This window comes from Sphingomonas sp. AP4-R1 (assembly GCF_013113735.1).
In the GTDB taxonomy this organism is placed as follows: Bacteria; Pseudomonadota; Alphaproteobacteria; order Sphingomonadales; family Sphingomonadaceae; genus Sphingomonas_I.
In genome coordinates, this window is record NZ_CP053346.1 from 3,936,883 (window position 1) to 4,048,836 (window position 111,954).

110 protein-coding genes (2 of these 110 cut by a window edge) are annotated in these 111,954 nt (G+C 66.9%); 51 read left to right on the forward strand and 59 right to left on the reverse strand.

The annotated features are described in order from the left end of the window. From HL653_RS17935 to HL653_RS17945, 3 genes are all read right to left on the reverse strand, one after another. Positions 1–451, reverse strand: partial view of a 50S ribosomal protein L11 methyltransferase gene (locus tag HL653_RS17935; protein WP_171745720.1) — the beginning only. Its footprint begins 467 nt before the window's first position; 451 of the gene's 918 nt are visible here — the first part of the coding sequence; it begins with the start codon at positions 449–451; the stop codon falls past the left edge of the window. Next, positions 441–1,154 carry an SDR family NAD(P)-dependent oxidoreductase gene (locus tag HL653_RS17940; protein ID WP_171745721.1) on the reverse strand — a complete coding sequence of 238 codons (714 nt, stop codon included), beginning with the start codon at positions 1,152–1,154 and terminating at the stop codon, positions 441–443. Before HL653_RS17940 ends, HL653_RS17935 begins: the two co-directional genes overlap by 11 nt. Positions 1,155–1,364: 210 nt before the next feature. After that, on the reverse strand, positions 1,365–2,711 hold the full coding sequence (locus tag HL653_RS17945; RefSeq protein ID WP_253717019.1) for a methyl-accepting chemotaxis protein: 1,347 nt from the start codon (positions 2,709–2,711) through the stop codon (positions 1,365–1,367). A 157-nt stretch (positions 2,712–2,868) separates the two neighbouring features. On the opposite strand from HL653_RS17945, the gene sdhC reads away from it, so the two are divergent. Genes sdhC through sdhA form a run of 3 tightly spaced genes read left to right on the forward strand, consistent with a single transcriptional unit; the run spans position 2,869 to position 5,455 of the window. Beyond that, positions 2,869–3,285, forward strand: a complete 417-nt coding sequence (gene sdhC / locus HL653_RS17950; RefSeq protein ID WP_171745722.1) for a succinate dehydrogenase, cytochrome b556 subunit — start codon at positions 2,869–2,871, stop codon at positions 3,283–3,285. Beyond that, positions 3,285–3,671, forward strand: coding sequence for a succinate dehydrogenase, hydrophobic membrane anchor protein (gene sdhD, locus HL653_RS17955; protein ID WP_171745723.1), 387 nt, complete (start codon positions 3,285–3,287; stop codon positions 3,669–3,671). Before sdhC ends, sdhD begins: the two co-directional genes overlap by 1 nt. After that, positions 3,668–5,455 (forward strand): succinate dehydrogenase flavoprotein subunit, encoded by a 1,788-nt coding sequence (gene sdhA / locus HL653_RS17960; RefSeq protein ID WP_171747085.1) that lies wholly within the window; start codon positions 3,668–3,670, stop codon positions 5,453–5,455. Before sdhD ends, sdhA begins: the two co-directional genes overlap by 4 nt. 86 nt (positions 5,456–5,541) lie before the next feature. Here the strand turns inward: sdhA and HL653_RS17965 are convergent, their stop codons facing one another. From HL653_RS17965 to HL653_RS17980, 4 genes are all read right to left on the reverse strand, one after another. Then, positions 5,542–5,847, reverse strand: a complete 306-nt coding sequence (locus HL653_RS17965) for a hypothetical protein (protein ID WP_171745724.1) — start codon at positions 5,845–5,847, stop codon at positions 5,542–5,544. A gap of 97 nt (positions 5,848–5,944) precedes the next feature. Continuing rightward, positions 5,945–6,325 (reverse strand): type II toxin-antitoxin system VapC family toxin, encoded by a 381-nt coding sequence (locus HL653_RS17970; protein WP_171745725.1) that lies wholly within the window; start codon positions 6,323–6,325, stop codon positions 5,945–5,947. Next, positions 6,325–6,597, reverse strand: coding sequence for an AbrB/MazE/SpoVT family DNA-binding domain-containing protein (locus tag HL653_RS17975; protein ID WP_171745726.1), 273 nt, complete (start codon positions 6,595–6,597; stop codon positions 6,325–6,327). The genes HL653_RS17970 and HL653_RS17975 overlap by 1 nt, the downstream gene beginning before the upstream one ends. Before the next feature lie 42 nt (positions 6,598–6,639). Next, positions 6,640–7,374, reverse strand: a complete 735-nt coding sequence (locus HL653_RS17980) for an SDR family NAD(P)-dependent oxidoreductase (RefSeq protein WP_171745727.1) — start codon at positions 7,372–7,374, stop codon at positions 6,640–6,642. Between the two features lie 237 nt (positions 7,375–7,611). Between HL653_RS17980 and ettA the strand changes: the two genes are divergently transcribed. Genes ettA through HL653_RS17995 form a run of 3 tightly spaced genes read left to right on the forward strand, consistent with a single transcriptional unit; the run spans position 7,612 to position 11,223 of the window. Next, positions 7,612–9,291, forward strand: coding sequence for an energy-dependent translational throttle protein EttA (ettA, locus tag HL653_RS17985; protein ID WP_171745728.1), 1,680 nt, complete (start codon positions 7,612–7,614; stop codon positions 9,289–9,291). Positions 9,292–9,305: 14 nt separating this feature from the next. Beyond that, complete coding sequence (locus tag HL653_RS17990) at positions 9,306–9,719, forward strand: ribose-phosphate pyrophosphokinase (RefSeq protein WP_171745729.1); 414 nt, start codon at positions 9,306–9,308, stop codon at positions 9,717–9,719. A gap of 55 nt (positions 9,720–9,774) precedes the next feature. Next, entirely contained in the window at positions 9,775–11,223 is a 1,449-nt protein-coding gene (locus HL653_RS17995; protein ID WP_171745730.1) for an amidohydrolase family protein, read from the forward strand. Here HL653_RS17995 and HL653_RS18000 read toward each other — a convergent pair whose 3' ends face one another. Then, on the reverse strand, positions 11,224–12,633 hold the full coding sequence (locus HL653_RS18000; protein ID WP_171745731.1) for a M20/M25/M40 family metallo-hydrolase: 1,410 nt from the start codon (positions 12,631–12,633) through the stop codon (positions 11,224–11,226). Between the two features lie 69 nt (positions 12,634–12,702). Further along, on the reverse strand, positions 12,703–13,563 hold the full coding sequence (locus tag HL653_RS18005; RefSeq protein WP_216599898.1) for an AraC family transcriptional regulator: 861 nt from the start codon (positions 13,561–13,563) through the stop codon (positions 12,703–12,705). Between the two features lie 171 nt (positions 13,564–13,734). On the opposite strand from HL653_RS18005, the gene HL653_RS18010 reads away from it, so the two are divergent. Then, on the forward strand, positions 13,735–14,694 hold the full coding sequence (locus HL653_RS18010; protein ID WP_171745733.1) for an SDR family NAD(P)-dependent oxidoreductase: 960 nt from the start codon (positions 13,735–13,737) through the stop codon (positions 14,692–14,694). 53 nt (positions 14,695–14,747) lie between these two features. Here HL653_RS18010 and HL653_RS18015 read toward each other — a convergent pair whose 3' ends face one another. Beyond that, positions 14,748–15,191 carry a hypothetical protein gene (locus HL653_RS18015; protein WP_171745734.1) on the reverse strand — a complete coding sequence of 148 codons (444 nt, stop codon included), beginning with the start codon at positions 15,189–15,191 and terminating at the stop codon, positions 14,748–14,750. 81 nt (positions 15,192–15,272) lie between these two features. Further along, a complete protein-coding gene (locus HL653_RS18020; protein ID WP_171745735.1) occupies positions 15,273–15,923 on the reverse strand; it encodes a carbonic anhydrase in 651 nt (216 codons plus the stop codon). A 65-nt stretch (positions 15,924–15,988) separates the two neighbouring features. Between HL653_RS18020 and lipA the strand changes: the two genes are divergently transcribed. Together lipA and HL653_RS18030 are read left to right on the forward strand one after the other, a co-directional pair. After that, positions 15,989–16,915, forward strand: coding sequence for a lipoyl synthase (lipA, locus tag HL653_RS18025; RefSeq protein WP_171747086.1), 927 nt, complete (start codon positions 15,989–15,991; stop codon positions 16,913–16,915). A 43-nt stretch (positions 16,916–16,958) separates the two neighbouring features. Further along, positions 16,959–17,444 (forward strand): type II toxin-antitoxin system RatA family toxin, encoded by a 486-nt coding sequence (locus tag HL653_RS18030; protein ID WP_171745736.1) that lies wholly within the window; start codon positions 16,959–16,961, stop codon positions 17,442–17,444. On the opposite strand, the gene HL653_RS18035 is transcribed toward HL653_RS18030, so the two are convergent. Genes HL653_RS18035 through HL653_RS18045 form a run of 3 tightly spaced genes read right to left on the reverse strand, consistent with a single transcriptional unit; the run spans position 17,381 to position 19,592 of the window. Further along, the gene (locus HL653_RS18035; protein ID WP_171745737.1) at positions 17,381–17,908 is read right to left on the reverse strand and encodes a CinA family protein; all 528 of its coding nucleotides are present in this window, start codon (positions 17,906–17,908) and stop codon (positions 17,381–17,383) included. The genes HL653_RS18030 and HL653_RS18035 overlap by 64 nt on opposite strands. Continuing rightward, positions 17,905–18,435 carry a hypothetical protein gene (locus HL653_RS18040; protein WP_171745738.1) on the reverse strand — a complete coding sequence of 177 codons (531 nt, stop codon included), beginning with the start codon at positions 18,433–18,435 and terminating at the stop codon, positions 17,905–17,907. The genes HL653_RS18035 and HL653_RS18040 overlap by 4 nt, the downstream gene beginning before the upstream one ends. Further along, entirely contained in the window at positions 18,432–19,592 is a 1,161-nt protein-coding gene (locus HL653_RS18045; RefSeq protein WP_171745739.1) for a bifunctional 2-C-methyl-D-erythritol 4-phosphate cytidylyltransferase/2-C-methyl-D-erythritol 2,4-cyclodiphosphate synthase, read from the reverse strand. The genes HL653_RS18040 and HL653_RS18045 overlap by 4 nt, the downstream gene beginning before the upstream one ends. A gap of 112 nt (positions 19,593–19,704) precedes the next feature. Here HL653_RS18045 and dusB point away from each other — a divergent pair, with 112 nt between their 5' ends. From dusB to HL653_RS18090, 9 genes are all read left to right on the forward strand, one after another. Then, positions 19,705–20,718: a tRNA dihydrouridine synthase DusB gene (dusB, locus tag HL653_RS18050; protein WP_171747087.1), complete on the forward strand. Its 1,014-nt coding sequence runs from the start codon at positions 19,705–19,707 to the stop codon at positions 20,716–20,718. Further along, entirely contained in the window at positions 20,694–21,806 is a 1,113-nt protein-coding gene (locus HL653_RS18055; protein ID WP_253717021.1) for a nitrogen regulation protein NR(II), read from the forward strand. Before dusB ends, HL653_RS18055 begins: the two co-directional genes overlap by 25 nt. Further along, positions 21,803–23,248 (forward strand): nitrogen regulation protein NR(I), encoded by a 1,446-nt coding sequence (gene ntrC, locus HL653_RS18060; protein WP_171745740.1) that lies wholly within the window; start codon positions 21,803–21,805, stop codon positions 23,246–23,248. The genes HL653_RS18055 and ntrC overlap by 4 nt, the downstream gene beginning before the upstream one ends. A 136-nt stretch (positions 23,249–23,384) precedes the next feature. After that, the gene (locus HL653_RS24330; protein WP_253717023.1) at positions 23,385–24,056 is read left to right on the forward strand and encodes a PEPxxWA-CTERM sorting domain-containing protein; all 672 of its coding nucleotides are present in this window, start codon (positions 23,385–23,387) and stop codon (positions 24,054–24,056) included. A 151-nt stretch (positions 24,057–24,207) separates the two neighbouring features. Beyond that, complete coding sequence (locus HL653_RS18070) at positions 24,208–26,454, forward strand: ATP-binding protein (RefSeq protein ID WP_171745741.1); 2,247 nt, start codon at positions 24,208–24,210, stop codon at positions 26,452–26,454. Between the two features lie 27 nt (positions 26,455–26,481). After that, on the forward strand, positions 26,482–27,867 hold the full coding sequence (locus HL653_RS18075) for a sigma-54 dependent transcriptional regulator (protein ID WP_171745742.1): 1,386 nt from the start codon (positions 26,482–26,484) through the stop codon (positions 27,865–27,867). Positions 27,868–28,033: 166 nt separating this feature from the next. Next, positions 28,034–28,525, forward strand: a complete 492-nt coding sequence (gene hfq, locus HL653_RS18080) for an RNA chaperone Hfq (RefSeq protein WP_171745743.1) — start codon at positions 28,034–28,036, stop codon at positions 28,523–28,525. A gap of 166 nt (positions 28,526–28,691) precedes the next feature. Continuing rightward, complete coding sequence (gene hflX, locus HL653_RS18085) at positions 28,692–30,029, forward strand: GTPase HflX (RefSeq protein ID WP_171745744.1); 1,338 nt, start codon at positions 28,692–28,694, stop codon at positions 30,027–30,029. Positions 30,030–30,134: 105 nt separating this feature from the next. After that, positions 30,135–31,343, forward strand: coding sequence for an NF038122 family metalloprotease (locus tag HL653_RS18090; protein WP_253717025.1), 1,209 nt, complete (start codon positions 30,135–30,137; stop codon positions 31,341–31,343). A gap of 42 nt (positions 31,344–31,385) precedes the next feature. Here the strand turns inward: HL653_RS18090 and HL653_RS18095 are convergent, their stop codons facing one another. Both HL653_RS18095 and mazG read right to left on the reverse strand, forming a co-directional pair. After that, entirely contained in the window at positions 31,386–32,636 is a 1,251-nt protein-coding gene (locus HL653_RS18095) for a hypothetical protein (protein ID WP_171745745.1), read from the reverse strand. 81 nt (positions 32,637–32,717) lie between these two features. Further along, positions 32,718–33,434, reverse strand: coding sequence for a nucleoside triphosphate pyrophosphohydrolase (gene mazG, locus HL653_RS18100; RefSeq protein ID WP_253718140.1), 717 nt, complete (start codon positions 33,432–33,434; stop codon positions 32,718–32,720). Between the two features lie 218 nt (positions 33,435–33,652). Between mazG and HL653_RS18105 the strand changes: the two genes are divergently transcribed. From HL653_RS18105 to HL653_RS18120, 4 genes are all read left to right on the forward strand, one after another. Next, positions 33,653–33,958, forward strand: a complete 306-nt coding sequence (locus tag HL653_RS18105) for a DUF1330 domain-containing protein (RefSeq protein ID WP_171745747.1) — start codon at positions 33,653–33,655, stop codon at positions 33,956–33,958. Between the two features lie 150 nt (positions 33,959–34,108). Further along, positions 34,109–34,612, forward strand: a complete 504-nt coding sequence (locus HL653_RS18110) for a sigma-70 family RNA polymerase sigma factor (RefSeq protein WP_171747090.1) — start codon at positions 34,109–34,111, stop codon at positions 34,610–34,612. Next, on the forward strand, positions 34,602–35,243 hold the full coding sequence (locus tag HL653_RS18115) for an NrsF family protein (protein WP_171745748.1): 642 nt from the start codon (positions 34,602–34,604) through the stop codon (positions 35,241–35,243). Before HL653_RS18110 ends, HL653_RS18115 begins: the two co-directional genes overlap by 11 nt. Before the next feature lie 101 nt (positions 35,244–35,344). Further along, positions 35,345–35,938 (forward strand): DUF308 domain-containing protein, encoded by a 594-nt coding sequence (locus HL653_RS18120; protein ID WP_171745749.1) that lies wholly within the window; start codon positions 35,345–35,347, stop codon positions 35,936–35,938. A gap of 66 nt (positions 35,939–36,004) precedes the next feature. On the opposite strand, the gene HL653_RS18125 is transcribed toward HL653_RS18120, so the two are convergent. Next, complete coding sequence (locus HL653_RS18125) at positions 36,005–36,547, reverse strand: hypothetical protein (protein ID WP_171745750.1); 543 nt, start codon at positions 36,545–36,547, stop codon at positions 36,005–36,007. A 135-nt stretch (positions 36,548–36,682) separates the two neighbouring features. On the opposite strand from HL653_RS18125, the gene HL653_RS18130 reads away from it, so the two are divergent. Beyond that, positions 36,683–37,600: a LysR family transcriptional regulator gene (locus tag HL653_RS18130; protein ID WP_171745751.1), complete on the forward strand. Its 918-nt coding sequence runs from the start codon at positions 36,683–36,685 to the stop codon at positions 37,598–37,600. A 205-nt stretch (positions 37,601–37,805) separates the two neighbouring features. On the opposite strand, the gene HL653_RS18135 is transcribed toward HL653_RS18130, so the two are convergent. The 12 genes from HL653_RS18135 to HL653_RS24505 all read right to left on the reverse strand — a co-directional run bounded on the left by HL653_RS18135 (position 37,806) and on the right by HL653_RS24505 (position 48,428). Next, positions 37,806–37,982, reverse strand: a complete 177-nt coding sequence (locus HL653_RS18135) for a hypothetical protein (RefSeq protein WP_171745752.1) — start codon at positions 37,980–37,982, stop codon at positions 37,806–37,808. Continuing rightward, complete coding sequence (locus HL653_RS18140; RefSeq protein ID WP_171747091.1) at positions 37,979–38,734, reverse strand: MBL fold metallo-hydrolase; 756 nt, start codon at positions 38,732–38,734, stop codon at positions 37,979–37,981. The genes HL653_RS18135 and HL653_RS18140 overlap by 4 nt, the downstream gene beginning before the upstream one ends. 8 nt (positions 38,735–38,742) lie before the next feature. After that, positions 38,743–39,531: a TatD family hydrolase gene (locus HL653_RS18145; RefSeq protein WP_171745753.1), complete on the reverse strand. Its 789-nt coding sequence runs from the start codon at positions 39,529–39,531 to the stop codon at positions 38,743–38,745. A 191-nt stretch (positions 39,532–39,722) separates the two neighbouring features. After that, complete coding sequence (locus HL653_RS18150) at positions 39,723–39,965, reverse strand: hypothetical protein (RefSeq protein ID WP_171745754.1); 243 nt, start codon at positions 39,963–39,965, stop codon at positions 39,723–39,725. Between the two features lie 43 nt (positions 39,966–40,008). Next, the gene (gene metG / locus HL653_RS18155) at positions 40,009–41,553 is read right to left on the reverse strand and encodes a methionine--tRNA ligase (protein ID WP_171745755.1); all 1,545 of its coding nucleotides are present in this window, start codon (positions 41,551–41,553) and stop codon (positions 40,009–40,011) included. A 181-nt stretch (positions 41,554–41,734) separates the two neighbouring features. Further along, complete coding sequence (locus HL653_RS18160; RefSeq protein ID WP_171745756.1) at positions 41,735–42,694, reverse strand: AAA family ATPase; 960 nt, start codon at positions 42,692–42,694, stop codon at positions 41,735–41,737. Beyond that, the gene (gene tmk, locus HL653_RS18165; protein ID WP_171747092.1) at positions 42,691–43,314 is read right to left on the reverse strand and encodes a dTMP kinase; all 624 of its coding nucleotides are present in this window, start codon (positions 43,312–43,314) and stop codon (positions 42,691–42,693) included. Before tmk ends, HL653_RS18160 begins: the two co-directional genes overlap by 4 nt. Beyond that, positions 43,314–44,495: a D-alanyl-D-alanine carboxypeptidase family protein gene (locus HL653_RS18170; RefSeq protein WP_171745757.1), complete on the reverse strand. Its 1,182-nt coding sequence runs from the start codon at positions 44,493–44,495 to the stop codon at positions 43,314–43,316. Before HL653_RS18170 ends, tmk begins: the two co-directional genes overlap by 1 nt. 101 nt (positions 44,496–44,596) lie before the next feature. Then, positions 44,597–46,309, reverse strand: coding sequence for a heparinase II/III family protein (locus HL653_RS18175; RefSeq protein WP_171745758.1), 1,713 nt, complete (start codon positions 46,307–46,309; stop codon positions 44,597–44,599). Further along, on the reverse strand, positions 46,309–46,971 hold the full coding sequence (gene rpe, locus HL653_RS18180) for a ribulose-phosphate 3-epimerase (protein ID WP_171747093.1): 663 nt from the start codon (positions 46,969–46,971) through the stop codon (positions 46,309–46,311). Before rpe ends, HL653_RS18175 begins: the two co-directional genes overlap by 1 nt. 234 nt (positions 46,972–47,205) lie before the next feature. Further along, positions 47,206–47,502 (reverse strand): hypothetical protein, encoded by a 297-nt coding sequence (locus HL653_RS18185; protein WP_171745759.1) that lies wholly within the window; start codon positions 47,500–47,502, stop codon positions 47,206–47,208. Continuing rightward, positions 47,499–48,428 (reverse strand): VacJ family lipoprotein, encoded by a 930-nt coding sequence (locus tag HL653_RS24505; RefSeq protein WP_171745760.1) that lies wholly within the window; start codon positions 48,426–48,428, stop codon positions 47,499–47,501. The genes HL653_RS18185 and HL653_RS24505 overlap by 4 nt, the downstream gene beginning before the upstream one ends. A gap of 105 nt (positions 48,429–48,533) precedes the next feature. Here HL653_RS24505 and HL653_RS18195 point away from each other — a divergent pair, with 105 nt between their 5' ends. The 8 genes from HL653_RS18195 to HL653_RS18230 all read left to right on the forward strand — a co-directional run bounded on the left by HL653_RS18195 (position 48,534) and on the right by HL653_RS18230 (position 57,979). Then, positions 48,534–49,493, forward strand: coding sequence for a metalloregulator ArsR/SmtB family transcription factor (locus HL653_RS18195; RefSeq protein ID WP_171745761.1), 960 nt, complete (start codon positions 48,534–48,536; stop codon positions 49,491–49,493). Then, positions 49,493–50,440 (forward strand): methylenetetrahydrofolate reductase, encoded by a 948-nt coding sequence (gene metF / locus HL653_RS18200; RefSeq protein ID WP_171745762.1) that lies wholly within the window; start codon positions 49,493–49,495, stop codon positions 50,438–50,440. The genes HL653_RS18195 and metF overlap by 1 nt, the downstream gene beginning before the upstream one ends. 125 nt (positions 50,441–50,565) lie before the next feature. Then, positions 50,566–51,621: a homocysteine S-methyltransferase family protein gene (locus HL653_RS18205; protein ID WP_171745763.1), complete on the forward strand. Its 1,056-nt coding sequence runs from the start codon at positions 50,566–50,568 to the stop codon at positions 51,619–51,621. A gap of 109 nt (positions 51,622–51,730) precedes the next feature. After that, entirely contained in the window at positions 51,731–54,349 is a 2,619-nt protein-coding gene (gene metH / locus HL653_RS18210) for a methionine synthase (RefSeq protein WP_171745764.1), read from the forward strand. A 29-nt stretch (positions 54,350–54,378) separates the two neighbouring features. Further along, entirely contained in the window at positions 54,379–54,747 is a 369-nt protein-coding gene (locus tag HL653_RS18215) for a hypothetical protein (protein WP_171745765.1), read from the forward strand. A 116-nt stretch (positions 54,748–54,863) separates the two neighbouring features. Continuing rightward, positions 54,864–55,157, forward strand: a complete 294-nt coding sequence (locus tag HL653_RS18220) for a hypothetical protein (protein WP_171745766.1) — start codon at positions 54,864–54,866, stop codon at positions 55,155–55,157. A 129-nt stretch (positions 55,158–55,286) separates the two neighbouring features. Beyond that, positions 55,287–57,329 carry a protein-disulfide reductase DsbD gene (locus HL653_RS18225; protein WP_171745767.1) on the forward strand — a complete coding sequence of 681 codons (2,043 nt, stop codon included), beginning with the start codon at positions 55,287–55,289 and terminating at the stop codon, positions 57,327–57,329. A gap of 35 nt (positions 57,330–57,364) precedes the next feature. Beyond that, positions 57,365–57,979 (forward strand): redoxin domain-containing protein, encoded by a 615-nt coding sequence (locus tag HL653_RS18230; RefSeq protein WP_171745768.1) that lies wholly within the window; start codon positions 57,365–57,367, stop codon positions 57,977–57,979. A 50-nt stretch (positions 57,980–58,029) separates the two neighbouring features. Here the strand turns inward: HL653_RS18230 and HL653_RS18235 are convergent, their stop codons facing one another. Beyond that, positions 58,030–59,739: an amidohydrolase gene (locus tag HL653_RS18235; RefSeq protein WP_171745769.1), complete on the reverse strand. Its 1,710-nt coding sequence runs from the start codon at positions 59,737–59,739 to the stop codon at positions 58,030–58,032. Further along, the gene (locus tag HL653_RS18240; RefSeq protein WP_171745770.1) at positions 59,736–60,602 is read right to left on the reverse strand and encodes an NAD(P)-dependent oxidoreductase; all 867 of its coding nucleotides are present in this window, start codon (positions 60,600–60,602) and stop codon (positions 59,736–59,738) included. Before HL653_RS18240 ends, HL653_RS18235 begins: the two co-directional genes overlap by 4 nt. A 95-nt stretch (positions 60,603–60,697) precedes the next feature. On the opposite strand from HL653_RS18240, the gene HL653_RS18245 reads away from it, so the two are divergent. The 4 genes from HL653_RS18245 (at position 60,698) to bla (ending at position 65,685) form a co-directional block, all read left to right on the forward strand. Continuing rightward, positions 60,698–61,945, forward strand: a complete 1,248-nt coding sequence (locus HL653_RS18245) for a threonine ammonia-lyase (RefSeq protein ID WP_171745771.1) — start codon at positions 60,698–60,700, stop codon at positions 61,943–61,945. A 430-nt stretch (positions 61,946–62,375) separates the two neighbouring features. Next, positions 62,376–63,407 carry a tRNA (adenosine(37)-N6)-threonylcarbamoyltransferase complex transferase subunit TsaD gene (gene tsaD / locus HL653_RS18250; protein WP_171747094.1) on the forward strand — a complete coding sequence of 344 codons (1,032 nt, stop codon included), beginning with the start codon at positions 62,376–62,378 and terminating at the stop codon, positions 63,405–63,407. Continuing rightward, positions 63,404–64,384, forward strand: a complete 981-nt coding sequence (locus HL653_RS18255) for an NAD(P)H-dependent glycerol-3-phosphate dehydrogenase (RefSeq protein ID WP_171745772.1) — start codon at positions 63,404–63,406, stop codon at positions 64,382–64,384. Before tsaD ends, HL653_RS18255 begins: the two co-directional genes overlap by 4 nt. A 308-nt stretch (positions 64,385–64,692) precedes the next feature. Beyond that, entirely contained in the window at positions 64,693–65,685 is a 993-nt protein-coding gene (gene bla / locus HL653_RS18260; protein WP_171745773.1) for a class A beta-lactamase, read from the forward strand. Between the two features lie 174 nt (positions 65,686–65,859). On the opposite strand, the gene HL653_RS18265 is transcribed toward bla, so the two are convergent. The 3 genes from HL653_RS18265 to HL653_RS18275 form a co-directional block, all read right to left on the reverse strand. Continuing rightward, on the reverse strand, positions 65,860–66,303 hold the full coding sequence (locus HL653_RS18265; protein WP_171745774.1) for a hypothetical protein: 444 nt from the start codon (positions 66,301–66,303) through the stop codon (positions 65,860–65,862). Between the two features lie 9 nt (positions 66,304–66,312). Beyond that, entirely contained in the window at positions 66,313–68,352 is a 2,040-nt protein-coding gene (locus HL653_RS18270) for an NAD(+) synthase (protein WP_171745775.1), read from the reverse strand. 153 nt (positions 68,353–68,505) lie between these two features. Further along, the gene (locus tag HL653_RS18275) at positions 68,506–69,210 is read right to left on the reverse strand and encodes an endonuclease/exonuclease/phosphatase family protein (protein ID WP_253717044.1); all 705 of its coding nucleotides are present in this window, start codon (positions 69,208–69,210) and stop codon (positions 68,506–68,508) included. A gap of 265 nt (positions 69,211–69,475) precedes the next feature. Here HL653_RS18275 and HL653_RS18280 point away from each other — a divergent pair, with 265 nt between their 5' ends. Beyond that, positions 69,476–72,772, forward strand: a complete 3,297-nt coding sequence (locus HL653_RS18280; RefSeq protein WP_171745776.1) for a carboxypeptidase regulatory-like domain-containing protein — start codon at positions 69,476–69,478, stop codon at positions 72,770–72,772. 136 nt (positions 72,773–72,908) lie between these two features. On the opposite strand, the gene HL653_RS18285 is transcribed toward HL653_RS18280, so the two are convergent. The 7 genes from HL653_RS18285 to HL653_RS18315 all read right to left on the reverse strand — a co-directional run bounded on the left by HL653_RS18285 (position 72,909) and on the right by HL653_RS18315 (position 78,379). After that, positions 72,909–73,391, reverse strand: coding sequence for an SH3 domain-containing protein (locus HL653_RS18285; protein ID WP_171745777.1), 483 nt, complete (start codon positions 73,389–73,391; stop codon positions 72,909–72,911). Between the two features lie 95 nt (positions 73,392–73,486). Beyond that, positions 73,487–74,023, reverse strand: a complete 537-nt coding sequence (locus tag HL653_RS18290; protein WP_171745778.1) for a peroxiredoxin — start codon at positions 74,021–74,023, stop codon at positions 73,487–73,489. 27 nt (positions 74,024–74,050) lie between these two features. Then, positions 74,051–74,806 (reverse strand): ABC transporter ATP-binding protein, encoded by a 756-nt coding sequence (locus tag HL653_RS18295; RefSeq protein ID WP_171745779.1) that lies wholly within the window; start codon positions 74,804–74,806, stop codon positions 74,051–74,053. Beyond that, a complete protein-coding gene (locus HL653_RS18300; protein ID WP_171747096.1) occupies positions 74,806–75,603 on the reverse strand; it encodes an ABC transporter permease in 798 nt (265 codons plus the stop codon). The genes HL653_RS18295 and HL653_RS18300 overlap by 1 nt, the downstream gene beginning before the upstream one ends. A gap of 76 nt (positions 75,604–75,679) precedes the next feature. Next, positions 75,680–76,714: an alanine racemase gene (gene alr / locus HL653_RS18305; protein ID WP_171747097.1), complete on the reverse strand. Its 1,035-nt coding sequence runs from the start codon at positions 76,712–76,714 to the stop codon at positions 75,680–75,682. A 74-nt stretch (positions 76,715–76,788) separates the two neighbouring features. Then, the gene (locus HL653_RS18310) at positions 76,789–77,694 is read right to left on the reverse strand and encodes an LOG family protein (RefSeq protein ID WP_171745780.1); all 906 of its coding nucleotides are present in this window, start codon (positions 77,692–77,694) and stop codon (positions 76,789–76,791) included. A 49-nt stretch (positions 77,695–77,743) separates the two neighbouring features. Continuing rightward, positions 77,744–78,379 (reverse strand): extensin family protein, encoded by a 636-nt coding sequence (locus tag HL653_RS18315; RefSeq protein WP_253717045.1) that lies wholly within the window; start codon positions 78,377–78,379, stop codon positions 77,744–77,746. A gap of 319 nt (positions 78,380–78,698) precedes the next feature. On the opposite strand from HL653_RS18315, the gene HL653_RS18320 reads away from it, so the two are divergent. The 3 genes from HL653_RS18320 (at position 78,699) to HL653_RS18330 (ending at position 82,873) form a co-directional block, all read left to right on the forward strand. After that, positions 78,699–79,901: a phosphoserine transaminase gene (locus tag HL653_RS18320; RefSeq protein WP_171745781.1), complete on the forward strand. Its 1,203-nt coding sequence runs from the start codon at positions 78,699–78,701 to the stop codon at positions 79,899–79,901. A 129-nt stretch (positions 79,902–80,030) separates the two neighbouring features. Continuing rightward, positions 80,031–81,605, forward strand: coding sequence for a phosphoglycerate dehydrogenase (gene serA / locus HL653_RS18325; protein WP_171745782.1), 1,575 nt, complete (start codon positions 80,031–80,033; stop codon positions 81,603–81,605). Between the two features lie 146 nt (positions 81,606–81,751). Continuing rightward, positions 81,752–82,873 (forward strand): ATP phosphoribosyltransferase regulatory subunit, encoded by a 1,122-nt coding sequence (locus tag HL653_RS18330; RefSeq protein WP_171745783.1) that lies wholly within the window; start codon positions 81,752–81,754, stop codon positions 82,871–82,873. A gap of 45 nt (positions 82,874–82,918) precedes the next feature. On the opposite strand, the gene HL653_RS18335 is transcribed toward HL653_RS18330, so the two are convergent. Next, positions 82,919–83,755: an alpha/beta hydrolase gene (locus HL653_RS18335; RefSeq protein WP_171745784.1), complete on the reverse strand. Its 837-nt coding sequence runs from the start codon at positions 83,753–83,755 to the stop codon at positions 82,919–82,921. A 202-nt stretch (positions 83,756–83,957) separates the two neighbouring features. Between HL653_RS18335 and HL653_RS18340 the strand changes: the two genes are divergently transcribed. The 4 genes from HL653_RS18340 to HL653_RS18355 all read left to right on the forward strand — a co-directional run bounded on the left by HL653_RS18340 (position 83,958) and on the right by HL653_RS18355 (position 89,642). Beyond that, positions 83,958–85,247: an adenylosuccinate synthase gene (locus HL653_RS18340; RefSeq protein WP_171745785.1), complete on the forward strand. Its 1,290-nt coding sequence runs from the start codon at positions 83,958–83,960 to the stop codon at positions 85,245–85,247. A gap of 307 nt (positions 85,248–85,554) precedes the next feature. Continuing rightward, positions 85,555–86,124 carry a GNAT family N-acetyltransferase gene (locus HL653_RS18345; protein WP_253717047.1) on the forward strand — a complete coding sequence of 190 codons (570 nt, stop codon included), beginning with the start codon at positions 85,555–85,557 and terminating at the stop codon, positions 86,122–86,124. Between the two features lie 207 nt (positions 86,125–86,331). Continuing rightward, positions 86,332–89,001 carry a TonB-dependent siderophore receptor gene (locus HL653_RS18350; protein ID WP_171745786.1) on the forward strand — a complete coding sequence of 890 codons (2,670 nt, stop codon included), beginning with the start codon at positions 86,332–86,334 and terminating at the stop codon, positions 88,999–89,001. A 146-nt stretch (positions 89,002–89,147) separates the two neighbouring features. After that, on the forward strand, positions 89,148–89,642 hold the full coding sequence (locus HL653_RS18355; RefSeq protein WP_171745787.1) for a Rid family hydrolase: 495 nt from the start codon (positions 89,148–89,150) through the stop codon (positions 89,640–89,642). Between the two features lie 252 nt (positions 89,643–89,894). On the opposite strand, the gene murA is transcribed toward HL653_RS18355, so the two are convergent. The 5 genes from murA to pgi all read right to left on the reverse strand — a co-directional run bounded on the left by murA (position 89,895) and on the right by pgi (position 96,303). After that, positions 89,895–91,181: a UDP-N-acetylglucosamine 1-carboxyvinyltransferase gene (gene murA / locus HL653_RS18360; RefSeq protein ID WP_171745788.1), complete on the reverse strand. Its 1,287-nt coding sequence runs from the start codon at positions 91,179–91,181 to the stop codon at positions 89,895–89,897. A gap of 329 nt (positions 91,182–91,510) precedes the next feature. Continuing rightward, the gene (gene clpS, locus HL653_RS18365) at positions 91,511–91,864 is read right to left on the reverse strand and encodes an ATP-dependent Clp protease adapter ClpS (protein ID WP_253717049.1); all 354 of its coding nucleotides are present in this window, start codon (positions 91,862–91,864) and stop codon (positions 91,511–91,513) included. A 148-nt stretch (positions 91,865–92,012) separates the two neighbouring features. After that, a complete protein-coding gene (locus HL653_RS24510; protein ID WP_301337933.1) occupies positions 92,013–92,948 on the reverse strand; it encodes a phasin family protein in 936 nt (311 codons plus the stop codon). A gap of 83 nt (positions 92,949–93,031) precedes the next feature. Next, positions 93,032–94,726: a thiamine pyrophosphate-binding protein gene (locus HL653_RS18375; RefSeq protein WP_171745789.1), complete on the reverse strand. Its 1,695-nt coding sequence runs from the start codon at positions 94,724–94,726 to the stop codon at positions 93,032–93,034. A 77-nt stretch (positions 94,727–94,803) separates the two neighbouring features. Continuing rightward, the gene (gene pgi / locus HL653_RS18380) at positions 94,804–96,303 is read right to left on the reverse strand and encodes a glucose-6-phosphate isomerase (protein ID WP_171745790.1); all 1,500 of its coding nucleotides are present in this window, start codon (positions 96,301–96,303) and stop codon (positions 94,804–94,806) included. A gap of 213 nt (positions 96,304–96,516) precedes the next feature. Here pgi and lepB point away from each other — a divergent pair, with 213 nt between their 5' ends. Then, a complete protein-coding gene (gene lepB, locus HL653_RS18385; protein ID WP_171745791.1) occupies positions 96,517–97,296 on the forward strand; it encodes a signal peptidase I in 780 nt (259 codons plus the stop codon). On the opposite strand, the gene HL653_RS18390 is transcribed toward lepB, so the two are convergent. The 3 genes from HL653_RS18390 to HL653_RS18400 form a co-directional block, all read right to left on the reverse strand. Next, positions 97,293–98,669, reverse strand: coding sequence for an FAD-containing oxidoreductase (locus HL653_RS18390; RefSeq protein ID WP_171745792.1), 1,377 nt, complete (start codon positions 98,667–98,669; stop codon positions 97,293–97,295). The two genes, lepB and HL653_RS18390, sit on opposite strands and share 4 nt — an antisense overlap. Further along, complete coding sequence (locus tag HL653_RS18395) at positions 98,666–99,124, reverse strand: DUF4126 domain-containing protein (protein ID WP_171745793.1); 459 nt, start codon at positions 99,122–99,124, stop codon at positions 98,666–98,668. Before HL653_RS18395 ends, HL653_RS18390 begins: the two co-directional genes overlap by 4 nt. 63 nt (positions 99,125–99,187) lie before the next feature. Beyond that, positions 99,188–99,394 (reverse strand): DUF5818 domain-containing protein, encoded by a 207-nt coding sequence (locus HL653_RS18400; RefSeq protein WP_171745794.1) that lies wholly within the window; start codon positions 99,392–99,394, stop codon positions 99,188–99,190. A 100-nt stretch (positions 99,395–99,494) separates the two neighbouring features. Between HL653_RS18400 and HL653_RS18405 the strand changes: the two genes are divergently transcribed. Continuing rightward, complete coding sequence (locus HL653_RS18405) at positions 99,495–99,680, forward strand: hypothetical protein (protein ID WP_171745795.1); 186 nt, start codon at positions 99,495–99,497, stop codon at positions 99,678–99,680. 62 nt (positions 99,681–99,742) lie between these two features. On the opposite strand, the gene HL653_RS18410 is transcribed toward HL653_RS18405, so the two are convergent. Further along, the gene (locus HL653_RS18410; protein ID WP_171745796.1) at positions 99,743–100,021 is read right to left on the reverse strand and encodes a hypothetical protein; all 279 of its coding nucleotides are present in this window, start codon (positions 100,019–100,021) and stop codon (positions 99,743–99,745) included. 260 nt (positions 100,022–100,281) lie between these two features. After that, positions 100,282–100,479, reverse strand: coding sequence for a YdcH family protein (locus HL653_RS18415; protein ID WP_171747102.1), 198 nt, complete (start codon positions 100,477–100,479; stop codon positions 100,282–100,284). Between the two features lie 288 nt (positions 100,480–100,767). On the opposite strand from HL653_RS18415, the gene HL653_RS18420 reads away from it, so the two are divergent. Then, positions 100,768–100,926 (forward strand): YdcH family protein, encoded by a 159-nt coding sequence (locus tag HL653_RS18420; RefSeq protein WP_171745797.1) that lies wholly within the window; start codon positions 100,768–100,770, stop codon positions 100,924–100,926. An 89-nt stretch (positions 100,927–101,015) separates the two neighbouring features. Here HL653_RS18420 and HL653_RS18425 read toward each other — a convergent pair whose 3' ends face one another. Further along, entirely contained in the window at positions 101,016–101,840 is an 825-nt protein-coding gene (locus tag HL653_RS18425) for an ABC transporter permease (protein WP_171745798.1), read from the reverse strand. Between the two features lie 70 nt (positions 101,841–101,910). Between HL653_RS18425 and HL653_RS18430 the strand changes: the two genes are divergently transcribed. The 4 genes from HL653_RS18430 (at position 101,911) to HL653_RS18445 (ending at position 106,128) form a co-directional block, all read left to right on the forward strand. After that, positions 101,911–102,597: a GcrA family cell cycle regulator gene (locus tag HL653_RS18430; protein ID WP_171745799.1), complete on the forward strand. Its 687-nt coding sequence runs from the start codon at positions 101,911–101,913 to the stop codon at positions 102,595–102,597. 47 nt (positions 102,598–102,644) lie between these two features. Next, positions 102,645–103,100, forward strand: a complete 456-nt coding sequence (locus tag HL653_RS18435) for a DUF4174 domain-containing protein (RefSeq protein WP_171745800.1) — start codon at positions 102,645–102,647, stop codon at positions 103,098–103,100. A gap of 90 nt (positions 103,101–103,190) precedes the next feature. Next, positions 103,191–105,170, forward strand: a complete 1,980-nt coding sequence (parE, locus tag HL653_RS18440; protein WP_171745801.1) for a DNA topoisomerase IV subunit B — start codon at positions 103,191–103,193, stop codon at positions 105,168–105,170. Between the two features lie 91 nt (positions 105,171–105,261). Continuing rightward, complete coding sequence (locus tag HL653_RS18445; RefSeq protein ID WP_171745802.1) at positions 105,262–106,128, forward strand: hypothetical protein; 867 nt, start codon at positions 105,262–105,264, stop codon at positions 106,126–106,128. Positions 106,129–106,165: 37 nt separating this feature from the next. Here the strand turns inward: HL653_RS18445 and HL653_RS18450 are convergent, their stop codons facing one another. From HL653_RS18450 to HL653_RS18460, 3 genes are read right to left on the reverse strand one after another with little or no spacing between them, the layout of a single operon-like run. Continuing rightward, positions 106,166–106,954 carry a LysR family transcriptional regulator gene (locus HL653_RS18450; protein ID WP_171745803.1) on the reverse strand — a complete coding sequence of 263 codons (789 nt, stop codon included), beginning with the start codon at positions 106,952–106,954 and terminating at the stop codon, positions 106,166–106,168. A gap of 10 nt (positions 106,955–106,964) precedes the next feature. Then, on the reverse strand, positions 106,965–107,366 hold the full coding sequence (gene apaG / locus HL653_RS18455; RefSeq protein ID WP_171747103.1) for a Co2+/Mg2+ efflux protein ApaG: 402 nt from the start codon (positions 107,364–107,366) through the stop codon (positions 106,965–106,967). Positions 107,367–107,368: 2 nt separating this feature from the next. Further along, the gene (locus tag HL653_RS18460) at positions 107,369–108,577 is read right to left on the reverse strand and encodes a PLP-dependent aspartate aminotransferase family protein (RefSeq protein WP_171745804.1); all 1,209 of its coding nucleotides are present in this window, start codon (positions 108,575–108,577) and stop codon (positions 107,369–107,371) included. Between the two features lie 104 nt (positions 108,578–108,681). Between HL653_RS18460 and HL653_RS18465 the strand changes: the two genes are divergently transcribed. After that, the gene (locus tag HL653_RS18465) at positions 108,682–109,230 is read left to right on the forward strand and encodes a glutathione peroxidase (RefSeq protein ID WP_171745805.1); all 549 of its coding nucleotides are present in this window, start codon (positions 108,682–108,684) and stop codon (positions 109,228–109,230) included. 97 nt (positions 109,231–109,327) lie between these two features. On the opposite strand, the gene HL653_RS18470 is transcribed toward HL653_RS18465, so the two are convergent. From HL653_RS18470 to HL653_RS18480, 3 genes are all read right to left on the reverse strand, one after another. After that, positions 109,328–110,053 carry a GNAT family N-acetyltransferase gene (locus HL653_RS18470; protein ID WP_253717051.1) on the reverse strand — a complete coding sequence of 242 codons (726 nt, stop codon included), beginning with the start codon at positions 110,051–110,053 and terminating at the stop codon, positions 109,328–109,330. Continuing rightward, a complete protein-coding gene (leuB, locus tag HL653_RS18475; protein WP_171745806.1) occupies positions 110,050–111,099 on the reverse strand; it encodes a 3-isopropylmalate dehydrogenase in 1,050 nt (349 codons plus the stop codon). The genes HL653_RS18470 and leuB overlap by 4 nt, the downstream gene beginning before the upstream one ends. 276 nt (positions 111,100–111,375) lie before the next feature. Next, a protein-coding gene (locus tag HL653_RS18480) for a peptidase dimerization domain-containing protein (protein ID WP_171745807.1) crosses the window boundary here: on the reverse strand, positions 111,376–111,954 show its 3' end. It continues 1,044 nt past the right edge of the window; 579 of the gene's 1,623 nt are visible here — the last part of the coding sequence; its start codon lies off the right edge, out of view; it ends in the stop codon at positions 111,376–111,378.

Genomic DNA, 111,954 nt, shown 5'->3' on the forward strand with positions numbered 1-111,954 from the left:
TCTCCAGGCAGCCGGTGGTCGTCTCGTGATGGCCGGTGCCGAAGGCGCGCCCCGCCTCGATCAGGAAGGGGACGGCGCCCTCCGGCGTCTCGCCGGCGTGGGCGCCGGTGAAGACGTGGAAACGGCCGGCGCGGATCGGGGTGAGGAAAGCCTGGCTCTTCGTGACCCAATCCTCGTCCTCCAGCCGGGCGATGGCGGGGGCCTCGGAGGTGCCGGGGGCGAGCGCGCGGACGACCGCGATCAGTTCGGCCGACGGCTCACCCTCGACATAGACGTCGATCAGCCACGCATCGGGCTGTGCCGGGTCCGGTTCGCTCGTCATCAACGTCGGCAGCGGATCGAATGCGTCGAGCGCGGGCGCGTCGTCGATCAGCGCATCGGCCTCGGCGCGGGTGCAGGGGAGGGTGATCTTCCAGCTTTCGGGGGACTGGACCTGCCATTCAACGGACATAGCTGGCTCCATTGATGTCGAGCACCGCGCCGGTCATCGAAGGCGGGGCCGTGAGGGAGAGAAAGCGCACCGTCTCCGCCACCTCGGCGGGCAAGGCGACGCGGCCGAGCGGAATGTCGGCGAGCAATTTGTCGCCGCCGCGGCTGGCGAGATAATCGTCGGCCATGCCCGTCATCGTGAAGCCGGGGCAGACGGCGAAGGCGAGGATGCCCGCGCCCGCATAAGCGCGCGCGATCGTCTTGGTCATCGCGACCATGCCGCCCTTGGAGGCGGCATAGTGCCAGTGGGCCGGGCTGTCGCCGCGATAGGCGGCGCGGCTGGCGACGTTCACGATCCGGCCGCCGGCGGCGCGCTCCTGAAAGTGGCGAACGGCGAGGCGGCACAGTTCGGCGGACGCGGTGAGATTGATCTGCATCGTCCGCTCCCAACCCGAAAGCCAGTCGGCATCGGGCAGGTCGAGCGGCGTGGCTTCGAAGATGCCGGCATTGTTGACGAGGATGTCGATCCGGCCGTCAAGACGATCGAGCGCCTCGGCCCAGAGCGCACCGGCGGCACCCGGCTGCGAAAGATCGGCGGAAATCCGGTCGCTACCGGCGCGCGTGCCGTGGCCGATCACGCGAGCCGAGGGCGCGAGCGCCTCGACGATGGCGGCGCCAATCCCCCGGCTGCTGCCGGTGACGAGAATGTGAGGAGCATCAGACATGGCCGCGCGCATAGGGCCGGCCCGCATTTTCCGCCAGAGAGGGGAATTATCCCACCCGATCCCCTAACGTCCGCTCGCCCTGAGCCTGTCGAAGGGCCGTACTTCTTCTCAGGCATCAGTTGCTCAAGGAAGGACGGTGCTTCGACAGGCTCAGCACGAACGGGAATGAGGCTCAGACCAATTCAGCGTTCTTCCGAAGGGGTGAGGGGATCACCCCAGCCGGGCGATGAACTCGATCGCGTTGGCTTCCAGCGTCGTCAGCTTGCCGTCCACGTCCCGGAAGCCGGTGTCGAGATCGTCGATGCTGCCGGCGAGATTCTCGGTGCCGGAGCGGATCGCGGCGATCGTGCCTGACATGGCATCGGCGGCGAGCGCGGTTTCGTCCACGGCGGCGGTGATCATCGTCACGGTCTGCGCCTGCGTCTCCATCGCGGTGCGGATGCGCTCGGCCGAGGTCTGCACGTCGCCGATCGTGGCGCGGATCGATCCGTTGGCCTCCACCGTCTGGCGCGTGGCGATCTGGATCGCGCCGATCTTGGCGGCGATGTCGTCGGTGGCGCGAGCGGTCTGGTTGGCGAGGCTCTTCACCTCCTGCGCCACCACGGCGAAGCCACGCCCCGCATCGCCCGCGCGCGCCGCCTCGATCGTGGCGTTGAGCGCGAGCAGGTTGGTCTGGCCGGCAATGTCGCGGATCAGGCCCAGGATCGATTCGATCGCATGGGCATGTTCGGACAGCGCCGTGCTGACCTCGACCGCCTTCTTCGATTCGTTGCCCGCGCGCGTGGCGATGCCGGCGGCGACCTCCACTTCGTTGCGCGCATCCTCGATCGCGCGGATCAGGCCGGCGGCGGTCTGCGCGGCCTCGCGCATGGCGATCGCGGACTGTTCGGCGGCGGCGGCCACTTCGGAGGTCTTGCCCAGCATGCCGCGTGCCGAACCGGACGCGTCAGCCGTGCGGCGGCGCAAATCCTTCGATCCGCCCAGCGCGTCGTTGAGCAGGGTGCCGACCGTCTCGCGGAAGGTGGCGCCTTCGGCGGCGCGCGTTTCGCGCTGCTCGATCGTCGCCTTCATGGTGAGGCGCAGCGTCAGGAGATCGAGCTTCACCGCCAGAAGGGTCATGAGTCGATCGGTCGTCATGCGGACGAACTCGGCATCCTCGGCGAACGTCTTGCTCACCGCCTGAGCCGCCGCGGAAATCAGCCGCGACAGGATTCGGCTGGAAACAGCGGCGGGAATGCGCCGTTCCATCGTGCTTTCGTCATCCAGCGCGGCCGCGTAGCGGAACCAGTCGGCATTTACGGGCCGCGTGAACAGATCCAGCAGCGCGCGATCGGTATTGCGGCGCACGTCAGGACCATAAGCCTCTGATTCGGGCTGCATATCGTGGCGGATCAGTTCGCCTTCGGCATAGACGGCGTCGCGCATGACCGGGCCGGCCTTGCTCCAGATGGTCGCGAGATCGGCGCCGAGCCGGCCATTGTCGCCATAGATCGAGCAGCGGCGATCGAATTCCTCCTGCCCGATGTCGCCGATTCCGGCGTGGGGATGCTGGCTCATGTCCATCGTCGAAACCTCTGCGGCGCTGTCTTCCGCTCGTTCCTAGCGCGCCAATGGTAAACGCGCGGTTATGGCTTTGCCGCAGGTGCGAGCAGATGATTGCAGTCCGCTCTCATTGGTCTAAAGGGCACGGGCAGAAAGCCCAAAAGGAGGAATAATGGCGCGCAATCCGGCAAGGCCGCTATCGCCGCATCTGACGATCTGGCGTTGGGGTCCGCACATGCTGATCTCGATCCTGCATCGCGTGACGGGCGACGGGCTGGCCATCGGCGGCGGCGTCCTCTTCATCTGGTGGCTGGCCGCGCTGGCCGGCGGCGAGGCGAGCTATGCGCGCTTCGTCGATCTGATGACCTCCGATGCGACCGGCCGGCTGAACCTGATCCCCGCGCTGATCCTGATCGGCATGACCTGGGCTTTCTTCCAGCATATGTGCTCCGGCATCCGCCACCTGTTCCTGGATACGGGCGCGGGCTACGAGCTGAAATCCAACCGCACCGGCTCGCTGATCGCGATGACCGTCGCACTCGCCCTGACCGTGCTGGTCTGGGGCTTCATCCTGACGCGGGGGCACTGATGGGTTCGGGTACGGGTATCGGCCGCGTTCGCGGTCTGGGATCGGCCAAGAGCGGCGTCCATCACTGGTGGATGCAGCGCGTGACGGCAGCGGCGAATCTGCTGCTGGGCATCTGGCTGGTCGCATCGCTGCTGCGGCTGCCGCTCTATGATTATCGCGCGCTGATGCTGTGGCTGTCCTCGCCCTGGGCGAGCGTGCCGCTGATGCTGGCGATCCTCTCGATCTTCTATCACCTGCGCCTCGGCCTGCAGGTTCTGATCGAGGATTACCTCCACGATTACAGCCGTTTCGGCGCGATCGTGCTGCTGAACTTCTACGCGATCGGCGGCGGTGCGCTCGCCCTCTTCTCGGTTCTCAAGATCGCCCTTGCCGGAGCTTCTGCCTGATGTCCGCCTATCAGATCGTCGACCATGTCTATGATGCGGTGGTCGTGGGTGCCGGCGGCTCTGGCCTGCGTGCCACGATGGGCTGCGCCGAAAAGGGCCTGAAGACCGCCTGCATCACCAAGGTGTTCCCCACGCGCAGCCACACTGTGGCGGCGCAGGGCGGCATCGCCGCCAGCCTGGGCAACAACACGCCCGATCACTGGACCTGGCACATGTACGATACCGTCAAGGGATCGGACTGGCTGGGTGACCAGGACGCGATCGAATATATGGTGCGCGAGGCGCCCGCGGCCGTGATCGAGCTGGAACATGCCGGCGTGCCGTTCAGCCGCAACGACAACGGCACGATCTATCAGCGTCCGTTCGGCGGCCACATGCAGAATATGGGTGCCGGCCCGCCCGTGCAGCGCACCTGCGCCGCCGCCGACCGCACCGGCCACGCCATGCTCCACGCGCTCTATCAGCAGAGCCTGAAGTATGACGCCGACTTCTTCGTCGAATATTTCGCGCTCGATCTCATCATGGAGAATGGCGAGTGCAAGGGCGTGATCGCGCTCTGCATGGAGGATGGCAGCATCCACCGCTTCCGCAGCCACGCCGTCGTGCTGGCGACGGGCGGTTCGGGCCGCACCTATTTCTCCGCTACTTCCGCGCACACCTGCACCGGTGACGGCGGCGGCATGGTGCTGCGCGCGGGGCTCCCGCTGCAGGACATGGAGTTCGTCCAGTTTCACCCGACCGGCATTTACGGCGCGGGCGTGCTCATCACCGAGGGCGCGCGCGGCGAGGGCGGTTACCTCACCAATTCGCAGGGCGAGCGCTTCATGGAGCGTTATGCCCCGTCGGCGAAGGATCTGGCGTCGCGCGACGTCGTCAGCCGTTCGATGGCGATGGAGATGCGCGAGGGGCGCGGCGTCGGCAAGAATGGCGACCACATCTTCCTGCACCTCGACCATATCGATCCCAAGGTGCTGGCCGAGCGCCTGCCGGGCATCACCGAGACGGGCAAGATCTTCGCAGGCGTGGACCTCACGCGCCAGCCGCTGCCCGTCACGCCCACCGTCCATTACAATATGGGTGGCGTGCCCTGTAACTATCATGGCGAAGTCGTCACGCTGCGCGACGGCAATCCGGATGCGGTCGTCCCCGGCCTGTTCGCGGTGGGCGAGGCGGCATGCGTCTCGGTGCACGGCGCGAACCGCCTCGGCTCCAACTCGCTGATCGATCTCGTGGTGTTCGGTCGCGCGACCGGCTTCCGCATCGCGGAGCTGGTCCAGCCCCACGCCAAGCACGGCAAGATCGTGACCGAGGCGGACGAGAAGGCGCTGGCCCGCCTCGATCATTATCGCAATGCGAGCGGTTCGACGCCCACCGCCGAGATCCGCCTCAACATGCAGCACACGATGCAGAAGCATTGCGCCGTGTTCCGCGACAGCGCGCTGCTGGGCGAGGGCCAGACCAAGATCGACAGCATCTACACGACGCTGTCGGATGTCGGCATCAAGGATCGCTCGCTGATCTGGAACACCGATCTGATCGAGACGCTGGAGCTGGACAACATGCTCCCGCAGGCCGTCGTGACGATGCACTCCGCCGAAAACCGCAAGGAAAGCCGCGGCGCGCACATGCACGAGGATTTCCCGAACCGCGACGACGCGAACTGGATGAAGCACACCATCTCGTGGTTCGATCAGGGCAAGGTGACGCTCGATTACCGCCCGGTCCACGATTACACGCTCACCGACGAGGTGGAGTATATCAAGCCGAAGGCGCGCGTTTACTGAGCCGCGACGGACGTTTGCAGAAAAAGGGAAGGGCGCCCCGGTCTGGCCGGCGGCGCCCTTTCTTTTGAGATCGAAAGCGCGGGCGCTCAGTTATTCTGAGGGTCGTGCTTCTGGTGATGGATGTTGGCGCTCGCCGCATTCTGGCGCGCCGTCAGCCGCGCCCGCTCCGCCGGACTCATGCCGCCGGTGACGCGCGCGCGATGCTCGGCATGCGCGATGCGGCCCTGTTGCCGCTCCAGCTTCGCTGCTTCGTGCGGTGTGAGCGATCCGTTGCGGACGCCATTGTAGATGCGGTCCTGCTGGTTGTGCTGGCGGGCATTCACCTGCGCCATTGCGGGCACCGCGGCGGCGGTCATCGCGCCCAGCGCGATCAGGGTGGCAACGGTCTTCATGATCAAGCTCCTCTACGATTACCGAGGGCTTGAACGCACGAGCGGCCGAAATCCGTCGCTTCCTGTCTTCGGCGGCTGCCTTGGAAGCGCGAAGGATTCAGGCCAACTCGATCGGAATAAGCGCATCCCGCCTCTTCGCCAGATCGCGATCGAACGTCACGAAGGCCTCCGATCCACGGGCCGCGACGAGGTGGATCACGTCTGCAATATCGGCACCCGCCCGGTACAACGCGATGGCTTGGCGAACGCCGACCTCGTCCGTGACAATGATTCCGGGGACGTCGAGCAACCGCGAGAGCGTCGCTGCTGTAGGGTCACGGCCCATCCGATAGCGCGAGCTTAGCACCCAGGCGGTTTCCAGCAACACGGTGAGCGGTACGAACACACCTTCGCTAACGATCTTTTCGGCGCATCGGCTTTGATCGGGATCATCGTCGACGATCAACCGAATGAGGATGTTCGTGTCGATCGCCTTCATCAGATATCGGTGCGCTCACGCATCATCTGATCGATCGATTCCTTCCAATCTGCGTCACGATAAATTGGGCCGTCCCATTTGACCGTCGCCCTGAGCCGGGCAACCGCCTCGTCGAATGACAGCTCACTCTTCTTCATGGCACGCCTCAGCACGAGCCCCTCGGCCGTCTCCACCACATCGAGCGTCGTGCCCGGCTCCCACGCCAGACGATCCCGCACATCCTTCGGGATCACCACCTGGCCCTTGGCCGAGAGCTTGGTCCGCGCGTTCATTCCGGTAAGATACGTCTTACCGGGATGAACCGCAACGGATCCTCAGATCGAGAAGCCGCCGTCCACGTCGATCAGCGCGCCCGTGATCAACGAGGCCTCGTCGCTGGCGAGGAAGGCCGCGACATTGGCGATCTCGTCGACATGGCCGTAGCGGCCGAGCGCCATGCGCTCCTTCAGATAGTCCGAATGAGGGCCATCGGCCGGGTTCATGTCGGTGTCGACCGGGCCCGGCTGGATGACGTTGACGAGGATGCCGCGCGGGCCGAGGTCACGCGCCCAGCCGCGCGCCATCTGCGCCACCGCCGCCTTGGTGGCGCCATAGAGCGCGCCGCCCTGACTGGGCATCGTATGCGCGTTGACGCTGCCGATGATGAGGATCCGGCCGCCGTCGCGCAGATGCGGGAAGGCGGCGGTGGTGCCATTGAACACGCCTTCGACATTGACGTCGAAGATTGTCCGATAATCCGTCTCGTCCACCTCTCCGAGCGGCCCCATCACGAGCACGCCCGCGCTGTGGATCAGGATATCGATCCCGCCGAGCACGGCGGCGGCCTGCTCGATCGCGGCCTTCACCGCGGCCGGGTTTCCGGCATCGGCCTGGATGGCGAGCGCCCCGGCGCCGAGATCCGCCACCGTGGCGTCGGCCGCCGCCTTGTTACCCGCATAGGTGATGACGACCCGCGCGCCGTCCGCCGCGAGGCGGCGTGCGATCGCGGCGCCGATGCCGCGCGATCCGCCGGTGACGATGGCGGTCTTTCCCGTAAGACGATCCGACATGAAATCCTCCATTTGCTGCTCGCCCGAAAGCGACGGTCGCTATCTAGGTGTCGTCGAATTTCCACGAAATGGGCATAATGATGGACGATGATTTCGATTATCTAGAAAAGACGGCAGCACCCCTCCCGGCATTTGACGACCGCCGACGCGCTTCCCATGTTTGCCAAGCACGGGGCCAGCGGCTAACCGGCAACCAGCCTTTTCACCCGATCCATCCTGTCCGGAGCCTCGCCCCGTATGTCCGCCCAATATGCCTTCGTCATGAAGGACATGACCAAGTCCTTCCCCGGCGCGCCCAAGCCGGTGCTGAGCAACATCAACCTGCAATTCTATCAGGGTGCCAAGATCGGCATCGTCGGCCCCAACGGCGCCGGCAAGTCGACGTTGATGAAGATCATGGCGGGCATCGACAAGGAGTTTTCGGGTGAGGCGTGGCCCGGCGAGAATATCACCGTCGGCTATCTGGCGCAGGAGCCCGAGCTGGATCCGGCGAAGAGCGTGCTGGAAAACGTCAAGGACGGCGCGCGCGGCGTGGCGGACATGGTCGATCGCTTCAACGCCATTTCGGCCGAGATGGGCGATCCCAAGGACGACACCGATTTCGATGCGCTGATGGAGGAAATGGGCGTCCTTCAGGAGAAGATCGACGCGGTCGACGGATGGACGCTCGACAACCAGCTCGAGATCGCCATGGAGGCGCTGCGCTGCCCGCCCGGTGACTGGCCCGTCGACAAATTGTCGGGCGGCGAGAAGCGCCGCATCGCGCTCACCCGCCTGCTGATCCAGAAGCCCTCGATCCTGCTGCTGGACGAACCCACCAACCATCTGGATGCCGAGAGCGTCCAGTGGCTGGAAGCGCATCTGAAGGATTATCCGGGCGCCGTCCTGATGATCACCCACGATCGCTACTTCCTCGACAATGTGGTGGGCTGGATCCTCGAGATCGATCGCGGCAAATATTTCCCGTACGAGGGCAATTACTCGACCTATCTCGACAAGAAGGCCAAGCGCCTCGACCAGGAGGAGCGCGAGGAGAGCGGCCGCCAGAAGGCGATCAAGGACGAGCTGGAGTGGATCCGGCAGGGTGCCAAGGCGCGCCAGACCAAATCGAAGGCGCGTATCGCCAAGTTCGAGCAGCTGGTGGAATCGCAGAAGAACCGGACCCCCGGCAAGGCGCAGATCGTGATCCAGGTGCCCGAGCGTCTCGGCGGCAAGGTGATCGACGTCGAGAACATCTCGAAGAGCTTCGGCGACAAGAAACTGTTCGAAGGCCTGTCCTTCATGCTGCCGCCGGGCGGCATCGTCGGCGTGATCGGCCCGAACGGCGCGGGTAAATCCACCCTGTTCAAGATCCTGACCGGGCAGGAAACGCCCGACACGGGCACGGTCGAGGTGGGGTCCACCGTGCGGATGGGCTATGTCGACCAGAGCCGCGACCATCTCGACGCCAAGAAGAACGTCTGGGAGGAAGTGTCCGAAGGCCACGATTATGTGAAGGTCAACGGCCACGACATGTCGACCCGCGCTTATGTGGGTGCGTTCAACTTCAAGGGCGCCGACCAGCAGAAGAATGTCGGCAAGCTCTCGGGCGGCGAGCGGAACCGCGTCCACATCGCCAAGATGCTGAAGCGTGGCGGCAACGTGCTGTTCCTCGACGAACCGACCAACGACCTCGATGTCGAGACGCTGGGCGCGCTGGAAGAAGCGATCGAGAATTTCGCGGGCTGCGCCGTGGTCATCAGCCACGATCGCTTCTTCCTCGATCGCCTCGCCACGCACATCCTGGCGTTCGAGGGCGACGGCCATGTCGAATGGTTCGAGGGCAATTTCGACAGCTACGAGGAAGACAAGCGCCGCCGTCTGGGTGACGCCGCCGACCGGCCGGGCTCGAGCGCCTACAAGAAGCTGACGCGCTAAGAGGAGTCGCTCCGATGGCCATTGAAACGCTGTCGGAGTGGCTGGAGGCCGAGGGGATCGTACCGGTCGAGGGGCCGGGCACGATCGCCGACGTGGCGCGGGTGCGGGCCATTCTCGTCGCCGCGGCGAAGCGGGGCGAGGCCGTGAGCTATTCGGAACTGCTGGGGCTGCTCGGCCACCGCTTCACGCGGCCGAAGATGCGCGCCGTCTGCAAGACGCTGGACGCGATCGACACGCAAGCGGCGGAGCGCGGCGAGCCCGAACTGGCGGTGCTGGTGGTGCGCGAGAGCGATCGTCTGCCGGGGCAGGGCTGGTGGACGGGCGCGGTCGAGACGCGCGGCTATCAGGGCGCGTGGACGGGCGCCGAGGCGCAGGCCTTCGTTGCTGGACTCCAACAGATCGCCTTCCATCACTGGGCGCGCAACTGAGCGTGCGGATCACGCCGGCGCCGCTCGCGAATGGAAAGAAAACGGAGAGGGACGCATGAAGGCTTTGCTGTGGGCGTCTGCCGCCGTCGTATTTTCGGTAAGTCCGGCACAAGCTGCCGTCGGTCATGCCGACATGATGATCCGCCACGTCACCGTGATCGATGTCGAACATGGCGAGTCGATCGCGGATCAGGCCGTCGTCTGGCGCGGCGGTGAGATCGTCGCGGTCGGACCCGATGCCGGTGTCGCTAAGGACTGGCGCGCGCGGGGATCGATCGAGGGCAGGGGACGCTTCCTGATTCCCGGCCTGTGGGACATGCATGTCCACTTCGGCGGCGGCCCTGATCTGGTCGACGAGAACAAGGCGTTGCTGCCGCTTTATATCGCGAACGGCATCACCACGATCCGCGATTGCTCGGGCGATCTGCCCGATCAGGTGCTCGCATGGCGCGACGCAATCGCGAAGGGCACGTTGTTCGGTCCCCGGCTGCTCACCTCCGGCGCCAAGATCGAGGGGGTGAAGCCGGTCTGGAAGGGAACGATCGAGGTCGGCACGCGCGCCGATGCGGACGCCGCCGTCGCCCGGCTCCAGCGGGATCGCGTGGATTTCGTGAAGATCACGGACAGCACGCTCGATCCTCAGCTGTTCCTCTATTCGGTGACGCAGGCGCGCAAGGCCGGCTTGCGCGTGTCCGGCCATATCCCGATGGCGCTCACGATCGGTCAGGCCGTCGATGCCGGCATCAGCTCGATCGAGCATATGGATTATGCCTACAAAGCGGGCGTGAAGGACGAGGCGGCGATCGCGGCTGACTTCGCCGCAGGCCGGATCGATCGCGCCGAGGCGAACCGGCGCATCGATGCAGGCTTCGATCCCGCCACCGCCATGGCCTCCTATCATGCGCTGGCCGCGCGGGGCGTGTTCGTCACGCCAACGTTGAACGGCAGCCGGATTCTCGCGCATCTGGACGATGAAGATCACGGGACGGATCCCTATCTCGCCTATATCGGGCCGGGACTTCGCAAGACCTATGACTGGCGCATCCAGCGTGCCGCGCAGGCGACGCCGGCCGAAATCGCCGCGCGCCACGCGCATTTCGATCATATGGCTGCGATCCTGCCGATGCTGCAGGAAGCGGGCGTCACGATCATCGCCGGCACGGATGCCGGCTTCCTCAATTCGTTCAACTATCCGGGCGCTGGTCTGCACGATGAGCTGGCGCTGTTCGTGGAGAAGGGCCTGACGCCCGAACAAGCGTTGTCTTCGGCCACCCGAGCCGGACCGGCATGGTTCGGCCAGCTGGATCGTTATGGTGCGATTGCGCCCGGCAAGGTGGCGGATCTGGTCCTTCTGGATCGCAATCCGCTGAATGAGATCGGCGCGACGCGTGCGATCCATGCCGTCATCCTCGGCGGCAAGCCTTATGACCGTGCCGCGCTGGATGCGATGCTGAGCAAGGCGCGCGCACAGGTCACGCGCTGGAACGCCGCCGACGCGAGTTGATCAGCGTTCCGGCGCGGGTGCCACCGGGGCCAGTTGCTCCGCATCCTCGGCCGCGATCGCGAGCATCGCCGTCCACGCCGCGACATTCTGGCGCAGCTGGGCGGGATCGACCTTGTCGAGCGTGTCGTCGGCGGTGTGGTGGATGTCGAAATAGCGGGTCGCGTCCTGATGGAGATCGATCACCGGCGCCCCCGTCACCTGCGCGATCGGTCCCACATCCGTGCCGCCATGCGCGCGTGCGCTGCCGCGCGTGATGCCGAGGGGCGCGAGTGCGAGCGCGATCCGGTCGGCCAGCGGCGCCTTGGGATCGGCGGCGGTGAAATCCACCTTCCACACGCGATCCGCGCCGCTGTCGCTTTCGCCGACCAGCACATGTTTTTCGCCCGCATGCGCCTTGGCATAAGCGTCGCCACCGAAACCGCCCGGCTCCTCCGCGCCGAACCAGACGATGCGGATCGTGCGCCGGGGTTTGCCCGCCGCCATGATCCGCTTGGCCGCCGCCGTCACGATCGCGAGGCCCGAGGCGTCGTCGATCGTGCCGGTGGCGAGATCCCAGCTGTCGAGATGCCCGCCGACCAGCACGATCCCGGCCTTGGGATCCCGGCCCGGCACTTCGGCGATCACGTTGCCCGACGTGCCCGTGCCCGCCATCCCCGCGCCGATCGAAAGGTGGAGCGTCACCGGCTTGCCGCGCTCCAGCACGCGCGCGAGCTGCTCGGCATCGGGCACGCTCAGCGCGGCGGCGGGGATGGCCTTCGCGCCGTTCACCCAGGTCTGCACGCCGGTATGCGGCACGCGGTGATGATCGGTGCCGATCGAGCGGATCACGATCGCGAGCGCGCCCTTCTGCGAGGCGATCGAAGGCCCCGTGCGCCGGATCGCGCCGATCTCGCCATAGGAGCCGCCATCCTGCTGGGCGGCCATATGATGGTTCACGAACACGATCTTGCCCGCCACGGCCGATGCGGGCGCCTTCACCAGCGCATCGAGCCCGTCGAAGGCCGCCACCTCCGCCGTAAGGCCGCCGGCTGGCGTGCCGCTGCTATTGCCGAGCGCCGCCACCGCCAGCTTCTGCGGGAAGGGAGCGACGATCTCCGCCGTCTCCTCGCCGCGCTGCCAGACGGGCATGGTGAAGGTCTCGACATGGACGTTGGCGAAACCCTGCCGCTTCAGCTCGGCCACCGCCCACTCGCGCGCGCGCGCCTCGGCCGGGGTGGCGGCGAGGCGCTGGCCGACCTCGGTGGTGATGCCCTCCAGGATGTCCCACGCCGTATCGTCCTGAAGGGCGGCTTCCCGCAGCGTCGCCGGATCGGGCGAGGCGGCGATAGCCGAAAAGGCGATGGTGGAGGTGCCGAGCAGAGCAGCCGCCGTGAAGAGAAAGGGAGTGCGGGCGAGAGGGCGTTTGATCATGCCCGCAGGCTCGCCGTTCCGGTTAATAAGTCAAGCTTTTCCGCCACCGAAACGATTGGCGGAAGGCGCTCAGACGGCGGCGATCGCCTCCCGCATCCTCGCCATGTCGCGCACGGGTGGGGCGCCGAACTGCCGTGCATAATCGCGGCTGAACTGGGAGGCGCTTTCATAGCCCACCGCATGCGCCGCGCGCGCGGCATCGGGCTGCGTGGTGAGCAGGCGGCGCGCGGTCTGCAGCCGCAGCGCCTTCTGAAACTGGAGCGGGCTCATCGCCGTCACCGCCTTGAAGTGACGATGGAAGGAGGCGATGCTCATCCCCGCGATCGTCGCCAGAGCCTCGGTGCGCAGCGTCTGGTCATAATGGCGGCGGATCCAGTCGATCGCGCGATGGATCTGCCCCAGCCGGCTATTCTCCTGGGAAAGGGCGCGCAGCATCGGGCCATGGCCGCTGCGGAGCAGGCGATACAGCACCTCGCGTTCGCGCGTGGGGCCGAGATAGGCGATGTCCTCGGGCGCATCGAGCAGCGCCAGCAGGTGGTCCCACGCTTCCAGAAGTTCGCGCGTCACCGGCGCCACCCCGAAGCCGCTGACCGGCGCGGCGGGCGCCGGGGGCAGATCGGCCAGCAGGCTCGCCAGCGCCTCGCGATCCAGCCTCAGGCTCGCCACCACATAAGGCGCATCCGGCGTGGCTTCGACGATGCAGCCGGTCGCGGGCAACTGGATCGAGGCGACGAAGGAGGTGGCAGCATCGTAGCGCAGCACCTGATCGCCGATATGCACCTGCTTCGCGCCCTGCAGCACCATGCAGACCATCGGCTCGTACACCGACAGACTCGGCGGACTTTCCTCGCGCGCGACACCCATGCTGACGCGCGGCAGCGGCGTTTCCAGCCGCATGCCGTCCGTATGGCGCTGCACGCGCCGGCTCATTCGATCGAGCAGATCCTGCATGGCGCCAAGATCATATGCCCGGCGCCATCGCGCAAGCCGCTGATAGGATCGGGCAAGAGATCGATACGATCGGGCGAGGGCCGTGGCCCGCCTTTCCCCATCTGACCGGCGCGGCGGCCGGGCTGCCGCGCCACATGATGAGGAAGCAACATGACCAGCAATTTCGGGGCGACATCGACGACCGATGAGGTGCTCGCCGGGATCGATCTGAAGGGCAGGCGCGTGCTCGTGACGGGCACGTCGGCCGGCCTGGGGATCGAGACGGCGCGCGCGCTCGCGGCGCATGGCGCCGATGTGGTGGGCGCGGCGCGCGATCTCGCCAAGGCGGAGGCCGCGACCGGCGTCGTCCGCGATGCGGCGAAGACAGCCGGCGGCCGCTTCTCGCTGATCGAACTGGATCTCGCCTCGCTCGCCAGCGTGCGCGCGGCGGCGGATCGTCTGGTGGCGGACGGCACGCCCTTCGATATCGTGATCGCCAATGCGGGCGTGATGGCGCCGCCCTTCGGCCATACCGCCGACGGCTTCGAAACCCAGTTCGGCACCAACCATCTCGGCCACTTCCTGTTCGTGAACCGGATCGCCGGGCTGATCCGCGAGCGGCTCGTCAACCTGTCCTCGGCCGGGCATCGCTTCTCGGACGTCGATCTCGACGATCCGAATTTCGAACATACGCCCTATGATCCGTGGGTCGGCTATGGCCGTTCGAAGACGGCCAACATCCTGCTCGCGGTGGAATTTGATCGTCGCCACAAGGATCGCGGCGTGCGCGCGGCGGCGGTGCATCCGGGCGGCATCCGCACCGAATTGGGACGCCATATGACCGAAGAGGCAATGGAGGCGCTGGTCGTCTCGCTCAACGAATCGAACGCTGCCGCCGGCCTGCCACCGTTCGAGTTCAAGTCGATCCCGCAGGGTGCGGCCACCTCGGTCTGGGCAGCGGTGCGGGCCGAGGCGGAGGCCGTCGGCGGCCGTTATTGCGAGGATTGCCACGTCGCCTCGATCACGCAGGGCGAGGGCCTCCGCGACGGTGTCCGCACCTATGCGCTCGATCCCGATCGGGCTAAGGCGCTATGGGCGCTGAGCGAGGAAATGGTGGGCGAGCGCTTCTGATCGGCGCATGACCGGAAAGGCGAGGGGGCGGCCATCCCGCCCCCTCATCCCGATCAATAATAATCGGCGACGCTGGGCGGCGGCGGATCGCAGGCGCGCTGATGCCCCTGCTTGCACTGCTGCACCTGCACGCGCCACACCGCCATCGCATCGGCATAAGCGCGCTGCTGGCGGACATAACGGGCGGCCGTGCGGTCCACCGCCGTGTCATGCTTGACCAGCGCATCGATATAGGCCTGCCGGTCGAGTTCATACTGCGCCTGGTTGGCGGCGGCATTGTTGGTCTTCACCGTCGCCGACACATCGGCCTGCGCGTTGAGCGAGTCGGTGACGGGCGCCTCCTGCGCGTTCACCGCATCGGCGCGCGCGGTCGGCTTGTCATAGCCGCGATCATAGGGAAGTTCCTGCGTGGGCGCGGCGGGATTGGCCGTCTGGGCGATCGCCGGCGACAGGATCGCGGCACCGGCCAGAGCGGCCAGCATCAATCGATTACGCATACTCACTCTCCGAAACAATCTGGTGGCGCCCCAACGCGGACCCGCCCCAGCCTGTTCCTAGAGTCTGTTCCGGAAGAGAGGTCAGACGGTGACGGGGCTGAACTCGCCCGATGCCTCGTCCAGCAGGTGGAGCTGGCCGTCGGCGATCGCGAAATAGGCGCCGCGCAGCGTCAGCTCGCCGGCCGCCTCGCGACCGGGGACGAACGGGAAGGTCCGGAGATTGGCGAGGCTCACCTTCACCGCCGCCAGTTCCATCTCGTGGACGCCCTCGGGACCGTCGCCATGCTCGGCGATGACCCGGTCGCGCGCCTCGTCCAGCAGATCGACCCAATGGGCGATGAAACCGCCTTCGCCGGGCTGCGCCCCATCGAACACGCGGCTGAGCGCCGCCTTGCAGCCACCGCAGGCGCCGTGGCCGAGCACGAGGATCTCGGCGACCTTCAGCTGCGTGACGGCGAATTCCAGCGCCGCCGAGACGCCGTGACGCCCGCCATCATTTTCGAACGGAGGCACGAGATTGGCGACATTGCGCACTACGAACATCTCGCCGGGCGCCGTATCGAAGATCACGGTCGGATCGACGCGGCTGTCCGAGCAGGCGATGATCATCACCTTCGGGCTCTGCCCCTCGGCCAGTTCGGCCCAGCGCGCGCGCTCGCTGGCCCAGTCGCCCTTCCGGAAGCGATGATAGCCGCCCAGAAGGCGGTCGAAATCGATGGACTCGGTGCTCATGCGGCAAGCGTAGAACGCGCGTCGTGGGGGTGGCAAGCGCGGGCAGACATCGCTATCTGGCGGACATGACCGAGCCGCTTCCCACCACCCCCTCCATCCGCACCCGCAAGCCGGACTGGATCCGGGTGAAAGCGCCCACCAGCAAGGGCTTCTCCGACACGCGCGCGATGATGCGCCGTCTGAACCTGAACACGGTCTGCGAGGAAGCGGCCTGTCCAAACATCGGCGAGTGCTGGACGAAGAAGCACGCGACCGTGATGATCCTGGGCGACGTCTGCACGCGCGCCTGCGCCTTCTGCAACGTGAAGACGGGCATGCCCCGTCCGGTCGATCCGCTGGAGCCGCAGCATGTGGCGGATGCGGCGGGCGAACTGGGCCTCGAGCATATCGTGATCACGTCGGTCGACCGTGACGATCTGAAGGATGGCGGCGCTTCGCAGTTCGTGAAGGTGATCGAGGCGATCCGGAAGGCCGCGCCCGCCACCACGATCGAGATCCTGACGCCGGACTTCCGCAACAAGGCCGAGGCCGCCGTCGAGGCGATCGTCGCCGCGCGGCCGGACGTGTACAACCACAATCTGGAAACCGTCCCCCGGCTCTATCCCACGATCCGGCCCGGCGCGCGTTATTATGCGTCGCTGCGCCTGCTGGAGCATGTGAAGAAGCTCGATCCCTCGATCTTCACCAAATCCGGCCTGATGACGGGCCTCGGCGAGGAGCGCCTGGAGGTCCATCAGGTGATGGACGACATGCGCTCGGCGGGAATCGATTTCCTGACGATGGGCCAGTATCTCCAGCCCACGCCCAAGCATGCGAAGGTGCAGGAATTCACGACGCCCAAGGCGTTCGACGCCTATGCCGCCATCGCGCGCGCCAAGGGCTTCCTGCTCGTCGCGGCGAGCCCGCTGACGCGGTCCAGCTATCATGCCGGCGACGATTTCGCGAAGATGAAGGCCGCGCGCGACGCGCAGCTGGCGAAGGTTCGCGCCTGATGCTCTTCCCCACGCCCGGCGTGGGGAAGGGGAGGATCTAGCTTTGCCCAAACATTCCGAAACACGCGCGCTGCCCTACACGCCCGAGCAGATGTTCGATCTGGTCGCCGATGTCGGCCGCTATGCCGAATTCCTGCCCTGGGTGGTCGGCGTGCGCGTGAAGTCCGACAATGAGACGGAGATGGTCGCGGACCTGCTGGTCGGCTTCAAGGCGCTGCGCGAGAAGTTCACGTCACGCGTCACGAAGGAACGGCCGCACCGCGTCCATGTCGATTATCTGGAAGGCCCGCTCGCTTACCTGACCAACGACTGGACGTTCCGGCCGGACGGGAAGGGCGGCTGCCTCGTCGATTTCTCGGTGGATTTCGCCTTCCGCAGCCGCATGTTCGAGGCGCTGGCGGGGCAGGTGTTCGATCGCGCGCTCCGCAGGATGATCGGCGCGTTCGAGGAGCGCGCCGCCGTGCTTTACGGAAGCACCAGCGACGCGGGTTCCGGCAGCATCAGTTCCAGCGCGCACAGCGCCGCCTGAAAGCGGATGCCCGATCGGCCGAGATCGCCGAACGCGCGCTGATCGACCTTCGCCTTCTCCGGATTTTCGCCCGCGATCGATCGCGCGAAGACGACCGTTCCCACCGGCTTGCGCTCGCTGCCGCCCGTCGGCCCCGCAATGCCGGTGATCGATACGGCCAGATCGGCGCCGGTCTTCTCCATCGCCCCGTTCGCCATCGCCCAGGCGGTGGCGAGGCTGACCGCGCCGAACGTCTCGATCACGTCGCGCGCCACCGACAGCAAAGCCATCTTGGCCTCGTCGGCATAGGTGACGATGCCCGCCACGAACACGTCCGACGATCCCGGTATCTCGGTGAGTGCCGCGCTGACGAGTCCGCCGGTGCAGCTTTCGGCGACGGCGATACGGCGCCCGGCCGCGCGATTCTCCTCGATCACGCGGCGGGCGAGATCCACCAGTTCGGTCGGCAGGATCGAATCGCTCACGGCCGGATCTCCGGCCTGCAGATGTGAAGCACGCCCGCTATCCCCTTGTCTTTTCTATCGGCCAGCATGATCGCCACGATCGCGAGCCGCCCCACATTGCGCCCCGGCAGCACGGCCGCCGCCGATATGGCGCTGTCGGCCGCGACGCAATCCGTGGTGCTGATCCGCTTGGCGAGCAGATTGCCCAGCAGCGGCTCGGCCAGCTGGCGGACCAGATCGCTGTTCATCTCCGGCGGCATCTCCTGCCCCAGAAACTGGGTGAAGATGCCGGCGATGGCCGTGCGCGCGGCCGGCCACGCCGCCGCCGCGTCGGGGCGGTAGCGATCGGCCAGCGCACCCGCATTCGCCATCAAATAGGAATTGCTCCGCAGCTCCGGCCCGCAGCGCTGGGCGAGACCCTGCACCAGCGAGGGCAGCGCGAACGTCACCAACGCGGCGGCCTGATCCTGCTGGATGCAGCGCAACGTCTGCGCGGAGACGGCGGAGGGCAGCGCGAACGCCGCCAGCGCAAGCGCGAGTCGCTTCATGCCGCATCGCTTTCGGGCACGCGCACGGTCGCCACGGCCTGCGCGGCGATACCTTCGCGGCGGCCGGTGAAGCCCAGCCTTTCGGTCGTCGTCGCCTTCACGCTCACGTTCCCCTCCCCGATGCCCAGGATCTCCGCGATACGGGTCCGGATGGCAGGACGATACGGGCCGACCTTCGGTTCCTCGCAGATAAGCGTCACATCGACATGATCGATCCGCCCGCCAGCCTCCACGATCAGCTTGCGCGCATGATCGAGGAAGCGCCACGAGGCCGCCCCCCGCCATTGCGGATCGGATGGTGGGAAGTGCGTGCCGATGTCGCCCGCGCCGATCGTGCCGAGCAGGGCGTCCGTCAGCGCGTGCAGCGCCACGTCCGCATCCGAATGCCCGGCCAGCCCGCGCGAATGGGGGATCAGGATCCCGCCGAGCCAGACGCCATCGCCCTCGGCGAAGCTGTGGACGTCGAACCCCATGCCGGTGCGTGAGACGAGGTTTGCGCCCAGCCTCTGTTCGGCCGCGGCGAAATCGGAGGGGAAAGTGAGTTTTTCGAGCATGGCCGATCCTTCCACGATCGCCACCGTCCGGCCGATCGCACGTATCATCTGGGCATCGTCGGTCGCCTCGCGATCCGTGGGCCAGGCGGCATGCGCCGCGCGGATCACGTCGAGGCGAAAGGCTTGCGGGGTCTGGACCCGGCGGAGCGCCTCGCGCGGCACGACATCGCCGGCCCTGTCCGTATCGACGCGCACGATCGTGTCCGCCACGGGAAGAACGGGGAGGGCGCCTTCATGATCGTCCAGCGCCGCCAGCAATCGGTCGACCACCTCGGCGGGCAGGAACGGCCGCGCCGCATCGTGGATCAGCACGCGGCCGTCGCCGATCGCGGCCAGCCCGTTGGCCACGGAGTCGCGCCGCGTCGCGCCGCCGATCACGGGGGGAGGCAGGTCGCGCCCGCCGATCGCCTCGGCATAGGCCTCTTCCTGGCCGGCACCGATCACGACCTGCACCGCGTCCACGCGAGGATGCGCCGCCAGCGCATCGATCGCGTGGGCGAGCACGGTCTTGCCGGCGAGCATCCGATATTGCTTGGGGGCGCCTGCGCCAGAGCGGGTGCCCTGGCCCGCGGCGACGATCAGGGCGGTGACATGGTCGGCCATTTCGCCGCCCCTATCGCGGTCCGCGCCGAAAGAGAATGGTCGATTGCTGCCGCATATCCGCCACACCAGCACGATTTATGGTCACGTGCCTCTTTTTTGGGCAGCAGAAATGATGCAGAGTCGAATTGTGTCGCGCCTCAAGCCTATCCAGATCGGGAATGTCCGCATCGAAACGCCAGTGATCCTGGCGCCGATGACGGGCGTGTCGGATCTTCCGTTCCGCCGGATCGTCCGCAGCTTCGGCTCGGGCCTCAACGTAACCGAGATGATCGCCAGCCAGGCCGCGATCCGCGAGACGCGCCAGTCGCTCCAGAAGGCGATGTGGGATGCGATCGAGGAGCCGGTCTCGATGCAGCTCGTCGGCTGCACGCCTTACGAGATGGGCGAAGCGGCGAAGCTCTCGGCCGACAAGGGCGCCGCGATCGTCGACATCAACATGGGCTGCCCGGTCCGCAAGGTCGTGAACGGCGATGCTGGCTCGGCGCTGATGCGCGTGCCGGATCTGGCCCGCTCGATCATCGAGGCGTGCGTGAAGGCGGTCGACGTGCCGGTCACGCTCAAGATGCGGATGGGCTGGGATCATCAGAGCCTCAACGCGCCCGAATTCGCGCGCATGGCCGAGGATCTCGGCGTGCAGATGATCACCGTCCACGGCCGCACCCGCTGCCAGATGTACAAGGGCAATGCCGACTGGGCGTTCGTCCGCAAGGTGAAGGACGCCGTCTCGATCCCCGTGATCGTCAATGGCGACATTTGCGGGATCGAGGATGCCGATCGCGCGCTGGAACTGTCCGGCGCCGATGGCCTGATGATCGGCCGTGGCAGCTATGGCCGCCCGTGGCTGCTCGCGCAGGTGATGCACTGGCTGGAAACGGGTCAGGAGCGTCCCGATCCCTCGCTCGATCAGCAATATCGGCTGATCGTCGGCCATTATGAGGCGATGCAGGAGCTGTACGGCAAGGATGTGGGCGTCAACATGGCGCGCAAGCATCTCGGCTGGTACACGAAGGGCCTGACCGGATCGGCCGAATTCCGTAACCGCGTGAACCAGGTGCCCGATCCCGCGACCGTGCTCGCCATGCTCGCCGAATTCTACGCTCCGTGGACCCAGCGCGCGGCGGCCTGAGCGCTGTCTTCGGTCGGCCGGGTGCCGATCGGCGCAGGCCCGCGCCTTCGGAAGAATTGCTCGCGGCGTTGCCGACGCCCGTGATCGCGATCGATGCCGAGGGGGTGATCCAGGAGATCAACGGCGCGGTCGAATCGCTCCTCAATCTGTCGCGTGTCGCCGTCGTGGGCCGGACGGTGCTGGACGTGATCGGCCATTCGCTGAACTCGCTGCCGAACGAGACGGTGGTGACGGCCTATGATCAGGAAATCCTGTTTCCCGGGGGGCGCCTGCAGGCCGATCTGCTGGTGGCGCCCTGGCCCGAGCGGCCGGGCTGGCGGATCGTGACGCTCCATCCGCACCCTGCCGCCGGACCGATCGCACGGCGCAGCGGGCGGGAAGGGGGCAGCCGCACCGCCGCCGGTGCCGCCGCGATGCTCGCGCACGAGATCAAGAATCCGCTGTCCGGCATCAGCGGCGCGGCGCAATTGCTGGAGCATAGTGTCGAGGCCGACGCCCGCCCGCTCACGCGGCTGATCCGCGAGGAGGTGGACCGTGTCGCCGCGCTGATCGATCGGATGGAGAATTTCACGGATACGCGCCCGCTGGATTGCGGGCCGCAGAATATCCACGCCATCCTCGAACATGCGCGCGCCGTCGCGGTGCGCGGCATGCATCCGACGATCCAGGTCCGCGAGATTTATGATCCCTCGCTGCCGTCCGTCCTGGGGCATCGGGATTCACTGGTGCAGGTTCTCATAAATCTTATCAAGAATGCATCCGAAGCTCTTGGTCCATTGGGGGGAACTATCACGCTCACTACCGCCTATCGCCACGGCATCCGGATGCTGACCGAAGACGGCTATGGCCGCCGCGCGCTGCCGATCGAGGTGTGCGTGGTCGACGACGGCCCCGGCCCCCCGCACGACATCGCCGAACATCTGTTCGATCCGTTCGTGACGTCGAAGCCCACCGGGCGCGGTCTCGGCCTGGCGCTGGTGCAGAAGCTGATCGTCGATCAGGGCGGCATGGTGGAATATGCGCGCGAGGGCCGTCCCGAACGGACCGTGTTCCGCTTGATGCTTCCCCGTGCGGAGCGCCGGAATTGAACGCGCCGCGCGCGGGGCGCATCCTCGTCACCGACGACGATGCCGCGATCCGGACCGTCGTGCGGGAAGCGCTGCGCCGCGCCGGCCATGTCGTGGAGGTGGCGGGCAGCCTCGCCGAGCAGAAGCGTGCCTTCGCCCATTTTCGGCCCGACGTGCTGGTGACGGACGTGGTGCTGCCCGACGGCAACGGGCTGGATGCGGTCGCGGATCTGCGCATCAGCCAGCCGGGCCTGCCCGTGATCGTGCTGTCGGCGCAGAATACCTTCACCACCGCCCTGCGCGCGAACGAGCAGGGCGCCTTCGATTACCTTCCCAAGCCGTTCGATCTCGGCGAACTGGCGCGCACCGTGGCCGATGCGCTGAGCGCGACGCCGAGCACCGGCGACCCGATCGAGGAGCAGGCGGGCGAGGATCTGCCGCTGATCGGCCGTTCCTCCGCGATGCAGGAAGTCTATCGGACGATCGCGCGCGTGGTCTCGAATGACCTGACCGTGCTGATCCTCGGCGAATCCGGCACCGGCAAGGAACTGGTTTCGCGCGCCATCCACGATTTCGGCGCGCGCAAGGACGCGCCGTTCGTGCCGGTCAACATGGCCGCGATCCCGCGCGAACTGATCGAGAGCGAGTTGTTCGGGCATGAGCGCGGTGCCTTCACCGGCGCCGCCCAGCGCAATGTCGGCCGGTTCGAACAGGCCCAGCGCGGCACTTTGTTCCTCGACGAGATCGGGGACATGCCGATCGAAGCGCAGACCCGCCTGCTGCGCGTGCTGCAATCGGGCGAGTTCACGCCGGTCGGCTCGGCCCGCGCGATCAAGGCCGATGTCCGCATCATCTCGGCCACGCATCAGGATCTGCCGCGCCTGATCGCGGAAGGATCGTTCCGCGAGGATCTCTATTACCGGCTGAACGTCGTGCCCGTCCGCCTGCCGCCGCTGCGCGAGCGCGGCGGGGATGTCGCCCTGCTCGCGCGCTACTTCCTCGATCGTGCGGCGGCGAGCGGCCTGCCGCGCAAATCGCTGGACGATGCCGCCGCGCTCCGGCTCGAACGTCATGTCTGGCCCGGCAACGTCCGCGAACTGGAAAATCTGATGCGCCGCCTCGCCGCGCTCAGCCGCGATCCCGTGATCGGGGCGGCGCTGGTGGAGCAGCAACTGGCGGAGGGGCAGGGGAGCGTCGCGCAACTGGCCGAGGCGGGCAATCTGGCCGAGGCGATCGAGCATCATATCGCGCGCCACCTCGCCAGCTATGGCAACGCTCTGCCGCCGGACGGGCTCTACGATCGCGTGCTGGCCGAAGTGGAGCGGCCTCTGCTCCGGCTCGTGCTGGCCGCTGTGCGCGGCAATCAGCTGAAGGCCGCCAAGCTGCTTGGGCTCAACCGCAATACGCTGCGCAAGAAGCTGACCGACCTCGGGGTCGGCCCCGCCGTCCGGCGCCCCGAATGACGACTCCGCCGAGCAATGCTTCTTAACAAACTGTAAAGTTTCTGCCGCACAACGGCACTAGCCCCCGTCGGCGGCGATCCGGGGATCGCTGCGCCGGTCCCGTACCGGCGCCCCGTTCGTTGTTTCAGGGGTGGATATGAAGAAGATCGTCGCAGCTCTGCTGCTTTCCGTTGCCACGGGCCTTGCCATGCCGGCGGCCGCCACCGTGGTGGGCGTCGCGGATACCAGCAGCGCCTTTCCGTTTGGCCCGAACGCCTATCTGGGCGGCTATTATTACCAGCAGATCTACAGCGCCGCGAGCTTCTCGTCCGCCACGACGATCCAGAATCTGACCTTCTACAGCTCAACGCCGAACGGCACCGCCAACAGCGGCACCTATCGCTTCTCCCTGTCGACCTCGACCGCCGCGATCCCGACGTTCGATACGAGCACGACCGTTCCGTGGACCGATCCGGCCTACACGCAGGACTATGAGGGCACGCTGGGCTCGATCGTGGACGGCAAGCTGCAGATCAACCTTTCGACCGCGTTCAATTATGATCCGGCCGCCGGCAATCTGCTGCTGACCATCTACAATCCGGGCCTGTCATCGGACGGGACGGCCTATTTCGATGCCGACATCAACAACGGCATCACCAACATGCGCTATTCGGCTTATCCCTATGACTCGAACCGCGGCCTCGTGACCGGCTTCAACGAAGGCGCCAGCGCCGTGCCGGAACCGGCCAGCTGGGCGATGATGATCGGTGGCTTCGGCCTGGTCGGCGCCGCGATGCGCCGTCGTCGCGTGTCCGTCCGCTTCGCCTGATGGTTCGCCCGGCCGGTTGATCGCCGGCCGGGCTTTTCCCGACGCGGGAGGGGCACCCCGCGCTTGCCACGCCGTAAACATTGCGACGAACCGTGCGTCCCTGCGGCGGGCTGTGTTTGCCACGCAACGCGCCTGTGGTATCGAAGCCACTATGAAGGCGTCCGCCCCGCAGTTCGGCCAGCGGTTCGGCACGAGCGCCCCGCGCTGGCGCCGTCGGCTGGCGCTATGGATGCGGGGTCCGCAGGCGGGCCTCGTATACGAACTCGGCACCCTGCTTCTGGTCCTCGCCATGATGGGCGTGGCCTATGCCACGCTCAACCATGCCGGCGCGCCGCAGAAGCTGCTGACCCCGGTGGTGGTGGCGCTGCTGCTGGTGGGAACTTTGGTGCCCGCCATGGGCCTGCTCGTGCTGCTCGCGCGCCGGATCGCGCGCGCCCGCGCCGAGCGTTCTCCGCTCGGTGGGCGCGGCCAGCTCCATGTCCGCCTCGTCGCGCTCTTTTCGGCCATCGCCGCACTGCCGACCCTGCTGGTGGTGATCTTCGCGTCGCTGCTGTTTCAATATGGCGTGCAATTCTGGTTTTCGGATCGCGCGCGCGTCGTCCTCCAGAATGCCGACAAGGTCGCCCAGACCTATGTGAACGAACACAGCAAGCGGCTGGCGGACGACAATGCCGCGATGGCCGGCGATATTCTCCGCGCGCTGAACGATGCGCGGCCGGACGATCCGCGCTGGGACAGTTATTTCGCGAGCCAGGTCTTCTATCGTCTGCTGGATCAGGCGGCGATGATCCGCGTCGCCAAGGACGGCAGCGAGCAGTTGATCTGGGGCGCGAACCTCGACAAACGCGCGCTGGAGCAGCGCCTCTCACCCGCCATCCTGCCCAGCCTCGCCGACGATCAGCCGCATACCCGCGTGCTGCGCGATCGGCTGGAGTCGGTGCTGCGCTTCGACAAGAATACCGGCACCTATCTGTGGGTGGCGCGCAACGCCGATCCGCTGGTGCTGGCGCAGGCGGGCCGCGCCAACAGCGCGATCAACGATTATACGCAATTGCTCGATCGCTCGCGCACGTGGCAGTTCCGCTTCAATCTCGCCTTGTTCGCCGGATCGCTGCTGATCGTCGCGATCGCGATCTGGGTGGCGCTGGCGGTCGCGGATCGCCTCGTCCGTCCGATCGGCGATCTGGTGGGGGCCGCGCGCCGGGTGGCGGGCGGCGATCTGTCCGCGCGCGTGGCCTCCAGCGCCAGTCATGACGAGGTCGGCACGCTCGCCGCCGCCTTCAACCGCATGACCCGTCGCCTGCAGGAGCAGACGGGCGCGCTCGAAAATCGCCGTGCGCTGACGGAGGCCGTGCTGTCGGGCGTGTCGGCGGGCGTGATCGCGGTGAATGCGGAAGGGCTGGTGACGATCATCAACCCTTCGGCCAATCGCCTGCTGCATGCGGAAGGCCGCGATCCGATTGGCGCGCGCCTCGCCGATATCGCTCCGGAGCTGGCGGCGCTGATGGAATCGTCCCAGCGCGAAGCGGTGATCCAGCTGGCGGCGGGCGGCGAGGTCCGCACGCTGGCCGTGACGATCGGCCGGGCGGGCGCGGGCCCGGAATCGCCGCATGTTCTCACCTTCGACGACATCACCCAGCAGCTTTCGGACCAGCGTCGCGCCGCCTGGGCCGATGTCGCGCGCCGGATCGCGCACGAGATCAAGAATCCGCTGACCCCGATCCAGCTCGCCGCCGAGCGTCTCCAGCGTCGTTATGGCCGCGACATCGTCGACGAGACGGGCACGTTCGAGCGCCTCGTCTCCACGATCGTGCGTCAGGTGGGCGATATCCGCCGCATGATCGACGAATTCTCCGGGTTCGCGCGCATGCCGAAGCCGAGCTTCGCCGAGGAACCGATCGTCGAGATCGTGCGTGAGACGTTGCTGCTCGCCGAGGTCGCCAATCCTCACGTCACCTTCTCGTTCGATGCGCCGCATCCCGGCCCGCTGATCGTCTGCGACCGGCGCCAGCTGGGGCAGGCCTTCACCAACATCGTGAAGAACGGGGTGGAGGCGATCGAAGGGCGGCTGGGCGACGAGCCCGGCGGCCAGATCTGGCTGGCGATGGGCTGGACGGCCGAAGGACGCCTGTCGCTGACGGTGGCGGACAATGGCGTCGGCCTGCCCGCCGAGCGCGAGCGCATCACCGAACCCTATATGACGACGCGGGCCAAGGGCACGGGGCTCGGCCTCGCGATCGTCGAGAAAATCGTCGAGGATCATCTGGGGCAGATGAGCTTCGCCGACCGTGAGGGTGGAGGCGCCGTGGTGCGCCTGATCCTCGATCCCGCGGCGCTCGCGCCGCTCGCCGGCGGTGAGGGGGCTCCGCCGGCCGAGCGACGGATCGCGGCAGAATGACTTTCTCTTTCGGAGCGATCTGAGCCTATGGCCCTCGATATTCTCGTCGTCGACGACGAAGCCGACATCCGCGAGCTGGTGGCCGGCGTCCTCGAGGATGAAGGCTATCAGACCCGCACGGCAGCCAATGCCGATGCGGCGCTGGCCGCCATCGCCGAGCGGCGTCCGAGCCTCGCCTTGCTCGATGTGTGGCTGCAGGGCTCGCGCCTCGACGGGCTGGAACTGCTGGCCGAGATCAAGCGGCGCGATCCCTCGCTGCCCGTGATCGTCGTCTCCGGCCACGGCACGCTGGATACGGCGGTCGCCGCCGTCCGGCAGGGCGCGATCGACTTCATCGAGAAGCCGTTCGAGAGCGAACGCCTGCTCCATCTGGTCGCGCGCGCGACCGAGACGGACCGCCTGCGCCGCGAGAACGCCTCGCTGAAGGAGCGTTTCGGCGAGGAGGCGGAACTGACCGGCACCTCCAGCGCGATCAATTCGGTGCGCGCCACGCTGAAGCGCGTCGCCGCCACCGGCAGCCGCGTGCTGATCACCGGCCCGGCCGGCGTCGGCAAGGAAGTCGCCGCGCGCCTGCTGCACGACTGGAGCTCGCGCGCCTCGGCCTCGTTCGTCGTCGTGGCCGCCGCGCGCATGACGCCGGATCGCGTCGAGGAGGAATTGTTCGGCGTGGAGGAGGGCGGCGAACTCGTCCGCCCCGGCCTGCTGGAGGCCGCGCATGGCGGCACGCTCTTCCTCGACGAGATTGCGGACATGCCGCTCACGACGCAGGCCCGCATCCTGCGCGTGCTGACCGATCAGAGCTTCAGCCGCGTCGGCGGCACGCGCACCGTGAAGGTGGATGTGCGCGTCGTCTCCGCCACCGCGCGCGATCTGTCGGAAGAGATTGCCGCCGGGCGCTTCCGCGAGGATCTCTATTACCGGCTCAACGTCGTGCCCGTGCATCTCTCGCCTCTGGGCGAACGGCGCGAGGACGTGCCGCCGCTGGCCGAACGCTTCGTCGCGCGCTTCGCCGCCGAGCGTCGCGTGGCGACGCCGGTGCTGGGGGCGGAGGCGCTCGCCGCGCTGCAGGCCTATGACTGGCCGGGCAATGTCCGCCAGCTCCGCAACGTGATCGAGCGGACGATCATCCTCGCGCCCGGCGACAGGCTAGCGACGATCGAGGCCGACATGCTCCCGCCCGAAGTGACGAGCGGGCAGAGCGAACTCGTGTCGGGCAGCGCCGCCCGATCGATCATGGGCACGCCGCTGCGCGAGGCGCGCGAGACGTTCGAGCGCGAATATCTGCGCGTCCAGATCCGCCGTTTCTCGGGCAATATCAGCCGCACCGCCACCTTCATCGGCATGGAAAGATCGGCGCTGCACCGCAAGCTGAAGACGCTCGGTCTGGCCGATCCCCGGTCCGAGGATGAGTGACATTCGCACGTTTGAAACAGCGCGGGGGTAACAATCGTTCACGTTGCGCTCTTGTGCTGCGCTGCAAAACGAATACATTCCCGCCCGTCCCGCAGCCGGCGGGGCGCATGACTCCCATGAAGGGCGCCTAGCGGGCCACGACCCGCCAAGACCGGAGAACCGGACCATGGCCGACAAGGTCAACAATCTTCAGGACGTGTTCCTGAATACGCTTCGCAAGTCCAAGACGCCGGTGACGATGTTCCTGGTGAAGGGTGTGAAGCTTCAGGGCATCATCACCTGGTTCGATAATTTCTCGGTGCTGCTGCGGCGGGACGGCCAGAGCCAGCTGATCTACAAGCACGCCATCTCGACCGTGATGCCCGCGCATCCGGTGGACCTTGCCGAGATCGACAAGGCGTTCGAGGACAAAAAGTCCCAGCTGCTGCAGGAAATCTTCCTCGCGGCCGTCCGCAAGTCAGCCGATCCGGTGACGATGTTCCTCGTCAATGGCGTGATGCTGCAAGGCGAGATCGCGGCCTATGATCTGTTCTGCATGCTGCTCCGCCGCGACGGGATGAGCCAGCTCGTCTACAAGCACGCCATCTCGACCGTGCAGCCGATGCGCCCGCTCAACCTGATGACCGGCGACGATGACGAGGATGACGGCGAGGAATAAGTCCTCGCTTTCCCGTTTCGTTTCCACTTCGTCATCCTGAACTGGTTTCAGGATCCATGTGCCGAGGTTTCGTCGAGCGTACCGCTCGTGGCTTCCGGTTCGCATGGATCCTGAAACCAGTTCAGGATGACGTCTGTTTGTACTCCATGATGATCGAGACCAGCCCATGAGCGGCTTTCAGCGCGAGACGGTGGACGAGGTGACGCGCGGCGCGCGTGCCGTCATCGCCTTGCCCGAGCGCAGCGACGTGCTGCGCGATACCGAGGCCCGGCTGGAAGAGGCCGCGGGCCTTGCGGGCGCGATCGGGCTCGACGTGGTCGATCGCCTGTCCTTCCGCGTGCGCCAGCCCAAGCCGGCCACCCTGTTCGGCTCGGGCCAGGTGGAGCAGATCGCCACCGCCGCACGAATGGCGGAGGCTGAACTGGTCGTGGTCGATGCCGCGCTCACGCCCGTCCAGCAGCAGAATCTGGAAAAGGCGACCGAGGCGAAGGTGATCGACCGCACCGGGCTCATCCTCGAAATCTTCGGCGAGCGGGCCGCCACCGCCGAAGGCCGCCTGCAGGTGGAACTCGCGCATCTCGATTATCAGGCCGGCCGCCTCGTCCGCAGCTGGACCCACCTCGAGCGTCAGCGCGGCGGCTTCGGCTTCCTCGGCGGCCCCGGCGAGACGCAGATCGAGGCCGACCGCCGCATGATCCGCGATCGCATGGCGAAGCTCCGCCGTGAACTGGAACAGGTCCGCAAGACGCGCGGCCTTCACCGCGCCCGCCGCGAGCGCGCGCCGTGGCCCGTCGTGGCGCTGGTCGGCTACACCAATGCGGGCAAGTCCACCTTGTTCAACCGGCTGACGGGGGCCGAGGTGATGGCGGAGAACCTGCTGTTCGCCACGCTCGATCCCACGATGCGCCAGATCGCCTTGCCCGGGCTCGACAAGGTGATCCTGTCGGACACGGTGGGCTTCGTCTCCGATCTGCCGACGCAGCTCGTCGCCGCGTTCCGCGCCACGCTGGAAGAGGTGACCGCCGCCGACCTGATCCTCCACGTGCGCGACATCGCGCACCCGGACAGCGATGCGCAACGCGCCGACGTGCTGGCCGTGCTGGGCGAGATCGGTGTCGGCCCGCAGGCGGAGCGGGACGGGGAGGGCGGCGATCCGCCCGCGCCGATCCTCGAGGTCTGGAACAAGCTCGACGCGCTCGATCCCGAGGAAAAGGAGCGCCTGCTGGCCGAGGCCGAGCGGCGCGACGATGTCGTGGCGGTGTCCGCGCTCACGGGCGAAGGGGTCGAGGCGCTGCGCCGCATCGTCTCCGACGATCTGCTGGCGGGGGCCGAGGTCCATCAGGTGACGCTGCCGCTCGCGGACGGCGCCAGCCTGGCCTGGCTGCACGAGCATGGCGAGGTGCTGGAGCAGGACGTGGATGCCGAAGAGATGCGGCTGGACGTGCGCCTGTCGCCGGCCGAATGGGATCGTTTCCGCGCCCGGAGCGCCGCCGCCAGGGATTGACGGATCGTTACGGCCATGCCGGCTTGACCGGCCTGCGATCCTGCCGCACCTCTGTTTCGCAAATGTATATCTCCGGATAAGACATTCATGAGGGCAGGGGGTGTGGTGGCGTCCAAGTCTTTGAAAACCCGCGCGATGATCGCGCTGGTGCTGGGTCTGTTCGCGGGTCGACCCGCTGCGGCGCTCACGTTCAACCTGATCGATACGGGCGGTGCCGGCATCGACACGCAGGCGCGCGCCGGGTTCGAGGCGGCGGCGGGCTTCTGGTCCTCCGTCCTGACCAACGACGTCACGATCAACCTGAACATCGGCTTCCAGGCGCTCGGCGCCAATATCCTCGGCTCCACCAGCAGCAGCCGCACCCTGTTGTCGATGTCGCAGAGCTACAGCGCGCTGGCGGCCGCCAGCACGAGCACGCTGGATGCGATGGCCGTGGCGGGGCTCCAGCCGCTGTCGGCCAGCACCGCGGTTCGGGGCAACAATGCGCTCGTCGTCACCGCCAATGCCCTGAACGCCACCAAGACCGGTTATGTCGACACCGCGACGCGGATCGACAATGATGGCGGCGTCAACAACAGCGCGCTGGCGATGACGAGCGCCAATGCGAAGGCGCTGGGCATCGCCACCGATGTGAACGGCAATCCCGTCCTGGCCGGCGGGATCGATGGCAGCATCACGTTCAGCAGCGATTTCTCGTTCGATTTCAATCCGATGGATGGCATTGATCCGTCGGCCTACGATTTCATCGGCGTCGCCATCCACGAAATCGGCCACGCGCTCGGCTTCACCAGCGGCGTCGACACCTATGACGCGCACACCAGCCCCAATGGGCCGACTGGCGGTTCGGTGGAAAATCTGGTGGTGGCCAGCACACTCGATCTGTTTCGCTACAGCGCGCCGGGCGTGCTCGACTGGTCGACGAGTGGCGATCCCAAATATTTCTCGCTCGACGGCGGCCAGACGGCCCTGTTCGGCGACGCCTATTTCTCGCTCGGCGCCTTCAACGGGGATACCCATCAGGCGTCTCACTGGCTGGAAAGCCCGGCGGGCGAGCCGCAGCTCGGCATTCTCGATCCCACGTCGGCGCCCGGCCAGATGCAGGCCGTCACGGGCCTCGATCTCGCCGCGTTCGATGCGATCGGCTGGACCGTGAATCGCAACCTGCTCAACAATCCCTCGATCCGCTTCACCACCGCGCAGCTCAATGCGATCGACGGCGTGCCGGAGCCGGCGAGCTGGATGATGATGATCGTCGGTTTCGGCGCGATCGGCGGCGCGATGCGGCGCAGGAGCGGCATGGCGGCTGCGGCCTGACCAGCCCGCAGGTCCGTCGAACCGGCGCCGATCCTCTTCGGATTATTGCAGCCCGCACATCCTGTCGTCGCGCCGACCATAATAGTCGATCGCGTCGAATGCCGTTCCACCCTCTTTCCGGACGACGTTCCGCAAGCGAAGCAGCGTCGCGCGGATCGCGGCGGGGTCGAGCGCGAAGGTCACCACGTTCGTGTGTGCCGCGTCCTGCTTCACGGCGTCCACGATCGTTACATCGATCCGGGCGCCCTTCAACGCGGCCCGTAGCTGTTGCCCGGCCTGCCCCGCGGGAAAGTCGAACCTGCCGACGATTCTACGCAAGCCGCTGTGAAAGAAGCCCTGAGTTCGGCCGATTTCTTTGCCATCGGCGCGCCATAGGAACGGAAATTGCTCGGCACCATAGACCGATGTGTTGACGATGCCGCCCTCCGCCGAAACCCCGAGTCCGACCAGGTTCATATCCTCGTCCACGAACAATTCGACATCGGCATTGGCCCCGCCCAAAGTATTTTCGATCTTCGCGTTGAAGATATGCGCGAATACCGAGCCGGCTCCGGGACCAAGCAATACGCCTTTCCGGCCAGCCAACGAAAATCGCTCCGTATATTCCAGCGGTGTTCGGTCGTCGTTGTTGGATGCGGAGCAGGAGACGACGTGCGATCCCGCCAGTTTCTTTTCCGTAGCCGGCAGGGCTGCGGCATAGGTCTTGCGGTTTTCCTTGCTCATCGTCGAGATGGCGGCCTCTAGCGCCGTCGCCAGCTTCGCGCGGATCGCATCGCGCCGGATGCTCTGGCGGCGATTCGCAGGGTCGGCCATCACGCGCAGGCAGATGGCGGCCGTCCCGGCTGCATCTTGCGTGTAGAACATCGCACCGCCGATATCCGCGCTGGCCCGGCTGGCGACACTCTGAAGATCGGCCTTGCAGACCGGCAGGAGCTGATCGATGTCCGGCACGGTTTCACGCACGGCATCGGTCGCTTCCTTGATCTGCCGCTCGACGATCTGCCCTTCGAATTCCGTGAAGCGGGCATCGATCGCCGCCTGCAGGCCATTCCTGTCCCTGATGCCCGCCTTTTTCAGAACGTCGGTACATAATGCGGAGACGGCCGGCGGCGGCAGGGGCATTTCATATCCCTTGGCGACACTTGCCCTGTAGCGGGCGGCGACATCCCCCGGGCAGGCCTTGAGGAGGCTGGCCGGGGACATAGCGGCCCTCGCGCCACTCGCCGGCAGAAGCAGGCCCGCCAACCCGATCAGGACTATCGCGATGACCAAGACCGGCAGCTTGCAGCGCATCGGACCCGCCCCCTGACGTTCCGACGCATGAAATCACAGTGCGCGTCACGCCTCAAGGCCAAGAGCATCTCGCGGCCGCTGTCAGCCCAGCTTGACCCTCTGCCAGAGCGCTTCCTTGTCAGCCAAAGAGAGCGCCTGGAACGCATCGTCCAACGCCTCCATCGCGCGGAAGCGCCGCTCGAACTTGGCATTGGCGCCGCGCAGCGCCGTCTCGGGATCGATGCCCAGCTTGCGCGCATAATTGACCGCCGAGAACAGCAGGTCGCCCACTTCGTCCTCGCGCGCCGCCTCATCCTCGGCCGCCGCGATCTCCTCCAGTTCCTCGAAGATCTTGTCGCGCGCGCTCTCGGCATCGGGCCAGTCGAAGCCGGTGCGCGCGGCGCGCTTCTGGAGTTTCTCGGCGCGCATCAAGGCGGGCAAAGCGGTCGCCACGCCCGCCAGCGCGCTCGGATCGGCGGGGCTGGCCTTGCGCTCCTCGGCCTTGATCGTCTCCCACTGGCCGTGACCGCCCGTGCGCGGCGCATCGCCGAACACATGCGGATGGCGGCGGATCATCTTGGCGGAGATGGCGTCCGCCACGTCGGCGAAAGCGAACGCGCTTTGCTCCTCGGCCATGCGCGCATGGAACACCACCTGCAGCAGCAGATCGCCCAATTCGTCCTTCAGCGCGGGAAGATCGCCGCTTTCGCACGCATCCGCCACCTCATAGGCTTCCTCGATCGTGTAGGGCGCGATCGTCGCGAACGTCTGCTCGATATCCCACGGGCAGCCCGTCTCGGGGTCGCGCAATCGGGCCATGATGTCGATGAGGCGGCCGAGCGCCGCAGCGGTGTCGGCGTCGATAGCAGGGGCGGGGGCGGAGCTGGTGTCGGTCATGGTCTGTCGCTGTCCTGAAGGTCGCGACGGTCTTGCGACAGGCTCCCGCGCTTGTCACCTGCCCACCGCAACGCCGGGACAGCGCGCAAATCCGCCTCTATAGAAGGGACGATGTCGAACCGGCCGAAGGAGATCGCCGCATGACCGTCTATATCGTTGCCACGCGCGAGAAGACGACCGATCCCGCCGAGCTGGCCGAATATGGCAAGGCCGCCGGCGCCGCGCGCGGGGATCATCCGCTCACGCCGCTGGCCTTCTACGGAAAGCTGGACGTGCTGGAAGGCGCGCCGATGGAAGGCGCCGTGATCCTGGCTTTTCCGGACGAGGCGGCGGCGCGCGGCTGGTATGAGAGCCCTGAATATCAGGCCGCGCGCGCGCATCGGCTGAAGGGCGCCGAGTATCGCTTCTTCCTGATCGCGGGCGTCGATGAGCCGGCGGCAGGATGATCCTCCGGTTCATCCTGTAACCTTTCGCGGGCGCCGGGCGAACATGCTGATATGCCGCCGCGCGCGCCCTCGAACGTGTCCCTGATGCCGACACGTCCCTCCGCCGAGACCCGGCCGACCGACAGCGTGTCCGGCGGCTGGGATCGGCTGATGGCCGAGGCGCAGGACGGCAATGGCGGCGCCTATCGCCGGCTGCTCGGCGAACTCGCCGCGTGGCTGCAGCGTTATTTCGCGCGCCGCCTGCCTCCCGCCGAAGTCGACGATGCCGTGCAGGAGACGTTGCTCGCGCTCCATCGCCGCCGCCATACCTATGATCCGGCGCGCCCGTTCCTGCCATGGCTGGCCGCGATCGCGAAGAACAAGTGGATCGATCAGCTGCGCGCGATCGATCATCGCCGCTTCACGGAGCTCGAAGACGATATCGCGGTGCCCGATCATGGCGCCGCCGTTGCCAGCGCCTCGGTCCTCGCCAGCCTGCTCGGCGAGCTGCGCCCGGCCCAGTCGCGCGTGATTGCGCTGGTCAAGCTGCAGGGTTTCAGCACCGAGGAAGCCTCGCGCGAAACCGGCCAGTCCGTCTCCGCCGTCAAGGTGAACATCCATCGCGGGCTGGCCAAGCTGTCCGCGCTCATCATGAAGAATGACGATGTCGAGTGAACGCCTGATCCAGGATCTCTCCGCCAATCTGGTGCCGGTGCGCCGCCGCAACGTGGCGCGCGAATGGGCGCTCGTGCTGGCGCTCGCCGCGATCGAACTGGTGCTGATCCTCGCGATGGGCGCGATGCGGCCCGACATGGGGCGGGCGATCGGCCATCCTTTCATGTGGTGGAAGCTCGGCAGTCTCGCGCTGATCGTGGCGGCCAGTGCGATCACCGCGATCGGCTCCTTCACGCCCACCGGCACGCCGCGGCGCGGGCTGGCGATCGTCGCGGGGCTGGCCGGGCTGGCGGCGATCACGGGCATGATGGTGCAGCCCGCCATGCCGGCCGACATGCCCGTGATGGAGCGCCTCGCGCCGCTGCACGGGCTCGGCTGCATGGTCTCGATCATCCTGCTCGCGCTGCCGATGGCCGCCTTGCTCGCCTTTATCCTGCGGCGGGCCGCGCCCACCCATATCGGCGGGAGCGCGCTGGCGGTGGGGCTCGCCTCGGCCAGTTGGGGGGCCTTCGCCTTCGCCTTCTGCTGCCGGGCGAACGATCCGCTCTACATCGCCGTCTGGTATGCGCTCGCCGGCGTCGTCGTGGCGGGCGGGGCGAGGGCGCTCGTCCCCAGGGGATACCGGCTCTAGGCCCCACGCGCCGACCGGCGCCCGACATTCCAGTTTCGGACGACGCAGCGGGATCGTGTGATCCCGATCGATGACGCACGTCCGCTCTCCATCACGAAAGGATGACGACCATAACCACCCCATCCACCGGCGCCACGGATCATTGGTTGCGCGGCTATTATCTCACCCGCGCGCTGGTTTCGGCCGTCTGGGTCGGTCTGGCCTTCACGATCGGCAAGACCTCGCCGCCCGCCGCGATCGCCTTGCTGCTGCTCTATCCGGCGTGGGACTGCGTCGCGAATATCTATGACGCGCGCCGCAATGGCGGATTCGGCGCCAATTCCACGCAGGCGTTCAACGCCGTGGTGAGTGCGATCGTGACGATCGCCATCGCCGTGACCGTCCGCTCCGCACCCGATTTCCACGCGGCGATCGGCGTGATCGGGGTGTGGGCGGCGCTGGCCGGGCTGCTGCAACTGGCCACGGGCGTCCGCCGCTGGCGCTCGACCGGCGCGCAATGGCCGATGATCCTGAGCGGTGGCCAGTCCGCGCTCGCCGGCGCGCATTTCCTGATCCAGGCGATCGATCCGGCGGCCCCCGTCGGTGTCGCCACGGTGGCGCCTTATGCGGGCTTCGGTGCCTTCTACTTCGCCATCTCCACGATCATTCTCACCGTGAAGGTGAACCGCGCACCACGCGCCAGTCGCATGGCATAACATCATCGACAGGATCGCGACGGCCGCCATCTCCGGGCAGCCGTCGCGTCGTGCCGACATGCCCGCTCAGGCGTGGGCGTTCGCCTTGGCGCGCCGGGCGATGCTCTCGGCAAACATCGGGGTTTCGCGACGATTGTGATCCGCGCCGGCTTCCTGACGCGCGGCGGCCGCATCGGCAAATGCGATGCCATGCTGGTCGAGGAAGTCCATGAACGCATCGGTCGGGTGGGCCGTCACGCGATTGGTGTAGAGCGTCCGCCCGTTGCCCGCATCCTCGGCGATCAGCTCCCACACGACGTTCACCTGCGTGCGCCCGTTGGTGGTGAACACGTCCGAAATCGAGTTCATCCGCACGTAGCTCGGCGTCGCCTCGTCCGCGACATAATGCTGGACGACCAGCCCGGACCCGATCTGCTCGACATTGATCGACATGCGCCGGCCATCGTCGGTGGTGGTGGTGCCCGCCGCGATATGATCGGGCACGCAGCAGCGCAGATATTCAGCCTCCGGCAGCGTGAACAGCCAGTCGGCGATATCGATCTGCGCCAGCGGCACGTCGATCGCGTGCGAATAAGCGGACTGGGAGAGGATCTGGTCGAGGATTTTCATCGTCATGTCCTTTGGCTCGGGGAGCGGGGAGGCGGGGTGCCTCGTCGCTGGACAGGAGATGGCTCGACAGGCGGGCGATGATAACGCACGCTCTTTCGCAAACGGCTTTGCGCTTTTGGCAAAGATGGAGCGCATATGAAGGATGTCCGCTTTGCCGAGCATCTCGCGGTGTTCGTCGAGGTCGTGCGGCATGGCAGCTTTTCAGGAGCAGGGCGCAGGCGAGGGCAGACGCCCTCAGCCGTGGTGCGCCAGATCGACGCGCTCGAATTTTCGCTCGGCGTGCCTTTGCTCGTTCGCTCCACGCGCGCGCTGACGATGACGGAGGCGGGCGAGCGGCTGCTGGAGCGCGCGCAACCCTTGCTCGATCAGCTGACCGATACGCATGCGGAGGTGTCCGCCTTCAGCGGCACGATCGGCGGCACGCTCCGGCTGGCCTGCTTCCCGACCTTCGGCAAGCGATACGTGATCCCCGCGCTGGAGCGGGTGATGGCCGATCATCCGCAGCTGACGGTCGAACTGGACCTGACCGAGCGGCTGGCGGATCCCGTGCTGGAGCGGCTGGACGCCGTCATCCGCATCGGCCGGCTGACCGACAGTACGTTGATCGCGTCCAAGCTGGCCGATCAACGCCGTTTGCTCGTGGCCACCGGCGATTATCTCGATCGCGCCGGCCGCCCGCAGACGGTGGCCGACCTTGCCGGGCATCGCCTGATCGACAAGCTCCACGGCGCCGATCTGCTGGGGTGGAGCGATGTCGCCTGCAAACCCGGCGGCGCGGAGGCGATCAGCCCGGTCATGTTCCGCTGCGATGATTTCGAGGCGATGCGACTGGCGGCGCTGGCCGGCATGGGCATCGCGTTTCTGGCGGACTGGGTGGTCGGGCCGGATGTGCAGGCCGGGCGCCTGCAGCGGCTGGACCTGGATGGCGAGCCCTGGAATGCCGAGCCCACCGGCGTCTGGCTGTTGCGCGCGCTGGCCCAGCCATCGGCGCGGCTTCGCATCGTCGGCACGGCGCTGCGGGACTTTATCGGCACGCCGCCGGTCTGGAGCTAATCGGAGTTATCGAAACCCGCTCGTACTGAGCCTGTCGAAGCACCGTTCTTCTTATTCGACGGCACAAAGAAAGGACCGCACTTCGACAAGCTCAGTGCAAACGGACTGAGAAAGACGGCAGGGGCGACATCGGCGTATCGACAGACGAAAGCGCGCCTCCAGCGCGATCTTTCATCTCGATAATATATATTATGTAAAATCCGGATCAGAGTTGGCGCTGGATCAGCGTCACCGCCACGGTCGCCACTCCGATGATCGCGATCCAGATCAGCGCCAGCTTCAGGCTCTCGCCCGGTTTCATGTTCCGCCGCGTGAGATTGCCGACCAGCAGCACGAGCACCATCGCGCCCGCGATCAGCGACAGGATCATGCTCTCGTTCACGCCGCCACCGCGACCAGCCCGTCATGACCGGGCTCGACGCCGGTCGGCAGTTCGGCCGCCAGCGTTGCATAGTCCATGCTCTGGTCCATGTGCGTCAGGATCGCGCGACCGGGCTTCAGCCGCTCGATCGCCTCCAGCGTCATCGCCAGATGCGGATGCGTCAGATGCGGCTTGCGGCGCAGCGCGTCGACGATCCACACGTCGAGCCCTGCGAACAGCGCGTCCATCTCCGGCGTGATGACATGAAAATCGGTGGCATAGCCGATGCTCCTGCCACCATGTTCGAAGCGCAGGCCCAGCGTCATGATCTCGCCGTGCGGCATTTCCACGCTGCGGATGCGGATGTCGCCGATCATCGCGTCGGGCTCCAGCAGGTTCGCGCTGGCGGACGCCGGATAGACCGATCGGCCCGCGAACACATAGCCGAAGCGCTCCTTCAGCGTCGCCAGCGTCTCGGCATTGCCATAGCCCGGGATCGGCGCGCCGCGCGCATGGAAGAGCTGGCGCAGATCGTCGATGCCGTGCGTGTGATCGGCATGTTCGTGCGTCCAGATCACCGCATCGATCGCGCCGATGTCCGCCGCCAGCAGCTGGATCCGCATGTCCGGCCCGCTGTCGACGAGGATCGTCGTCGTCGCGCTCATCACCGCGATCGACGCGCGCGTGCGCCGGTTGCGCGGATCCGTGGGATCGCACGCGCCCCAATCATTGCCGATGCGCGGAACGCCCGAGGACGTGCCGCTGCCCAGCATGACCGCCTTCACGCCGCAGGTCCTGAGGTGGCTTTCGTGAACAGGCGGAAGAAGTTGGCCGCCGTCGCCGCGCTCAGGCTCTCCGCGTCGGTGCCGCGCAATTGCGCGAGGAACGCCGTCGTATCCACCACGAAGGACGGCTCGCCGGTCTTGCCCCGGTGCGGCACCGGCGCCAGGAACGGCGCATCGGTTTCCACCAGCAGGCGATCTTCCGGCACGATCGCAGCCGTGGCCTGCAAATCCTTGGCATTCTTGAAGGTCACGATGCCCGAGATCGAGATATAAAGGCCCAGATCCAGCACTTTGGCGCCGAAATCGGCGTTCGCGGTGAAGCAGTGGATCAAAGCGGGGAAGGCCCCCTTCCCCATTTCCTCGCTCAGGATCGCGAACGTATCCTCCTCCGCATCGCGCGTGTGAATGATGATCGGCAGGCCCGTCTCGCGCGCGGCCTCGATATGCGCGCGGAAGCTCGCTTTCTGGCGGTCGCGATCCGAATGGTCGTAATAATAATCGAGCCCGCTTTCGCCGATCCCGATCACCTTGGGGTGTGCGGCCGCCTCGATCAGGCGCCGGGCGTGCATGTCGGGATGCGTATCCGCCTCATGCGGATGGATGCCGACCGAGGCCCACACGTCGGGCTCGCGCTCGGCCGTCGCGATCACGTCGCCCCATTCGCTTTCGCGCGTCGAGATATTGAGCATCCCCGTCACGCCGCGCGCACGCGCGCGCGCCAGCACGGCGGGCTGCTCCTCGATCAGGCCCTTATAGTTCAGGTGGCAGTGGCTATCGATCAACATCGCCAGCCGAAATAAGGCGGACGACGCCGAACGTCACCCGCCTTCTTGGCGTTTTGATCCACTTCGTGGGAGGCCGCACCAGCCCGCTCCCCCACCCGGCCTCCCAACGGCAGTATCTTATGGGAGGTCGGGTGGGGGAGCGGGCTGGTGCGGCCGCTGCTTCAGCTCCGCTGAAGCAGCCTCCAAAAGACTCAGGCGCCGGGAAAATCCGGGCGTTCCGCCAGGGCCAGCACCTGAGCCACGGTCAGATTGCCCTGCCCCACCACGTCCACGATCACGCGCGCCCGCTCGGCGGGGCTCATCGCGACGACCTTGGCGACCATCTCCGAAAGCGGGCCTTCACCCAGCGTCTCGAAATCGAAGAACATTTCCGATCCGACGTCGGACCGGGCGTGAAGGACGCACGGGCGCGTCCAGTCGATAGCCTCAATCATGATATGACGAACAACCCCTCTCGCAACATCCGCCCCTCGAGCATCACGCCGGTGAGGTCGGCTCCACCCAGCGCGGAAAGATGCCCTGCGGCGGCGGCAAAATAGTAGCCGAGGCCAGCGGGCGCGCCAAGGCCGCGAAATCGCGGGCATCTTCGGGCTGGGCGAGCTGATCCAGCATCGCATCGGCGCTCGCCGGAATGGCCCAGCGCACGAGGATGGCGAGTTGGCGGATCGCCTCGGCCGTCACGTAAAGGACGCGATCGGCGGCAGCCGGATCGGTCTTCCGCAGCGACCAGGGCGCCTGCTCGGCGAAATAGACGTTCGCGGCCGACACGCCGCCCCAGATCGCGGCCAGCGCATTGTGGAGCGCGAACTCCTCCATCGCCTTGCCCGCTTCCTCGGCGGCCGTCCGCAGATCGGCCAGCAGCGCCTCGTCGGCAGGTGTCAGTGCGCCATGCTCGGGCACGATGCCGCCGCCATTCTTGGCGATGATGCTCAGGCAGCGCTGCGCCAGATTGCCGAGACCGTTGGCGAGGTCGGCGTTGCAGCGCGTGACGATCGCCTCATGGCTGTAGCTGCCGTCCTGCCCGAAGCTCACTTCGCGCAGCAGGAAATAGCGCAGCTGATCGACGCCGTAGGTTTCGGCCATGCCGATCGGATCGACGACATTGCCGACCGACTTCGACATCTTCTCGCCCCGATTGAGCAGGAAGCCGTGGCCGAACACCTGTTTGGGCAACGGCAGATCCGCCGACATCAGGAAGGCCGGCCAGTAAACGGCGTGGAAGCGGACGATATCCTTGCCGATGATGTGCGTGGCGCCCGCATCCCAGAAGCGCGCATGGGGTGCGCCGCGATCGGGGTAGCCGGTGCTGGTGAGATAGTTGGTCAGCGCATCGACCCACACATACATCACATGGCCCGGCGCATCCGGCACCGGCACGCCCCAGTCGAAGCTGGTGCGCGAGACGGAGAGATCCGCCAGCCCGCCCTTCACGAAGCTCATCACTTCGTTGCGACGACCTTCGGGACGAATGAAATCCGGATTGTTCTCATAGAGTTCGATCAGCTTGTCGCCATAAGCCGAGAGCTTGAAGAACCAGCTTTCCTCGACCGTCCATTCGACGGGCGTGCCCTGCGGCGAGAGCTTCACGCCGCCCTCGCCTTCGGTCAGTTCCTCCTCGCCATAGAAGGCCTCGTCGCGGATCGAATACCAGCCCTCGTAGCGGCCGGCATAGATGTCGCCCTTGGCCACCATCGCGCGCCAGATCGCCTGGCTGGCTTCGTAATGATCGGGCTCGGTGGTGCGGATGAAGCGATCGAACGAGATGTTCAACATCTCATCCATCCGCCTGAATTGGGAGGACATTTCATCGGCCAGCGCAAGGGGGGTGATCCCCCGGTTGCGCGCCGCCTGCGCCATCTTCAGGCCATGCTCGTCCGTGCCGGTGGTGAACAGCACGTCGCGCCCCGCCAGCCGCTGGTAACGCGCGATCGCATCGGTCGCGATCGCCTCATAGGCATGCCCGATGTGAGGGGCGCCATTGGGATAGCTGATCGCGGTGGTGATGTAGAAAGGGTCTGCCATCCGCGCGCTCTAGAGGCTGATGCGCGATCGGGGAAGGTGGAGCGTGCGCCATCATCCTCGTCATCCCGGACGTGATCCGGGATCCCGCTTCTTCTTCTCGTCCCGGTCCGAAAGGCAGCGGGACCCCGGATCAAGCCTGTCCTGAGCCTGCCGAAGGATCCGGGGTGACGGCTTCGGAAGACTATCCCGCCAGCTTCGCCAGCAGCCCCGCCACCTCGAACACGGTCGTCTGCGGATCCATGCTCAGCCGCACCGCGCCATCGGCGATCCCGCGCGCCTGAGTCCACAGCGCCACCTTGCCCTCAATATCGCCGCCCTCGCGCGCCGCCGCCGCGATCCGGCCCGGCGCGCGCTCCAGAAAGGCCTCGTAGCGCGCCTGCGCGGCCTTGCCCGAAAGCTGCTTGGCCAGCGCCAGCCGCTGGAGGCCGGTCGCGTCCCCTTCCCGCGCAATCCGGTCGATCGCGCGATCCAGCCCGGCGATATCGAGCCCGGCGAAGCGCAGCGCCTGTCCCGGCGCGCCCTGCGCGATCGCGGTCAGCGTCGTGATCTCGCCGCTGTCGCTCTCCGGCAGCGCCGCCCGCAGCACGCGCGCGCTGTCGGCATCCTCCAGCGTGGAGAAGCGGAGCAGGCGACAGCGCGATCGGATCGTCGGCAGCAGGCGGCCGGGGGCATGGCTCACCAGCAGGAAGATCGTGCCGGTGGGCGGCTCCTCCAGATTCTTGAGAAGGGCGTTGGCGCCCGACCGCTCCAGATCGTCGACCGCGTCGATCAGCACCACGCGCCGCGCCGAAAGGCTGGGCGAGGTGGCGAACATCGGCTGGAGCGTGCGGACCTGATCGATCGAGATGGAGCGCGCCAGTTCCTCCAATTTATCTTTAGTCAGCCGCGCCAACATCCTGAAATCCGGATGCGATCCCGCCTCGAACAGATGCGCGACACGGTGCTGGGGATCGACTTCGAACCCCGCACCCACGGGTTCGGGCCCGGCCGCGCGCGCCAGCATCCAGAGCGCCGCCGCGCGCGCGAACGTGCCCTTGCCCACGCCCTCGGGTCCGGTCAGCAGCCAGGCATGATGCAGCCGATCGGAGAGCACCGCCTCGCGAAACGTCTCCACCTCGGCCTGATGCCCGAACAGGCTCACGCCAGATCCTCGATCGCATCCACCAGCCGCGCCGTCACCGTCTCGGCCGTGCCGGTGGCGTCCACGATCCGCCAGCGCACCGGATTGGCCTCGGCCAGGCGCCGAAAGGTCTGCGCCACCGCCGCATGATAGCTGGCGTCGCGCGCGCCGAAGCGATCGGGCTTGCCCGCGTCGCGCGCGGCCTCGCGCGCCGCTGCCTCCTCGCCCGGCAAGGCCAGCAGCAAGGTGCGGTCGGGCAGATACCCGCCGCTGCCGATCCCGTGCAGCGTGCGGATCGCCTCTTCACCCAGGCCGTCGGCGCCGCCCTGATAGGCGATCGAGCTGTCGACATAGCGATCGCAGATCACCCACGCGCCGCGCGCCACCGCCGGCCGGATCGTGCGCGCGATATGGTCCGCGCGCGCCGCCGCGAACAGCAGGGCTTCCGCCTCGGCCGTCCAGCGGTCGCCCGCGCCCTCCAAGAGCAGCGTGCGGATCGCCTCGGCGCCGGGGCTGCCGCCCGGCTCGCGCGTCTCGATCACCTCGAGCCCACGCGCGCGCAACGCCGCCGCCAGCGCACGCGACTGGGTCGATTTGCCGACCCCTTCCCCGCCTTCGAGGCTGATGAAGCGTCCGGGGATCACTGTCCCCCGAACAGCCGGTGCACGCCGTTGCCGATATGGCCGAAGAAGCCCGCCGCGCCCACGTCGGAGGCGGCGACCAGCGGCATCACCTGCGGCGGCCCGTCGCCGGTGCGCGCGATCAGATCGGCGACATGATCGCCCTTCTTGATCGGCGCCTTAAGCGGGCCGGTATAGGCGACCGACAGCTTCACGGTGGAATCGAGCCCCGCCGGGATCGTCACGGTCAGATCCTTGGGCGCGACCAGCCCCACCTCGTTGGCGTCGCCCAGCTGCACCGGCGCCTTGTCCACCTGCTTGCCCGCCGCGAACAGCGGCTTGGACTGCCAGGCGCGGAAGCCCCAGTTCATGAACGAGACCGATTCCGTGATGCGCCCATTGAACGAGTTGAGCCCCGCCAGCACCATCACCAGGCGGCGCCCGTTCTGGATCGCGGAGCCGGTAAAGCCGTAGCCCGCTTCCTCGGTATGGCCCGTCTTCAGGCCATCGGCGCCCGCCACGCGGCCGAGCAGCGGATCGCGGTTCGCCTGCGTGATGTCCGCGCCCGATCCCAGCGTCTTGCCCCAGGTGAAATTGGGGCGGCTGTAGAAGGTCTTGTACATGTCCGGGAAGTTCTGGATCGTCGCCGTCGCCAGCGTCGCGAGGTCGCGCGCGGTGACGTAGGTGACGCCGTTATCGGGCCAGCCGTTGGACGTGCCGAAATGGCTGTTGTTGAGGCCGATCTCCTTGGCCTTCTGGTTCATCATCGCCACGAACGCCGGCTCTGTGCCCGCGATATGCTCGGCCAGCACGACGCAGGCGTCGTTGCCGGACAGCGTCACGATGCCGAACAGCAGGTTCGCGACCGACACCTGCTCGCCGGCCGACAGGAACATGGTCGATCCCGCTGCGGGCCCGTGCCACTTGCGCCACGTCTCGGGCGCCACCGTCACCATGTCGGAGAGCTTGAGCTTGCCCTGCTTCACCAGATCGAAGGTGACATAGACCGTCATCATCTTCGCCAGCGACGCCGGCGGCATCTTCAGATCCGCCTCCTTCGAATAGAGCGTGGCGCCGGATGACAGATCGACCATGTAGGCGACCTTGGCCTGCGTATCGAAGGGCGGCGCGGCCGCCTTGCCGGGCAGGACGACGAGGCCGCTCGCGGCGATCAGGAGGGCGGCTTTACGGAGACGCTTCATCGGCAAGGGGGCATCCTGTGGTTCAAGTCGTTGGGTCGGTTATCGGATGGGAGCTTAGTGCCCGATTTCGATCGAGGCCAGCGCGACGGGCGGGTGACGGCCTATCGCACGCGCCGGAAAGACCAGCCGAGCGCGGCGCCGTCGGGCGGCGTCTCGCCCGCGATCGCCAGCGCCTGCGTCACGCGTGGGCGGCCGAGCGAATCGATCCAGACGCTGGGCTCCAGCGAGAGCGTCCCCGCCTCGGCGCGGAATTGCCAGGCGCCGCCTTCGGGCGGGCGGATCAGCGCACCGTGCGCGTCGGCGGTCAGCACCGTCTCGAGCCCGAAGCCGAGATGGAAGCGGATCACGAACGGCGTCGCCGCCAGCCCGCGCCGGCGCCCCTCGGGCACCAGCCGATCCTCGCCCGCCAGCGTCCGCCCGTCGGGCGACAGCAGCAGGGTGCGCTCGTGGCGGAAGCCGTGGCGGCGAACATAGCCGTCATGCGAGGCGCTGAGCATCAGCCCCTCGCGCGCCTCGCTCCGCTCCAGCTCCACTTCGGCGACACCGCGCCCGAGCGAGCCATCCTCGTGCAGCGCGGTGCTGTTGGTATCGGCCAGCGTCAGCGTGGAATGGGCGGCGGTCGTCCGCAGCCCCTGCGCCAGCTCGGCCGGAAGGCCGGGTGATCCCCCGCAATTGACGACGATCCGCTGCGCGCCCTCCGAAAATTCGAAGGCCAGCGTCGAGGCGCAACCGCCCCGGATCATCGCGCCCGAAGGCGGAGGGGCCGCATCCATCACGAGGCGAGCCTCGCCCGCTTCCAGCCGCTGATAGCCCCAGTCGCGCGCGGGCGTGGCCGTGTCGGGACGCACGCCCGTCGCCACGATCGCGGATGCCACGGCGCGCGCGCCATTGGGGCCGCCGCCCTGCCACGCGGAGAGCGCACCATCGCCCAGCACCACACTCGCCAGCGCCGACACCGACTTGGCGATCGGGCCGGAAATCACCTCGGGCATCGGCCGCGCGCGCACTTCATAGACCGCGCGCAGCTGCGCCATCAGCTCGACCAGATCGAGCTGCATCGCCGGCACGCGCGCGGCGAGCCCGCCATCGTCGTGCAGCGCCTGCGTCAGCGCGCGGGCCAGCCCCGCCTCGCCATGCGCCACGCGCAGATCGCCGCCGGGAATCAGCAGGCCCGCCGCGATCACGCCGCACCAGGCGGCGATGCGCGGCACGCCCTGCGGCACGCTCTCGGCCGCGCGATCCAGATGCCGCGCGCCCCGCGCCAGCGTGTTGAGCAAGGATGTCCGCAGCGCCTCGTCGCGCGAGCTGAGCAGATAGGGCGCATAGGCCGTCCACATCAGGATGCGCCGCCCCCACAGATCGGGGCGCCACGCCGGATCGGCGACGGTGCGCGCATGCTCGGCGAGCCAGCCTTGCGTGATCTTTTCCGCGATCTCCGCCCCGTCCTCGCGCGGCACGGCGGCGGCGAGATCGCGCAGCCAGCCGAAACCGTGGCGATAATCGACGAAGCCCGCGCTGTTCCCGCCGCGCGACAGGCCATCCAGCGGCACGCGCTCCTGCCCGAACAGCATCGCGCCCTCGATCAATGCCTTGCCCGCGCGCGGGCGGCCAGGGATGGGATCGGCCGGCACGTCGATCAGCTGGAGCGGATAGCGCCCGTTCAGCCGCATCTTGTGAAGCGGCGAACGCCAGGCGAGCCGCTGCAGCCGATGGTTCATCCGCTCCGTGAGCGAGAGCCCGCGCGTGCCGTCACCGCGCAGCCGTCGCTTCTCGACGTCGCGCCCGCTCTCGCCGTCATCCTTGCCCTTGGCCATCAGGCCCCGCGAAGGCCCGCAATGTTGGCCGCATAGGCGTCGGGACCGCCGCGGAAGGTGGCCGTGCCCGCCACGAGCGCGTCGGCGCCGGCCGCGATCACGCGCGGCGCGGTCCTGGCGTCGATCCCGCCATCCACTTCCAGGTCGATCGGCTTGCCGAGCTTGTCGATCGACTTCCGGATCGCCTCGATCTTGCGGAGCTGGCTCTCGATGAAGCTCTGCCCGCCGAAGCCGGGATTGACGCTCATCACCAGCACCAGATCGATATCCTCCAGCAGATAATCGAGCATCTTGGCGGGCGTGGCGGGATTGAGCGAGATGCCCGCGCGCTTGCCGAGCGACTTGATCCGCTGGACGGTGCGATGCGCGTGCGGTCCCGCTTCGGGATGGAAGGTGATCGTGTCCGCGCCGGCCTCGGCAAAGGCCTCCAGATAGGAATCGACCGGCGAGATCATCAGGTGGACGTCGAACGGCTTGGTCGTGTGCGGGCGCAACGCCTTCACCACCGCCGGGCCGATCGTGATGTTGGGCACGAAATGGCCGTCCATCACGTCGACATGGATCCAGTCCGCGCCGGCGGCGTCGATCGCGCGCACCTCCTCGCCCAATCTGGCGAAATCGGCGGAAAGGATCGAGGGGGAGATGCGGACCGGCTGTTGCATCCCGCGCCTGTAGCCGAGCGGAGCGGCTTCACCAACGCCATCCCGCGTCGGCACGTCACGAACCTGTGTATATCTGTCGTTTGGGGAGGGTCGGTTGCCACTTTCATCATCCTCCCCCGCCAGGGGGAGGTGGCAGGCGTAGCCTGACGGAGGGGGAGGAAGCAGAGCGGTCGCTGACCGCCCCCTCCGTCGCCTTCGGCGCCACCCCCGCCTGGCGGGGGAGGATGAAGCAGTTCAGCGGGAAGACGCCTCGTTCAGCGAGACATCGGGCGCGCCATTGTCGTCGGCCGAATCCGCATCCGCCTTGGCAGGCGCGGCCTTGTCAGCGGCCTCCACCACCTTCGCCTTCCGCGCGGATACCGGCAGCGGTGAACCCGCCGCCTGCTCCGCCGCCGCGATATCGGCCTGCGCCTTGGCGGAGGTGCGGGCCTGCGCCTCGGCGGCCGCGTCGGACGGGATCGCGTCGGTCTTCGCGCGATGACAACCGCCGATCAGCAGCAGCGCCAGACCCAACGAAAGCGGACGGATCACTTGGGCGGTTCGGCCGGTGCCGTGGGAGTGGCCGGGGCGATCGGGGCCGGCTCGGCCGGGGTCGGCGCTACGGCCGGCGCCGGTTCCGAAGGCGTTCCGGCGGGAGACGCGGCCGGTGCCGCCGCGTCGACCGGATCGGCCGGCCCTGCCGCATTGGCGTCCATGGCGGAGGCGGCCGCATCGTCGTCCGGCGGCCCCGCGTCGGCCGAATCCTCCTGATCCAGGATCGCCGCGCGGCGACGCTGGAGGTAGGCCGAACGCGCCGACGCATAGGGATCGAGGCTGCTCTTCAGGAACGCGTCGCCCCCGCTCTCGGTCAGCTGCGTGCGCGCATTGACGATGTAGGCGCCACGATAGGCGAGCGCGGCCGTGTTCGGGATATCCGCCTCGCGGATGCCGATATTCACCGGATCGGCGCCCCAGGCCACGACCGATCCCACGCCGTCACGCAGCGTAGATGGCCCCAGCAGCGGCAGCACCAGATAGGGCCCGCCATTCACGCCCCAGCGCGCCAGCGTCTGCCCGAAATCCTCGTAAGCGGGCGTGATGCCCTTCTTGCTCGCCACGTCGAACAGGCCGCCGAGACCCAGCGTGGTGTTCAGCGCGAAGCGGCCGAGATTGTGGACCGCCCGCTTCGGCTTGCCCTGGAGCATGTTGTTCACGAACGACCAGGGCTCGGTCACGTTGTTGAAGAAGTTGCTGAAGCCGCTGCGCAGCGGCTTGGGCGTCACCGTGCGATAGACGGTCGAGGCGGGTTTGATGATGACCTTGTCGGCCGCCATGTTGACGCCCCACACGCCGCGATTGAACTTTTCGAGCGGGTCGCGCTGGGCGAGCCGGTCCTGTCCCGGCACGGTGGCGCAGCCGCCGGCCAGAAGCGAAAGGGAAAGCGCTGCGATCAGCGGAGTCGGGCGGGGGGAGCTCATGCTCCGGCGCTGCCATAGCCCTCGTCACCGGACAAGCTCTTGACCACATATAAAGAAATCTTTATGTCTTGATTTCAACGAGCTTTTCAACGGATTTTCAGGACGATGCCCGCGCCCCTCGCCGTTTTCCGCGCGCTCGCCGATCCGACAAGGCTGCGGATCGTCGCATTGCTGCGCCAGATGGAATTGTCGGTCGGCGAATTGGCGCAGGTTCTCGGCCAAAGCCAGCCCCGCGTTTCGCGTCATGTGAAGATCCTCGCCGATGCCGATCTGTGCGATCGCAGGCGTGAGGGCAGCTGGATCTTCCTCGGCCTCGGCTCGGCCGCGCGCGAAAGCCCGCTGCTCGCCGCGATCGATGGCTGGGACGATCCCGCCGCAGAGCGCTGGGCGATCGCCGATGCCGCGCGCCTCGCCGCCGTCCGCGCCGATCGCATGGCCTCGGCCGAAGCCTATTTCGACAGCCGCGCCGCCGATTGGGACGCGATCCGCTCGCTCCATGTGGCGGAGGCGCAGGTGGAAGGCGCGATCCTCGATCTGCTCGGCGATCATCCGCTCGGCCGCCTCGTCGATATCGGCACGGGCACGGGCCGGATGATCGAATTGCTGATCGATCGCGCCACGAGCGCGGTCGGCATCGATCGCAGCCCGGAGATGCTCCGCCTCGCCCGCGCCAAGGTCGCGCCCGACGGCCAGTCGCGCGCCGAGCTGCGCCAGGGCGACATGTATGCCCTGCCCGTCCCCGATGGCGGCGCCGATACGGTCGTGCTCCATCAGGTACTCCATTATGCACAGGCCCCCGCCGCCGCGATCGCCGAGGGCGCGCGCACCCTGGGCGATGACGGGCGCCTGCTGATCGTCGATTTCGCCGCGCATGACCGCGAGGACCTGCGCGAGCGCGATGCCCATGTCCGTCTCGGCTTCGACGACGGGCAGATCGAAGGCTGGTTCGCCGCCGCCGGGCTCGCTCTGGCCGCCTCCCGCGAACTGGGCGGCGGGGAGCTTACCGTGAAACTCTGGCTCGGGCAGCGTCGCCCGGAGAGCCGCCACCTGAAGGCCGTTGCGTGATGGGACTTTCGTTGAGCCAGCTGCACGAGGCGCAGAGCGCGCTGTCGGCGCCGCTTTATGCCGATGTCGCGGGCGATATCGGCGTGTCGTTCGAATTCTTCCCGCCCAAGACGGAGAAGATGGAAGAGACGCTCTGGAGCGCGATCCAGACGCTCGCACCGCTCGGCCCGCGCTTCGTCTCCGTCACCTACGGCGCGGGCGGCTCCACGCGCGAGCGCACGCACCAGACGGTCGCGCGGATCGTGCGCGAGACGGGCATTCCCGCCGCCGCGCACCTCACTTGCGTCGAGGCCACGAAGGACGAGATCGACCAGATCGCGCGCGATTATTGGGATGCCGGCGTGCGCCATATCGTGGCGCTGCGGGGCGATCCGCCGCGCGCGGGCGAGAAGTTCGCCAGCCATCCCGGCGGCTATGAGAATGCGGCCGCGCTGACGGCCGGGCTCAAGGCGATCGCCCCGTTCGAGATTTCGGTCGCGGCCTACCCCGAATGCCATCCGGATTCGGCCGATCCGCAGGCCGATCTCGACAATCTGAAGCGCAAGATCGATGCGGGCGCGGATCGCGCGATCACCCAATTCTTCTTCTCGCCCGAAACCTTCTTCCGTTTCCGCGATGCGGCGGCGGCGGCCGGCATCGATGCGGAGATCGTGCCCGGCATCATGCCCGTCTCCACCTTCGCGGCGACCAGCCGGATGGCGGCGATGTGCAATACGGACGTGCCCGAATGGATGGCGCGCCTGTTCGACGGGCTGGAGGATCATGCCGCCGCCCGCCAGCTGGTGGCGGCCACGATCGCGGCCGAGCTGTGCCGCAAGCTCTATGCGGGCGGCGTCCGCCAGTTCCACTTCTACACGCTCAACCGCGCCGAACTCGCTTATGCGATCTGCCACCTGCTGGGGAAACGCCCGGCCAAGGCGGGCGGAACGCTGGAAGCGGCGGCGTAAAACTCACCTCCGTTTGCTTCGAGCGGAGATCGAGCCTGCCGAGATCGTAGTCGAGAAGTTCTCGACGGACGCTTCTCGGCTTCGCTCGAAGCTGCTCGAACCAAGCGGTGACAAGGAAACGGACCATGACCCCCTCCCCCGCCTCCGCCGTCTTCCGGGCCGAAGCCGCCAAGCGCGTGCTGATCACCGATGGCGCGTTCGGCACGATGATCCAGACCTACAAGCTGCAGGAGGCCGATTATCGCGGCACCTACGATCTGAAGCTGGATCAGAAGGGCAATAACGATCTGCTCGTGCTGACCCGGCCGGACGTGGTGGACGCGATCACGCGCCAATATCTGGATGCGGGTTCGGACATCGTCTCCACCAACACGTTCAACGCGAACACGATCAGCCAGGAGGATTATGCGGCGGTCCATCTCGTCCGCGAGATGAACCTCGCCGCCGCCGCGATCGCGCGCAAGGCGGCCGACGATTATGCCGCGAAGGATGGCCGTCCCCGCTTCGTGGCGGGCGCGATCGGGCCCACCAACAAGACGCTGTCGCTCTCGCCCGACGTGAACGATCCGGGCTATCGCGCGATCGAGTATGATGTCCTCAAGGACGTGTACAAGGATCAGGCCGGCGCCCTGCTGGATGGCGGCGCCGACTTCATCCTGATCGAGACCGTGTTCGACACGCTCAACTGCAAGGCCGCGATCATGGCCGTGAAGGAGGTCGAGGAGGAGCGCGGCACAGAGATCCCCGTGATGATCTCGATGACCGTCACCGACATGTCCGGCCGCAATCTCTCGGGCCATTCGGTCGAGGCTTTCTGGTCGAGCGTGCGCCATGCGCGCCCGCTCACGATCGGGCTGAACTGCGCGTTCGGTGCAGACTTGCTCCGCCCGCACGTGCAGGTGATCTCGCAGATCGCGGACGCTTTGGTGATGATCTATCCGAATGCGGGGCTTCCCAACGATCTCGGCGCCTATGACGAATTGCCCGAGACGACCGGCGGCTTCATCCGCGAATGGGTGGAGCAGGGTCTGGTCAACGTCGTCGGCGGCTGCTGCGGCTCCACGCCCCCGCATATCGCGGCGATGGCGAAGGCGGTCGCGGGCTTTCCGCCGCGCAAGATCTCCAGCCCGAAACCGGCGATGCGCCTCGCCGGCCTCGACCCGTTCGAGGTCGCGGCCTGACCTGATTCTCCCCTCCCGCTTGCGGGAGGGGCCGGGGGTGGGCATCCACCCCTACCGTAGCAAGCCCACCCCCAACCCCTCCCGCAAGCGGGAGGGGCGCGAGAACAGAATGACCGACACCACCGTCTCCCGCGCCACCTTCGTCAATATCGGCGAGCGCACCAACGTCACGGGCTCCGCGGCGTTCAAGAAGCTCATCATGGCCGGCGATTACACCAAGGCCATCGATGTCGCCCGCGCGCAGGTGGAGAATGGCGCGCAGGTGATCGACGTCAACATGGACGAGGGCCTGCTCGACGCGCACCATGCGATGACCACCTATCTGAAGCTCATCGCCGCCGAGCCGGATATCGCGCGCGTGCCGGTGATGATCGACAGCTCGAAGTGGAGCGTGATCGAGGCGGGGCTGAAGTGCGTCTCGGGCAAGCCGATCGTGAACTCGATCAGCATGAAGGAGGGCGAGGCCGAATTCCTCAAATATGCCCGCAAGGTGATGAATTACGGCGCCGCCGTCGTCGTCATGGCCTTCGACGAGACCGGCCAGGCCGACACCAAGGAGCGCAAGATCGAGATCTGCGAGCGCGCCTACAAGCTCCTGATGGGCATCGGTTTCCCGCCGGAGGACATCATCTTCGATCCCAACGTGTTCGCCGTGGCGACGGGCATCGAGGAGCATAACAATTACGGCGTCGACTTCATCGAGGCCACGCGCGAGATCCGCGCCCGCTGCCCGCACGTCCACATTTCGGGCGGTCTCTCGAACCTGAGCTTCTCGTTCCGCGGCAATGAACCGGTGCGCCGCGCGATGCACTCGGTGTTCCTCTACCACGCCATTCCGGCGGGCATGGACATGGGCATCGTCAATGCCGGCCAGCTCGACGTCTACGACCAGATCGATCCCAAGCTGCGCGAGGCGTGCGAGGATGTGATCCTCAATCGCGATCCCGATGCCGGCGAGCGCCTCGTCGCTTTGGCCGAGAGCTTCCGCGGCACCGATGCCGTGGCGGAGAAGGCCGCCGAGGAATGGCGCGGCTGGGATGTGGTGAAGCGCCTCGAACATGCGCTGGTGAAAGGCATCGACGCGCATGTCGTGGCCGATACCGAGGAGGCCCGCCAGCAGATCTTCGATCGCGGCGGCCGCCCGATCGAGGTGATCGAAGGCCCGCTGATGGACGGGATGAACGTCGTCGGCGACCTGTTCGGCTCGGGCAAGATGTTCCTGCCGCAGGTGGTGAAGTCGGCGCGCGTGATGAAGAAGGCCGTTGCCCACCTCCTCCCCTATATCGAGGCGGAGAAGCAGGAGGGCGCGCGCGCCAAGGGCCGCGTCATCATGGCGACCGTGAAGGGCGACGTGCACGATATCGGCAAGAACATCGTCGGCGTCGTGCTCCAGTGCAACGGCTATGACGTGATCGATCTCGGCGTGATGGTCCCCTGGCCCGACATCCTGAAGGCCGCGAACGAGAATGACGCCGACATGATCGGCCTGTCCGGCCTGATCACCCCCTCGCTCGACGAGATGGTGACGGTGGCCGAGGAGATGCAGCGCTCGTCGATGACGATGCCGCTGCTGATCGGCGGCGCCACCACCTCGAAGGTCCACACCGCGCTCCGCATCGCGCCGAAATATACGGGGCCGGTCGTCCATGTTCTGGACGCCAGCCGCGCGGTCGGCGTCGCCTCGACGTTGATGAGCGACACGCAGCGCGACGCGTTCGTCCTCAAGACCGCCGAGGACTATGAAGCCGTCCGCATCGCGCGCGAAGGCAAGCCGCAGAACGCCCTGCTCACGCTGCAGCAGGCGCGCGACAACAGCTTCACGCTCGACGAGAGCCTGAAGCCCGGCCGCCCGCGCATGCCCGGCGTGCATGTGTTCGAGGATTGGGATCTGAAGGATCTGCGCCAATATATCGATTGGACGCCTTTCTTCCGCGCGTGGGAACTGGCGGGCAACTTTCCGGCGATCCTCGAGGATGAGATCGTGGGCGAAAGCGCGCGCTCGCTTTATGCCGACGCGCAGAAGATGCTCGACAAGGTCATCGAGGATCGCTGGCTGGTCGCTAAGGGCGTCTGCGGCCTCTGGCCCTGCCGCCGCGAAGGCGACGACGTGATCGTCCACATGCCCGACGAGAGCCATGTGAAGCTGCCCTTCCTGCGCCAGCAGATCGCCAAGCGCGAGGGCCGCGCCAGCATGTGCCTGGCCGATTTCATCAGCCATGACGGCGACTGGATCGGCGGCTTCGCCGTCTCGATCCACGGCATCGAACCGCACCTCGCCCGCTTCCGCGCCGCGATCGACGATTATTCGGACATCCTGCTGAAGGCGCTGGCGGATCGCCTGGCCGAGGCCTTTGCCGAGCGGCTCCACCATTATGTCCGCTCCGCGCTCTGGGGCTATGCCGAGGGCGAGCAGCTGACCAACGAGGCGCTGATCAAGGAGCAGTATCGCGGCATCCGCCCCGCGCCGGGCTATCCCGCCTGCCCCGATCACAGCCTCAAGCCGACCCTGTTCAAGATGCTGGACGCGCACCACGCGACCGGCATCTCGCTCACCGAGAGCTTCGCGATGCTGCCGACGGCGGCCGTCTCCGGCTTCTATTTCGGCCACCCCGACAGCCAGTATTTCGGCGTCGCACGGATCGGGCAGGATCAGGTGGAGGATTATGCGGCGCGGCGCGGCGTCGATCTGGCCACGGCCGAGCGCTGGCTGCGCCCGAACCTTGACTGATCGGACGAGGCCGGAAAGGAAGCGCCGCGATGATTGATCCGTCCCTGATCGTCGAGGAATTCACCGCCAGCCTCGGCACCAATCTGCTGACGGCGTTCGTCGTCGCGCTGGTGATGCTGGGTGCGGCGATGCTGATGCCCGCGCGCTGGAGGATGTGGGCGGCCTTTTCGCTCGCGGTGGCGATCGGCCTGTGCCTCACCATCGCGTTCATCCTCGTGGGGCTGCGCGTGCTGAACAAGGTCGGCCTCGCCTTCCCCGTCCAGTTCGGCCCGATCCACCTCGTCCTCGCGATCCTGCTGAGCGGCGCGGCCTTCGCGCTGATCCGCCGGCAGCGTGGCGCGCGCGCCGATACGGACATGCCGAAACCCGACGACTGGTACGATCGCCCGCCGGCCTGAATCGGCGCCACTCGAACGCCCGTCCCCAAAAACCGTCGCCTCATGGAGCCAGCCCCCCGCTCCTCCCGCGCCGCCCGTTCAGCGCCCGGCAATCCGCCGCCGGACACAGTCTCCGCATGCTCCGGCTCGTCGCCCTGCTCGCGCTTTTTCCTGTCGCCGCCTCCGCGCAGGCCGTGGAGGATGAGGCGCACCGGCTCGACCGCCTCCGCACCGAACAGCTCAACAAGCAGGCGCTCAGCGCCACCACGAAACGCGATCGTCACGGCTCCGACGATGCGCGCGTCGATTACGACAATGCCCGCGCCGATTATGACGATGCGCGGGCGGATTATCAGCGCCGGCTCGCCCGCTGGCGCGCGCAGGTCGATGCCTGCAATCGCAGCATCTACGAGGCCTGCGACCGGCGCTGACCTGCTGCCGTTCGTGTCACCGCCCCGTCTTTTCCTTTTCGGCCGTCAAGAAAAGCCCGCATTCCGCAGCGCCCGCAAAGCCCGCCTCGCCATCGCGCTCTCCGCCCCGCTCATGCTAGAGGCGCAGACATGATCCGCGCTCTGCTCGCCCTCCTGGCCCTCGTCTCCGCCGCGCCGCTCTGCGCGGAGGCGCTCGGGACCACCAATCACATCACGCCCACGCTCGTCGCCGAGAGCGCCACGCCCGCTCCCGGCTCCCGCATCACGCTGGCCTTCGCGATGAAGCCGGACGCCACCTGGCACGGCTATTGGAAGAATCCGGGCGACGCGGGCATGGAAACGCTCGTCGACTGGAAGGCGGACAAGCGCCTCGCCTTCGGTCCGCTGCAATATCCGGTGCCCGAGACGCTGATGATCGCGGGCATCATGAACTATGTGTACGAGCATGATTATGCGATGCTCGTCACGCTCGATGTGCCGAAGGGGATCGCGCCCGGCACGACGCTGCCGATCGAGGCCAAGCTGGACTGGCTCGCCTGCAACCCGTCCGTCTGCGTTCCCGAAACCAAGACGCTGACCATCACGCTGACGGTGGGCGACGGCCATGTCGATCCCGCCGAGGCGGCGCGCTTCGATCATTGGCGCGCGGCATTGCCCCGCCCGCTCGGCAGCCCCGCCCATTTCCAGATTGCGGGCAAGAGCTTCCGGCTGGAGATCCCGCTTCCCGCCGCCGCCGCGACCGACAAGCCCTATTTCTTCCCGCTGACCGACAAGGTCGTCGATTATTCGGCGCCCCAATCCGTGACGCGCGAGGGCGATCGGCTGGTGGTCGAGGCGACCGCGAAGGACGGCGCGAAGCCCGGATCGGTCGAGGGCGTATTGCGTCTCGGCCCGCAGGGCGGCGTGGCCTTCACCGCCACCCCCGGCACGGTCGCCGCCGCCACGGCGGTCGGGGCGAGCGAGGGACGCGACCAGAGCGTGATCGTCGCCACGTTGGTGGCGCTGGGCGGCGCGATCCTCGGCGGACTGCTGCTCAACATCATGCCCTGCGTCTTCCCGATCCTGAGCCTGAAGGCGCTGAGCCTCGCCCGCTCGGGCAAATCGGAGGCGGATGCGCGCGGCGAGGCTGTGGCCTACACAATCGGGGTCGTCGCGGTCTGCGTGGCGCTCGGCGCGATCCTGCTGGTGCTGCGCGGTCTCGGCCAGCTGGCGGGCTGGGCGTTCCAGCTGCAGGACGTGCGCGTGATCCTGGCGCTGCTGGTGCTGGTCAGCGCGATCGCCTTCAACCTCGCCGGCCTGTTCGAGCTGCCCGCCATCACCGGCGGAGACTCGCTCGCCGCCAAGGGCGGCAAGGCGGGCGCCTTCTGGACCGGCGCGCTCGCCGCCTTCGTCGCGACTCCCTGCGCCGGCCCCTTCCTCGGCGTCGCGCTCGGCACGGCGGTGCTGCTGCCCGCCCCCGCCGCGATCGCCGTTTTCGCCGGGCTGGGCTTCGGTCTGGCGCTCCCCTTCCTGCTGCTGGGTTTCGTGCCCGCGCTCCGCAATCGCCTGCCCAAGCCCGGCGCGTGGATGGACCGGCTGCGGCGCATCCTCTCCATCCCGATGTTCCTGACGGCCCTCGGCCTCGCCTGGATCGCCGGGCGGCAGGCGGGCGTGGACGGCATGGCGGCGGCGCTGGCGGCGGCTCTGGTGTTCGTCTTCGGCCTGTGGTGGGTCGGGCGGCGGCAGGCCGCGTTCAAGACCGGCGCCTGGTGGCCGCTCGTCCCGGCGCTGCTGATCGCAGGTGCCATCGCCGCCGTGATGCCGCACACCGCACCCGCCGCCGCGACGGTGGCGGAGGCCGGGCACGAGCCGTTCGGCGAACCCCGTCTCGCCGCGCTGCGCGCCGAGGGGCGTCCGGTGTTGCTCTACTTCACGGCCGACTGGTGCCTGACCTGCAAGGTCAACGAGAAGGTCGCGATCGAGCGCCCCGAAGTGGCGCAGGCCTTCGCCGCGAAAAAGGTGGCGGTGATGGTCGGCGACTGGACCAACGGCGATCCCGCGATCAGCCGCTTCCTCTCCGCCCACGGCCGCTCGGGCGTGCCCTTCTATCTCTGGTATCCGGCCGGCGGCGGCGAACCCAGGGAATTGCCGCAGGTGCTGACACCCGGCATGCTGGCGGCCCTGCCCGCCTGACGAGTCGGCGGGACCAGAAGAGAGGAGAGCTTGCGATGCGTACTCCGATCCTCGGCCTCGCCATGCTGGCGATCGCCGCTCCCGCCGTCACCTCCGCCACCGCCGAAGTCCCGATCGGCGCGCTTGCGCCCGACTTCACGCTCGCCGATGCCGCCGGCAAGCCCGTCACCCTCGCCGCCTTCAAGGGCAAGACGGTGGTGCTGGAATGGAACAATCCCGGCTGCCCCTTCGTGCAGAAGCATTATGGCAGCGGCAACATGCAGAAGACGCAGCGCGCCGCCGGGGCGCAGGGCGTCGTCTGGCTCACGATCAATTCCGGCGCGCCCGGCAAGCAGGGCCATATGAACGGCACCGAGGCCGCCGCCTTCGTGAAGGCCCAGAAGGCGAGCCCGAACGCCTATCTGCTCGATCCCGAGGGCAAGGTCGGCCACCTGTACGCCGCCAAGACGACACCACACATGTATGTGATCGATCCGGCCGGCCGCCTCGCCTATCAGGGCGGGATCGACGACAAGCCGACCGCCAACCCGGCCGATATCGCCTCTGCCCGGAATATGGTGCTGGCCGCGCTCGGCGACATGAAGGCCGGCCGCAAGGTCGCCGTCACCGAGAGCCGGGCCTATGGCTGCACGGTCAAATATGCCGGCTGAAGGTTAAGCGACGCCACCGCGCTCGATACAAGAGCGCGCGGGGCGCTCCGTCAGTTCTTGCGAACCCAGGCGCGGTGCCCGCCGACCCAGGTCTCCGTCACCTTCGTCTCGCGCAGCGCCTGCGGATCCACGACGAAGGGGTCGCGGTCGACGAAGATGAAGTCGGCATAATGGCCGGGCTCCAGGCTGCCGATCCGGTCCTCCGCCTTGGCGGCAAAGGCCGCGCCGGTGGTGAAGGCGGCGAAGGCCTGCTGGAAGGTCAGCTTCTGCTCGGGTAGCCAGCCGCCGGGCGGGTCGCCCGCCGCATCCTGGCGGGTCACGGCATCGGCCAGGCCCGGAAACGGATTGGGGCTCTCGACCGGATAGTCCGATCCGAAGGCGAGCGGCACCTTTTCGTCCAGCATCGTCTTCCAGGCATAGGCCCCGGCCAGCCGGTCCGGCCCCAGCCGCGCCACCGCCATCTTGTGATCGGAAGTGGCATGGCTCGGCTGCATCGAGGCGATCGTGCCGTGCTGGGCGAAGCGCGGCAGATCCTTCACGTCCACGATCTGGGCATGCTCGATCCGCCAGCGCCGATCGCCCTTGTAGGTCTCGGACAGTTCGTTGATCGCATCCAGCACCTCGGCATTGGCCGCATCGCCGATGGCGTGCACCGCCACCTGGAAATCGTCCATCGCCGCCCGGCTCATCAGATTCTTGAGCTTGGCGTCATCGTTGAACAACGCGCCATTCTGCCCCGGCGCATCGGCATAAGGCTGCTTCAGCGCCGCGCCGCGCGATCCCAGCGCGCCGTCTGCGAACAGCTTCACGCCCACCATCCGCAGCCGCCCGTCATAGAGCCACGGCGTCGGCCCGGTGCCGGCCACCGCCAGCAGGGGATCGATCCCATAGGCATAGCTGATCACGCGCAGCCGCAGCCGGCCGGCATCGCCCGCCCGGCGCATCGCCTCCCAATCCTCGATGCTCGTGCCCATGTCGCACGTCGCGGTGATGCCGTCGGAGAGGAGGATGTCCTGCGCGGCGGCGAAGGCCTGATCGCGTTCGCGGGGCAGGCGCGCGGGTGCGGCGCGCTCCACCAGCGCCCGCGCCGCATCCACGAACAGGCCGGTGGGGTTGCCCTTCGCATCGCGCTCGATCCGGCCGCCGGCGGGGTCCTTGGTTTTGGAGGTGATTCCCGCCGCCTCCATCGCCGCGCCGTTCGCCCAGACGGCATGGCCGTCGATCCGCTCCAGCAGGATCGGGCGATCGCGCACCACCGCATCGAGATCGGCCGCGGTCGGGAAACGGCCGAGCTTCCACGCTTCCTGATTCCAGCCCCCGCCGCGGATCCACGCCGATCCGGTATGGGCCGGCGCATAGGCCGCCAGCTTGGCCTGCGCCTCGGACAGGCTCTTCGTGGCGGAGAGATCGAGGCTGAGCGCGGAATCGCCCAGCCCCTGCACATGGCCATGCGCGTCGATCAGCCCGGGCAGCAAGGTGTGGCCCTGCCCGTCCAGCTTGAAATCGGGGCGCTGCGGGCGCGCATCCTCCTTCTTCAGCAGGCGCGCGACCTTGCCCTGGCGATTGATCAGCAGCCCGGTGAAGCGGACGATCGCGCCCTTGTCGTCCAGCGTATAGCCGTTGACGTTATCCACCAGCCCCTGTTCGGTCAGCGGAATTTCGGGCGGTGGTGGCGCCTTCTTTTTCGCGTCGGCCGGGAATGCGACGGCCGCCACCAAGGTCGCGGCCGCAAGGAGCGACGCCCGGAAGGCTCGGCTCACCGCCCCAGCCTGCGGACGAGGCTGCTCGTGTCCTGACGGCCGCCGCCCATCGCCTGCACCTCGGCATAGAATTGATCGACGAGTGCTGCGAGCGGCAGCGTCGCACCATTGCCGCGCGCTTCCTCGAGCGCGAGGCCGAGATCCTTGCGCATCCAGTCCACCGCGAAACCGAAGTCGAAGCTGTCGGCGGCCATCGTCGCCCAGCGATTCTGCATCTGCCAGCTGGCGGCGGCTCCACCCGAAATCGCCTCGAACACCTTGTCCGTATCCAGACCCGACGCCTGCGAGAAGCGCAGCGCCTCGGACAGGCCCTGCAGCACGCCCGCGATGCAGATCTGGTTCGCCATCTTGGTCTGCTGGCCCGCGCCCGCGCTGCCGCAATGGACGATCCGCGCGGCATAGGCCTCCATCAGCGGATGCGCCTTGGCCAGCGCCTCGATCGTGCCGCCGCACATGATCGAAAGCGCGCCCTTCTCGGCCCCCGCCTGCCCGCCCGACACCGGCGCGTCGATCACCAGCAGGCCGCGCGCCTCGCCTTCCCCGGCCAGCCGCCGCGCGATCCTGGCGGAGACGGTCGTGTGGTCCACGAACAACGCGCCCTCGCGCATCGCCGCGAAGGCGCCGGCCTCGCCCAGCGTGACGTCTTCCAGATCGGCATCCGCGCCGACGCAGCTGAACACCGCATCCGCGCCCTCGGCGGCGGCCGCCGGAGTCGGCGCCGAGCGACCGCCGTTGGCGGCGACCCATTGCTCGGCCTTCTCGGCGGTACGGTTGTAGACGGTGACGTCGTGGCCCTTGGCGAGGAGGTGGCGCGCCATCGGCCCACCCATCACGCCGAGGCCGATATATGCGATCTTGGCCATGGACAGAGCGCATAAAGCGGGCCGGAGCCGGGCGCCAGCGTCCTTCGTCGCGCATCAGGGTTCAAATCACCCGAAAGAGCCTGTAGGGCCCGACAATGGCTACGCTGCAGAAATCCGACCCTCTCCCCGCCCCCCTGGTGTCGATGGAGGATATTCGGGCGGCGGCGATGCGCGTCCAGCCCTCGATCGTGCGCACGCCGACCCTGCTCAGCCGCACGCTTTCGGAGCTGACGGGCGCGACCGTCTATCTGAAGTTCGAAAATCTCCAGTTCACCGCCGCCTACAAGGAGCGCGGCGCGCTGAACAAACTGCTCCAGCTGGACGAGGCGGCGCGTGCCCGCGGCGTGGTGGCGGCGTCCGCCGGCAATCACGCGCAGGGCCTCGCCTATCATGGCCGCCGGCTCGGCATCCCGGTCACGATCGTGATGCCCAAGCCCACCCCGACCGTGAAGGTGCAGCAGACCGAAAATCACGGCGCGACGGTGATCCTCCACGGCGAGAGCTTCGACGAGGCCTATGCCCATGCGCGGCTGGTCGAGGCCGAGCAGTTGCTGACCTTCGTCCATCCGTTCGACGATCCGCACATCATCGCCGGTCAGGGCACGGTCGCGCTGGAGATGCTGGAGGAAATCCCGACGATCGACTGCCTCGTCGTGCCGATCGGCGGCGGCGGGCTGATCTCTGGCTGCTCGACGGTCGCCAAGGCCTCCGATCACGCGATCGACGTGATCGGCGTGCAGGCCGAGCTTTATCCGTCGATGATCAACCGCATCAACGGCGGCCACCTGCCCGTGGGCGGGGACACGCTGGCCGAGGGCATCGCCGTCGCCCAGCCCGGCACGCTGACCTCCGAGATCGTGCGCGACAAGGTGGACGATATCGTCCTCGTCTCCGAACGCGACATGGAGCGCGCGCTCTCGCTGCTGCTGCAGATCGAGAAGACGGTGGTGGAGGGTGCGGGCGCGGCGGGCCTTGCCGCTCTGCTCGCGCACAAGGAAAAATTCGCCGGCAAGACGGTCGGCCTCGTCCTCACCGGCGGCAATGTCGACACGCGCCTGCTCGCCAATGTGCTGCTGCGCGATCTGGCGCGCTCGGGCCGGCTCGCCCGGCTGCGGATCCGCCTGCAGGATCGGCCGGGCGCGCTGTTCAACGTGGCGCGGATCTTCGATCAGGAAGGCGTGAACATCCTGGAGCTGTCGCACCAGCGCATCTTCACCAATCTGCCGGCGAAGGGCCTGAGCCTGGATGTGGAATGCGAGACGCGCAATCAGGCGCATCTCGATCGCCTGATCGCCGAGTTGCGCGCCGCCGCCTACGAAGTCAGCCCGGTGGAGCTGGCCTGACCGGAACGCCTGACGCGACCGGGTGGAAGGAAAGCATCGCCGCGTACCGCGCTGGGCAATGCTGGTGCCGGTGAGGGCGGAAAGGGTTGGCCGGGGACTACGCGGGGTGGGAGATGCAGAGCCCCCGACCATGAGGTCCGGTCTTGCGACCGGGTCAGATCAGATGTCGGGCGGCGATTTCCAGCATCCACATCGCGAAGCCACCGCAGAGTGCGAAAGGCATCATATTGGGGCGTGCCGGACCGTTCCGTACATCAAACACTTCACTCAACTCCTTGATGCGACCGGGTTGCCCCGTCCGCTGGGAAGCCTCTGACCCGACCCGCCCGAACCTCCGAGTAAACGAATGTAACGGCGTGACGGAAAAGCGGATCGGGCCCTCGGAGCCCCGATGCTTCCCCCGCGCGCGATCAGCTTCTATGCGGCGCGCATGCTCGTTCTCGGCCTCGAATCCTCCTGCGACGAAACGGCGGCGGCGATCGTCGACGATCAGCGCCGCGTCCTCGCGCAACGCATCGCCACGCAGGAGGACCAGCACGCGCCTTATGGCGGCGTGGTGCCGGAGATCGCCGCGCGCGCGCATGTCGAGCGGCTGATCCCGCTGGTGGAAGCCGTGCTGGCCGAGGCCGGGGCCAAACTCTCCGACATGGACGCGATCGCCGCGACCGCCGGGCCGGGCCTGATCGGCGGCGTGATGGTGGGCCTCGTCACCGGCAAGGCGCTGGCTTTGTCCACCGGCAAGCCACTGGTCGCGATCAACCATCTGGAGGGGCATGCGCTGTCGCCCCGGCTGGCCGATCCCGATCTCGCTTTTCCCTATGCGTTGCTGCTCGTCTCGGGTGGCCATTGCCAGTTGCTGGAGGTGCGCGGCCCCGGCGATTACCGGCGGCTGGCGACCACGATCGACGATGCGGCGGGCGAGGCCTTCGACAAGACCGCCAAGCTGCTCGGGCTCGGCTTCCCCGGCGGCCCGGCGGTGGAGAAGGCCGCGCTCCTGGGCGATCCTTTCGCCGTGCCGCTGCCCCGCCCCCTGCTCGGCTCGCCCGAGCCGCATTTCTCCTTCGCCGGCCTCAAGAGCGCCGTGCTGCGCGCGCGTGACGCGGGCATCCACCGGCCCGAGGATATCGCCGCCTCCTTCACGCAGGCCGTGATCGATTGCCTGATCGATCGCACGGCGCGCGGTCTTCGCCGGATGGACTCGCCCAATGCGCTTGTCGTGGCTGGCGGCGTGGCGGCCAATCGCGCGATCCGCGCCGCGCTGGAGCGGCTGGCGGCGGACAATGGCCTGCCCTTCTTCGCGCCGCCCGGCTGGCTCTGCACCGACAATGCCGCGATGATCGCCTGGGCCGGGATCGAGCGTCATGCGTTGGGCTGGGATGACAGGCTCGATGTGGCGGCGCGCGCGCGCTGGCCGCTCGACCCTTCCGCAGAAAAAGCGCGTGGCGCCGGAGTGAAGGCATGAAGCATATCGGTGTGATCGGCGCGGGCGCATGGGGCACCGCGCTGGCACAGGTGGCGGCGCAGAACGGCCCCGTCACGCTCTGGGCGTTCGAGCCCGACGTGGCGGACGCGATCAACGAACTGCACGAGAACAGCGCCTTCCTCCCCGGCATTCCGCTCTCGCAGGATATCCGCGCCACCGCGCATATCGCCGAGCTGGACGGCTGCGACGCCCTTCTGGTGGTGACGCCCGCCCAGCACATGCGCGTGATCCTGAAGGCCGCGCCCGTCGGCTCCACGCCCTTGCTGCTCTGCTCGAAGGGGATCGAGGCGCGGACGATGGCCTTGATGTCCGACGCGGCCACAGAAACCTGCCCCGATGCGCCGATCGCGGCGCTCTCCGGCCCCACCTTCGCGAGCGAGGTCGCCGCCGGCCTGCCCACCGCCGTCACGCTGGCCTGCCCGGACGAAGCCTTGGGCGCGGCGCTGGCGGAGCGGCTCGCTCTGCCCTCCTTCCGTCCCTATCGCTCGACCGATCTGATCGGCGCCGAGATCGGCGGCGCGGTGAAGAACGTCCTCGCCATCGCCTGCGGCATCGTCGAGGGTGCGGGGCTCGGTCGCAACGCGCGCGCGGCGCTGATCGCGCGCGGCTTCGCCGAGATGACGCGCTTCGGCATCGCGCGCGGCGCCCGGCCCGAGACGCTGGCGGGCCTCGCCGGCATGGGTGACGTCGTGCTGACCTGCACGTCCGAGCAATCGCGCAATTTCTCGCTCGGGCTTGGGATCGGGCAGGGCCAGAGCGCGGCGAGCCTGCTCACCGATCGCCGCACGATCGCGGAGGGAGCCTTTACCGCGCCCGTCCTGGCGCAGGCGGCCAAGGCCGTGGGCGTCGAGATGCCGATCGCGGAGGCGGTGGCCGCGCTGATCGCGGGCGACTGGACCGTGACGCAGGCGATCGAGGCCTTGCTGGCAAGGCCGCTGAAAAGCGAGCGGGACTGAAGCCGCCTCCTCCTGTCACCCTGAACTTGTTTCAGGATCCATGTCCCGAATCTCCGTTCGCACTGAGCCTGTCGAAGCCTGCCCTGAGCGCCTGCCTTGGCAGGCAGCCGAAGGGTGCCGTTCTTCTTTCTCCCTGCCGTCTAACAAGGACGGTGCTTCGACAAGCTCAGCACAAACGGAAGACTTTGGGCGATCCCCTCCAAACGGCGCATCTCATGGATTTGGAAAAACGTTTGGGATGACGGTCTGTTCGGCCGTTGCGGCGTGATCTGCTCCATGCCAGCTTCGCCCCTCGATCGGGGGACATCATGCGCACCAGCCTGTTCGCACTCTGCCTGCTCGCCACGACGCCGGCGCTCGCCAAACCCGCCCCCTCTCCCACCGAGCCCCTGAAGCAGGCCATCGCCCGCTTCGCGCCGCTTGCGCCCGGCCATCTCGGCGTCGCCGCGATCGATCTGGAAAGCGGCGCCACGCTCTCGTTCGCGGGCGACGAGCGCTTCCCGATGGCCAGCACGGTGAAGATCGCGGTCGCCGCCACCTTTCTCCATCAGGTCGAACAGGGGAAACACAGCCTCGACGAGATGATCCCGCTCGACGAGGCGATGCGCGCGCGATCGGAGGGCATCACCGAGACATTGCCCCACCCCGGCGTCGCCCTCTCCACGCTCAACCTGCTCGAACTGATGCTGACCGTCAGCGACAATACCGCCGCCGATCTGCTGATACGCGCGGTCGGCGGCCCCGAGGCGGTCACGGCATGGCTGAAGGCATCCGGCATCGAGGGCCAGCGCGCCGATCGCACGATCGCGCGCCTGATCCTCGACGACGGCAACAAGCCGATGACGCCGGGCCTCACCGACGCGCAATCGCTCGCCCAATTTTCCCCGGTCGAGCCGTGGAAGACGGACGACGAGATCTGGCCACCCAACCCTGCCTTCGATGCCGATCCGCGCGACAGCTCCACCCCGCTGGCGATGGCGGCCCTGCTGGCGAAGCTCCATCGGGGGCAGTTGCTGTCAGCCGATCACACGAAATTGCTGTTCGACATCATGGCCCGCTGCAAGACCGGCAAGCCCCGCGTGGCCGCCCTTCTGCCGCCGGAGACGCCGTGGGCGCACAAGACCGGCACGCTCGCCGGCATCTCCGACGATGTCGGCGTGCTGACCCTGCCCAACGGCCATCATCTGGTGGTCGCGCTGTTCGAATATGGCGTGGCGGATCCGGCGAAGCGCAACCGCGTCCTCGCCGATGTGGGACGGCTGCTTTACGACGGGTTCCTGCTGATGCCGGCGGGGCGGTAGAAGCCGCCCCATTATGATAAACTAGCTGCCATATATTTGATCGTCATCCCGGCCTTGAGCCGGGATCCCGCTTCTTGTTTTTCTGGCCATGACAAAGATGGCGGGACCCCGGCTCAAGGCCGGGGTGACGGGGTTATGTAGATAACCGCTATGGGTGGTGAGCGGTCATAGCAATCAACAAGAAGTATCTGCAAACGGATATGCCACCACCTGATAATCATCTTCGTAGATGATGTAACCGGGTCTGCGCGTCTTCAACACCTCGGTCTGAATTCCATTCTCGCCGAGAACCCGAGTGTAGTCGCGCATCCTCGCGATGTGGTCCACGGCCGTCGACCGAAACCAGCTTATCGCCTGAGCCTTGCGGTTTGATCGCCCCGACAGCGAAAAGCGATTAGGATGTGGAAGATTGGCGTTGAACCAATCGAACGTGTCTTGAAGCGTTGCTGCGGCACGATGTGAAAGGTCATTATTGCTCATCAATGCGTCGCCCGCATGGAAGACGCCTTGCCGCTTGCCGGACCCTAGATCGATTTCCGAGATAACAAAGCGGAGAAACATGCTGGCCGGGCTATTATCGGACAAACTTTGAATGACCGTAAACGGGTCGAAAGCCACCCCCCCGCCTCAAATCGACCGCAACTGATCCAGCCACAACGCCGCCACGCCATCGGACGGAGCGCGCCAGTCCCCTCGCGGCGAAAGGCTCCCCCCCGCCGACACCTTCGGCCCGTTGGGAATGGCCGATCGCTTGAACTGGCTCGTCTGGAAGAAGCGCTTCAGGAATTCCTCCAGCCAGCGCGTGATCGTGGCGAGATCGTAGGCGTTGCGGTCCTCCTCCGGGAAGCCGATCGGCCACAGCCCAGCCTGCGCGTCCTTCCATGCGTGCCACGCCAGAAACGCGATCTTGGTCGGCGCGAGGCCGTGGCGCACCGTATAATGCAGGAAGAAATCGTGCAGCTCATAGGGGCCGATGCGCGATTGCGTACTCTGGATCGCGCCGCTCGCATCGGCCGGGATCAGTTCGGGCGAAATCTCCGTGCCGAGGATCGCCTCCAGCACGCGGTCCGTCGCGGGATCGAACTGGCCGGTCTTCACGCTCCAGCGGATCAGGAACTGGATCAGCGTCTTCGGCACGCCGGCATTCACGGCATAATGGCTCATCTGGTCGCCCACGCCATAGGTGCACCAGCCCAGCGCCAGCTCGGACAGATCGCCCGTGCCGATCACGAAACCCGCGCGATCATTGGCGAGGCGGAACAGATAATCGGTGCGCAGCCCCGCCTGCACATTCTCGAACGTCACGTCATAGACGGGCTCACCGCGACCATAAGGATGGCCGATGTCGGTGAGCATCTGCTGCGAGGCGGGCTTGATGTCGATCTCGCCGCCGGTGATGCCCAGCGCGTTCATCAGCGCCCACGCATTGTCATAGGTGGCGTCGCTCGTGCCGAAGCCCGGCATCGTGAAGCCCAGGATCGTATCGCGCGGTCGACCCAGCCGGTCGCACGCCTTGGCCGCGACGATCAGCGCGTGCGTGGAATCGAGCCCGCCCGATACGCCGATCACAAGCGTGCGCGCACCGGTGGATTCGATCCTTTTGGCGAGGCCTGCCACCTGGATGTTGAACGCCTCGTAGCAATCCTCGTCCAGCCGCGCCGGATCGGCGGGCACGAACGGGAAGCGCGCCACGTCACGCCGCAGCCCGACATCGGCGAAGTCGGGCTGGTGCGCGAAGGTCACGCGCCGGAACGCCGTCTCGGGATCTCCCTCGGCGCGCGCGCAATCGTTGAACGTACCGAAGCGCATCCGCGCCTGCCGCAGCCTGCCGACATCCACATCCGCGATCGTCAGCGCGGGCGACGGATCGAAGCGCGCCGAGCGGGCCAGTTGATAGCCCAGTTCGTGGATCATCGCCTGCCCGTCCCATGCCAGATCGGTCGTGCTCTCGCCCGATCCCGACGCCGAATAGACATAAGCCGAAGACGTCCGCGCCGACTGCGACGCGCCATAGAGGTCGCGCTCGCGCTCCTTGCCGACGACGATGTTCGAGGCGGAGAGGTTGCACAGGATCAGCGCCCCCGCGAGCGCCCCGCGCGACGAAGGCGGGATCGGCGCCCAATAATCCTCGCAGATCTCGGCATGGAAGACGAAGTCGGGCAGGTCCTCCGCCGCGAAGATCAGGTCCGTGCCGAACGGCGCCACCTGCCCCGCCAGCGTCATTTCCAGCCCGGCGACGGCCACGCCCGGCGCGAACCAGCGCTTCTCATAATATTCGCGATAATTGGGCAGATAGCTCTTCGGCACGATGCCGAGGATGCTGCCGCGCGCGATGGCGATCGCTGTATTATAGAGCCGCCCGTTGCGACGGACCGGTGCGCCGACGAGCAGTACCGGCTTCAGCCCGGCGCTCGCCTCGACGATGCAAGCGATGCCCGCCTCCACCGCATCCAGCAGCGCGTCCTGCAGATGCAGGTCGTCGATTGCGTAGGAAGAGACGCACAATTCCGGATAGACGATCAGGTCCACCGCCTCGGCATCGCCATGCCGCGCCAGATCGAGGATCGCGGCGACATTGGCGGAAACGTCGCCCGCCGAAGCGGTCGGCGTCGCGGCCGCCACCCGCACGAAGCCCTGGGCGTGGATCGAGGCAAAACGGTCGCTCATGATTTGCCCATAAACCGTTCGCCCCGAGCTTGTCGAAGCCTGTCCTGAGCGCCTGCATTGGCAGGCAGCCGAAAGGGCCTGTTCTTCTTCGATCGTCGAGCTGAAGAAATACGGTGCTACGATCCGCTCAGCACAAACGGTGTGGAGGCAAGCTCAGATCCTGAGCCGCGCCCAGATCGGCAGATGATCGGAGGCCGTGCGCGCCGTCAGCGAACTGTGCACCCCCGCTTCCTCCACGCGTACGCCGCCCCCCACGAACATCCGGTCCAGCTTGCCCACCGGACGCCGCGCCGGGAAGGTATGCCCCAGCGGCACATTGTCGTGATGCAGGCCGAAATCCTGCAGACAGCCCTGGCGCGGGCGCCATTCGTTGAGATCGCCGCACATCACGATCGGCGCGCCGTCCGCCGGATTCGCCACCTGCGACAGGATCGCCTGCGCCTGCCTCCGCCGCCACAGGCCGGACAGATCGAGATGCATCCCCACCACGCGCAGCCGATGCCCCCTGATCCGGAGATCCGCGCACACCGCGCCGCGCGGCTCCAGCATCGGGATCGTCAGCGCGTCGCACGCTTCGATCTCCACCTTGCCCTCGCGCACGAGAATCGCATTGCCATGCCAGCCCATGCTCGCCTGCCGCCGCGCGATCGGCACGGGGCGGTAATGGCCATGCTCGGCCAGCATGTGGAAGGGGATCGCCGCCTCCCGCTCGCCGAAGCGGCGGTCGGCTTCCTGCAGCACGACGATATCCGCATCGATCTCGGCCAGCACCTCCAGGATGCGCTCCGGCCTGCGCCGCCGGTCGGCGCCGATGGCTTTGCGGATATTGTAGCTCGCGATCACAACCATGATTCGCATAGCCGTGCCCGCTGGAAAATGTTCCCGCAAGCCGCATGATCGACGCGCCCGTGTGACACTTTGGTGAGGCGATTGCGCAACATATGACAAAAACATGACATTGCTGGACGATGAACGGGTCCGGTCCGGACCTCATTTGTTGCAGCGCCGCACCGCCCGTTTTAGAAAGTTTCCATTCAGGCGCTTGGGGGGCCGGGCCGTCATCGTTTCGTCATCGGTGACTGACATGCGCCCCGCAGACCAAGTTCAAGGGGGATTCAGTTACATGAGGAATTTGTTCGTCGGCTGCGCGGTTGCCGCGCTCGCCACCAGTGCGGTCTACGCACAGGAGACGACGTCTACGATCCAGGGCTCGGTGACGTCCGAGAGCGGCCCGGTTGCGGGCGCCACGGTCACGATCACGCACGTCCCGTCGGGCACGATCTCGACGACGGTGTCGAAGGGCGACGGCGGCTTTTCCGTCTCCGGCCTGCGTCCGGGCGGCCCGTTCACCGTTGCGGTGAACGCTGACGGTTATTCGTCGGCACAGATCACGGACGTCGCGACCGTCGTCGGTCAGGCCTTCTCGCTGCCGGTCGTGCTCGACAAGGCCGGCCAGGAAATCGTCGTCAGCGCCAGCCGTGTGAAGGGCGCCCGCATCGTCTCGATGGGGCCGTCCACCGTGCTGAACGCCAACCAGATCAGCAAGATCGCCTCGGTCAACCGCGACATCCGCGATCTGATGCAGCGCGATCCGTTCGCCACGCTCGACAGCTCGCAGTCCACGGGCCGCCAGGTTTCGTTCGCGGGCGTCAATCCGCGCTTCAACCGCTTCACGATCGACGGCGTGCCGATCACGGACAGCTTCGGCCTGAACCCCGATGCGCTCCCGTCGCGTCGCGGCCCGGTGCCGCTCGACTCGATCGGCCAGTTCGAAACCAAGGTTGCGCCGTTCGACATTCGCGAAGGCTTCTTCCAGGGCGGCGTCATCAACGCCACGCTGAAGTCCGGTACGAACGATTTCCACGGCACCGGCTTCTACACGTTCAGCTCGGATGAGCTGCAGGGCAACCGCACCAAGCCTTACCTGGTCGGCTCGTCCGGCGGCACCGATGCCCGCGGCAAGGTGACCGTGCCGAACTACACCAGCAAGGATTTCGGCGCGACGCTGTCGGGTCCGATCTGGAAGGACAAGGTGTTCTTCATGATCTCCGGCGAGCGCGTCCGCGCCAGCACGCCGCTGACCTATCCGAACAACTTCAACATCACGGATGCGAGCCTCGCTCGCGTCACCGCCGCCGCCCAGTCGGTGTACGGCGTCGACACCAAGGGCATCCAGTCGAACAACGGCGACAAGGACGACCGCCTCGTCGGCCGCCTGGACTTCAACGTCGCGCCCAGCCAGCGTCTGGCCCTGACCGGCATCTACACGAAGGACTCGATCCTCACGCTCGGCAGCACCAGCACGGGCAACCTGCCGACCGGTTCGAACGACTATATCAAGCCGAACCGCGTCTTCGCAGGCGTGGCCCAGTTGAACTCGGATTGGTCGTCGACGGTCTCGACCGAAGCCCGCGTCCTCTACAAGGATTATAAGAGCGGCCAGAACCCGCTGAATCCGAACACCGCCGGCGCCACGATCTGTAGCCAGAGCGCGGACGCCGCGGGCATCGCCGCCGGCACGTTCACCAACACCACCAACGCACCCGGCGTGACGCAGAATAACGCGACGTCGTGCGCCTCGAACAACGGCTCGATCCTCGTCGGCCCGCCGGGTTCGGCGCAGGCCAACGTGCTTCGCGTCAAGACGTTCGAAGCCTCGCTCGTCACGCGCTTCACCTTCGGCAACCACCGCGTCCGCCTGCTGCTCGATGGCCAGAACAGCGACAACTACAACCTGTTCGTGAACGGCGCGCGCGGCACCTATTATTTCGACACGATCGACGCGTTCGAGCGCGGCATCGCCCAGACCGTCAGCTATACCAATGCGACGACGGGCAACCAGAACGACGCCGCCGCCCGGTTCAGCTACCAGACCTACACGTTCGGTCTGCAGGACGACTGGAAGGTCAGCCCGCAGCTGACCGTGTCCTACGGTGCGCGCTACGATATGTTCGCGGGCAGCACCTTCCCGCTAGTGAATAACAACTTCATCGCGCGCGAAGGCTTCTCCAACACCTATTACATCAACGGCAAGGGGCTGTTCCAGCCGCGCTTCGGCATCGATTACACGCCGACGCCGCGCCTGAACTTCCACGGCGGTGGCGGCATCTTCGGCGGCGGCACGCCGGACGTCTATGTCGGCAACAGCTTCTCGGCGAGCGGCGTGCAGCCGGCGACCGTGACGCAGAACACGTCGACGCTTTGCGCCGCCAATCTGCGGGGCGTGAGCCTCACCAACCTGCCGGCAGGCTGCGTAGCCGCGCTCGGCAACGCATCCGCGACGTCGGCAGGCGCCGTCTCGGCCCTCGCCAAGAACTTCAAGGTGCCGTCGCTGTGGCGCGCGACCTTGTCGACCACCTACAAGGCCGATTTCGGCCGGCTGGGTGATGGCTGGGTGTTCGGCGGCGACGTGCTGTTCTCGAAGACGCGTGACGCCCTCCTGTATCAGGATCTCCGCAACCGGCCGATCACCGGCACGAGCGCTCTGACCCCGGATGGCCGCCAGCGTTACTTCGACGTGGTCTGCAACAACAACACGACGGCCTGCTCCGACACCCAGGGCGATTATGTCCTCGGCAACACCAGCAAGGGCCGTTCGTGGGTGTTCGTCGCCCGTATGAACAAGCACTGGGATTTCGGTATCGATGTCGGCGCGAGCTTCACGTACCAGAATGCCAAGGACCAGCAGGCTCTGACCTCGTCGGTCGCTTCGTCCAACTACGGCAACGGCGCGTATTTCGATCCGAACGGCGGCGCCTATGGCCACTCGAACGACGAAGTCCGTTACAGCTTCAAGTATAACGTCTCGTTCGAGCATTCCTTCTTCCAGGACTACAAGACGCGTCTCGACATCTTCGGTCAGACCCGTATCGGCTCGCCCTACAGCTACACGTTCCAAGACGGCAGCTGCTGCAACTCGGCGCGCAGCACCGTGTTCGGCACGGTGGGCTCCAACAGCCGCTACCTGTTCTACGTGCCGACTGTGAACGATCCGAAGGTCATCTATGCGGATGCGGCGACGCAGACGGCGATCGAGAACCTGATCAACTCGAGCGGACTGAGCAAGTATCGCGGCAAGGTTGCGCCGCGTAACGCGTTCAACTCGAAGTGGTTCACGAAGATCGATCTTCACCTGGAGCAGGAAATCCCGACCTTCGTCGGTCGCTCGCGCATCTCCGTGTTCGCGGACGTCGAGAACTTCCTGAACATCCTGAACCACGATTGGGGTCAGACGCTGCGTTCGTCCTTCCCCTATTCGAAGTCGGTGGCTCAGGTCGCTTGCGTCGCCAGCGGCGGCAACAGCTGCGCCCAGTATCGCTACTCGGGTGCCACCACCCAGCAGAACCTGGCCGACCAGCTGGTGCTGTTCAACGGATCGTCGCTCTACACGGTCCGCGTCGGCGCTCGCTTCACCTTCTGATCCGTGGAGGGCGGGGCTTCGGCCCCGCCCCGAACGCCGGAAGTGCGGCACGCAAGAAAAAGGGCGTCGCGACCTCGGTCGCGGCGCCCTTTTTCTTGTCCCGATCGGCGGATCGCCGGCGGTTTGCGCTCGGCCTCTACTCCACCCGCTCCGCCGGATCCGTGCCCCAGAGGCCGCTCTGCTCGATCCAGCCGGCCCGATCGCCGATCTCGATATGGCACCAGTTGCCGTCGCATTTGGTGATCCGGCCGACCACACCCGATTCCGCCTGCCACAGCAGCCGCGCATCCTGGCTCGGTTCGGACCGGATCGGGTGGAAGCCGCCGGAGACCATCGCGGTGCGCCGGGCGGAGAGCAGGATCGCCAGCATCCAGCCGGTCGCGCCGTCCATGTCCTGCACGCGCCGCCAGGCGCCGTGCACCTGCACGACGCGCACCGGCAGATCGCGCCTCTTGTAGAGCCAGATGCCCGGATAGGAGCGATCGGGGCCGGAGCGCATCATCGCCTGCCCAGCCGTCACGGACGCCCAGTAAGGCACGGGCCGTTCCTGCGCGATCGCCGGCGCGGACAGACTGGCTGCCAGCGCGATCCCGACCATCATTTCCCCAGAACGCCGCATGTCGCCTCCCGTCATGCCCACCCGCTAACAGGATCGGCGGATAGGGGAAAAGCCCATCTTCTCAAGCGGTCTATCGCCTGGCGCGGGCGATTTTCTCAGGCCGGATGCGTTTCCAGCCAGGCGAGCAGCTTTTCGGGCGCGGTCTCGCCATACGGATCGTCGTCCAGACCCTGGTCGTTGATGCCCGGCTCCTCGAACCAGGCGGTGACCTTGCCGTCGTCGACGATCATCGCATAGCGCCACGATCGCTCGCCGAAGCCGACATGATCCTTGCGGATCAGCATGCCCATGCGGCGCGTGAAATCGGCCGAGCCATCCGGCAGCAGGCGGATCTTGGTCACGCCCAGATGCTTGCCCCACTGGAACATCACGAAGGCGTCGTTGACCGAGATGCAGTAGATGTCCGTCACGCCATGCGCGAGAAACCGGTCGTGCAGCCGCTCATAGGCCGGGCATTGCTCGTTCGAGCAGGTGGGCGTGAAGGCGCCGGGTAGCGAGAAGACGACGATGCGCTTGCCGGCGAAGATCTCGCCCGTCGCCACATCCTGCCAGCGGAAGGGATTGGGCCCTTCCACCGTCTCGTCGCGCACGCGGGTCTTGAACACGATATCGGGAACGTCCCGTCCGATCATGACTGCTTCTCCCGCCTGGGCGTGATCTCAGGTGATCGGCCCCTCGGCTCGCCCCTGAACGAACTGATCCACATAGGGGTTGCCGCTGTCGTACAGCCGGTCGCGCGGTCCGCGCCAGATGATCTTGCCCTGATAGAGCATCGCCACGCGGTGCGCGATCTTGCGGGCGGAGGCCATGTCGTGCGTGATCGTCAGCGCGGTCACGCCCAGATCGTCGACGAGGCTGACGATCAGATCGTTGATCACGTCGGCGCGGATCGGATCGAGGCCCGTCGTCGGCTCGTCGAAGAAGATGATCTCCGGGCGCGGCGCGATCGCGCGGGCCAGCGCCACGCGCTTCTGCATGCCGCCCGAAAGCTCGCTCGGCCGCAGATCCAGGATCTTGGAATCGAGCCCCACGCGCTCCAGATTCTCCTCGGCGATCTTCCGCATCCGCGCGCCGTCCTTGCGCTGCCCGTGCGTCAGCGCGAACGTCACGTTGCGCCAGATCGGCATCGAATCGAACAGGGCCGATCCCTGGAAGAGCATGCCGAATTTGGCGCGGATCCGCTCCAGCTTCGCCCCCGACGCGCCGACGACCTCCTCGCCGTCGACCAGAATCGATCCGGCATCCGGCTGCATCAGGCCGAGGATGCACTTGAGCGTCACGGACTTGCCGCTGCCCGACTGGCCGATGATCGCCAGGCTCTCGCCCTTCTCCACCGACAGGTTCATCCCGTCGAGCACGCGCCGCCCGCCAAAGGCCTTGCAGACCCCGTCGAGGATGATCTTCGCGTCGGCCATCAGCCGAACACCATCGCGGTGATGAGGAAGTTGGAGCCGAGGATCAGCATGAAGGCCGACACCACCGCCGTGCGCGTGGCATTGCCGACGCCGGCCGCGCCGCCCCCCGCGCGATAGCCCTGATAGCAGCCCATCAGCGCGATGAAGAAGCCGAACACCGCCGCCTTCACCAACGCCATCTGGAAATCGTCCCAGCTGACGAAACGGCGCGTGACCGCGAGATAATTGGCCGAATTGAAGCCGAGTTTCTGCACCGCCAGCAGCCAGCCACCGAAGATGCCGATCGCATTGGCGACGACCACCATCAGGGGCAGCGCGATCACGGCGGCGAACAGGCGCGGCGCCATCAGATAGCGATAGGCGTCGGTGCGCAGCGTCGCGAGCGCGTCCAACTGCTCGGTCACGCGCATCGTGCCGATCTCGGCGGCCATGGCGGAGGAGACGCGCCCCGCCACCATCAGCCCCACCAGCACCGGCCCCAGCTCGCGCACGATGCCGATCACGACGACGGCGGGCACGGTCGACTGGGCGGAGAAGCGCGAGCCGGCCGTATAGATCTGCTGCGCCAGTGCCGCGCCGGTGAAGATGGCGGTCAGCCCCACCACCGGCAGCGAGAACCAGCCGATATGCGCGATCTGCTCGGCGAAGCGCGCCGGATAATAAGGCGGCGTCAGGCCGCGCACGATGATTTTGCCCGTGAAGGCGGCGGCACGACCGATCCCGGCCATCAGGCCGATCACGCTGCGGCCGATCGCAGCGAAGAAATAGATCAGGGCTTTGAGCGGAGCGGAGATCATGAGCGTCCGCGCATAGCGGCGCGCGCCACGCCACCGCAACAGCTTATCCCAAAAGCGCGACCGGCCGCGCCCATCTTCAGCACCAGCGGCGCTCGAAACGGCTGCCCAGGCCGGTCAGCAATTCATATTGGGAGAGGCCGCTCGCCTGCGAAACGCGCGGCAGATCGAAATCCAGCGCCACCCAGTCCCCCTCGCGCGCATCCGGCGCCCCGGTCGCGTCCAGCGTGAGCAGGTCCATCGAGACGCGACCGATCACGGGAAGGATCGCGTCGCCCAGCCGCCCGAAGCCGGACGCGCCGAGCGCGCGGAGGAAGCCATCGGCATAACCGACGTTGAGGATCGCCGCCCGCGTCGGCCGCCCGGCCGCCCAGGTGGCGCCATAGCCCACGTCCTGCCCTTCCGGCACGTCGCGCATCTGCAGGATCTGCGCCATCGGCCGCACGACCGGCGTCACGCTTTCACCGCCCGGCCCGGCAACGCCGCCATAGAGCGCGATGCCCGGCCGAACGAGATCGAAGCCATAGTCGGCGCCCAACAGGATACCCGCCGAGTTGGCGAGGCTGCGCCGCCGCGCGCCGACCCTGCCGGCCAGCGCCGCGAAATCGGCCAGTTGTCGCGCATTGAGCGGATGGTTCGGGTCATCAGCGCAGGCGAGATGGCTCAGCACCGTCTCGATCGCGAGCCCGTCGAGCAGCCCGGATGTCGCCTCGGCCGCGCTGATCCCAAGCCGGTTCATGCCCGTATCGACCATCACGTCGCACGCGCCACCGCCCGCTTCGCGCCAGCGCCGCACCTGATCGACGCTGTTCAGCACCGGCCGCGCCGGATGCGCGAGCGCCACGCCCATATCCTCCGCGCGCACGCCGTGGAGAACGGACAGCGTCACGCCCTCGGGCAGTGGCCCGAGCCGCTCCGCCTCGGCCCATGTCGCCACGAAGAAGTCGCGACACCCGGCATCGGCCAGGCGCCACATCACGGCCGCAGCCCCGAGCCCGTAACCGTTGGCCTTGATCGCCGCTCCGCAGGCGGCATCCGGAACGCGCGCACCCAGCCAGCGCCAGTTGGCGACGAGCGCATCGCCGTCGAGATCGAGACGCAGGGGAGCGGACACGCGGCTGTGAATAGCCGCCCGTTCCGCCACCGTCACCGTCGCCGTCACGAGGTCCGGATCGGCCCGGCGCGCGCTCAATGCTTCTCGCCGCGGCCCTTGCGGAAGCGCTTCTCGGTATAACGCTGATAATAATCCTGCACGTGCGCCCAGCCTTCCTCGGCCGTTTCGCAATAGTGGATCAGGTCCAGATCCTGCGGCGCGACCACGCCCTCTTCCACCAGCACGTCGAAATCGACGACCTTGGTCCAGAAGTCCTTGCCGTAGAGCAGGATCGGCACCACCGCCATCTTGCCGGTCTGGATCAAAGTCAGCAGCTCGAAGAATTCGTCGAACGTGCCGAAGCCACCCGGGAACACCGCCACCGCGCGCGCGCGCATCAGGAAGTGCATCTTCCGAAGCGCGAAATAGTGGAAGTTGAAGCTCAGGTGCGGCGTCACATAATCGTTCGGCGCCTGCTCGAACGGCAGCGCGATGTTGAGGCCGACCGTCTCCGCACCGACATCGCGCGCGCCGCGATTGGCCGCTTCCATGATCGAGGGGCCACCGCCCGAGCAGACGACGAACTGCTTCTTGCCGTCCTCCTCGCCGCCCTCGCGGCTGGCGATCTGCGCCAGCTCGCGCGCCACCTCATAATAATGGGACTTGGCCTTCAGCCGCTCGGCGATGCGGCGCTGGGTGTCGGTCTTGGCGGCCTCGACGATCGCGTCCGCCTTGTCCGGCGCCGGAATGCGCGCCGATCCGTAGACCACGAAGGTCGATCCGATGCCGGCCTCTTCCAGCAGCAGCTCCGGCTTCAGCAGTTCGAGCTGGAAGCGCACCGGGCGCAGATCGTCGCGCAGCAGGAATTCGCTGTCGGTATAGGCCAGGCGATAGGCGGAGTCGGAGGTCTGCGGGAGCACGCCGGCCGAGCGTGCGGCATCGGCATCGTCCTTCGCCTTCGTGAAGACGCGCTGGGGCAGGTCCTGCTTTTTCTTGGCCATATCGAAACCTCTCGGGGCGGCGTGTCGCTCCGCCGAAAAACGGGCGTGGTTAGCGGCAATATGGCCCCTTGCCCATGTCAAAATGCAGATGGTCGCGATGATAGGCGTTCGCGTCCGGCCCCAGCACCACCGAGAAACGGCGGCAGGCGGCCTGATGCACGGCGCGCAGGAAGGCGCGCGCCTTGGGATCGGGCCCGTTCCAGTCTTTCAGCACGGTGATCCGCTGGCCGCCCTGCAGCACGAAGGCGCTGATATCCACCGCATTGGCGCGGCCATGCTCCGACAGATCGGCTCCTTTCACGCCATTCTTCGGCCGGCAGGCGAAGGTGCCGAAACTCTCGATCTTCACCACCGGCTTGCCGAGGATCGCCTGTGCCTGTCGTGTCACCGTATCGCGCACCCAGAGCGTGAAGGGCAGCGCCGTCATGCACTTCATCGCCCCCAGATTGGTGACGGGAATACCGATCGCGACCAATTTCACCGCATGAGTCGCGGAGCAGCCACTGGCGAAATTGCGATCGGGCAGCGGATCGATCTTCACGTCCAGCTTGCCGAATTCCGCCATGCACTGGCGATAGGCGCGCGCATCGTCGGGCGGCGCGGAGGCCCCGCGAATCTTCGGCCGGCCACCGCAGCCCGCCAGCAGCAGGGCGGTCGCAAGCAGCAGAACGAGGGGGCATTTCAACGAAACCACGCCCTTTTCTGGCAGGCCGACGGCGGCGCGTCACCCCTCGGGACATACCCCCATCATGCTGAACTCGTTTCAGCATCCATGACCCACATTTGCGGCCTCGGATGACAGCGAGGTCCGGGTGATGGATGCTCAAACAAGTTCAGCATGGCGGCTGGAGCCTAAGCGCGCCGTGAATATCGTTTCGCTGCAAGAAATCGCACCTGGCGCAGGATTCCATCGCAACGGCGTTGACATGCCCCCTGATATGTTTACTTCCGGCGGCGGGCCACGCTGTCCCAACGCAGCGCGCGCTCTCTGTGAGGAGAGTTACATGACTGATACCGCACCTTCGGCTGCCACGTTGGCCGCCGCGAACGCCGCGCTTCCGGACAAGCCGGAACAGAAGCCGGCACGCCCCTTTTTCTCGTCGGGTCCCTGCGCCAAGCCGCCCGGCTGGCATGCCGATGGCCTTGCCACCGCCAGCCTCGGCCGCTCGCATCGCTCCAAGATCGGCAAGAGCCGCATCGTCCATGCGATGGATCTGACGCGCAAGATTCTCGGCATCCCCGATACGCACGTGCTCGGCATCGTTCCCGCGTCGGATACCGGCGCGGTCGAAATGGCGCTCTGGTCGATGCTGGGCGCCCGCCCCGCCACGATGCTCGCCTGGGAGAGCTTCGGTGAGGGCTGGGTCACCGATGTCGTCAAGCAGCTCAAGATCGACGCCAAGGTGGTGAAGGCCCCTTATGGCGAGATCCCGGACCTGAACGCGGTCGATTGGGCGACCGACGTGGTCTTCACCTGGAACGGCACCACCTCCGGCGCGCGCGTGCCGGACGGCGACTGGATCGCGGACGACCGTGCGGGCCTTTCGATCTGCGACGCCACCTCCGGCGTGTTCGCGGCGGACCTGCCGTGGGACAAGCTCGATGTCACCACCTTCTCGTGGCAGAAGGTTCTCGGCGGCGAAGGCGGCCATGGCGTGCTGGTGTTGGGACCGCGCGCCGTGGAGCGTCTCGAAGGCTATACCCCGGCCTGGCCGCTGCCGAAGATCTTCCGCATGACGAAGGGCGGCAAGTTCAACGCCTCCATCTTCAAGGGCGACACGATCAACACGCCGTCGATGCTTGCCGTCGAGGATGTGATCTGGAGCCTCGAATGGGCGCTGGGTCAGGGCAGTCTCTCCGCTTTGATCGCGCGCGCCGATGCCAATGCCGCCGCGCTCGATGCGTGGGTGCAGAAGACCGACTGGATCGAGCATCTCGCCGTCGATCCGGCGACGCGATCGAACACCAGCGTCTGCCTCAAGTTCGCGGATGCCGCGGTCGAGGGTCTGGACGACGACGCGAAGCTCGCGCTCGTCAAGAAGATCGCCAGCCTGCTGGAAGCCGAGGATGCGGCCTATGACGTCGCCGGCTATCGCGATGCGCCTCCGGGCCTGCGCGTGTGGTGCGGCGCCACGGTGGACACGACCGACATCGAGGCGCTCGGCCCCTGGCTCGACTGGGCCTTCTACACCGCCCGCGCGGCCTGATCCGATATTCCGTCATTCCCGCGAAAGCGGGAATCCATGGAGGCACCGTCGCACGCTGTTCGCGACCACCCGACATCTATGGATCCCCGCTTCGCGGGGATGACGTCCTGAGACAGAAGGACAAATTCGATGCCCAAGGTACTGATTTCCGACAAGATGGATCCCCTCGCCGCCAAGATCTTCAAGGAGCGGGGCGTTCAGGTCGATGAGATTACCGGCAAGACCAAGGAAGAGCTGATCGCGATGATCGGCGAATATGACGGCCTCGCCATCCGCTCCTCCACCAAGGTGACGAAGGACGTCCTCGCCGCCGCCACCAACCTGAAGGTCGTCGGCCGCGCCGGCATCGGCGTGGACAATGTCGACATTCCCGCCGCCTCCTCGGCCGGCGTCGTCGTCATGAACACGCCGTTCGGCAATTCGATCACCACCGCCGAGCATGCGATCGCCCTGATGTTCGCGCTCGCCCGCGATCTGCCCGAGGCCGACAAGTCGACCCAGGCCGGCAAGTGGGAGAAGAACCGCTTCATGGGCGTCGAGGTCACGGGCAAGACGCTCGGCCTGATCGGCGCGGGCAATATCGGCTCGATCGTCGCCGATCGCGCGCTCGGCCTGAAGATGAAGGTCGTCGCCTACGATCCGTTCCTGACGCCGGAGCGCGCGCTGGATCTGGGCATCGAAAAGGCCACGCTGGACGAGCTGCTCGCCCGTGCCGACTTCATCACGCTCCACACCCCGCTGACCGATCAGACGCGCAACATCCTCTCGGCCGAAAATCTCGCCAAGACCAAGAAGGGCGTCCGCATCGTCAATTGCGCGCGCGGCGGCCTGATCGACGAGGTCGCGCTGAAGGCGGCGCTCGACAGCGGCCATGTCGCGGGCGCCGCGCTCGACGTGTTCGCGGTGGAGCCGGCCAAGGAGAGCCCGCTCTTCGGCACGCCCAACTTCATCTCCACGCCCCATCTCGGCGCGTCGACGTCCGAAGCGCAGGTGAACGTCGCCATTCAGGTCGCCGAGCAGATGGCCGATTTCCTGATGACGGGCGGCGTCACCAATGCGCTCAACATGCCGAGCCTCTCGGCCGAGGAAGCGCCGAAGCTGAAGCCGTATATGGCGCTGGCCGAGCGGCTCGGCCGCCTCGTCGGCCAGTTGCAGGGCGATGCGATCCAGGCGGTCGCGATCGAGGTGGAAGGCGCCGCCGCAGAGCTGAACCAGAAGCCGATCACGGGCGCGGTGCTGGCCGGCCTGATGGGCGTCTATTCGCAGACGGTGAACATGGTGAACGCGCCGTTCCTCGCCAAGGAGCGCGGACTGGACGTGCGCGAAGTGCGCCACGATCGCGAGGGCGATTATCACACGCTCGTCCGCGTCACGGTCGGCACGCCTCAGGGCGATCGTTCGGTCGCGGGCACGCTCTTCGCCAACGCCGAGCCGCGCCTGGTCGAGATCTTCGGCGTGAAGGTCGAGGCCGATCTGGCGGGCGAGATGCTCTATATCGTCAACGAGGACGCACCGGGCTTCATCGGCCGCCTCGGCACGACTTTGGGCGAAGCTGGCGTCAACATCGGTACCTTCCACCTCGGCCGTCGCGCCGCCGGTGGCGAGGCGGTGCTGCTGCTCTCGGTCGACCAGTCGGTCGCGCCCGCGCTCGACAAGGTGAAGGCGCTGCCCGGCGTGAAGGTCGTCAACGGATTGAGCTTCTAAGGCCCGAGCGACCAAGAACCCTGATCCGTCATTCCCGCGAAAGCGGGAACCCAGTCCCAACGTTTCGGCTGGGTCCCCGCTTTCGCGGGGATGACGAATGGAGGTGGCTGGCGCGGTGGCGAAACCTCGCTAAAGACCGCGCCATCATGACCATCCCAGCCGGCCTCCTCCCCGAAGGACTTCGCGATCGCCTCCCCCCGCAGGCGGAGGCCGCGTCGCGCCTGATGCACCGCACGATCGTGGCGATCGGCCGTCATGGCTATGCGCGCGTCTCGCCGCCGCTCGCCGAGTTCGAGGAAAGCCTCGTCGGCCGTCTGAAGGCCGCGCGCGCGCAGGATCTGCTCCGCGTGGTGGATCCCGTCTCGCAGCGGATGCTGGCGCTGCGCCCGGACATGACCGCGCAGGTCGGCCGTATCGCCGCCACCCGCCTCGCCCATGCGCCCCGTCCGCTCCGCCTCGCTTATGGCGGGCAGGTCGTGAAGCTGCGCGCCACGCAGCTCCGCCCCGAGCGCGAACTGGCGCAGGTCGGCGCCGAGCTGATCGGCCGTGACACGGTGGCGGCCGCGATCGAGATCCTCAACGTCGCGCTGGATGCGCTGGCGGCGGCGGGCGTCACCGACGTCACCATCGACCTCACTTTGCCCGATCTCGTCGATACGCTGGCGGGCGGCGCGCTGCCCCTGCCCGCCGGCCGCGCCGAAGAGGTGCGCGAACTGCTCGACGCCAAGGATGCGGGCGGCCTCGCCGCCGCCGGTGCCGACGCCTATCTGCCGTTGCTCTCGGCCTGCGGTCCGCTGGAAACGGCGCTGCCCCGCCTGCGCGCCTGCGCCGGCCTCGGCCAGCTCGACAGCCGCCTCGCCGGGATCGAGGCGATCGCCGCCGCTGTCGGAGATCGCGCCACGCTCACGCTCGATCCCACCGAGCGCCACGGCTTCGAATATCAGAGCTGGATCGGCTTCTCGTTCTTCGGCGGCGGCCTAACCGGCGAGATCGGGCGCGGCGGCAGCTATGCGCTGATGCACGACGACGGCTCCGAGGAGCCCGCCATCGGCTTCTCGCTCTATCTCGATCCTTTGGTCGATATCGGCCTCGGCGTGGAGCCCGCACGCCGCATCTTCCTGGCCCTCGGCCACGATGCGAGCGAGGCGGCACGCCTGCGCCAGGAAGGCTGGGTCACGATCGCGGCACTGCACGAGGATGACGATGCGGTCGCGCTGGGCTGCGACTTTCGCTGGGACGAGGGCGCAGCGGTTCCGGTTACGGGCTAAACCCCGCGCTTTTTTATCACCGTCATGACGCAGGGTAATCGCCCCTCACGGCCGCAATCGCGCCGTCAGGAACGCCAGCATGTCGGCCGAGGTCTTGTCCCCCTCCACGCCGATCATCTGATTGAGCTGGCCGTGGGTGCGCCCTTCCACCGTGATCGTGGTGGCGGACGTGCCCGCCTGCCGCAGCGCCGCCGCCAGTTCCTCGGCCTGCGCGCCCGAATCCCTGCGCGAGGCGATGTGGAAGATCTGGAACGCTCCCGCATTGGGCAGGGCCGCATGCAACGTGGGTGACAGCCCCCGCTGCTCCACCGGATCGCGACCGAAAGCGCGCAGATACATGCGCCGCAACAGCGGCCCCGCCATGTCGATCTGCCGGGGCACATCGTAGCCCGCGCCATCCAGCAGCGAGACGGCCCGGATCATGCCGAACGGCACACCGGCCTGCTCCAGATAGGTGGGGTCGGTTCCCACCAGAGCCGCCAGATGCGCACCCGCCGAGTGGCCCACCAGAGCGATCCGATCCGGATCGAAGCCCAGCGCCGCCGCCCTCGCCCGGAGTGCCGCGATCGCCGCCGCCACGTCGCGCGCCTCGTCCGCCACGCTCACCTGCGGCGCCAGCCGATAATCGATCGTGGCGAAGGCGAAGCCGTGGCGCGTGAAGAAGTCCGGCTTGGCTGCCGTCGCCTTGTCCTTGTCGCCGAACATCCAGGCCCCGCCATGGATGAACACCACCAGCGGCGCGCCCCGCCCCGGCGCGGGATAGAAATCCAGTTTCTGCAGCGGATCCGCACCGTAAGCGATCGCGCTCGGCGCAGCCCCCATCGCGGGATGGAACGCGGAGCCCAGCAAAAATGCCGCCAAAGCGAGGCGCAATGTCTTCATCGATCCGATCCTTGTCATCCCCCTTGAACGGGCGCGGACGCCCGATCCGTCGCGGGATCGGGGCACCGCTCTTTCTTGACTCGCACGGCGCCTCGCGGCAGTGGCACCCGCGAACCTGCTTCACGCAGACCTGTCCCGTCCGATCGCCGAGTCCTGTCGAAGGGCGGTCCGGATTCCCCTCGGCAGGGGGAAAGTCGTATTCATGGCCAATGTGACCGTCATCGGTGCCCAGTGGGGCGATGAGGGCAAGGGCAAGATCGTCGACTGGCTCGCCAGCCGCGCCGATGTCGTCGTTCGTTTCCAGGGCGGCCACAATGCCGGCCACACGCTCGTCGTCGGCGATCAGACCTACAAATTGAGCCTGCTCCCCTCGGGCATCGTGCGCGGCACGCTGTCCGTGATCGGCAACGGCGTCGTGCTCGATCCGTGGCACTTCCGCGACGAAGTCGCCAAGCTCGAAGGCCAGGGCGTCAAGATCAGCCCGGAGACGCTGCAGATCGCCGAAACCTGTCCGCTGATCCTCCCCCTCCACCGCGATCTGGACGGCCTGCGCGAGGATGCGTCGGGCGCCGGCAAGATCGGCACCACGCGGCGCGGCATCGGCCCGGCCTATGAGGACAAGGTCGGCCGCCGCGCGATCCGCGTGTGCGATCTCGCCCATCTCGACGATCTCGATCCGCAACTCGATCGTCTGTGCGCGCACCACGATGCGCTGCGCGCCGGCTTCGGCGAGCCGCCGGTCGATCGCGCCGTGCTGATGGAGCAATTGCGCGAAGTCGCGGAATTCCTTCTGCCTTATGCCCGCCCGGTGTGGCGCACGCTGGACGAGGCCAAGTCGCGCGGCCGCCGCATCCTGTTCGAAGGCGCGCAGGGCGTGCTGCTCGACGTCGATCACGGCACCTATCCGTTCGTCACCTCGTCGAACACGATCGCGGGCACGGCGGCGAGCGGCTCGGGCCTCGGCCCCTCTGCGGCCGGTTTCGTGCTGGGCATCACCAAGGCCTACACCACCCGCGTCGGCGGCGGCCCCTTTCCGACCGAGCAGGCGAATGACATTGGCGAGCGGCTGGGCACGCGCGGCCATGAATTCGGCACGGTCACGGGACGCAAGCGCCGCTGCGGCTGGTTCGATTCGGTGCTGGTGCGTCAGGCGGTGGCCGTCTCCGGCATCACCGGCATCGCGCTCACCAAGCTCGACGTGCTGGACGGCTTCGAGGAGCTGAAGATCTGCGTGGGCTACACGCTCGGCGGCAAGAATTACGATTATCTGCCGCCGCACGCGCGCGACCAGGCGCTGGCCGAACCGATCTACGAGACGATCCCGGGCTGGTCCGAATCCACCTATGGCGCGCGCAGCTGGGCCGATCTGCCCGCCGCCGCGATCAAATATATCCGCCGGATCGAGGAACTGATCGGCTGCCCGGTCGCCCTCGTCTCGACGAGCCCCGAACGCGAGGATACGATTCTGGTGCGCGATCCCTTCCGGGATTGAACATCCCGCAATTTATCGCCCCGTTCGCGGGATTCCACGAACGAATCCTTCAATCATGATGCCTCCGGCCCCTCGCCTCTTGCGGGGGGTCGCGGTTTCAGATTGATTACACCCCATAGAGTTTCGCGGCGGGCCATATTCGCTGCGAACAGTCAGGCAAGCGACTCGGGGGAGCGCTTGACGGGGGAACGGGCGCGATGATGGTTCGAGCCGATACGGGGGAAATGTCCGGTTCACCGGCCGACCGCTCGTTCCCCCTCCTGGCGGCCGGCCGTCCCCTCGGTCATCGGCAGCCCGAATTCCGGCTATGAGGATCGAGGCACCGCACGCTTTGCCCGATCTGCTTGTCCGCCCGGCGCGCATCGCCGAAATCGCCACGCTGGAAACGCTGATCGCGGCCTCGGCCCGCGTCCTCAGCCGTGGCTTTTACAGCGAGGCCGAGACGGAAGCCGCCATCGAACATGTCTTCGGCGTCGATACCGATCTGGTCGACGACGGCACCTATCTGGTGGTGGAGGACGAGGAAGGCCGCCTGCTCGGCTGCGGCGGCTGGAGTCGCCAGCGCACTCTCTTCGGCAGCGATCGCTTCGCCGCGCGGACGCCCGGCTTTCTGGATCCCGCCGTCGATGCGGCGCGCATCCGCGCCTTCTTCGTCGCCCCCGAAGCCGCCCGTCGTGGCGTGGGTGCCACCCTGCTGAATGCCTGCGAAACGCGCGCGGCCGCCTCCGGCTTCACGCGCACCGCGCTGATGGCCACCCTGCCCGGCGTGCCCTTCTATGCGCGCCACGGCTATGTCGCCGGCGAGCCGGTCTCGCATCCGTGCGGCGACCTTTTTGTAGGCTTCGTGCCCATGTCGAAAGATTTGTTGCACATATGACACAGGAGAAAACTGAATCTGAAATGAACTGATCCGCAGGATCATCGCATCTTGCAGGATAATGCGGTCAACACATAGCATCACGTCGCGGTAACATACGCGTTTCTACTTCGTGTCCGGGGGGTTGGATACGAAACAGAGATCGGCTCTACGGCCGGCGAACGGGGGATGCTCCTGAAAAGGCCACGCCTTTCTCGGGGGAATAGTATGAACAGGACAGGTTTGATTTCGCGTGGTGCGCTGGCGATGGCGCTCGCGATGAGCGGTCAGTCGGCATTCGCGCAGGCGACGTCGGGCGCAGCCGCCGGCGATGAAGCGATCATCGTGACCGGCACGCGCGCCACCGGCTTCAAGGCATCGGACAGCCCGGCGCCCATCCAGATTCTCGGCAGCGATGCGCTGTCCCGCGTCGGCCAGCCCGATCTGAACCAAGCGCTGGCGCAGCAGATCCCGTCAATCCAGGCGCAGGCGTTCGGCAACGACCAGACCGCGTTCCACCCCTCGATCAAGCTGCGCGGCGTGAGCCCGAACCACACGTTGATCATGATCGACGGCAAGCGCCGCCACGGCACCGCCAACGTCGCCGTGACGAACGCGGTGTGGACCGGCGGCGCCGCCCCCGATCTCGGCCTGATCCCCGGCGACATGATCGATCACGTCGAAGTGCTGCAGGACGGCGCCGCCGCCCAGTACGGCACGGACGCGCTGGCCGGCGTCGTCAACTTCATCCTGAAGAAGAACGATCATGGCGGCACGATCAACGTCGACGGTGGCCAATATTTCGCCGGAGACGGCACGCAATATCACGTGTCCGGCAATATCGGCATCGCGCCGATCGAGGACATGTATCTCTCGCTGACCGGCGAATATAAATTCCACGATTACAGCTTCCGCGGCGATGTCGATCCGCGCGTGGTGGATACCGGCTTCAACACCTCTGCCAACACCGGCAACAATGGCGGCCGCACGATCCTGGCACGCTTCCCGGGCGTCAAGAATTTCCCCAACTACCCCTACGTCAACCGCATCTTCGGCGACGGCAAGATGGAGCTGACCAACGGCTTCTACAATTGGGGCTATACCGGCTTCAAGGATATCGAGCTGTATTCGTTCGGCAGCATCTCGCGTCGTGTCGGCCGCACGAACCAGAATTATCGCCTGCCCAACGTCGTCTACGGCAAGTCGGCCGCCGCCTCGATCAACACCGCGACCCCCACGGGCGACATCCCCTATCCGACCGGCTTCTCGCCGCAGGAGGTGCTGCGCGAGCTGGATTACTCGGTCACCGGCGGTGCAAAGGGCACGTTCGGCAAGACCACCGTGGACGTCAGCACCACCTATGCGCGCGACGTGAACAAGATCTACGTCGAGAATTCGGCCAACGCCGCGCTCTATTATGATACGTCGACGCTGACGACGCCGGGCTATTCGCCCACCAACGTCCACAATGGCGATTTCATCGCGTCGCAGTCCGTCTCGAACCTCGATCTGACGCACGAACTCGATGTCGGGTTCGAGGATCCGGTCGTGATCGCGGGCGGCCTCGAATATCGGTGGGAGCAATATCAGCTGCGCGCCGGCGATCCCGCCTCTTATTATGTCGGATCGGGCGTGCTGCAGGGCGGCATCCAGTCCTTCTTCGGTTATGCCCCGTCCAACGCCAGCACCAACAGCCGTCGGAATTTCTCGCAATATCTCGATATTTCGATGAAGCCGGTCCCGGCCTGGCTGGTCGACGGCGCGGTCCGCCACGAACATTATTCGGACTTCGGCGACACCACCGTCTTCAAGCTCACCAGCCGCTACGACATCATCCCCGAATTCGCCGTTCGCGGCACCGTCTCCACCGGCTTCCGCGCGCCGACTTTGGCCGAAGGCTTCTATTCGGGCATCAACGTCAGCGTGTCGTCGCTGTCGGGCATCTTCGCGCCGAACTCGTCCGGTGCGGCCGCGCTCGGCATCGGCGGCCTGAAGCCTGAAAAGTCGACGTCGTTCAGCGGCGGCTTCGTGGCACATCCGTTCGATCGACTGACCGTCACGCTCGACGGTTATCGCCTGTCGATCCGCGACCGCATCGTCCAGTCGGGCGGCTTCACCGGCTATTCCAACAATTGCCGCTTCCTGCCGAGCGGCTTCACGCCGGGCATGGACGTGCAGGCCGCTTATGCCGCGTTCCGGGGCACCTGCACCGGCACGATCTCGCCGAACGTGCTGACCGCGCTCTACAATAACGGCGTGCCGATCACGTCCGTGATCGGCGCGATCAACGGCGGCGCCTCGGGGTCGCTCGCGATCAACAGCTTCGTCAACGGCGTGAAGACGCAGACCACCGGCCTCGATTTCCTCGCCAATTATTACACGCCGATCGACGGCCTCGGCCGCATCGACTGGTCGCTGGCGGTCAATTACAACAAGACCAAGATCAAGAAGGTCGCCGCCCCGCCGTCGGGCGTGAACCAGACGACCGCGATCCTCGACGTCTACGCCCAGTCGCAGCTCACCAAGACGACGCCGAAGATCCGCGCCACCGCCGGCGCGCTGTGGACCTATGATCGCTTCGAGGTGAACCTGCGCGAATCCTATTATGGGACGAGCGGCTTCCTCACGACCTTCCCGACGGATGCGAACCGGGCTTATTATGTCAGCGCGGGTTCGGCGTTCATCACCGATCTGGAAGCCAGCGTGAAATTCGGCGCGATCAAATTTTCGATCGGCGCGAACAACCTCTTCAACAAATATCCGAAGGCTTATTCGGATGAATTCCGCGCCGCCCAATATTCTCTGAGCTCGACGGCGTTCATCACCAAATATCCGGTCAATTCGCCTTATGGCGTGATGGGTGGCTATTATTACGGCAAGGTCGGCGTGAAGTTCTGATCGCGCACACCCCGGCCCGGAACGAGCCACGCTCGTTCCGGGCTTTTTTTGTTGCTGCCATTGCGGCGCGGCGGCCGGTCGGCTTCAATCGCGCCGCCCATAATTGCCCCCTCGAAAGGGGGCGTCTGTCAGGGAAGGTTTTTCGGATGAACAAGCTCGTCGCGTCATCGATTCTCGCTCTTGCCGCTTTGGGCGCTACCGCCGCGCCTGCCGCCGGCATCGTCCGCAACACGCTGCCCGCGATGAACGGCAAGCCCGCGCGCATTCTGGAGAGCGCCGAGGTTCCGGCCGGCGCGACCACGCTTTATGTTTCGGGCCAGCTCGCCTCGCCGGTCGATCCGGCCAAGCCCACCGAATTCGGCGACACCAAGACGCAGGCGTTGAGCGCGCTCGCCAAGATCAAGGGCATCCTTGAAAAGCGCGGCTACGCGATGTCGGACATCTTCAAGATGACCCTGTTCCTCGCGCCCGATCCCAAGCTCGGCAAGATGGATTTCGAGGGCGTGAACGCCGCGTTCGAAACCTTCTTCAACGTGCCGTCCAATCCGAACACGGTCGCCCGCTCCGCCGTCCAGGTCGGCGCGCTGGCCGGCCCGAACTTCCTCGTCGAGATCGAAGTGACCGCCGCCAAGGTGAAATAGTCCGGGCCATGGCGGGCCGCTTCACCGCGGCTCGCCTCGCCATTTGTCGCTATGCTGCGCCCATCTCGCGACAGCAGAAAGCAAGGTTTGTTCACACAGAGGCGCGGAGGCGCAGAGAGAAAAAGAAAGCGGCGCGGCCAATCCCTCTTTCTTCTCTCTGCGCCTCCGCGCCTCCGCGTGAATCATTTTATCTTCTGACAACGGAGCGAGTCTCCCGCCCTCACGGGAATGGCCCCTCCGCAGGCGCCGGCCTCAGCCCTCGCCGTCGCGTTCGATATCCGCGCCCACGGCCGACAATTTGTCCTCCAGCCGCTCATAACCGCGATCGAGGTGATAGATGCGCAGCACCTGCGTCTCGCCCTCGGCCGCCAGACCGGCCAGCACCAGGCTCATCGACGCGCGCAGGTCGGTCGCCATCACCGGCGCTCCGACGAGCTTGTCCACGCCCTTCACGATCGCCGTGCGCCCATGGACGTTGATGTCCGCGCCCATCCGGATCAGCTCGGGCACGTGCATGTAGCGATTTTCGAAAATCGTCTCGGTCAGCACGCTGGTGCCCTCGCCCAGCGCCAGCATCGCCATGAACTGCGCCTGCATGTCGGTGGGAAAAGCCGGGAACGGCGCGGTCGAGAGCGTCAGCGCCTGCGGGCGCGACGGCGCGCGCACGCGGATGCCGCTTTCCTCCTGCGACACGTCCAGCCCCGCCTGCTTCAGCGGATCGAGGATCGCGCCCATATCGTCGGCATGGGCGCCGGCCAGCAGCAGATCGCCCCCGGTGATCCCCGCCGCGCAGGCATAGCTGCCCGCCTCGATCCGGTCCGGCATCACGCGATAGTCGGCGCCGTGCAGGCTCGTCTTGCCCTGGATCACCAGCCGCTCGGTGCCGATACCGCTGATGTCCGCGCCCATCGCCACCAGGCAGCGGCAAAGGTCGGCGATCTCGGGTTCGCGCGCGGCATTTTCGATCACGGTTTCGCCCTGCGCGAGCACGGCTGCCATCACCACATTCTCGGTCGCGCCGACCGAGACGATCGGGAAGCTCACGCGCCCGCCGCGCAGACCGCCTGCAGGCGCCGTCGCCTTCACGTAGCCCGCCGCCAGCTCGATCTCGGCGCCCAGCGCCTCGAGGCCCTTCAGGTGGAGGTCGATCGGGCGGTTGCCGATCGCGCAGCCGCCCGGCAGCGACACGGTCGCCTCCCCCGCGCGCGCCAGCAGCGGCCCGAGCACGAGGATCGAGGCGCGCATCTTGCGGACGATGTCATAGGGCGCGACCGTGGAGGCGATGCTGGCCGCGTGCAGCGTCATCGCGCGATCGATGCCGGTGGTGGGCGTGGCGCCCGCGATCGTGGTCGAGACGCCGAGGCCGTTCAGCAGATGGCCGAAACTGTCCACGTCGGCCAGGCGCGGCAGATTGGAGAGCGTGAGCTTGCCGTCCGTGAGCAGCGCGCAGGGCAGCAACGTGAGTGCCGCATTCTTCGCGCCGGAGATGGGAACAGTGCCGATGAGCGGCTTTCCGCCGCGGATGATGATGCGATCCATCCGCCCGCTTTATCGCGGCCTGCGGCGCTAGGCGAGAGAGGCGCGAGCCGATCGGGTCATTTCGCCGGACCAACGTGTTCGCGGTGGAGGGAAGAGGAAAATTGCGACACCTCCCCGCCTCGATTGCCCCCATTTCCGAAAAACCGGGCGGGCACCTCCCTCAACCCGCTCGTCCTGAGCGAAGTCGAAGGACGTGCTTCAAGTGCCGGTATTCGCAGCCCATGCTTCGACTTCGCTCAGCACGAACGGGGCATAGGAATATGGGAAAAGGGAAGCAGCCTGACGCGGAACAACAGGTCGCTCTACAAGCCGCCCGGCCCCGAAGCCCCTCAGGCCTTCTCCAGCGTGCACTGGAGCGGATGCTGGTTCTGCCGGGCGAAATCCATCACCTGCGTCACCTTCGTCTCGGCGACTTCGTAGCTGAACACGCCACACACGCCCACGCCGGTCTGGTGGACGTGCAGCATCACGCGCGTCGCATCCTCCAGGCTCATCTTGAAGAAGCGCTGCAGGCAGAGGACGACGAATTCCATCGGGGTGTAATCGTCATTCAGCATCAGCACCTTGTAGGGCGACGGCTGCTTGGTCTTGGTGCGCGTGCGGGTGGCGACGCCCAGCCCCGTGCCCTCATCGTCGCCGCGGCGCACGGCCATCGACAGCGGTGCAGGGAAACGATCGATCATTGCGCGCACATATCCCGAAGGCGTTGGAAGCTGTAAGAATATGCAGCCGGACGGCCCGCTGCAAGTCTCGGCCCCGAAATGCGGGCCAAAATGAAAGGGCGGCCGCATCGCTGCGGCCGCCCCCTTCAAACTACCGGTACGGGCAGGATCAGAGCGCGGCGCTCTTGATCTTCTCGGCCGCCAGCGCGTAGCGCGTCGACAGCGGCTGCGCGACTTCGCCGGCAACCTTCATGAACGACTCGGAGAACTTCGAGGCCTCGGCGACGGCGCTGTCGAACGAGGACTTGGCGAAATCGGACTGGAGCTGGAACAACTCGGTCGGCGACTTCACCGAAGCGAAGCTCTTGAACGCGGCCATCGCGCTCTCGAAGCTCTTCTTGCTGTAGTCGGCGGCTTCCTGGCCCATCGTCTCGCCGGCCTTGGCGGCAATGCGCGCGGAGGCGACGAACGCCTCGACATTGCCCTTCGAGAACTCGACCATTTCCTCGCCCAGCTTCGAGCTCTTCTCGAACGCGGTCTTGAAACGGGTGTTCATCTCGCCGAGCATCGCGGCGGCCTTGTCGGTAGCTTCGGTAGCCTTGGTAGCGGTAGCCATGAGGTGCTTTCCTTCCACGGTGGGGGCGAGCGTCGCGGGCTTCGCCGGTTTCGGTTCGACTATCTTGGCCGGCGACGCTTCGGCCTTGATCTCAATCTTCGGGGCCACCGCCTTCACGGGAGCCGTCTTCTTCACCGGCGCCACCTTGGCCGATGCCACCGCCTTGGCGGGAGCGGCAGCCTTGGCCGGAGCCGACACCTTCGCCGGGGCGGGCGCCGCCGCTTTCGCGATCGGCGCAGCCTTCACCGGCTCCGGTGCTTTTACCGGCGCCTTGGCCACGACAGGGGCCGCCGCCTTCGCGGGAGCCGCCGCCTTGGCAGGCGCGTTCGTTACTTTAGCAGGGCTTTCCTGCACCTTCGGGTCAGGCGTCTTAACGGCGCCTGCGCTCACGGCAGGAACGGCCGGAGTCTTCACGGCAGGCGCCTTTGCGGGCGCCGGCTTCGCAACGTCATCCTCGGCCTTGGCCGGAGCGCGGTCTTCGTTTTCCACGTCTCTCTCCGTTCTTGCTGCAGTGCACAAATACGATACGCGAAAACCGATTTCAAGTCTACTTTTGTGCAGCGCACAAAACGTCAGAAACCAGCCGTTCCCAGCAACATTTCCTTGGCCTTCGCGATGCCGAATCGGGCGGCCTGGCCGATATCGAGGCGGGGCATCAGCGGAATCTCCGCCGGGTCCACCGCGACATGCAGGATAGCGGGTCCGGGCAATCCAAGGAAGGTGCTGACATTCTCGTCCAGCCGCGCCGGATCGCTCACCGCGATTCCGTCCGCCCCGCAGGCGAGCGCGAAGGCGGCGAAGTCGATCGCCATCAGATGCGATCCCTTGGTCGCGGGCAGTCCCGCCCCCTCCATTTCGAGGTGGACGAGGCCCCAACCACCATTGTCATAGACCACCACCTTGATCGGCAGCTCATGCTCCACGGCAGTGATGAACTCGCCCATCAGCATCGACATGCCGCCGTCGCCGACATGCAGGATCACCTGCCGCCGCCGGTCCAGCGCCTGGATGCCGTTGGCGATGCCGAGCCCGGTGCCCACCGCCGCGTTGTTGAACGATCCGCAAATGCGCTGGCCGGGCTTTTGCCGCGTCCAGTTCGCCGCCCACAGCGTCACCTCGCCCGTATCGGTGACGATCACGGCATCGTCGTCGGCATGATCGGAGAGGCAGCGCGCCAGCCGGGGCGGATGGATCAGCTTCGTGCTGCGATCGGGATCGGCGCGCGCGTCGAGCTTGCCGTTCCAGCCCTGCCGCGCCTTGCCGACGCCATCGAGGAACGCGCTGTCCGTCCGCTCGGGCAGATGATCCAGCAACGCCCGGATCGAGGGCCGTACCGATCCGGTGATGCCGATCGCCACGGGGGCCCGCCTGCCGATCACGCCCGTCCGCTCGTCGATCTGGATCACGCGGCCATGTCTGGGCAGGAATTCGCCGTAAGGATAATCGGTGCCGAGCATCAGCAGCAGATCGGCCTCGTTCACCGCGTCCACGCCCGGCTTGCCGCCGATCAGGCCGACACCACCCATCCACAGCGGCTCGTCGAAGCCGAGGATATCCTTGCCCCGATAGGTGTGGAGCAACGGCGCCTTCAGCCGCTCCGCCAGCAGGCGCAATTCGTCCCCCGCCCCGCGACAGCCATTGCCGCAGAAGATCGCGACCGTCTTCGCCTCCGCGATCATCCCGGCGGCGGCCGCGATCTCGCCCGGATCCGGCACGATCTCCGGCCGGGGCCGCAACGTGGCGAGGCTCGTCACCGGCCCCGGCACCTTGGCCGAGAAGATGTCGGGCGGGATCGAGAGATGCGACACGCCCGGCGCCGCATAGGCCATCGCGATCGCCTGATGGATCAGGGCCGGCGCCTGCTCCGCCGCCGCCAGCAGCTCCGAATAGACCGAGACGTCGCGAAACAGGCTGACGGGATCGTCCTCCTGCAGATAATCGGTGCCGCGCAGCGCGCTCGGCACGCCGCCCGAAATGGCGAGCACGGGCGCATGATCCTTGCGCGCCTCATACAGGCCCGCGACCAGATGATTGCCGCCCGGCCCCGTCGTGCCGCAGCAGACGCCGAGCCGGCCCGTCAGCTTCGCCTGCCCCGCCGCCGCCAGCGCCGCGCCTTCCTCGTGGCGCACGCCGATCCATTCCAGCCGTCCGTCGGCGCGGATCGCCTCGGTGAAGGGATTGAGCGCATCGCCCACGATTCCAAACACCTGATCCACGCCGATTCGAGCAAGCGTGTCGACGAGGAGGCGTGCGACGGTTTCAACCATCGCACCGCAACGCATGACGCGCCGCAATGATCCGGCAAAAGTTTCGCCGGATCAACGCTTCATCTTATTCGCGCTTTTCAGCCGAAAGCGCGCGCGATCAGATCCTGGGTGGAGGCATCGAAATTGCCCGTTCCCTCGGTCGAGATCGCCTTGGCCATCTGCTTGCCCAGCTCCACGCCGAACTGGTCGAACGGATTGATGCCCGTCAGCACGGCGTTGCAGAAGGTGCGATGCTCGTAGAAAGCGATCAGCGCGCCCAAAGTGCGCGGATCCACCTGCTCCACCAGCAGGGTCGTGGAGGGACGATCGCCTGGATAGGCGCGCGCCGGATCCTCATTGCCCTTGCCCGCCATCAGCGCCGCGCCTTGCGCGAAGCAGCTCGCCAGCAGCGCGTGATGATGGCCGTCGTCCAGCCCATGGCCCGGCTCGATCGAGGCGATGAACTCCACCGGCAGCACATGCGTGCCCTGATGCAGCAGCTGGAACACGGCATGCTGCGCGTCCGTGCCGACGCCGCCCCAGGTGATCGGCGAGGACGGGATATCCAGCGCCTCACCTGCGATCGTCACGCGCTTGCCGTTCGATTCCATCTCGAGCTGCTGGAGATAGGAGGGCAGCAGCCGCAGCCGCTCGTCATAGGCGAAGACGGCGCGCGTCTCGCTGCCGCGTACCACCGCATAATAGCGATCGGCAAAGGCGGCGATCAGCGGGATATTCTGCTCGGGCGCGGTCAGCATGAAGTGGCGGTCCATCTCGGCCGCGCCTTCCAGCAATTCCTCATAGGCATCCCAGCCGATGCCGATCGCGGCGCCGAAGCCGATCGAGGACCAGAGCGAATAGCGCCCGCCGACGCTCTCCGCGAAGGGCAGGATGCGCGTCTCGTCGACGCCCCACTCCATCGCCTTGTCGGGCGCCGCCGTCAGCGCGATCACGCGGCCATAAGGATCCTCGACGCCATTCTCCTGCATCCAGGCGACGACGCTCTCGGCGTTCATCATCGTCTCGGTGGTGGTGAAGGTCTTCGAGGCGACCGCGAGCAGGGTCGCGGTCGGATCGAACTTCTTGAACACCTCGTCCAGCGCCGCGCCGTCCACGTTGGAGACGACCGCCACGTCATAGCGATCGGCATCGCGACCCAGCGCGTCCACCAGCAGGTTCGGCCCCAGCGCGGAGCCGCCGATGCCCACCTGCAGCACATGCCGGATCGGCCCGAGCGCGCTGCCTTCGATCGCATCGATCAGCGCGCGCATCCGCGCCTGATAGCCCTTGGCCCGCTCCACCGACTCGGGCTTGCCCACGCCGCGCTCGGCCGGATGCTCGGCCGGACGGCCCTCGGTCGGATTGACGATGTCGCCCGCGAACAGCGCCTTGCGGTGCCCGTCGAAATCGCACGCGCCCGCCAGCGCCAAGAACGCCGCAATCATCGGGCGATCGAGATGCGTCTTGGAGAGATCGAAATGGATGCCGGCCGCGTCGAAGGTCAGATACCCCAGCCGATCCGGCTCGGCCTCGAACAAAGCGGTCAGCTTATGCTTCGGCAGATCGAAGATCGGAGCATAGGCGGATTTCGTAACCATCAATCGTCCTCCAAGGGATACCGGCCCCAAACGCAACCTACGCCCGGATCGTTTCAGGCTGAATCAGCCGAAAAGCGGAATCAAGTCCAGATCGTGACGGATCCGGTCCCATCGGATGTGGTCGCCCGCCACGCCTACCACGTCCGACATCGGGTGAACCGCTCCAATTCCGCGCTTGACCGAGCGTGGCGCAGCCAGCAATGCCCGCGCCCCATGTCACGCCGTCTGGCCGTGGAGCTTGCGACGCTCGCCGCCGCCGCCTTCGCCGCGTTCCTCATCCGCTCGTTCGTCGCAGCCCCCTATTCGATTCCGTCGGAATCGATGCTGCCGACCTTGCTGGTGAACGACACGCTGCTCGTCGAGAAATGGCGCACCGGCTCCGTGCGGCAGTGGTTCGCCGCGGCGACAGGCAACGCGCCGCCTTTGCCCCGGCGTGGCGATATCGTCGTGTTCCGCGCGCCGCCCTCCGGCCATCAGACCTATGTGAAGCGGCTGATCGGCCTGCCCGGCGATCGCGTCGGGCTGAAGGGCGGCATCGTGATCCTGAACGGCCAGCCGATCCGGCGCTGGCCGATCGACGATTTCGTCGAGCCGGTCACGCCCAACAGCCCCTGCCGCACCGGCCCCGGCCTGCGCATCCGGCAAGAGACGGACCCGCAGGGCAAGACGGCCTGCATCTATCCCCGCTTCGCCGAGATGCTGCCCGAGGGTCGCACCTTTGCGGTGCTGGACATTGGCGAGGATGATGCGGACGACATGGCCGAGCAGGTCGTCCCCGCCGGTCACATCTTCGTGCTGGGCGACAATCGCGATCGCTCGGCCGACAGCCGCTTCCCCGCGAAGGAAGGCGGCGCGGTCGGCATGGTGCCGGTGGATCAGCTGATCGGCCGTGCCAGCACCGTGATCTTCTCCGCCGACGGCAGCTGGCGCTGGCTCCGCCCCTCCACCTGGAGCGGTGCCCTGAGGCGGGATCGCATCGCGCGAGGGCTTTAGGCCGGCTTCACATCGTCGGCGAGCGTCGGCAGCAGTTCCGCCACCGTGGGATGGATCGGCACCGCCCAGCGCAACGTATCGACCGTGCCGCCCGCATTCATCAGGGTGAGCACCGCGTGGATCGCCTCATCGCCGCCCGTGCCGAGGATCGCGGCGCCGAGGATTTTCTTCGTCTCGGCATCGGCGACCATCGACATGAAACCCGCCGTCTCGTCCTTCTCCACGGCACGGCCGACGCGCTTCATCGATCGCTTGGCATGGAGCAATGGCCGCCCCGTCGCCTGGGCCTGAGCCAGCGTCATGCCCACACGCCCCAGCGGCGGATCGACATAGAGCGCATAGCCCAGCAGCCGATCCGAGACCTTGCGCGTCTCGCCGTCTAGCAGATTGGCCGCGACGATCTCGTAATCGTTCCACGCCGTATGGGTAAAGGCGCCCTTGCCGTTACAGTCGCCCATCGCCCACACGCCCTCGGCCGTGGCGGCGAGGCCGTCATCCACCACGATATAGCCGCGCTTGTCGGTCGCGATCCCGGCCGCATCCAGGCCGAGATCGTCCGTATTGGGCCGCCGCCCCGTCGCCAGCAGCACATGGCTGCCCTCGATCTCCGGTGCGCCCTCATGGCAATCGACGCCCACGATCACGCCGCCGCCCGCCCCCGGCTTCAGCGTGATGCAGGTGGCCGAGGTGCGGATCGCGATCCGCTCGCCTTCCAGGATGCGGCGTATCTCCTCCGAGACATCCTCGTCCTCGCGCGCGATCAGGCGCGGGCCCATCTCGACAATCGACACCTGCGATCCGAAGCGGCGGAACATCTGCGCGAATTCCAGCCCGATATAGGATCCGCCGACCACTACGAGATGCTCGGGCACCTCGGTCATCGCGATCATGTCGCTGTTGGTGAGATAGGGTACGTCGCCCACGCCCTTCAGATCGGGAATGGCCGGGCGGCCGCCCACATTCAGGAAGATACGCGGCGCGGTGATCGTCTCGTCGCCCACCGCGATCGTGCGCGGCCCGGTGAAGCGCGCATGGCCACGGATCAGGGTCAGCGTCTTCATGCCCGCCAGCCAATCCTCATTGCCCTTGCGGCTGTCGAGGATCACCTTTTCGGCGCGGGCGTGGACGCGCGCCAGATCGATCGAGATCGCCCCCGTCCCCACGCCGTAATCGGCGCCACGCCGGGCGAGATGCGCGGCATAGGCGCTCGCCACCATCGTCTTGGTCGGCTTGCAGCCGGTATTGACGCAGGTGCCGCCGACATGATGGCGCTCGACCAGCGCCACCGTCATGCCCGCCCCCGTCAGCCGGGCCGCGAGCGCCGGCCCCGCCTGACCCGCGCCGACGATGATCGCGTCGAACGAACGGCTCATACGGCGGTGACGATCAGATAGGCGCCGGCGATCGCCACCACATCCTCGATCAAGGCCGCCGGGCGATCGCTGCCGAAGGTCCGTGCCATCGATCCGCGCACCGCCGCCCCGCCGAGCGTGCCGATCACGGCGCCGAGGATACCTGCGGCGGCCGCCGCCGCCAGCGCCCCGTGCGCCGCGCCGATCGTCCCGCCGGCGAGCGCGCCCATCACGATGCGCGCACCGAACTGGGGCGGCACCTTGCGGCTGGGGGTGGAGGGCAATTGATCCGTCACCAGTTCGCCCGCCGCCGCCACGGCGAAGATCCACGGCGTGAAGCGATAGCCCATGAAGGCGAGCCATGAGTCGCCGATCGGCCAGGCGTGAAAGCGCGTAGCCAGCGCAACGGCGGCGGGCGCCATCATGGCGCGCAGCCCGGCGATGATCCCGATCAGCAATGCAAGAGTGAGCGTCATGAGAGCCTCCCTGCGCCCTCCCCGTGGGCGTTTCCGCAGGCTAGGCGTGTTTCGCGTTGGTGACTACCGGTCCGCGATGCTGACGCCGTCGACCAGCACATGCCCTTCGGACAGCATCGTGCCGATCACGCGCACGCGCTTCTCCACTTCGTCGACGGGCACGCGCGGCAGTTCGAGCAGAAAGCGGCCGCCCCGATCGCGGCGCAGGCAGAAACCGCCGCCCTCCCGCACGAGAATGCCCGTTTCATCGATCGGCGTCCCGGTCACCATGGCCCTTCCTATCGTGTCGCGGGCGATCCGTCGCGCGCCCGAATAAGGAAAGGAACGGATGCCGTCGGCGCTGGTTCGATCCAGGCAAGGAGACGATACGATGGCAAGCAACGCAAATCAGAAACCGGGTCTGACGACGTTCGGCTGGCTGGCGCTCGGCGCCGCAGCCACGGCTGTACTGGCCAATCCGGCGCGGCGCGAAAAGCTCAAGGGCGGCGCCATCGATCTGTTCGGGAAATTGCGCGCGGCCGCATCGACGAAGACGAGCCCAGAAACGCCCGCCTGAGGCAAGCCTCTCTTCGAATGAGAACGAGGGAGGGGTGGAGCCGAGGCTCCACCCCTTCATCATCAGGCCGTGGCGGTGGTCGTCCGGCGGCGCGAGGCGCTCGCGGTCTTGCGCGGGGCGCGGCGGGGCGTGCTGGCCTTCTTCTTCGGCTGCGGGCGCTCCCAGAGCGTGGCGGCGGCCGCCGCGGCGGCGACACCGAGCGCAGCCGCACCCGCCATCCAGGCGCTGGTCGGCACCGCGCGCGCCTGCGACACGATCCGATCGATCGCGCTGCGGTCACCCGTGCTCACCGGAAGCGCCGATTGGGCATGCGGCATGGCGGAGTTGGGGATGCTGGACATAAGGCAAGCTCCTGACACTGTTGGAGCAAGATCAACCGGCAAGGCCCCGGACGGGTTCCTCCCGCCTGCCGCGCGGGCGGGACGCGACACCGTATATGCCCTCCCGTTCGGACGAGCTTGGCGGAGCCTGTCCTGAGCGCGTGCCTCGGCAAGCAGTCGAAAGGGATGCCGTTCGTCCTTGAGCCCAGCCTGTTCAGAAAGGAACGGTGCTTCGACAGGCTCAGCACGAGCGGCTCGGGGCAAGCCCCGTGGTCACCCGGTCAGGCGATGATGTCCGGGATCAGCAGATCTTCCAGCGCCGCCACCTCGTCCTTCAGCTTCAGCTTGCGCTTCTTGAGGCGGGCGATCTGCATCTGATCGTTGGAGGAGGAGAACGCCAAAGCGTCGATCGCGGCATCCAGATCGCGATGTTCCTGCCGCAATTCGCCGATACGCCGAATGATCTCGGCCTCGTCCATGGTCATGCATTCCCCCGAAGCCGGAAAGCGATGTCAGAGCGATTTCCAAGCGGCTGGAATCAGCGGGTGACTCCGAAATCGCGGCAAAACAAAAAGCTCGAGCGGCCGATCCGATATAATCGGATCGAGAGCCGCTCTAGGGCCTTGCGCGGCGGGGCTCAAGGCGATCGATGCACGGCCCGTCGAAGCCCCCGAAGGAAGCGCCGTGCGGTTAACGAAATGGCAGAGAGACAGGGGGGTTCGATCGTGTTTTACTTCACGTCCCCCAAGCGAAGGAGGAGTGAGTCGATGGCCGATTCCCATTCCCAGTCTTTGATCGCCAAGCATGCGATGCTCGACGCGAGGATAACCTCGGAGACGCGCCGGCCTATGCCGGATGAGATCGTCCTTCACGCACTCAAGAAACAAAAGCTCCGGATCAAGGAAGCCATTGCCAGGCTCACCTAGACGGCAAAGATGACAATCTGATGTCGCCGGGGCCCGGACGCTTCCAGAGTGTTCGGGCCCTTTCGATTCGGGCCCAGGTCCACACCCAATCAGTTGCGGATCTTGTAGCCCGCACGCAGCATCAGATAGCAGATCGACGCCAGCACGACGTTCACGACGAGCAGCAGGATCGCACCCGTCGCGACCGGCGAATCCGCCTGCCCGAGGAAGCCGTAGCGGAAGCCCGAAATCACGTAGAAAAAGGGGTTGGCGTGGCTGATCGCGCGGAACACGCCGTGCAGACCCTCGATTGAATAGAAGGTGCCCGACAGCAGCGAGAGCGGCTGGACGACGAAATTGGTGATCGTCGCATTGTGATCGAACTTTTCAGCCCAGATCGAGACGATCACGCCGAAGAAGGCCATCATCGAGGCGCCCGATACGGCAAACCAGATCACCGCCAGCGGATGGTGCGGGAACACCGCCCCGCCCGGCCACAGCAGCATCGCCAGCCACACGACCACGCCGACCAGCAGCGCGCGGGTCACGGCGGCCCCGGCCAGCGCCGCCAGCAGCTCGGCATTGGAGAGCGGCGGCATCAGATAATCGATGATCGTGCCCTGCATCTTGCCGACCATCAACGAGAAGCTGGCATTGGCGAAGCTGTTCTGCAGCATCGCCATCATGATCAGGCCCGGTGCGGCGAAGGTGGCGAAGGGAAAACCCATCACCAGATTGCCGCCGCGCCCGAACGCGATCGAAAAGACCATCAGCAAAAGCAGCGCCGAAAAGGCCGGAGCCCAGATCGTCTGCAGTTGCACCTTGAAGAAGCGACGCACCTCCTTCACATACAGAGCGCGCAATCCCCCCCAGTTGATCGTCGGGATAACCGGTTCTCCGGGGGCGTGATGATTTTTATCCAGCGAGGTGGCCATGGCTCACGCCTAGTCCCCGCGCCGCGGGGCGACAAGCGCCCCGTGCATGAAGATTGAGGAACTTCGTTCTATGTCGTGGACCGACGAGCGTATCGACCGGCTGAAGCAGATGTGGGAAGCGGGCATGACCGCCAGCCAGATCGCCGAGGGCCTTGGCGGCGTGAGCCGCAACGCCGTGATCGGCAAGGCGCATCGCCTGGGCCTGCAGTCGCGCCCGTCGCCGGTGAAGGCCACCGAGGCCGCGCCCGCCCCGGTTGCCGCCCCGGCTCCGGAACCCGTCGTGAACGAGGCGCCGCCCGCCCCGCCGCCTCCGCCGCCCACCGTCGTCGCGGCTCCCGTCGCGCCGCCCGCGCCTGCAGCGCCTGCCCCCGCAGCCAGTGCGGCGGCACCTGCCACCCCGGCCGCGCCGGCGCGCGACGAACCCGTGCTGCGCTCGATCGGCCCCGGCGGATTCACCCGTCAGAACCCGCACGAGCAGCAGGCGCCGATCCCGCCCGCGCCGCCGCGTCGCCTCGTGCCCGCCAAGCCGTCGGCGGACATTGCCAACAAGACATCTCTGCTCGATCTCAACGATCGCATATGCAAGTGGCCGCTCGGCCATCCGGGCGAGCCCGATTTCCACTTCTGCGGCCATCCGGTGAATCCGGGTTTCCCTTATTGCCTGGATCACTGCTCGGTCGCCTATCAGGCGCAACTGCCGCGCCGCGATCGCCGTCCGCCGCCTCCGCTGCCTTATGGCGGCCCGCGCGTGCGCTGAGCCGATCGATCGAGGGATATTGCGGGGCATTTCGGCGTTAGGCTGAAATGCCCCGTTTCCTTTTTCCCGCCGCTTTGTCCCTCTTTCTCGCGGCGGCGCCGGCTTTGGCCACCGACAGCGATCTGCGCTCCGTCGCCGGCATGGCCCAGCACAATCGCGTGGTCCTCGTCTTTTCGCCCACGCTGCGCGATCCGCGCCTGCAAACCCAGCGCCAGATCATGGCCCGTTTCGCGGCGGGCGCGGCGGCGCGGGATCTCATCCTCGTGCAGGTGTCCGAAGGCCGGGTGATCGGCGCGCATGACAATCATCCGAAGCTGCGCCGTCGCTTCGATACGCCTGCCCCGCGCTATCGCACCCTGCTGCTCGGCAAGGACGGGAAGGTCGCGATCGATGCCGCCGGCCCGATCGACGAACCGCATCTGAAGGCCGCGATCGATGCGATGCCGATGCGGCGCGAGGAAGTGCGCCGCGCCAAAGCGGGCGAAGGCCGTGCCGAGGATTGAGCCCTCGCGCGGCCGGCCTCGCATCACGATGACGATCGCCCTGTCGCATAAGGCTGACAGGGCGCCCCGAGCGCGCTAATCATCGGATACATGGCCGACGATCTCTTCGCTTCCTCCTCCAAAACCGATGTCACCTATGATGCCTCGTCGATCGAGGTGCTGGAGGGGCTGGAACCCGTCCGCCGCCGGCCGGGCATGTATATCGGCGGTATCGACGAGCGCGCCTTCCACCATCTCGCCGCCGAAGTGCTCGACAATGCGATGGACGAGGCGGTCGCGGGCCACGCCACCCGCATCGAGGTGACGCTGGCGCCCGGCAATCGCTTCACCGTCGTCGACAATGGCCGCGGCATCCCGATCGACGAGCATCCCAAGCATCCCGGCAAGTCCGCGCTCGAGGTGATCCTGACGACGCTCCATTCGGGCGGCAAATTCTCGGGGAAGGCCTACAACACGTCCGGCGGCCTGCACGGCGTCGGCAGCAGCGTCGTGAACGCGCTGTCGTCGGACCTCGTGATCGAGGTGGCGCGCGACAAGCAGGTCTATCGCCAGACCTATTCGCGCGGGCTTCCCACCTCCGCCCTTGAAATGGTCGGCCAGACGCAGAACCGGCGCGGCACCAGCGTCTCCTTCACGCCCGATGCCGAGATTTTCGGCGAGACGATGCGCTTCAAGCCGACGCGCCTCTATCGCCTCGCCCGCTCCAAGGCCTATCTCTATGCGGGCGTCGAAATTCGCTGGCGCTGCGATCCCAGCCTGATCGGCGACGATACCCCGCCCGAGGCCGTCTTCCAGTTCCCCGGCGGCCTTGCCGATCACCTGAAGGAGCAACTGGGCGAGCGGGCCTGCGCCACCAGCGAGCCCTTCACCGGCCGCCAGGAATTTCCCGATGCGCAGGGCTCGGTCGAATGGGCGGTGGCCTGGCCGCTCCATTCGGACGGCAGCTACAGTTACTATTGCAACACCATTCCGACCCCCGACGGCGGCACGCACGAACATGGTTTGCGCGCCGCGCTGGTGAAGGCGGTGCGCGCGTTCGGCGAACTGGTCGGCAACAAGAAGGCCAAGGATATCGCGCCGGAGGACGTGACCTCCGAGATCGAGCTGATGCTCTCGGTCTTCATCCGCGACCCGCAATTCCAGAGCCAGACCAAGGATCGCCTGACGAGCCCCGAGGCCGCGCGCCTCGTGGAAAACGCGATCCGCGACCATGTCGACCATTTCCTGTCGCACAATATGGAGCGGGGCAAATCCCTGCTCGGTTTCGTGCTGGACCGGATGGACGATCGCCTCCGCCGCAAGGCCGAGCGCGAGGTGAAGCGCAAGACGGCGACGTCAGGCCGCAAGGTGCGTCTGCCCGGCAAGCTCACCGATTGCGCGAATGACGATCCGGCGGGCACCGAATTGTTCATCGTCGAGGGCGACAGCGCGGGCGGCTCCGCCAAGCAGGCGCGCGACCGCAAGACGCAGGCGATCCTGCCGATCCGCGGCAAGATTCTGAACGTCGCATCCGCCGCGTCCACCAAGGTCTCCGCCAACCAGGAGATCGCCGATCTCACGCTGGCGCTCGGCTGCGGCGTGCGGGACAAATGCGACCCCACCGCGCTCCGCTACGAACGCATCGTCATCATGACCGACGCCGACGTCGACGGCGCGCATATCGCCACCCTGCTGATGACCTTCTTCTTCCAGGAGATGGCCGCGATCGTCCGCGACGGGCGCATCTTCCTCGCCCAGCCGCCGCTCTACAGGCTCACGGCCGGCGGCAAGAGCCTCTACGCCAAGGATGACGAGCAGCGCGCCCGGATCGAGGCGAAGGAGTTCAAGGGCAAGAAGGTGGAGGTCGCGCGCTTCAAGGGCCTCGGCGAAATGAATCCGCAGCAGCTGAAGGAAACGACGATGGACGCCAAGACGCGCACCCTCGTCCGCATCACGCTGCCGCAGGAATATGAGGAGCGCGCCGTCGTCCGCGATCTGGTCGATCGGCTGATGGGCCGCAACCCGGAACACCGCTTCGCCTTCATCCAGGCCAATGCGAGCGCGCTGGACGAGGAAGCGATCGACGCGTGATCGATATCACGCTCGGTTTTTCCCCGGGCTGCTAACGCTTTTGCAGGGTATCCGACGCTAGGTGACGCCCCCGATACTATCGGGAAAAAATATGCGGCCTTTCATCGTTGCATGCCTTCTGCTGACAGCCGCCACCCCGTCGGGCGTGATCGCCGCCGATCGCGTCGTCACGCTGATCCCGGGACATCCTTTCGCCGAAGCGATCCGGATCGGCACGGCGTCGGGCGGCCCGAACCTCCGCGACGTCGTCGCGCCGGACATTGCCGCCAAGGTGTTCACCTCGAAGTCCGACGATCGCCCCGCAAATGCCTGGTTCACCCGAACGTATGAAGCAGCGCTCCGCACCAATGGCTTTCTGGCGCGCACGCCCGCGCTCGCTCGCTATGCGCTGAACGCCGAAGTCGCCACGCTGGCGATCACGCCTTCGGTCACCGGCTCTCACACCAGCGGCACGGTCACCTACCGGCTGATCGAGATCGCCACAGGGCGACAGGTCTGGAGCGAAACGCAGACGGTGGATTTCGATGTTCGGCGCGGGATGCGCTTCGGCAAGATCGGCGGCGCGGTCGGCCTCGCCGTGGCCGGCGCGCTGACCGGTCAGAACCCGGCGGTGACCGGCACCATGATCAACGGGCGCGGCGTGCGGCCGTTCGACACCCGGATCGACGTGTATGAAGGTATCATGCGCGGCTTCCAGCACATGGCGCAGCAGAGCATGAAATCGCTGTCACTGGGCTCGAATGCTCCTGAACCGGCCCGAATCGCTCCCGTGCAGGTGGCCGTGGCCACTCCCGCACGCGCGTCCGGCCAGGAGGAGGTTCAGCGCGCTTCGCCTTCGCCGGCACCGATCGAGAGCGCTCTCGCCATCCGTCCGCCTGCTCCGGCAGCTCCACGCCGCGCCAAGGTTTCGACCGTTCCGGTCAACGACACGGTCGAGGTGCCGTACGATAACCTATGACGTCGTTCGGTAGCGCGGGGTCCACCTGTTAAGACGTTTACGAAGACAGCGCTGCAACCAGCGCCTTCACCTTCTTCTGGCGCCACTGGGGCACAGGCGCGACGAGCCAATACGTCTTATCGCCTGGGACGCGTGCCTCTTCGATCACACGCCCCGAGGCGAGGTCGGCTTCGGCGAGTATAGCGGGCACGGTCGCACGGCCGAACCCTGCGGCGGCGGCGTCGATCGCAAGCCCCGCGTCCGCGACAAACAGCAGAGGTTCGGCCTCCGCATCAGGCGAACCAGGCCAGCCGATCGGCTGTTCGATACCGCTTTCCGGAGCGGCGACCGTCACATAGTCGCTGCCCCCGATCTCGATGCCCTCATGCTCTCCCTTGGAGGAAGCAAGGCAGACCGCCAGATCGAGATTGGCCTCGGTAAAGTCCAGCCCCTCGTCGGCCGCGACCAGCTTGAAGCGCAACTCGGGATCGGTGCGCCCGTAAGCAGCGAGCCGAGCCGCCAGCCACTTGGCCGTGAAATCGCGCGGTGCCGCGATCGTCAGCGTCTTGGAGGTCTGGCCCGCCTGCATCGCGCGCACGGCCTCCTCGAATTCGAGGAAGCCACGCCGGAGCGCCTCCAGCCCGGCACCACCCTCGGGAGTCAGCTCCAGCCCCTTGGCGGTACGGCGGAACAGGACGACGCCGAGCGTCTCCTCCAGCGCGCGGATCTGCTGGCCAACGGCGGCCGGCGTCACCGCCAGCTCGTCGGCGGCGCGGGTGAAGGACAGGTGGCGCGCGGCGGCATCGAGCACGCGCAGCGCGTTGAGGGGAAGATGGGTGCGCTTCATGACCGTCCGCTCAATCGACGGCCGTGCCGACCAGCGCGAAGCGCGGGATGCGGGCGTCGAACACGTCGCCATCGGCGCGGATCATCTTGTAGCTGCCCTCCATCGATCCGGTGGGCGTATCGAGCGGGCAGCCCGAAACATAATCGTAGCTTTCGCCCACCGCGATCAGGGGCTGCGCGCCGACGACGCCCTCCCCTTCCACGCGGTGGCGCGCGCCGTGGCCGTCGGTGATGATCCAGCGGCGGCTGACCAGCTGCACCGGCTGATCGCCCGCATTCTCGATCCGGATATGATAGGACCAGAACCAGCGGCCGCGCTCGGGCTGCGACTGATCGGCGAGGAAGCTCACGGACACGCGCACGATCACGCCCTGCGTTTCCTCCACATAGGGGAAGAGCAGATCCGTGAGCATCGTCACAGCCCGACCGACTCCAGAGCGCGATCCAGATCCTCGATCAGATCCTCGGGATCCTCAAGGCCGACGTTCAGCCGCAGCATCCCCTCGCCCACGCCCATCGCCTCGCGCACCTCGGCGGTCAGGCCCGCATGGGTGGTGGAGGCCGGATGCGTCATCAGCGAGCGCGAGTCGCCGATATTGTTCGAGATGTCGATCAGGGCGAGCGCATCGAGCAGGCCGTGCGCCTGCGCGCGACCACCCTCCAGATTGACGGCGAGGATCGTGCCGCCCGCCTGCATCTGGCTCATGGCGAGAGCGTGCTGCGGATGGCTCGGCAGGCCCGGATACAGGCATTCGGGCACGCGCTTGTCGAGGAAGGTGGCGACCTTCAGCGCATTCTCGCTCTGGCGGCGGATGCGCAGATCCAGCGTTTCCATGCCCTTCAGCACCACCCAGGCATTGAAGGCCGAGAGCGTCGGGCCGGTGTTGCGGATGAACGCCAGCAACGTCTTCTCGATAAACTCTTCGGTGCCGCAGACGGCGCCCGCCAGCACGCGCCCCTGCCCGTCCATCATCTTCGTGGCCGAATAAGCGACGATGTCCGCGCCATAGTCCATCGGCCGCTGCAGCATCGGCGTGGCGAAGGCATTGTCGACGATCGAGGTGATGCCCCGTTCGCGCGCGATGCCGCACACCGCCGCCAGATCGACGATGTCGAGCGTGGGGTTGGCGGGCGTCTCGAAGAAGAAGACCTTCGTGTTCGGGCGGATCGCATCGCGCCACTGCTCCGGCTCGCGCGCATCGATGATCGTCGTCTCGATGCCGAAGCGCGGCAGCAACGTATCGGTCAGCCAACGGCACGAGCCGAACGCGGCGCGCCCGGCGACGACATGATCGCCCTGGCTGAGCTGGCACAGCAAAGCGGCCGTCATCGCGGCCATGCCCGTCGCCATCGTGCGGCAGGCCTCGGCCCCCTCGATCAGGGCGATGCGCTGCTCCAGCATCTCCACGGTGGGATTCTGCAGGCGCGAATAGGTCATCCCCTGCTGTTCGCCGGCAAAGCGCGCGGCGGCGTCGGCGGCCTTGTCGTAGGTGTAGCCGGAGGTGAGGAACAAAGCCTCGCTCGTCTCGCCATATTCCGAACGCGCGGTGCCGCCGCGCACCGCCTGCGTGGCGGGGCGCCAGCTCTGGGTGATGCTGCGATCCTGGCCGGTCTTCTTTTTCATGCCCTTGCCTTTGCGGTGGGCGTGGGGCCTGCGTCAACCGTGGAGTCCCGACGTTGACTTGTCACGCTCGCTCGGGAGAAACGGCCCTCGAAGGAGTTTCGCCGATGACCGCCATTCAGGACGTGCCGCTGAAGACCATCCTGGGCGAGGCCACCAGCCTTGCCGATTATGCCGGGCAGGTGCTGCTGATCGTGAACGTCGCCTCCAAATGCGGGCTGACGCCGCAATATGAGGGCCTCGAGAAGCTGTACGAAAAGTATAAGGACGAGGGTTTCGCCGTGCTGGGCTTCCCGGCCAACGATTTCGCCGCGCAGGAGCCGGGCAGCGACAGCGAGATCCTCGACTTCTGCACCACCAATTTCGGCGCGAGTTTCCCGATGTTCGCGAAGATCGGCGTCGTCGGCCCGGACAAGCATCCACTCTATCGTGAGCTGACCGAGGCGCTCCCCGCCGCGCAGAATGACGGGCCGATGCGCGGCCGGCTGGAAAGCTACGGCATGACGCCCAATCCGCAGCCGGAAGTGCTGTGGAATTTCGAGAAGTTCGTGATCGGCCGCGACGGCGAGCCCGTCGCCCGCTTCGCACCGGACACCGCACCCGACGATGACGCGCTGATCAGCGTGATCGAGAAGGAATTGTTCGCCAGCGAGTAAATCCCCGTGCTCCTGCGAAAGCAGAAGCCCAGAGCTGCAAGCGCTGTGCGCCGAACTCTGGACTCCCGCTTTCGCAGGATCACAGGATGACATTCCATCATCCCGTCGGGATCATCGCCGTCGAATAAGGCACGAGATCGTGCCAGCCAAGCTGGAGGTAGAGGCCGCGCCCGGCAGCGGTGGCCGTGAGGATCTCACGCGAGGCCGGATCGCGGCGACGGCGGGACAGAGCCGCCATCAATGCCCGGCCGAGGCCGCGCCGCTCATGTCGTGGCTCGGTCCGGATGCGGTCATAGATGAACACCCCATCCGTCTCGGCGGCATAGCCGCTCGCAGCAGGGCTGCCATCGTCCGAGACGATGCGGGCGAACCAGACCGGTCCCTCCCCATCGATCGCCACCGTGTAGCCGGGAGGCAGATCCGCCGCGTACTCCTGCGAACGCAGGCGACCAGAGCCGCAAACCTTGCCCTCGAAGCCCTGGACTCCCCCGTCCGCAGGAGCGCGCTCCGGTCGCGAAAAACCATCCCGCCCCATCACCCACGAATTGGACGAAATCGCCCAGCGCGGCGGCAGGATCGCCAGCAATTCCCCGGCCGGGCGGCAGAGCTTGAGCGGCACGAATGGCTCGTCGATCGTATGGCCCAGTTCGCGCAACCCGTCGCAGGGATCGACGAACACATAGCGCCGGCGCTCGTCGGGATGCCCCGTATCGACGCGCACGCCTCCCCGATCCGGCACCGGCGCGGGCAATCCGCGCGAGAGCGAGCGGGCGGCCAGCCACGCCGCCATCAGCGGCAGGGTGACGCCCGCTCCGCTCGTCACAGCGCGGCGAGGACCGCGTCGCCCATCTGGACCGTCGTGTGCGTGCCGCCCAGATCGGGCGAGCGCGCGCCGCCGGCCAGCGCGGCCGCCACGGCCGCCTCGATCCGATCCGCCTCGGCGGCCATGCCCAGCGAGTAACGCAGCATCATCGCGGACGACAGGATCGTCGCCAGCGGATTGGCCTTGCCCTGCCCGGCGATATCGGGCGCGGAGCCGTGGATCGGCTCGTACAGGCCCTTGCCGTTCGCATCGAGCGTGGCCGAGGGCAGCATGCCGATCGAGCCCGCGCACATGCTCGCCTGATCGGAGAGAATGTCGCCGAACAGGTTGCCGGTGACGATCACGTCGAACTGGCCGGGGTTGCGGACCAACTGCATCGCGGCATTGTCGACATACATGTGGCTCAGCTCGACGTCGGGATACTCGGCCGACACTTCGATCACGACGTCACGCCACAGCTGCGAGGTTTCCAGCACATTGGCCTTGTCGACCGAGCAGAGCTTGCCGCGCCGGGCGCGGGCGGTTTCGAAGCCGACGCGGGCGATGCGGGCCACTTCGTCCTCATTATAGGACATGATATCATAGCCTTCGCGGCGACCGTTCGCAGTCGTCCGCATGCCCTTTTCGCCGAAATAGACGTCGCCATTCGTCTCGCGCACGATCACCAGATCGATCGCGGAGGCGACTTCCGGGCGCAGCGCCGAGGCGTCGGCCAGCTCGGGAAAGAGCTTGGCGGGGCGCAGGTTGGCGAACAGGGTCAGCCCCTTGCGGAGGCCGAGGATAGCCTGTTCGGGGCGCAGATCGCGCGAGAGGCTGTCGCCGCGCGGATCGCCGATCGCGCCGAACAGGACGGCATCGGCCTTGCGCGCGATCGCGAGCGTCTCTTCGGGCAGCGGATGGCCCGCCGCCTCATAGGCGACATAGCCGACATAGCCTTCCTCGTACGAAAGCCGATCACCGCACACGACATCCAGCACGCGCCGCGCCTGCGCGATCACTTCGGGGCCGATCCCGTCGCCGGGGAAGAGGGCAATCAGCTTGGTCATTCTCTGTTCCAGTCTCGTTTCGAAAGGTCAGGCCGAGGCTCGTGTCGGCAACCGATCGAGACAGGACAAGGATCGGCGCCGGCAGAGTCGCATCCGCGCCCCTTTGCACGGACGAGCGGCCGGTGGACAGCCCAAGCGCCAGCCATTCCCCGTCATTCCCGCGAAAGCAGGAACGCATTCATGCCGAACCGCCAAGATTCACTCCACGCCGATGGATCCCCGCTTTCGCGGGGATGACGACCGAATGGAGCGGACCTGGAGTCGCTCTTTCCCGGATCATGCTCCCTTCGCGGGTTCGCCCTTGCCCGGAGGCGTGGTCAGCATCGGCCACTTGATGCCGAGCTGCTCCAGATAGGTCCCGTATTTGGCGGGGTTATAATAATATGGCTTCAGCTGCGGGGCGAAGCGCGCCATCGTATCGCTGTTCAGATCGACCGGCGGCTTGTCTTCGGCGGCCAGCATCGGGACATATTTCTGCGTCTTGGTCTGGACGTTCGTGAAATAGTCCTTCGCCGCCGCGCGCAGCTCCGGCTTCAGCAGCAGATCCAGCGTCGTCATCGCGATCACCTTCGATCCCGCGACCACGCCCTTGTGCGCGATCGGCGTGGCCATCGCGATCGCGTTCACCCAATTGTGACCCGGCAGGTTCGGAATGTTGGCGGGATAGGAGACGACGATCGTGGGCACGTTCCACGACACGTCCCCGATATCGTCCGAGGGGCCGCTGCCGGGGTTGGCGGGCGGCGGACGCAGCTCGCCCAGCTGTGTATCGAGCCCGTCCTGCGGCGCGCCGATATTCTTCTGCACCAGCTTGGCGAAGGTCTGCTCGTCGTCGGTCCACTTGGGCAGGCCGAC

What these genes read in the sequence shown, in the direction of transcription:
- HL653_RS17940 (WP_171745721.1), bottom strand. Translation starts at nt 1,154, where the DNA reads ATGTCTGATGCTCCTCACATTCTCGTCACCGGCAGCAGCCGGGGGATT.
- HL653_RS17945 (WP_253717019.1), bottom strand. Translation starts at nt 2,711, where the DNA reads ATGAGCCAGCATCCCCACGCCGGAATCGGCGACATCGGGCAGGAGGAA.
- sdhC (WP_171745722.1), top strand. Translation starts at nt 2,869, where the DNA reads ATGGCGCGCAATCCGGCAAGGCCGCTATCGCCGCATCTGACGATCTGG.
- sdhD (WP_171745723.1), top strand. Translation starts at nt 3,285, where the DNA reads ATGGGTTCGGGTACGGGTATCGGCCGCGTTCGCGGTCTGGGATCGGCC.
- HL653_RS17965 (WP_171745724.1), bottom strand. Translation starts at nt 5,847, where the DNA reads ATGAAGACCGTTGCCACCCTGATCGCGCTGGGCGCGATGACCGCCGCC.
- HL653_RS17970 (WP_171745725.1), bottom strand. Translation starts at nt 6,325, where the DNA reads ATGAAGGCGATCGACACGAACATCCTCATTCGGTTGATCGTCGACGAT.
- HL653_RS17975 (WP_171745726.1), bottom strand. Translation starts at nt 6,597, where the DNA reads ATGAACGCGCGGACCAAGCTCTCGGCCAAGGGCCAGGTGGTGATCCCG.
- HL653_RS17980 (WP_171745727.1), bottom strand. Translation starts at nt 7,374, where the DNA reads ATGTCGGATCGTCTTACGGGAAAGACCGCCATCGTCACCGGCGGATCG.
- ettA (WP_171745728.1), top strand. Translation starts at nt 7,612, where the DNA reads ATGTCCGCCCAATATGCCTTCGTCATGAAGGACATGACCAAGTCCTTC.
- HL653_RS17990 (WP_171745729.1), top strand. Translation starts at nt 9,306, where the DNA reads ATGGCCATTGAAACGCTGTCGGAGTGGCTGGAGGCCGAGGGGATCGTA.
- HL653_RS17995 (WP_171745730.1), top strand. Translation starts at nt 9,775, where the DNA reads ATGAAGGCTTTGCTGTGGGCGTCTGCCGCCGTCGTATTTTCGGTAAGT.
- HL653_RS18000 (WP_171745731.1), bottom strand. Translation starts at nt 12,633, where the DNA reads ATGATCAAACGCCCTCTCGCCCGCACTCCCTTTCTCTTCACGGCGGCT.
- HL653_RS18005 (WP_216599898.1), bottom strand. Translation starts at nt 13,563, where the DNA reads ATGAGCCGGCGCGTGCAGCGCCATACGGACGGCATGCGGCTGGAAACG.
- HL653_RS18010 (WP_171745733.1), top strand. Translation starts at nt 13,735, where the DNA reads ATGACCAGCAATTTCGGGGCGACATCGACGACCGATGAGGTGCTCGCC.
- HL653_RS18015 (WP_171745734.1), bottom strand. Translation starts at nt 15,191, where the DNA reads ATGCGTAATCGATTGATGCTGGCCGCTCTGGCCGGTGCCGCGATCCTG.
- HL653_RS18020 (WP_171745735.1), bottom strand. Translation starts at nt 15,923, where the DNA reads ATGAGCACCGAGTCCATCGATTTCGACCGCCTTCTGGGCGGCTATCAT.
- lipA (WP_171747086.1), top strand. Translation starts at nt 15,989, where the DNA reads ATGACCGAGCCGCTTCCCACCACCCCCTCCATCCGCACCCGCAAGCCG.
- HL653_RS18040 (WP_171745738.1), bottom strand. Translation starts at nt 18,435, where the DNA reads ATGAAGCGACTCGCGCTTGCGCTGGCGGCGTTCGCGCTGCCCTCCGCC.
- HL653_RS18045 (WP_171745739.1), bottom strand. Translation starts at nt 19,592, where the DNA reads ATGGCCGACCATGTCACCGCCCTGATCGTCGCCGCGGGCCAGGGCACC.
- dusB (WP_171747087.1), top strand. Translation starts at nt 19,705, where the DNA reads ATGCAGAGTCGAATTGTGTCGCGCCTCAAGCCTATCCAGATCGGGAAT.
- HL653_RS24330 (WP_253717023.1), top strand. Translation starts at nt 23,385, where the DNA reads ATGAAGAAGATCGTCGCAGCTCTGCTGCTTTCCGTTGCCACGGGCCTT.
- HL653_RS18070 (WP_171745741.1), top strand. Translation starts at nt 24,208, where the DNA reads ATGAAGGCGTCCGCCCCGCAGTTCGGCCAGCGGTTCGGCACGAGCGCC.
- HL653_RS18075 (WP_171745742.1), top strand. Translation starts at nt 26,482, where the DNA reads ATGGCCCTCGATATTCTCGTCGTCGACGACGAAGCCGACATCCGCGAG.
- hfq (WP_171745743.1), top strand. Translation starts at nt 28,034, where the DNA reads ATGGCCGACAAGGTCAACAATCTTCAGGACGTGTTCCTGAATACGCTT.
- hflX (WP_171745744.1), top strand. Translation starts at nt 28,692, where the DNA reads ATGAGCGGCTTTCAGCGCGAGACGGTGGACGAGGTGACGCGCGGCGCG.
- HL653_RS18095 (WP_171745745.1), bottom strand. Translation starts at nt 32,636, where the DNA reads ATGCGCTGCAAGCTGCCGGTCTTGGTCATCGCGATAGTCCTGATCGGG.
- mazG (WP_253718140.1), bottom strand. Translation starts at nt 33,434, where the DNA reads ATGGCCCGATTGCGCGACCCCGAGACGGGCTGCCCGTGGGATATCGAG.
- HL653_RS18105 (WP_171745747.1), top strand. Translation starts at nt 33,653, where the DNA reads ATGACCGTCTATATCGTTGCCACGCGCGAGAAGACGACCGATCCCGCC.
- HL653_RS18110 (WP_171747090.1), top strand. Translation starts at nt 34,109, where the DNA reads ATGGCCGAGGCGCAGGACGGCAATGGCGGCGCCTATCGCCGGCTGCTC.
- HL653_RS18115 (WP_171745748.1), top strand. Translation starts at nt 34,602, where the DNA reads ATGTCGAGTGAACGCCTGATCCAGGATCTCTCCGCCAATCTGGTGCCG.
- HL653_RS18120 (WP_171745749.1), top strand. Translation starts at nt 35,345, where the DNA reads ATGACGACCATAACCACCCCATCCACCGGCGCCACGGATCATTGGTTG.
- HL653_RS18125 (WP_171745750.1), bottom strand. Translation starts at nt 36,547, where the DNA reads ATGAAAATCCTCGACCAGATCCTCTCCCAGTCCGCTTATTCGCACGCG.
- HL653_RS18130 (WP_171745751.1), top strand. Translation starts at nt 36,683, where the DNA reads ATGAAGGATGTCCGCTTTGCCGAGCATCTCGCGGTGTTCGTCGAGGTC.
- HL653_RS18140 (WP_171747091.1), bottom strand. Translation starts at nt 38,734, where the DNA reads ATGCTGGGCAGCGGCACGTCCTCGGGCGTTCCGCGCATCGGCAATGAT.
- HL653_RS18145 (WP_171745753.1), bottom strand. Translation starts at nt 39,531, where the DNA reads ATGTTGATCGATAGCCACTGCCACCTGAACTATAAGGGCCTGATCGAG.
- HL653_RS18150 (WP_171745754.1), bottom strand. Translation starts at nt 39,965, where the DNA reads ATGATTGAGGCTATCGACTGGACGCGCCCGTGCGTCCTTCACGCCCGG.
- metG (WP_171745755.1), bottom strand. Translation starts at nt 41,553, where the DNA reads ATGGCAGACCCTTTCTACATCACCACCGCGATCAGCTATCCCAATGGC.
- HL653_RS18170 (WP_171745757.1), bottom strand. Translation starts at nt 44,495, where the DNA reads ATGAAGCGTCTCCGTAAAGCCGCCCTCCTGATCGCCGCGAGCGGCCTC.
- HL653_RS18175 (WP_171745758.1), bottom strand. Translation starts at nt 46,309, where the DNA reads ATGGCCAAGGGCAAGGATGACGGCGAGAGCGGGCGCGACGTCGAGAAG.
- rpe (WP_171747093.1), bottom strand. Translation starts at nt 46,971, where the DNA reads ATGCAACAGCCGGTCCGCATCTCCCCCTCGATCCTTTCCGCCGATTTC.
- HL653_RS24505 (WP_171745760.1), bottom strand. Translation starts at nt 48,428, where the DNA reads ATGAGCTCCCCCCGCCCGACTCCGCTGATCGCAGCGCTTTCCCTTTCG.
- HL653_RS18195 (WP_171745761.1), top strand. Translation starts at nt 48,534, where the DNA reads ATGCCCGCGCCCCTCGCCGTTTTCCGCGCGCTCGCCGATCCGACAAGG.
- metF (WP_171745762.1), top strand. Translation starts at nt 49,493, where the DNA reads ATGGGACTTTCGTTGAGCCAGCTGCACGAGGCGCAGAGCGCGCTGTCG.
- HL653_RS18205 (WP_171745763.1), top strand. Translation starts at nt 50,566, where the DNA reads ATGACCCCCTCCCCCGCCTCCGCCGTCTTCCGGGCCGAAGCCGCCAAG.
- metH (WP_171745764.1), top strand. Translation starts at nt 51,731, where the DNA reads ATGACCGACACCACCGTCTCCCGCGCCACCTTCGTCAATATCGGCGAG.
- HL653_RS18215 (WP_171745765.1), top strand. Translation starts at nt 54,379, where the DNA reads ATGATTGATCCGTCCCTGATCGTCGAGGAATTCACCGCCAGCCTCGGC.
- HL653_RS18220 (WP_171745766.1), top strand. Translation starts at nt 54,864, where the DNA reads ATGCTCCGGCTCGTCGCCCTGCTCGCGCTTTTTCCTGTCGCCGCCTCC.
- HL653_RS18225 (WP_171745767.1), top strand. Translation starts at nt 55,287, where the DNA reads ATGATCCGCGCTCTGCTCGCCCTCCTGGCCCTCGTCTCCGCCGCGCCG.
- HL653_RS18230 (WP_171745768.1), top strand. Translation starts at nt 57,365, where the DNA reads ATGCGTACTCCGATCCTCGGCCTCGCCATGCTGGCGATCGCCGCTCCC.
- HL653_RS18240 (WP_171745770.1), bottom strand. Translation starts at nt 60,602, where the DNA reads ATGGCCAAGATCGCATATATCGGCCTCGGCGTGATGGGTGGGCCGATG.
- HL653_RS18245 (WP_171745771.1), top strand. Translation starts at nt 60,698, where the DNA reads ATGGCTACGCTGCAGAAATCCGACCCTCTCCCCGCCCCCCTGGTGTCG.
- tsaD (WP_171747094.1), top strand. Translation starts at nt 62,376, where the DNA reads ATGCTCGTTCTCGGCCTCGAATCCTCCTGCGACGAAACGGCGGCGGCG.
- HL653_RS18255 (WP_171745772.1), top strand. Translation starts at nt 63,404, where the DNA reads ATGAAGCATATCGGTGTGATCGGCGCGGGCGCATGGGGCACCGCGCTG.
- bla (WP_171745773.1), top strand. Translation starts at nt 64,693, where the DNA reads ATGCGCACCAGCCTGTTCGCACTCTGCCTGCTCGCCACGACGCCGGCG.
- HL653_RS18270 (WP_171745775.1), bottom strand. Translation starts at nt 68,352, where the DNA reads ATGAGCGACCGTTTTGCCTCGATCCACGCCCAGGGCTTCGTGCGGGTG.
- HL653_RS18275 (WP_253717044.1), bottom strand. Translation starts at nt 69,210, where the DNA reads ATGCGAATCATGGTTGTGATCGCGAGCTACAATATCCGCAAAGCCATC.
- HL653_RS18280 (WP_171745776.1), top strand. Translation starts at nt 69,476, where the DNA reads ATGAGGAATTTGTTCGTCGGCTGCGCGGTTGCCGCGCTCGCCACCAGT.
- HL653_RS18285 (WP_171745777.1), bottom strand. Translation starts at nt 73,391, where the DNA reads ATGCGGCGTTCTGGGGAAATGATGGTCGGGATCGCGCTGGCAGCCAGT.
- HL653_RS18290 (WP_171745778.1), bottom strand. Translation starts at nt 74,023, where the DNA reads ATGATCGGACGGGACGTTCCCGATATCGTGTTCAAGACCCGCGTGCGC.
- HL653_RS18295 (WP_171745779.1), bottom strand. Translation starts at nt 74,806, where the DNA reads ATGGCCGACGCGAAGATCATCCTCGACGGGGTCTGCAAGGCCTTTGGC.
- HL653_RS18300 (WP_171747096.1), bottom strand. Translation starts at nt 75,603, where the DNA reads ATGATCTCCGCTCCGCTCAAAGCCCTGATCTATTTCTTCGCTGCGATC.
- HL653_RS18310 (WP_171745780.1), bottom strand. Translation starts at nt 77,694, where the DNA reads ATGGCCAAGAAAAAGCAGGACCTGCCCCAGCGCGTCTTCACGAAGGCG.
- HL653_RS18320 (WP_171745781.1), top strand. Translation starts at nt 78,699, where the DNA reads ATGACTGATACCGCACCTTCGGCTGCCACGTTGGCCGCCGCGAACGCC.
- serA (WP_171745782.1), top strand. Translation starts at nt 80,031, where the DNA reads ATGCCCAAGGTACTGATTTCCGACAAGATGGATCCCCTCGCCGCCAAG.
- HL653_RS18330 (WP_171745783.1), top strand. Translation starts at nt 81,752, where the DNA reads ATGACCATCCCAGCCGGCCTCCTCCCCGAAGGACTTCGCGATCGCCTC.
- HL653_RS18335 (WP_171745784.1), bottom strand. Translation starts at nt 83,755, where the DNA reads ATGAAGACATTGCGCCTCGCTTTGGCGGCATTTTTGCTGGGCTCCGCG.
- HL653_RS18340 (WP_171745785.1), top strand. Translation starts at nt 83,958, where the DNA reads ATGGCCAATGTGACCGTCATCGGTGCCCAGTGGGGCGATGAGGGCAAG.
- HL653_RS18345 (WP_253717047.1), top strand. Translation starts at nt 85,555, where the DNA reads ATGAGGATCGAGGCACCGCACGCTTTGCCCGATCTGCTTGTCCGCCCG.
- HL653_RS18350 (WP_171745786.1), top strand. Translation starts at nt 86,332, where the DNA reads ATGAACAGGACAGGTTTGATTTCGCGTGGTGCGCTGGCGATGGCGCTC.
- HL653_RS18355 (WP_171745787.1), top strand. Translation starts at nt 89,148, where the DNA reads ATGAACAAGCTCGTCGCGTCATCGATTCTCGCTCTTGCCGCTTTGGGC.
- murA (WP_171745788.1), bottom strand. Translation starts at nt 91,181, where the DNA reads ATGGATCGCATCATCATCCGCGGCGGAAAGCCGCTCATCGGCACTGTT.
- clpS (WP_253717049.1), bottom strand. Translation starts at nt 91,864, where the DNA reads ATGATCGATCGTTTCCCTGCACCGCTGTCGATGGCCGTGCGCCGCGGC.
- HL653_RS18375 (WP_171745789.1), bottom strand. Translation starts at nt 94,726, where the DNA reads ATGGTTGAAACCGTCGCACGCCTCCTCGTCGACACGCTTGCTCGAATC.
- pgi (WP_171745790.1), bottom strand. Translation starts at nt 96,303, where the DNA reads ATGGTTACGAAATCCGCCTATGCTCCGATCTTCGATCTGCCGAAGCAT.
- lepB (WP_171745791.1), top strand. Translation starts at nt 96,517, where the DNA reads ATGTCACGCCGTCTGGCCGTGGAGCTTGCGACGCTCGCCGCCGCCGCC.
- HL653_RS18390 (WP_171745792.1), bottom strand. Translation starts at nt 98,669, where the DNA reads ATGAGCCGTTCGTTCGACGCGATCATCGTCGGCGCGGGTCAGGCGGGG.
- HL653_RS18395 (WP_171745793.1), bottom strand. Translation starts at nt 99,124, where the DNA reads ATGACGCTCACTCTTGCATTGCTGATCGGGATCATCGCCGGGCTGCGC.
- HL653_RS18400 (WP_171745794.1), bottom strand. Translation starts at nt 99,394, where the DNA reads ATGGTGACCGGGACGCCGATCGATGAAACGGGCATTCTCGTGCGGGAG.
- HL653_RS18405 (WP_171745795.1), top strand. Translation starts at nt 99,495, where the DNA reads ATGGCAAGCAACGCAAATCAGAAACCGGGTCTGACGACGTTCGGCTGG.
- HL653_RS18410 (WP_171745796.1), bottom strand. Translation starts at nt 100,021, where the DNA reads ATGTCCAGCATCCCCAACTCCGCCATGCCGCATGCCCAATCGGCGCTT.
- HL653_RS18415 (WP_171747102.1), bottom strand. Translation starts at nt 100,479, where the DNA reads ATGGACGAGGCCGAGATCATTCGGCGTATCGGCGAATTGCGGCAGGAA.
- HL653_RS18420 (WP_171745797.1), top strand. Translation starts at nt 100,768, where the DNA reads ATGGCCGATTCCCATTCCCAGTCTTTGATCGCCAAGCATGCGATGCTC.
- HL653_RS18425 (WP_171745798.1), bottom strand. Translation starts at nt 101,840, where the DNA reads ATGGCCACCTCGCTGGATAAAAATCATCACGCCCCCGGAGAACCGGTT.
- HL653_RS18430 (WP_171745799.1), top strand. Translation starts at nt 101,911, where the DNA reads ATGTCGTGGACCGACGAGCGTATCGACCGGCTGAAGCAGATGTGGGAA.
- HL653_RS18435 (WP_171745800.1), top strand. Translation starts at nt 102,645, where the DNA reads ATGCCCCGTTTCCTTTTTCCCGCCGCTTTGTCCCTCTTTCTCGCGGCG.
- parE (WP_171745801.1), top strand. Translation starts at nt 103,191, where the DNA reads ATGGCCGACGATCTCTTCGCTTCCTCCTCCAAAACCGATGTCACCTAT.
- HL653_RS18445 (WP_171745802.1), top strand. Translation starts at nt 105,262, where the DNA reads ATGCGGCCTTTCATCGTTGCATGCCTTCTGCTGACAGCCGCCACCCCG.
- HL653_RS18450 (WP_171745803.1), bottom strand. Translation starts at nt 106,954, where the DNA reads ATGAAGCGCACCCATCTTCCCCTCAACGCGCTGCGCGTGCTCGATGCC.
- apaG (WP_171747103.1), bottom strand. Translation starts at nt 107,366, where the DNA reads ATGCTCACGGATCTGCTCTTCCCCTATGTGGAGGAAACGCAGGGCGTG.
- HL653_RS18460 (WP_171745804.1), bottom strand. Translation starts at nt 108,577, where the DNA reads ATGAAAAAGAAGACCGGCCAGGATCGCAGCATCACCCAGAGCTGGCGC.
- HL653_RS18465 (WP_171745805.1), top strand. Translation starts at nt 108,682, where the DNA reads ATGACCGCCATTCAGGACGTGCCGCTGAAGACCATCCTGGGCGAGGCC.
- leuB (WP_171745806.1), bottom strand. Translation starts at nt 111,099, where the DNA reads ATGACCAAGCTGATTGCCCTCTTCCCCGGCGACGGGATCGGCCCCGAA.